The following is a 111,213-nucleotide window of genomic DNA, read 5'->3' as shown; positions in this document are numbered from 1 at the left end:
AATCTATCAGTACCAAATATTGTAGAACCCTTTTTTGTATATTCATTATTAAGTCTAAGTGAGTGGTTATTTAGCCTGGTTGGTAAGTTCTCTGATAGTACCGATCCTGACTACTATTATAATGACCAAATTTATAGTTTGAGCTTTGTTTCCATGTACTGAGGTCCTTTAAAGTTGGCCAAATCGTGAGGACAATTAGTTCGTTTGATGCGTACTTATTTTCCAGGAGATAAGCTGCAAACATTTTAGCAGGTGGATTGTTTAAAAGACTGGTATTAACTACGGAACGCAAAGCTTTTTGATCATCTGGTTCGAGCTTAAAGAATTCAAAATTTAGTAATCCTCTAAATTCATTATCTCCCACGTGGCCCAATACTTGATACTCAACAGAAGACTGAAAAATTGTTGGTTTATCTGAAATGTCCAACAGTTGTAATTGCTGTTGCGTCGCATTTGATTGTAAAAGTTTAAATTCTCTTTCTGGATGTCGTTTTATGACATCTTGTAAAACGGTTCTACTGCCAAAAGTTGCACTAATACTTTTAATCATGGTACCCAACCCCCTTTATAGTTCTTGACCTCATTATAAGTGTTTAATGGAGTGAATGAAAATGATACCATCAAAGTAAGCAAAATTAATGGAGGTTTTTTTATGAAAATTACAGTAATTGGATTTTATGGTGGTTATCCCTACGCAGGACAAGCTACATCTTCTTACTTGATACAAAGTGGTTCTTATAATTTATTACTAGATTGTGGTAGTGGAGCATTAATTCAACTTGAACGTGTTTTAGATCCTCTCCAACTTGATGCTGTTTTACTTTCACATTACCATGCCGATCACATCGCAGATATTGGAGTTTTGCAGCATTATTGGCAATTACGAAAAGGAGAAAAAAAAGAACAACTACTTCCAATTTATGGACACAAAAACGATTCTGAAAATTTCAATAAGCTAAATTGGCCAAATTCAACAATTGCTAAAGCATATGACCCAGATAAAACTCTTGACCTTGGACCGTTTCAAATAAGATTTATGCCTGTACAACATCCTGTGTCTGCTTACGCAATGAGAGTTGAAGAAGTAAATACTGGAAAGAATTTTGTTTTTACAGCAGATACCAGATATTTTGCAGAATTGAGCGAATTTATTGAAAATACCGATCTTTTAATTTCTGATACAAACTTTTTAAGGGATCCTGATGGACCAAAATGGCACTTAACAGCTAATGAAACAGGTAATTTGGCAAATATATCACATGTTAAACGTTTATTAATGTCGCATTTACCTCAAGACGTTGATCCTCAAAAGCTGATTGAAGCGGCCAGCAGAGAAATTAAACAGTCGATTTTAGTTGAATGTGCAAGTACAAATCAAGTAATTAAATTATAGAATTCACTAACTTTTTACAAGTAGTTTTTACTATTCATATATAATTTTTTTCTTCTTGAATATATTATTTTTTAAATAGTTGTATGCAACCAAATGTTGTATACATAATCTAAATATAGAGTGTTTTTCAAAATATATAATACTAATATAGTAAAAATGTCTTTAAAAAACTTTGACCTTTATTTTTAAAATTAAAAAAAGGTCTATTAATTTTAAAAATTATGGTGTATACTGTAAACATACAAAGGAATTAAATCATGATGACTCATGAGGTTTCAAGGAGGCAATTACTATGGTTACTCTATACACATCTCCAAGTTGCACATCTTGTCGAAAAGCTCGTGCTTGGTTACAAGAACACAATATTCCTTATACTGAACGGAACATTTTTTCTGAGCCTTTAACAATGGATGAAATTAAAATGATTCTCCGTATGACTGAAAATGGGACAGAAGAAATTATCTCAAAACGTTCAAAAGCATTCCAAAAACTTCATGTTGATTTAGATGAAATATCCATGAAAAGTTTGTATAACTTAATTCAAAAGAATCCTGGCCTGTTAAGAAGACCAATTATTATAGATGACAAACGAATTCAAGTTGGATATAACGAAGATGAGATTCGTCGATTCCTTCCACGTGAGGTTAGAGCACTGGAACTTGAAAAAGCACGTCGCAAAGCAAACATGATGTAATTAAGAAATACCTGATGCGATAATATTGTGTCAGGTATTTTTGTCATCAAGAAACTTTACTTTTTGGCAAAAACAGTTAGAATATACAATAAATGTGGATTGAAAGGGGGCGCTTGAATAATGGAGATGGAAAGAATCAACGAGAATACTATTCGTGTATTAATTGGTAATGATGATTTGAGTGCACGTGGTATTACGGTTCTAGATTTGTTAGGGAATCATCAACAAATTGAAAGCTTTTTCTATAGTATTTTGGAAGAAGTAGATACCGAACATCAATTTCAAAATAACGATTCTGTTACTTTTCAAGTATTACCAAACAGAAATGGATTAGAGTTGTTTATTAGTAAAAATGGGGTCGATGACGATGCAATAAGTCAGGAGGATGATGACACGGAGATTCATCGTGATGATATTTCTGAATTCTTAAAGCGCCAATTGGAGCAGACTGATGCTTCTGATAACAAGCGAAAGACAACTGTTCAAACTAACGATGTGAGTGAAGCCCTTGATAATCAGGAACTTGAAAAGAGTACAACCGTTATTAAATTAAAGGACTTTGAAAGCATGATTCAAGTTGCTAAAGTATTGCGTCTTGAAAATGCTGCAACTAATTTATATCTGTACCGCAATGAGTACTATCTTGAAGTAATTTTCTTCGTTGATTCCACGACCCCCGAGACAATTAAAGATGATTTGGCAATTGCCTACGAATATGGAGAGAAGACTAATATTAGTCCTGATATTCTTAATGAACATGGCAAACAGATTATGGAACAATCGGCTTTGGAATTGACACGTTATTATTTTGACAAGTAAGGAAGCATATCCTTTCACATATATTGTGAAGGGATTTTTATTAGAAACAAATTTACTGATTTAATATTTTTAGGCCAACTATGACTGATAAATTGGGATATTGTCAAAATAAATTATATTTGACAATTTTTTAAATGATGATATGATTAAAAGAAAGTTAAGACAAGATGGCATTGAAAAGAAGAGTAGCGGCGCATTACTAATACAGAGAACCTCAGTTGGTGAGATGAGGGCGTGTGATGATCGTTGTGAAGATGGTCTTGGAGCCTGTGAGTTGTGGTGCATGTGTGCTGACGAACCGTTCTGCAAACGATACCTTGCACGAGTATTTGAATTATTGTACTTGATGAGGTGTCGGTTGTGAGGCTGACATAAATATGGGTGGTAACGCGAAACCTTCGTCCCAATCTGCTATTAGATGGCAGGTTGAGACGAAGGTTTTTTATTTTTTATTGGAGGTGTTAATAATGACTGAATTAAAGCAAAAATACGCAAAACGTTATATTTTAAATCAAGCTGGTAAAGAGGCTGATCAGACATTGAACTTACTGGTGTTGAATATTATGCCCAATAAATTGGAAACTGAGGGACAGATTCTTAACCTTAGTGCTGGATACTCAAAGAACTTAAGCTTTACATTTTTGTACCCACAGTCACATCATTTTAAGTCTGATGTTCTTGGTCACTTAAAAAAAACATACGCAACGCTGGATGAAATTGAGGATGAGAACTTTGATGCTTTGATTGTTACCGGTGCTCCCGTAGAAACAATTGACTTTCATGACGTAGATTATTGGGAGGAATTTACTAAGATTGTTGACTGGGCAAAAAGCCATGTGAAGCAAACTTTGTATTTATGCTGGTCTGCACAGGCCGCTTTATACTACGATTATGGTATTGGTAAGCATGCAGTAAACGATAAAATATTTGGTATTTTTGAACATCACGTTGAGACTCAGGATTCTTTGCTGGAGGGACTTGGTGATACTTTCTATCTGCCACATTCACGGCACTCAACAAATTATTCAGAAGACATTTTGCAGCACCCCGAATTAACTTTACTTGCGGATAATAAAAAAATTGGGCCTGCAATTATCATTTCAAAAGATCACCGAAACACTTTTATCACAGGCCACTTGGAATACAACACCAATACATTAGCTAACGAATATTTTAGAGATTTAAATGTTGGAAAAGATATTGAATTACCTGAAAATTATTTTTATGCTAATGATCCTTCACAGCGAGTAATTAATCGCTGGCACGAGACGGGATTACAGATCTTTTCTAATTGGTTAGATCAGATATAAAAGGATAAATTAAAACTACCTCTTTAAGAAGTCATTTTTGGCTTCTTTTTTAGTTGAATTTTCATTCTCAACCGTATCTTTTAGTTAAAGGGAATGAAATTTTGTTAGTTGGATTATGTAATCAAAAATTCGTACTTGCCAGTGCCAAGCTAAAAAAATGTAGTTGTTACTGTCCCGCGTGTGGAGAAAAATTAGTATTAAGATCTGGGAGCATCAAAATTTGTCATTTCGCTCATATTAAGGGAAGTGACTGTTGTTCCAGTGAAGGTGAAACCACAGAACATTTGCAAGGCAAAAAACAGTTGTTGGAGTGGGCTGTAAAAAATCATATTCACGCAGAATTAGAAGTATATCTACCAGAAATTCATCAAAGACCAGATGTGCTATTAACGCGGAATAATGGACAACGAATCGCACTGGAATTTCAGTGCAGTCCATTATCCGTTAAAAGATTACGTGAACGCAATGAAGGATATCAATCAATGAATATAAAAGTTTGGTGGATTCTTGGTTCTCCATACATAAAACGCAAATTAACAAGGCAAAAGATTGCTCAATTTTTACAAATCAGAAATAATAAACCAGTGCTATTGTTTTGGTCAACTAAGCAACAGAAACTAATTTCTAAAATTTATGAAATTGAGCCATTGCAACACCCATCAAAGGAATATAAGTACTCACTAACAAAACAAATTCAATTAATTCAAAAGAAAATTCGAATGAAAGATGTTTCAATAGTTGACTTACAAACATTATGTTATTTAAACCATCGTAATCTTGCTGGTGTACCATTTGCTGCTCATAACTTACGATTAGTGTTCGATCTATTAATTCCAAATGAGTTGCACTGGCGCGTTGATATTTTAATGAAACTAAACTTGATGCCAATCAATTATGCTTGGAATAAAAACCGATGGATGGAACGACTGATTGATTGTGGAAATTGGTTAGATTTTCCCTGCATTTGCACGGCCATAATTAGTCGTTGGCGGTTTGAATTTGTTAGTGCATTCATGGAAGATTTAGCTAAGTATGGCATTATTAAAATCAGCGATACCAGAGTTATGTATATAAACAAAGCAAAGTGGTTTGAAAACTCTGATCAGAAAATTAACCTAGTTAAACAAAAATAGAAGATTTAGTGCAAACAAAAAGCCATTTCTATGGAAATGGCTTTGGATAAAATTATAATACATGTAAATTTGGCTGATGATTATTTGGTAATGAAGCAGCAAATGATTGAACAGAATCACTAATATTTAGTCCATGCTTTTGATACAGGTCTAATAGCGTGTAGTAATCGAAGTTATTTATTAATAACCCATTACTGTCATTACGTGTGTCAAAAACAACGGCTGATGACGGTTGATGAACGCCCATTTCGTTTGCCATTTTTTGATCATCATGGAAAGACTGAAGGGCTAATTTAGATCTTCTGTCTTCCCCAAACATTTCCAAGTCTAACTTAACTTCTTGAGCAACTTCCTCACCCAATTCACGAGAATAGTCCAGTTTATTTCTTACCAACAATCGTTGAAGGTTAACTAAGAATGATCGCCCACGTTTACGTCCTTGAAATAATGCAGCTTTGTAATCCATAATAATTTGAAAAATTGTATCAGATACATTGTTTCTAACGGTCAAATCGTGAAGGTTCAACTTGTGTGATTCCAGGGTGTTGTTAATCGTTTGCATATTAAGCAGTGGTACAAACTGGTAAGCAATTTGCCCATCTAATTCGTTTTCCAATTTTAGCACATCGTCCTCACAACGCATGCAATGGGTTCCCAATGGATTCACAAATAAATATAGCTCAAGCACAATAAATCCTCCTCGACTTACTTGGTGGTTAGTTTAATTTGGTTACTAACTATTGCAAACTAACTCTACCAAAATAACAATAAATTTCAATTTTAATGCTTACAATGAAAATAATATGTATGCCAATACGTAACGCACTAGCATTTGTATTTTGCCAAATAATTGACCAAATGTAAAGTTATTTGCTGTAATTGTTTTTGTAGTGACTTATCACAAGTTATTGGACAATAGGTATGATAAAATGGAGTTTGAAGACGAAAGAAGGCGACACTATGGTAGAAGATTGGCGACATTTTTTGTTACCCTATCAACAAGCAGTGGATGAATTAAAAATCAAACTCAGGGGAATGCGAAAGCAGTTTCAAGATTTGAATCAGCATGCACCCATCGAGTTTGTGACTGGTCGTGTCAAGCCCGTCGATAGTATCAAAGAAAAAATGGTTAGAAGACATATTGAAGAAGACAGATTAGAACAGGATATGCAAGATATTGCTGGTCTAAGAATTATGTGTCAGTTTGTGGAAGATATTTATCAGGTTGTGGATCTGCTTAGAAAACGCAGTGATATGACAATTCTCGAAGAGAGAGACTATATTTCGAGTGCAAAACCAAGTGGTTATCGGTCATACCATATTGTGATTGAATACCCTGTTCAATTAGTAACGGGTGAAAAAAAATTACTAGCAGAAATTCAGGTTAGGACACTAGCAATGAATTTCTGGGCCACTATTGAACATTCTCTTAATTATAAGTATCAAGGTGAATTTCCTAAGGAATTAAGTGCTAGACTTCAACGGTCTGCTGAAGCTGCCTTTAAATTGGACAATGAAATGTCGGAGATTCGTGAAGAAATTCAAGAGGCACAGAACTTATTTTCGTATGGGAAAAGTAATGCGTGGACAAGTCAAGAACACAGTGACCAGGAGCAGCAGGATGACTCAGGTCAAAAGTAAATATCAGCGTTTATTTTAAATATAAGAGGAATAGAGTATGCGAATCGCAATTTATAGCAACCCAACAGGTGGTTCGGTGAAGGTCACTAAGCAATTAAAAAGCAGTTTAGCGGCCGCAAATTTTATATTAGACAACGATCGTCCGGATGTGGTAATTACCGTTGGTGGGGATGGTACGCTATTGTCTGCATTCCACCATTATCGCCATCAGCTGAATCATGTTAGATTTGTTGGTATTCATACAGGACACTTAGGCTTCTATACTGATTGGCGTGATTTTGAAGTTGAAGAACTTGTTGACAGTTTGAAACAAGATACTGGTCAAAAAGTGGATTATCCATTGGTGGATGTTGATATTACATATGTCGATGGCAATGTGAAACATTTTATTGCTTTGAATGAATCAACAGTCAAAAAAGCAGTTAATACACTTGTTTGCGATATTTATATTAAGGGCAAGTTGTTTGAAAGATTTAGAGGAGATGGTTTGTGTATTTCGACTCCTACTGGTTCGACAGGCTACAATAAATCAATTGGTGGGGCCGTAGTCGATCCCAGTTTAGTTGGAATTCAGTTGGGTGAAATTGCTTCGATTAACAATCGAGTATTTAGAACACTTGGATCACCAATAATTGTGGGGAAGGATCAGTATCTTGATTTGGTTCTTCGGACTAATGATCGCTTAATTGTTGGGTGTGATCAAATGCAGGCCCATGATTTGGATAACCCTAAAGAAGTGAGAAAGATACACTACCAAATTTCACAAAGTCATATTTCGTTTGCCAGTTACAGACACACTAATTTTTGGCAACGTGTTGATGAGTCGTTTATTGGTGGATTAAAGTGAAGTTTGAATGGAAGAACCAGCAGGATGAACCAATCAAAATTAGAACATTTTTAGGACAACATGGCGTTAGTCGAGCACTAATTATTGTTGCTAAATACCATGGTGGTGCAATATTGCTTGATGGCAGACCAGCTTACACATCGGCTCTGATGACAAAGGGACAGGTAGCAACCTTAGAGTTGCCAAGTGAAAAAAGCAGTGAAGTTGTGACTAGATGTGATGATCCAATTGATATTTTATATGAAGATGATGATTATCTAGTTTTAAATAAGCCTGCTGGAGTTGCATCTGTTCCGGCCCACCATGTTGAAAGGGCGGATAGCCTTGTCAATCGTGTGAAAGGATATTATGAAAGACAGCAATATGAAAATCAGGTTACACATATTGCAACTCGATTGGATAAAAATACTAGCGGAATTGTGGTATTTCCTAAACACCATTTTGCTCACAGCGTTCTTGACAAGCAGTTAAAGGAACATCGAGTTCAGAAAGATTATATTGCGGTTGTTGAAGGTCGACTCGATGTTAAACACGGCTTAATAGATGCACCAATTGCACGTGATTCAGAATCTTTTGTAAAACGACAGGTTGATCCTAACGGTAAGCCATCCCAAACTGAATATTGGCTGGAAGATAACCTCAGCGGTGCTTCAATTGTGCGAATTAGACTTCATACTGGAAGAACCCATCAGATTCGAGTACATTTTGCATATTTGCATCATCCACTGGTTGGGGATGATATGTACGGAGGGCCCATGTGGCTTAATCGCCAAGCGCTTCATTGTAGCCACATTAAATTTTTTAGTCCATTTAAACAAAAATTTATTCAAATTGATTGTACAGTGCCAGATGATCTGGCTAAAATCGTTAACTGAGGTTGTAAATATGAAACTGACCAGAAATGAACAGACGGATAATATCATAAACGCCTTGAACAAAAAGGATCCTGAACAATTTAGGGATCTTTTTTTAAAACTTCATTTTTACGATCAATCGCAATTATTGATCCTGATGTCTACCCAGCAAAGAAGCTTACTTTATCAATATTTAACACCAAAAGAACTGGGTGATATGTTTGACGAACTTGAAGTTAATGAAGAAAACGGAATTGACTATTTAAATGAAATGCCCACTCGACTGGCTGCCAATGTGCTTAGTGAAATGTATACTGATAATACTGTAGACATGCTGAGCAAGGCTAGTCGAGATGAATTGTCAACTTACTTGAACCTGATGCCAATTTCTGAAAATCATGAAATAAGGCAACTGCTAAATTATGATGACAAGACTGCTGGCGCATTAATGACGACTGAATACATTGCAGTCAACGTTGGTTCAACTGTGGGTCAAACTATGCAAACCATCAGGCAAAACGCTGAGAATGCAGAAATTATTTATTATGTGTATGTTCAAGATGATGCAGAAAATCTGGTTGGGGTAGTGACATTACGTGATTTATTGAGTAATGACAAGCGTGCACAGGTTAAAGAAATTATGAATTCAAATGTGTACCGTGTTTTTGTTGACGATGATCAAGAAGAAGTTGCACAAACCGTTAGGGAATATAATTTTTTGGCGATGCCAGTTGTTAATCGTGCGGGGCATTTACTGGGTATTATTACTGTTGATGATATTATTGACGTCATTGATGAGGAATCGGTTGAAGATTACTCTGGTTTGGCAGGTGTTAACGTTGATGAGCCGGATGATTCTCCGTGGGTTACGGCACTGCATAGATTGCCATGGCTTATTACTCTTTTAATTTTGGGAATGTCCACCGCTAGCTTGATTAGTCATTTTGAGGGACTGGTAAGTGAAGCCAGTGTGCTAGCCGTATTTATTTCATTAATTACTGGAACTGCAGGAAATGCCGGTACTCAGAGTTTGGCTGTGGCCGTTAGAAAACTGTCGGTTAATAATAGTCGCGAAATGGGACGCTTGATTAGAAACGAAGTAGTAACAGGTGTTTTAATTGGCATTGTGACTGCAGTCGTGATTACAGTGATTGTTGGGTTGTGGAAGGGCAATTTTGTGTTGGGGATGGTTATTGGATTTTCAATGGTTGCCGCAATTATTGTCGCCAATTTAGCGGGTAGTTTGATTCCAATATTGATGGATAAAATTGGGGTTGATCCTGCAGTTGCCAGTGGCCCATTTATTTCAACGTTATCTGATTTAACCTCTGTAATGATTTATTTTACGATTGCTAGATTATTCATTGTTTACCTTATGTAGGTTTTGATAATATTTGAATGGCCCAATTAAAAAAAGCCGAGAAATTAACTTTTCTCAGCTTTCATTATTTAAAAAGAGCAAGCAATAGCTAAAGAAGCTGGACGCTAGTTAGCTAACAACCATTTTTTTATGCAAACGCCTTCAGGACAAGCTACATTTTTTTGAACTACTGATAATGTGCCATCCATTGTATTTCGTTCATAAAGTGTTAGATTATCAGTATTCTGGTTGGCACAAATAACAAAATCTTCGTTTTGACTCAATTCAAAATCGCGAGGGAAATCACCTTCTGTGCTGATTGTTTGAACTAATTTAATAGTAAAATCAGATTGAACTTCGAAGACTACTAGGGCATTTTGTCCTCTGTTAGAAGCATAGACAAATTTGCCGTCGTTTGATATATGGATTGCTGCTGCACCATTATGTGTCGTCCAGTCTTCTGGTATTGTTGATATCGTCTGCAGTTTTGTGAATTGCGCATTAGAGTCGTTATATTTGAGCACTTCAATTTTACTACCTAACTCGCCAACTAAATAAGCAATTTTACCATTGGGATGAAAAACAATATGACGTGGGCCAAAACCAGCTTCGCTTTGATACCTTGATTTAGCAATTAATTTGCCATCATTCGATACATCATAAATAAATGTTAGATCCATTCCTAAGTCACAGACTACTAGCCGATTATCTGGCGTAAGGTCGCAGTAGTGAACGTGTGGTTCATCTTGTTCTGGTTTGGGACCCGTCAACCCTTGGTGGGTTACCTTATCTGTTTGAAGCAAAGAGCCATCTGATTGAATTTTAAAGACGGTTACCGTTGATAAATGGTAATTACCGGCATATACAAGTTGACGCTTTTCATCAATACCGATGTAAGCAGGGGCTGACCCGTTACTTAAAATTTGATTGATTTTACTAGCTGGAGTGGCGTTCAAATCAAAGGATGATACGCCACCTTGATTACCGACTTTATCTACACAGTAGCATCGATTAGCATTTGAAATTCCAAGATATGTTGGACTACCTGCCTCAATAATTGGTTCGATATTGGTTAACTCTTTTGAATTGGTGTCCAGAGTTAGCGAATATATGCCCTGACTGCTTTTTTTTGTGTATGTTCCGACCAAAAATTTTTCTGTCAAAACTAATTGCTCCCTTCATCACAATATCAAAATTATGTTCTCTTTAAATATAACAATCAAAAGTTAAGAATGCCAGTCATCGTTTAAGTATGCTAAACTAAAGCCAGTTTATTTAAAGTTGAATCAAACGGGGTGAACATATGAACAAACCTACACAACCAGGTAAACAAGTTAATTCATTTTGGAATTTAATTAGAAGCAGTAGGATTATGAGTGCACTAATTATCGTGCTGTTAATACTGTTAATTTTATTCATGGGGAACCAAGTTTCTTGGTTATTTACCCCTTTAAACGATTTTTTCAGTATTGTTGGCTTACCAATTATTTTGGCTGGTATTTTTTACTACCTACTTAATCCAATTGTTGACCTGCTTGAACATAAAATGAAAATTAATCGAACATTAACGATTACTGGCGTTTTTATAATTGTTATTGCACTACTTGTGTGGGGAGTTTGGAGCCTAATACCCGTTATTAATGAGCAGTTGCAAAGCTTGATAAAATCATTTCCAAGCTATGTTGACCAATTTAACAACGTGATCAATGGATTAGGATCACATCCAATGTTTCAACAGTTTCATAAAGAAGTGGCACACTTCACTGATATGGCTGCTTCAGAGCTTTCTCAAAGGTCAAACGAGTACATTAAAACGACCGTTAATTCACTTGGAAGCGTATTGGGGACTTTAACCACTGTTGCTATTGCACTAATAACAATGCCCTTTATACTGTTTTATTTGTTGAGAGATGGTGATCGACTTCCTCATTATATTGCTAAGTTTGTACCAACCCGACTACAGTCGTCCTTTTTAAATGTTTTAAGCGAGATTAATCATCAGATCAGTAGTTATATTCGCGGTCAGTTAACAGTTGCATTCTTTGTTGCAATTATGTTTTGTTTGGGATATTACGCAATTGGGCTTAAGTTTGCGTTAACAATTGGTATCATGGCCGGCATCTTAAACTTGATTCCTTATCTTGGTTCTTTTTTGGCCATGATTCCAGCTGTAATCGTTGGACTTTTTATTTCACCGTGGATGCTAGTTAAAGTGCTGATTGTTTTTGCTATTGAGCAAACAATTGAGGGACGATTGCTGTCTCCGTTGATCTTGGGTAGTAATTTAAAAGTTCATCCAGTAACTATTATTATTGTATTATTAGCTGCAGGTAAGATGTTTGGTGTAATTGGGGTTATTTTTGGCATACCGGGATATGCCGTTGCAAAAGTTTTAATAACACATTTATTTAATTGGTATCAAACTAATTCAGACTTGTATGAAACAGATGATGGAGATAGTGAGGGAAAGCAGAGTGAAAAAGATTGAAAAAGGACGACAATTTGTTCAGCAACACATAAATACCTTTCGTTGTCCAGTTTGCCATGAACCAATGGAATCAATTGACGGCAATAGTGTTGTGTGTGCTAAAAATCATCATATTGATTTTAACAAACATGGTTATCTTTATTTTCTAAAACAAGGAGCCGGAACTGAGTACGATGGAGAGATGCTATCTGCTAGGCGAAAATTATTGATGAAGGGGCTTTTTAAGCCGATTGTTGAAAAAATTAGTCAACAAATGAACAATACAGACCAAACAATTTTAGACGTTGGGTGTGGCGAGGGAACGCCTCTTAGTCAGTTAATGAGCATCAGAAATAAGCATGACACGGCAATTGGTTTTGATATTTCAAAACCCGGTATCCAGTTAGCAACTCAACTAGATACAAATGCTTTCTTCTGTGTTGCGGACTTAAGACAACTGCCATTTAATAATGCATCATTTGATACATTGGTAGAAATATTTTCTCCTTCTGATTATGGTGAATTTAAGAGAGTACTAAAACCTAATGGCAAGCTTTACAAAGTGATTCCTAATGCTGGTTATTTAGGAGAATTAAGAAATTTACTCTATGATACTGGTGATCATCAGACTTATGACAATTCCAAAGTGTTAAACTTGTTCAAGAGTCATTTCTCAAATGTTAAGGAATTTGAAATTAAGTATCAGTTTGAAATACCCAATGATTTGAAGAAAGAGCTAGTGTTAATGACACCGATGCATTGGGGAAGAGACGCAAAAACACTTACAGATCAAGACTTAGAGGGCTTTAATGAAGTCACCGTGGATGTAACTCTTCTTGAAGCAGAAAATGCGTAAATAAGTAAAGAAAGTTGCATTATTTGTGAACAAGTGGTACATTCTAATGTAGAAATCGTTTGATAATTGACATCGACTTGTTCGTTGGCGATTACCAAGGAGTACTTCATTAAAGCAGCGTTTCGCCGTGCCCACACCGAGACCCTGCTTTTTTATTTTGGACAAAAATTAAGGGGAGTTAAATTTGACTAATCATATTGCGCTTTTTGAGCCATTAATGCCTGCTAATACCGGAAACATTGCTAGAACTTGTGCAGGAACAGATACTGAATTGCATTTAATTAAACCATTGGGATTTTCTGTTGACGATAAGCATATGAAACGTGCAGGACTGGATTATTGGGATAAGGTTAAGATTTCTTATCACGAAAACTTACGTGAGTTCATCGATACCATTCCAGACATAGATAAGTTATTTGTTGTCTCAAAATTTGCAAATAGGGACTATACTGAACCTGATTACTCGGCAGGCGAAGGAGACTATTATTTTCTGTTTGGTAAAGAGACGACTGGGTTACCTGAACCATTTATGCGTCGATATCCTGATAACGCTGTTAGAATTCCTCAAGATGATTCTAAAATTCGTGCGTTAAACTTGTCAAACAGCGCTGCAATCGTTATTTATGAAGCATTACGTCAGCAGAGCTTTCCTAAACTTGAAAGAGTTCATCAGTACGATAATGACAAATTAAAGTAAGGTGTGATTGAAGTGGCTCGTAAAGCTAAAACTACTCCTAGAAGACGAACCAAGAAAAAATCAAATTCATCCAAGTATGATTCCGCGCTAAATAATTTGGGTGGCATAATCATTGTGCTTATGGCTGTTTTAGGGCTGTTTAATCTCGGCGCATTAGGTACATTATTTGCTAATTTTTTTCGTGTGATTGGTGGTCAAACATATCCAGTATTACTGATCATAATGGGATTATATGGGCTTGGGATGGCTTTAAAAGGCCGCTGGCCTAGATTTAAATTGCGCTACATTATTGGATTTTTAATTGCATATGTTGGGGTGTTATTGCTATTCCATGGAGCAATGTTTGAACAATTGAATCGCCATACTGATTTTGCCTCGGTAACTTGGAGCAACCTCAATAGTGACATCATGGCTGGTAGTATTAGCATGCCGGTTGGTGGTGGAATGGTTGGAGCATATTTATATCAACTTTCATATTTTTTGGTCTCTGCACTTGGCACAACAATGATTGCCTGGCTATTTGTGTTGATCGGAGTGGTGGTGTTTTTCAATATTCCGATAACTAAAATTCTAGCAAGCTTTGAGAAATGGGCTAAGCAACTTGGCATGTGGGTGTCTTCTTTAAAAGATCAACAGACACCGCGACAAGAAATGCCGGAAAAGCCTAAGAAAAGTTTACGAGAACGTCGTGAAAAAAGATCGGCTTCTCGGCGAGAAAAACGGGAGCAAAAAGCTGCAAAGAATGTTCCTAATTTCTTTGACGAAGGTGAAAATAATGTTACAACGCCTGTTGAGACTTCCGTTGAACCTCAAAAGCAGGTTGAACCGAAAATTACAGTAGCCAGTGATTCAGAATCCAACAACAATGATGATGACCAAGTCGTAATGAAACCGGCTCAAGAGAGCGAGAATGAAGATTATCAACTTCCAAGTACCGCACTTCTTACGAAAGTTGATAAGGCGGACCAAAGTAAAGAGTTAAATGATATTAAGAAAAATACTCAAACATTGCAGGACACACTGGCATCATTCGGTGTAGATGCGCAAGTGGAAAATGTCAGTTTGGGCCCTTCAGTTACTAAATATGAACTGAGGCCCGCTGTTGGTGTTAAAGTTAGCAGAATTGTTCATTTGGCTGATGATTTAGCACTTGCATTGGCTGCAAAAGATATTCGCATTGAGGCACCAATTCCGGGAAAGTCAATGATTGGGATTGAAGTTCCTAACCGACAGGTTGCAACTGTTGGCTTTCGAGATATGGTTGAGTCTGCTCCGAAAAACAATAAAGTGTTGGAAGTTCCGCTTGGCCGAGCAGTTACTGGGCAGGTGGTTATGGCAGATCTAACCAAAATGCCACATTTATTAGTTGCTGGTGCAACTGGTAGTGGTAAGTCTGTGGCAATTAACGTTATGATTACAAGTATTCTTTTGAAGGCTAAGCCGCATCAGGTTAAATTTTTAATGATTGATCCTAAAAAAGTTGAATTAAGTGTTTATAATGGTATTCCCCACCTGCTAAGTCCTGTTGTCTCTCAACCTAAGAAAGCTGCCAAAGCTTTGGGTAAAGTAGTTGGCGAAATGGAACGTCGATATGAACTATTTGCGGGATTTGGTGTTAGAAACATTGATGGCTATAACAAAATGGTTAAGCAAGAAAACGAAAAGAGTGGTAATAACGATCCGTACTTACCATTAATTCTTGTGATTGTTGATGAATTAGCAGATTTGATGATGACTGTTTCAAATGATGTCGAGGACGCAATCGTTAGAATTGCTCAGATGGGGCGGGCAGCCGGCATTCATATGATTTTAGCCACACAACGTCCGTCAGTTGATGTCATTACTGGACTAATAAAAGCAAATGTGCCTTCTCGTGTGGCTTTTGCTGTATCAAGTGGTATTGATTCTAGAACAATTTTGGACACGAACGGTGCCGAAAAGTTGTTAGGCCGTGGTGATATGTTGTTTATGCCAATTGATCAGAATAAGCCAGTCCGTGTCCAGGGAGCATTTATTTCCGATAAGGATGTTGAGTCGGTTGTTGACTTTATCAAGAAGCAGCAGACTGCAGAGTATGACGAAAATATTGTCGTTAGTGATGAAGAAATTCAACAAGATGAGAATAAAGAAGATGAAGATGATCTCTACCAAGAGGCTGTGGACTTTGTTATTGATCAACAAAAGGCTTCAACTTCGTTAATTCAACGACGATTTAGAATTGGTTATAATCGAGCAGCAAGAATGATTGACGAAATGGAACAGCGAGGTTTAATTGGCCCGGCCGAGGGCTCTAAGCCTCGACAGGTATATAAAGAGAAGAACGATTAAAAAAGATCCGCCAAAAATTTGGCAGATCTTTTTATATTTTTAATATTTATTAATACATAAAGGCCTCAGCAGCTGCGAACAATAAACTGCCAACCATTGAAATAATCATTAGCCAAACCGCAACCATCGTTATTTTTTCAAATACTGAGCGTTTCTTTTTTTTCATTAAAACTTGAGCCGCCTTTCAAAAATCCTCTTTTAAGTGTAACAAATTATTTTCAAAATTCAATCTTTACATGTAATTATGCTTCTTTAAAACGTGTCTGGTAACCAAACATATCACTATTATAATTATCATCAGCCATGTGAACGCAGAAGCAATTTGAGCACCAGGTAAGGAAACATTCATACCGTATATTCCGCCAATAATGGTTGGAATTGTCAGAATAATTGTAATAGATGTTAGTATTTTCATGACATCGTTAAGATTGTTCGAAACAACCGCAGAAACCATGTTACTGTACTGATCAAGGATTTTGCTACGATCATGGCACATCGACAATGCCTGTTTATTTTCGATTAATGTTGACCGATTTAGTTTATTAATATGCTCGTTACTTGATGCCAATAAATCCGACTTATCAAATTCTGTCAATACATCTTCGTTTTGTGTTAGTGAACTGTCAAAATCAATTAACGTTTTTTGCATTGCCATAATCTGATAAATCTGCTCATTTTTGGTGGCACTAGTTAACTGGATTTCTAATTCTTCCATTTGGCTACTAATATCATTCATTGCTAAAACAAAATCATGAGTAATGAACCATAACATATGTGTTAGAAATAGCTGTGGGTTCGAAATAATTTGGTTAAGAGCAGTTTTATGAAGAATAAAATTCTGTATGCATGATGCCGGATGATTGGCAATTGTAATAACAATCTGATCCACAATTATAAAAGCGATTGGAAATGTATTGTATCCTAAATATCCTAGGGGGCTAACTGTATATTTTGGATATGATAGCATCATCATTGTTGGTGAATCTTCAGACTTTAATCCAAATGTTTTCGATGGCTCATTGTCATCAAAAATCGATTCTAAGAAGCGGCGAGAAATGTTAAACTTGTGACTAATTTCGGCAAGATCTTCTTTAGTTGGAGATTCAATATTAATCCAAAAAATGGGATTTTTAACGAACTGCGTGCTATCGTCTTCAACAAGTGATAATTTATTATCAATTTTTGTAAAATATTGTATCATTACGCGGCTCCTTATTTACCAAGTCATTGTATCCTGATAATGTTTTCACTATAATGGTGAGATGTTTAGGCAATTATTTTAAAAATTAGGTGGGTTAGCGATGAACCAATTGGCGCTTCAAATTGTTATCATCATATTAATATCTATAATTATAACCTTTATTCGGCGTGTATTGCATAGATGGTGGCCCAGAGATGCTCGATACTATACTTTTTGGCCAATAATATTAGGATACTATAGTTTAGCAAATTTAACGTGGCTTTGGTTTCCATATGTAATGATTGGTTGGGCACTGGTAGGGATACTGTTGGTAATCGTTCAAATTGCATTTAGTGGTGAACTAATTTATCGACGGTTTTGGCGTTCTTTTTGGCAATTTAGCGTTTTATACTCCATTATAGTTTATATTGGTTCAATTATTTTTATATTAATGGGATAATCCCCCACATTTTATTTACTTCAATAAATGCTGATATAGCAAGGCTTGGTTTAAACTAAGCCTTGCTTATTTTTTTCATTTAAATAATTATAATGAAGCTGTGGTGAATTGTGGTGGATTGTGGTAGACTTTTCTTAAGCGTTAGTTGAAACGGGGTGATTAATCGTGTTTATGGGAGAATATTCACATTCAATAGATACCAAAAAACGGTTAATTATTCCGGCAAAATTTCGTGAAGACCTTGGGTCACAATTTGTAGTGACACGAGGTATGGATGGTTGCTTGTTTGGCTATCCAATGTCTGAATGGCAGGCTTTGGAAGCTAAGTTAAATGAGTTGCCATTAACAAAGAAAGACGCTCGTTCTTTTGTTCGATTCTTTTACTCAGCGGCTACTGAATGTGAAGTTGACAAGCAAGGCAGAATTAATTTACCAAGCACTCTGTGTCAGCATGCAGGTTTGGAAAAGAAATGTATTATCGTTGGGGTTTCTGATCGGATTGAAATTTGGAGTGCAGAACGTTGGAACAACTTTGCTGATGAAGCAGAGGAAAACTTCGATGAGATTGCAGAAAAGATGGACTTTGGTTTGTAGAATGTTGCGGAGGAAAGATGGATGTCCGAATTTAACCACATAACGGTTCTTCTAAATGAAGCCGTTGACGGCCTAAAAGTTAAGCCAACCGGACAGTACGTTGACGCAACACTTGGCGGCGGAGGACATACAAAAGCAATTTTGGATCGACTTGCTGATGGTGGCCATTTGTATTCGTTTGATCAAGATCAGACGGCAATTAATTACAATCAGACAAATTTGGCCAACTACATAGATGATGGCCGTTTGACTCTTGTAAAAAGCAATTTTAGAGATCTAAGTGAGGCACTAGGTAAGTTAGGTGTTCATAAGATAGATGGAATTGTTTATGATTTGGGAGTTTCATCACCACAATTTGACGATGCAAAGCGAGGTTTTAGTTACAATCACGATGCTCCGTTGGATATGCGGATGGACCAGAACCAGGACTTAACCGCTTTAGAGGTGGTCAATGAATGGCCATATAAAAAATTGATAAGAATTCTGAGCCGTTACGGTGAAGAAAAATTTTCAAAACAGATTGCGAGATCCATCGAAAGACATCGTGAAGAACAACCAATTGAAACAACGCTACAACTTGCCGAAATTGTGAAAAATGCGATACCGGCAGCTACAAGGCGGCATGGTGGCAATCCAGCAAAACGAAGCTTTCAGGCCGTTAGAATTGCTGTAAATGATGAATTGGGATCTTTAGAAGAGTCTCTTGAACAAGCACTTGAGCTTATCGATGTTAATGGACGAATTAGTGTAATAACCTTTCAATCTTTGGAAGATCGATTGGTTAAGTCAATGTTCAGAGAAAAGACGACTATCCAAGATTTGCCATCAGGAATTCCGGTAATTCCAGAAGAAATGAAACCGCATTACAGGTTGATTAATCGTAAGCCGATATTACCAAATCAGCAAGAATTGGAAAATAATCGTCGAGCGCATAGTGCAAAATTAAGAATTATTGAAAAAATTAAATAAAAATATTTTAAATTAAAAAAAGGAAAGTGATTAGCATGGCATCTAATGCTGCAAAACAATTACCGTTGGAAGAATTATCAATTAGCCAGCCACAAAGGAAACAGCAACCGGTTACAGAACCAAATGTTGTACCAGCTCCTGACAAGGTTGGTTGGTCGAAATTTGAAAAAGCACTGGTGACGGTATGTGGTATTGTGTTAACATTCATGATGATCTCGTTAGTTTCGGCTAAGATCGCAGTTACCAATGCGCAGCATAATTTGCAAAATGTTAATTCACAGATTACTAAGGTTAACAATAAGAACACAAGCGCAAATCAGGTGATTAGCGAGTTAACTAGTCAGAAACATTTGGAGCAAGTTGCCCAAAAGTATGGCTTGACGATTTCGAATTCAAATATAAGGAACGTTATTAAGTAATGAGTAAGCAACATAAACGAACGAATAGCAAACGAACAACAAAAAATCGCAAGATCTTTGGACAGTGGTTATTTTTCATTGCGATTGGCCTGTTTTTACTGCTGATCGTTCGTTTTTCTTATATTGCAATTTTTAAAGATGTAAAAAATGTTAATTTAAAACAACGAACAGAACAGTTGTACACACAAAAAAAGGTCATTCACGCAAAACGTGGCAAAATTTATGATTCTTCAGATGATGTACTGGCCGGAAATACTGAAACTTATTCTGTCTACGCAATTCTGGACCATAGTGATAAGACAGCTAGTGGTAAACCATTGTATGTGACAAACAAGAAGAAAACCGCTAAAGTTCTGTCCAAGTATTTGTCGATTTCTGAAGCAAAAGCCATGAAGATTATGACTCCATCAAAGAGTGGGACCTTTCAGGTTGAGTTTGGCAGTGCTGGGAACGATATTTCAGTGGATACCAAAGAAAAAATTCAAGCACAACATTTAACTGGGATTAATTTCACGGCAACTGCAACCAGAGAATATTCTTATGATAATTTTGCTTCACAGCTGATTGGATTGGCACAACCAAAGACAAACAGTAAAACTGGTGAGACAAAGTTGATTGGAGAGTTGGGAATTGAACAGGTATTTAATAAACAACTATCGGGTACAAATGGTGTAAAAAAAGCCAAAGAAGATAATTCTGGTTATCAAATCTCCAACACAGAACAAACTCCGAAAAAAGCCAAGAATGGCGACAATGTCTACACGACATTTAATAGCCAATTACAGACTTTACTAGAAAGTAAGGTTGAGGCAGCACAAAAATCTGCCAAAGGTCAATTCTTTAATGCAGTAGTTATGAACGCCAAAACTGGTGCAATCGTGGCTGCTACACAACGTCCTAATTATGAATCAAGTTCGGATCCTTCGTGGAGCAATGCATTAACTCAAGTAGCATACGAACCTGGATCAACGATGAAAGTATTTACTTTAAGTGCTGCAATTGATTCTGGTAATTTTAATGCTAACGGAGTTTATAAGTCAGGTACGTATGAACTTGGCGGTGGCGAAGTAACGGATTGGGACAAAGCCGGTTGGGGTTATATTACTTTCAAGCAGGCTTTTGAACGATCTAGTAACGTCGGAATGGCTCATTTGGAACAGAACATGGGTAGTTCTACTTGGAAGAAATATTTGCATAAATTTGGATTCCTACAAAAGGTTAATGTAGTTGGAACAAGTAATGAAACTAGTGGCAGTTCACCATTTAAGGGTGCCCTTGAGCAGGCTAATACTGCATTTGGACAAGGAATTACTGTGAATGTCATGCAGATGATGCAAGCATTTAGTGCAGTTGCAAATAATGGTAAAATGTTAAAGCCTTACTTCATAAGAAAGATCGTTGATCCAAATACGAATAAAACGGTTAAATCTTATGGTAAAAAAGTCGTTGGCAACCCAATTAGTGCAAGCACCGCAAAAAAAGTTAGAAAATTGATGCAAGGTGTAGTTTACGCAAGCGATGGTACCGGTAGTAAATATAAGATTAAAGGTTACAGAATCGCTGGTAAAACAGGTACTGCCGAATATAGCAGTGGTACATCTGGATATGAAAAGGGCACTAATGCATATATTTATTCCTTTGTGGGAATGGCACCAGCAAAAAATCCTGAATACGTCATGTATGTCACGATCAAAAAACCACAGAATACATCTACTCCAGCTGAAACATACTTAGCTAGTGTATTTGATCCTGTAATGAAACAGGCGCTGGATGATGCAAAATCTGCTAAACAAAAGAATGCAGGAACAGTTACTGTTAAAAATGTCGTTGGGCAACAGACTTCCACAGCGCAAAGTACTTTGTCAGGGCAAGGCATGACTGTCGTTGTGATTGGTAACGGAAATAAAGTTATGAGTCAGTCAATCGGTAAGGGAACAACGGTGCTAGCCAATAATAAGATTTTTATTGTTACAAGCGGTAAGACATCAATGCCTGATGTGAGCGGTTGGTCTAGTGCAGACGTGAATAAATTTGCCAAGCTGACAAAGCTTAATCTTACAATCAGTGGGAGCGGCTATGCTACCAGCCAGAGTATCAAAGCAGGAAGTCAGCTTCAAAGTGGGCAACAATTACAAGTTAAATTTAAGCAAAAATAATTAAAAGCGGGGAATATAATGAACTTTATAACTTTAATTTTCACAGTCATCAGTGGCTTTGTGATCACATTTGCACTCATGCCATCATTGATTAAGTATTTTAGAGCAAAAAAAGAAGGCCAACAAATTAGAGATGTTGGGCCAACGTGGCATGCTAAGAAAGCTGGTACCCCCACAATGGGTGGCTTATTATTTATACTTGCTGCTGTTATTACAGCACTGTGGGTATCAATTTGGCAAGGACAGTTGACTGGCACTATGTGGGCATTACTGTTTTCATTGGTAGCATATGGTCTGATCGGTATGTGGGATGACAGTATTAAAATATTTCATCATCAAAATGAGGGATTTAAGCCGTGGCAAAAAGCATTGGCGCAAGTAATTGCGGCAATGATTTTTACCGTTATATACCAACATGAAGGATTTCAAATGGGTTTTGGCATATTTAACTTTGGCTGGGGATTTGTTTTATTTATTATTTTTTGGATGGTTGGTTTCTCAAATGCAGTTAATTTATCAGATGGCCTTGATGGTTTAGTGACCGGGTTAGCAACAATTTCTTTTGTTGCATACACAGTGATTGCCATTTATCAGCATCAATATGATGTTGCAATTTTTTGTGTCGCAGTGATTGGTGGATTGATCGGCTTTTTCCCATTCAATCACAAACCAGCTAAAATATTTATGGGTGACATGGGCTCACTTGCATTAGGTGGATCATTAGCCGCAGTGTCATTAGTCCTTACTCACGAATTTTCTTTGCTAATTATTGGGATTGTTTATGTAATTGAAACAGCTAGTGTAATTTTACAAGTTGCATCGTTTAAACTAACTGGTAAAAGGATCTTTAAGATGAGCCCAATTCATCATCATTTTGAGATGTCAGGGTGGAGTGAATGGAAAGTTGACTATGTATTCTGGGCAGTTGGTGCAGTTGGCGCGATTGTTTCAGTAGTTACAATTTTATTAACAAATAATTAGGAGCGAATCAGAAATGGAAAGCATTAGCGATTATCAGGGTAAAAAAATATTGGTGATTGGATTGGGCAAAAGTGGTGTTTCAGTGGCAAAATTACTAATTCAGCTTGGTGCAAACGTCACGGTTAATGATAAGCAAGTACCCCAAGATACTAAAGACGTGGATGAATTGACAAAATTGGGGGTCGAAGTGATCACTGGTTCTCATCCATTATCACTAGCAGAAAAGGGATACGATCTTGTGGTAAAGAATCCTGGTATTTTTTATGATAATCCTCTAGTTGCAAAATTTGTGAATAATAAAACTCCAATTGTGACAGAAGTTGAAATTGCTGCTAAAGCATTTGATGGTACGTTAATCGGTGTTACCGGTAGTAATGGTAAAACGACTACAACAACGATGATCCACGATATCTTAACTCGCAGTAACAAAAATAAAATTTTTAAGGCTGGAAATATTGGTATTCCGTTTAGTGAAGTTGTCAGGAAAGCTGATAAAAATTCTAAAATCGTTGCTGAATTATCAAGTTTCCAGTTAGTTGGAACACAGCAGTTACATCCACACATTGCGGTAATTACCAACATTTTCTCTAATCATCTTGATTATCACAAAACTCGTAAAAATTATGTTAATGCCAAAATGAAAATTACTGCTAATCAAACATCAAGCGATTACTTTGTTATTAATTGGGATAATGATGAGTGGCAAGATTTAAGCAAAAAAACAGCAGCTAAGGTTGTTCCATTTTCTAGGTTGGGTAAGAGTCATGATGGCGCCTATGTTGATAACGGGATAATTTATTGGAAGAATGAAAAGATTATGCCGGCTGAGTCAATAAAAGCAGTGGGAGATCACAATGTGGAAAATGCACTGGCCGCGATTGTCGTTGCCAAAATTTGTGGGGTTGATAATGAAGATATTATTCATGTCTTGCATTCTTTTGGCGGTGTAAGACATCGAATGCAATTTGTGCTTGAGGCAGAAGGCCGCGAATACTATAACGATTCAAAGGCAACTGATATCGAAGCAACTGAAATGGCGCTAAAAGGGTTTAAACAACCAGTTGTACTGTTAGCTGGGGGGTTAGATCGGGGGTATACATTTGAAAAACTTGTACCTGCACTCAGACAACATGTAAAAGCAGTGGTGCTATTTGGCGAGTCCAAAGAAAAAATGGCCGATGCTGCTAAATTGGCCGAGATTAAAGATATAACTATCACGGAAAATTGTGAAACAGCTGTTCCTATTGCGTTCAATAAAAGTGACGTTGGTGATGTCATTTTGCTTTCACCAGCTAACGCTAGTTGGGATCAATATCCTAACTTTGAAGTACGTGGTGATAAATTTATTAAAGCAGTTGAACAACTTACAGGAAAGAAGGAAAAGTAATTGCGCTTAATGGTTTCCGGTGGCGGTACAGGTGGACATATTTATCCTGCACTGGCCTTAATTGAAAGATTGAAAGAACTAGAGCCAGATACTGAAGTACTGTATGTTGGTACTCACCGTGGCTTAGAGGACAAAATTGTTCCAGCCGCGGGAATTGATTTCAAGACAATTAAAATACAAGGATTTAAACGTTCGTTATCACTTGAGAACTTCAAAACAGTATACTTATTTTTAAAGAGTGTTCGAGACGCTCGTAAAATGGTTAAGGAATTTAAACCAGACGTTGTGTTAGGAACGGGTGGTTATGTGAGTGGTGCTGTTTTGTATGCAGCTGCAAAATTGCATGTTCCAACTGTCATTCACGAACAAAATAGTGTCGTTGGCGTTACCAATAAATTTTTAAGCCGTTACGTGACTCGTATTGGGATTGCATTTGAAGCTGCACGAAGCCAATTTCCACAGTCCAAGGTTGTTATGACTGGGAACCCGCGTGCTCAGCAAGTAGTTGGTAATAAAACAAACTATTCGTGGACTGAACTTGGATTAAAGGATGATAAACCAACTATGCTTATTTTTGGTGGGAGTCAGGGTGCACCAAAGATAAATACTAGTGTCGTTGAAGCCATTCAGAACTTTAATCAACGGGACTATCAGGTAGTATTTGCTACAGGTCAAAAACGATATCAACAAGTTATGAACCAAATTGGTGATCAGAATGTTGGAGAAAATGTGGTTATTAAGCCGTATATTAACAATATGCCAAGTATGATGCCGAAAGTTGCAGTAATTGTTGGTCGAGCTGGTGCAACGAGTATTGCTGAGATCACTGCGCTTGGTATTCCATCAATTCTAATTCCAAGCCCATATGTAACTGCAGATCATCAGACAAAGAATGCTCAGGCGTTAGTTAACCAAAATGCCGCTGAAATGATCAAGGAAGATGATCTTTCTGGTGAAACACTCAGTCAAGCAGCTGATAAACTGATGAATGATAATGATTTACGTCATCAAATGGCAGAAAATGCCCAAAAAATGGGAATGCCAGATGCCGCTGATCGTTTGATTGCACTATTGAAGGATGCAAAAAAGTAGATTGAACCTAGTTGAGAAGGAAGGGTGAACAATGGCGCATGATCGTAAAGAATTTTCACACAATAAATATGCCCAGAGACTGGCAGAAATCGACAAGCGTGAAAAAGAACGCGTAAAGCGGCATGCACACTTTTCTTCAGGTCAACCTGAAAAGCCAATTGGTAGTAAATTACCGAAATTAAAAAAGCAACGAGTTGATAGAACTACAATACGTGCAACTTTTTTAATTGTTTTTTTTATAATTATTATTGGAGTGATGGGGTTCATTGTATCTCCCTATAGTAAAATCAATAAAATTACTATAAGTGGCAATGACACCTTAACAGATAAACAAGTGCTGAGGGCTACCGGTATTACAAAACAAGATTTCATGTGGAACTTTAATAAAAAATCAAGTGAAATTGATAAAAAAGCCACCAAACAAAACCCGGAAATTAAAAAAGTTACAGTCAGTGTCACCAGTTTTAGGTCTATTAAAGTTCAGGTCACAGAAAATAAAATCATTGGTTCCGTATACAAGAATGGTAAATACTATCCAGTTTTGAGTAGTGGGTATATTTTGAATAATTCTCAAGCATCACCCATGAATGACGTTGCGGTTTATTCGGGTTTTAAGTCCAAACAAGTAATTATTCAGACCACAAAACAATATGCTAAGTTATCAAATTCTATTAAGAGTGGAGTATCCGAGGTTAAATTTCAACCAACAAAAAATGATCCACAACGGTTGAGAATCTTCATGAATGATGGCAATGAAGTGCTTGTTAAGTACACTAACCTGGCGGATAAGATGGCCTATTATCCCGGAATTGTTAGTCAAATGAGTGGGAACGGGGTCGTTAATTTAGAAGTTGGGGCGTACTCTCACACGTACAACTAAAAAAGGTAAACACTGGTTACGTTTTACATTAATTTAACAATTTAATAAAGTGATGTATAAATATCGACAAAGCCTTTCAGCACAATGGTTATGTGTGTTAAAATCGGTATAGTTCAATATGAATATTGGAAAACAAAAAGAATATTATAAAAAAACAAATAGGAGGGTTCCACGTAAATGGATAATTCAGGAATTTACGTTGGATTAGATATTGGAACCACCTCGATTAAAGCGATTGTTTGTGAAAAAGTTAAGGGACAGTTGAAAGTCGTTGGTGTTGGCACTCAACCGTCAGCCGGTCTTAACAAAGGAATTATTGTGGATATCGATAAAACTGCTCAAGCAATTTCAAAAGCAGTTGCACAGGCGGAAGAGAAGTCTAATGTAAAAATTAAAGATGTAATTGTCGGGTTACCAGCAAACTACCTGAAGGTCGAAAATTGTACAGGCATGATTACGGTAGCAGAACAGGGACAGTCCCGTGAAATTGTGGATCAAGACGTCGTTGGAGTAGCAAAAGCTGCACTTATACAGAGTATGCCTCCTGAACGAGAGGTTATCGATCTGATCACTAATGAGTTTGTGGTTGATGGGTTCGACAAGATCAAGGATCCACGAGGAATGGTTGGAGTTCGTCTTGAATTGCATGGTATTTTGTTCACTGGGCCCAAGACCGTCGTCCATAACACAACCAAAGCGATTCAAAAGGCTGGACTTAACGTTCTCGATATGGTTGTTGCACCGCTATCTTTAGGTCGTCAGGTTTTGAATGATGGGGAGCAAGACTTTGGTGCTGTGGTCATTGATATAGGTGGTGGTCAAACAACTGCCAGTGTCATGCATGACCATCAGTTGAAATTTACGTATGTTGATCCCGAAGGTGGACAGTATATTACCAAAGATATTTCTGTGGTTCTTAATACTTCACTACAAAATGCGGAACGGCTTAAGAGAGATTACGGATATGCAGATGCAAGTCAAGCATCGGCCACGACAACCTTTTCTGTTGACGTTGTTGGACAACAAGACCCTGTCGAGATTAACGAAGAATATTTATCTGAAGTAATTGAGGCGCGTGTCAGTCAAATATTTGATCGAATTAATAAGCAATTGAAAAAGGCAAGTGCTCTTGAATTACCTGGTGGAATTATCCTGACCGGTGGAGCAACCGCGTTACCTGGAATCGCCGAATTAGCTCAAAATTATTTTGAAGCTAGTGCAAAAGTTTATGTACCAGATCAGATGGGAATTCGCCACCCTGCATTTACGCTTGGACTGTCGCTTGCAGAATATGAGGTTGCACTTGTTGATGTTGATTTACTTGTCAAACAGGCAGTTGGATATACAAGTCGTCATCTTCAATTGTCTACTCCAAATGCATCTGCGGCGCCTGCACGTGAACCAAAGAAGCGCAAGCAGGCATCACGAGTAAATCGTCAAAATACTAGACCGTCATCACATAATGTGCCGCAGGAATCTAAGCAAAACCAATCTGAAACAAAAGACACGAAGCAACCCAAAAAAAATCATCTTGAAGGTGTAAAGAAATTCTTTAACAACTTTTTTGATTAATCAGCAGCGATGGAGGAATTAAGATATGGATTATTCAATGGAAGCCGGACAGGAGTTTGGCGCAAAAATTAAAGTCATCGGAGTCGGTGGTGGTGGCAGTAACGCTGTCAATCGCATGATTTCGGAGGATGTCAACGGAGTTGAATTTATTGTTGCAAACACTGATGTACAGGCACTAGACGCTTCAAGTGCGGAAACTAAAATTCAACTCGGGCCTAAACTAACTAAGGGATTGGGAGCAGGATCGAATCCTGAGATTGGTGAAAAAGCTGCCGAAGAAAGTGAAGAACAGATTGCACAGTCTCTGGAAGGCGCAGATATGGTTTTTGTGACTGCCGGAATGGGTGGTGGAACTGGAAATGGTGCTGCTCCTATTGTTGCAAAGATTGCTAAGGACCAAGGAGCATTAACTGTTGGTGTTGTGACACGACCATTTAGTTTTGAAGGACCAAAACGTGGCAGATATGCTGCTGAGGGCGTTGCAAAAATGAAGGACGCCGTTGATACTTTGATTGTGATTGCTAACAACCGTTTGTTGGAAATGGTTGACAAAAAGACTCCAATGATGGAAGCTTTCAAAGAGGCCGATAACGTGCTACGTCAGGGTGTTCAAGGAATTTCTGATTTAATTACTTCACCAGGATATGTCAACTTGGATTTTGCTGATGTGAAGACAGTTATGTCAAATCAAGGATCTGCCTTAATGGGAATTGGTTCAGCTAATGGTGAAAATAGAACTGCCGATGCGACTAAGCAGGCGATCTCATCACCATTACTTGAGGTATCAATTGATGGTGCTGATAATGTCTTGTTGAACATTACTGGTGGTCCGGACTTGTCATTGTTTGAAGCACAGGATGCTTCAGATATTGTTACACAAGCAGCAACTACTGATGTCAACATCATTTTTGGGACTTCGATTGACGAAAATCTTGGAGATGAAGTGCGTGTGACAGTTATTGCAACTGGCATCGATCATGACAAAAAGCAAAGCACACCTACCAAGCGTGCTGAAACAACGCAAGCTCCTGCACACCAACAACAAGATGATCCATTTGGAGACTGGGATGTTCAAACAACGCCTAGTTCGGATAAAAATGGAAAATCTGAACGTGCTAGCGAACTTGATAGTGTAGAAAAACCAGAGTTCAATGTTTTTAACAACACTGGTGATGATGACAATGATGCAGATGATGATGGACTAGATACTCCACCATTTTTCAAGAAGCGTCGTTCATAATTTAAATATGTGAGGCGTGGGGACGATCAGGATGGCTTTTATAGATGATCGACCCTATTTTAAAATTAGACATGTAAGGAGGAATGATCATGGCTGGAAAATTTAGTTTAAATAATTTTTTTGGAATTGATGATGAGGAAGAGCAAGATAGTCAATATTATGAAGATACAGGTACTACGGACTCAACTCCTGCAACTGGAAACAGAAGTCAGAAGGTGGTTTCAATTAATAGTGGACGTCAGAATACGGATTATGGAAAAATTTCTTTATTTGAACCACGGCTTTATTCAGATGTTAAGGAAATTGCAACTCAACTTTTGAACGAACGTGCCATCATCGTAAACTTTACTCAGATGGATACAGCAGAAGCAAAAAGAGTTGTTGATTTTCTTAATGGAACTGTCTTTGCAATTGATGGTTCTATTGAACGAGTTGGAGATCAAATCTTTCTTTGCACACCACATAATTATGAAATTTCAGGTAATTTATCGGCAAACCTGACTAAAGATCAGGATAATTTCTAAAAAGTAGAGGTATTATTTTGATCGGATTTATTTTTTACGCGATTGAACAGTTACTTAATCTGTACGCGATGGTTATCGTTGTTTGGGCACTTCTTTCGTGGTTTCCAGGTGCCTCACAAAGTCGGTTGGGTCAATTGTTAGATCGACTAGTGGTTCCATATATTCGTTTGTTTAACTTCATTCCGCCTTTAGGCGGAATTAGTTTTTCACCATTAGTTGCGTTAATGGTGGTGTACCTTGCACAGCATGGTGTTTCATACCTATACATGCTATTAGTTTAAGTTAAGGAGTAAGTTAGTAATGGCTGGCGAAGTAGAGCAACACTTTCGACCGGAAGAAGCACAGCTAATCGATGCGATTAATCAATGGATTACACAGGCCATTGATCAGTATAGCCCGGTTTTAACACACTTCATGAACCCGAGACAACGTTACATCGCTCAAACATTAGTTAATCGTCAAGATGATGTATCTATTTTGAGCAATGGTGGATTTTCAAATGCTGAAATGCAGCGATTACTGATTTACCCGACGTATTATCAACCAGAAATTGAAGATTTTCAGATTCAAGTATTGGATGTTAAGTATCCCGAAAAGTTTGCAGAAATTAAACATCGGCAAATTCTAGGAACGTTAGTAAGTCAGGGCATTGAACGAGAAACTTTTGGTGACATCATCACTGATGGACATAAATGGCAGGTAATGGTCGAGGCAAACTTGAGCGATTACATTCGGGTTCAAGTTGATAAAATTGCTAACATTCGGGTTCAATTAATACCAATTAGTCTCGATGATGTGATCAGTCAGATTTCTGATGCAGAGGAAATTCAGACTACTGTGAGTTCTTTGCGTCTGGACGCGATTATTGCTAGTTCTTTTAACTATTCTCGCAACCGATCAAAAGAGTTGATAGAACACGGTAAGGTAAGACTGAATTGGGAAGATATAGATAAACCGGACTATCCTGTTGCAATTCACGATTTGATATCTGTGCGGCATGGTGGTCGGATAAAACTGACTGATGTCGGTAATCCAACGAAGAAAAATAAGTTACATGTATCTCTACTGCTTATTACGGCAAATTAGAGTAACAGAAGTAATATTGGAGGAATTTAGATGAGTTTATCAGCAGAAGATATTCAAAATAAAAAATTTTCGTCAAAAATGAGAGGCTATAACACTGATGAAGTTAACGATTTTTTAGATCAGGTGCTTAGTGATTTTCAGACTTTGAGTGAAAAGAACCATGATTTAGAAGAAACTGTTAAGGCAGATCAGGAGAAGCTTAAGTATTTTACCGAACTGAAAGATTCATTGAATCAATCAATTTTGGTGGCGCAGGAAGCTGCTGATAAAGTTAAATCTAATGCTCAAAAAGAGGCTGATATTACCTTAAGAGAAGCCCAAAAGCAGGCAACAGATATTGTGTCTGAGGCTAATGAAAAAGCAAATCAGTTGATTTCCAATGCGGCAGATTCGACACGTAAGTTAACCGTAGAAACTAATGATTTAAAGAAACAAACTCGTATATTCCGACAAAGACTGCAAGTTATGTTGGAGTCTCAGCTCGCCGTCGTTAAGAGTGATGATTGGGATGAGCTACTTAAAGAATCCGACGTTAGTTCTTATGATGAGATACAAAAGGTTTTGGGAAAGACGCTTGACAATGATGGAAGTGAGAGTGTAAACTCAGATTCATCGAGCATAAGTGCTGTGGATGATCAGCAGGTCGAAATTGTTCAAGTCGATGATGTTGAGCAAGATACACCTGAGGATAATGGTAACAATGGGGAAACTGTTGTTATTTTCCCGGACAGTGAATCTTAAGCACTTGGCGAATAGCTGAATATGATAAAATAATGATGAGAACAGCAAGTTAGTATACGATTCCTTAAGCGAGCCGGTGATTGGTGTGAGATCGGTAGGACCAAGTTATTAATAGATCATCTCTGAATATCTGACTGAGTTTTAGTAGGTTGGATCGGTCCATCACCGTTAATTCATGACTTAAGAGAATATTTTTTTATTCTGAATTTGGGTGGTACCACGAAGACTTCGTCCCTTGCGGACTTGGTCTTTTTTATTTTCAACATATTATCAGCGCTACATACAATGATTAATTTAGGAGGAAAATACTATGCGAGTGAAAGAAACATTGAACTTAGGTAAAACTAAGTTCCCAATGCGAGGTAATTTGCCGGTTAAAGAAGTTGAACGACAAAATATCTGGTCTGAAAACAAAGTATACGAACAACGTCAAAAATTGAATGAGGGTAAACCAACCTTTGTGCTTCATGATGGCCCTCCATATGCCAATGGAAATATCCACATTGGTCATGCGCTTAATAAAATTACAAAGGATATTATTGTTCGTTATAAATCAATGTCTGGTTTCCGTGCACCATACGTTCCAGGATGGGACACTCATGGATTACCAATTGAGCAGCAATTAACTAAGATGGGATACGATCGCAAAAAGATGAATACATCTGATTTCCGTGATCTATGTCGTAAGTATGCGTTAGAACAAGTTGATAAACAACGTGAAGATTTTAAACGTTTAGGTGTAGCTGGTGAATGGAACAATCCATATCTAACGTTACAAAAGGAGTACGAAGCTGCTCAGGTGCGTGTTTTTGGTGCTTTTGCTAAACGCGGATTACTTTATCGAGGTAAAAAACCCGTTTTCTGGTCATGGTCTTCTGAATCAGCACTTGCCGAAGCCGAGGTTGACTACAAGGACGTTACATCACCATCTGCCTTTTATGGAGAACAAGTTGTTGATGGTAAGGGTGTGCTAGATGACAATACCTATATGGTTGTTTGGACAACTACCCCATGGACAATTCCCGGTTCTGAAGGAATTACTATTGATGCCACCTTTGACTACGCAGTTGTTACCCATAGTGGTGATGATCGGAAGTTTGTTTTAGCTGCAGAATTAGTTAATAAATGTGCTGAACTGTTTGAATGGGAAGACGTCAAAATCCTGAAGACAGTTAAGGGTAAGGATCTTGATCGTGTTACTGCGCAGCATCCATTTTTCCCAGAGAAGAAATTAGTAACAATGCTTGGCGATTTTGTTACGCTTGATGCAGGTACTGGCCTTGTCCATACTGCCCCTGGCTTTGGTGAAGATGACTACTATGTTGGCAAACAATATGGTTTAGATATCTTTGTTCCAGTGAACGATCAAGGCTATTTAACCAAGGAAGCAGGCCCAGATTTTGAGGGTGTATTCTATGATGATGCCAACCAAATTTCTCTGGACAAATTAAAGGATCAAGGATTACTACTGAAATACATGCCAATCAAGCATAGTTATCCATTTGACTGGCGGACGAAGAAACCAATTATTTTCCGTGCTACTGACCAATGGTTTGCATCTGTTGACAAGATTCGTGATGAAATTTTGTCAGCCATTGATGATGTTAAATTCTATCCAAGCTGGGGTAAGGTCCGACTTCATAACATGATTAAGGACCGTGGAGATTGGGTAATATCTCGTCAACGTGTTTGGGGTGTTCCGTTGCCAATTTTTTATGGTGAAGATGGTACGGCAATTATGACTGAAGAGACGATCAATCATGTTGCAGATTTGTTTGCCGAACATGGATCAAATGTTTGGTTTGATCGAGAAGCAAAAGACTTACTTCCTGAAGGATTCACCAGTGAACACTCACCGAATGGTAAGTTTACAAAAGAAAATGATATTATGGATGTCTGGTTTGATTCTGGCTCCTCACATCAGGCAGTGTTGGCCGAACGTGAAAACTTAACTTATCCTTCAGATATGTACATGGAAGGTTCAGATCAATATCGTGGTTGGTTTAACTCGAGTTTGATTACTAGTGTGGCAGTATCAGGGCATGCGCCATACAAGTCAATCTTGTCCCAAGGATTTACCTTGGATGGCGAAGGTCGTAAGATGAGCAAATCTATTGGTAATACGATCGAACCGAATAAGGTTGTTAAGCAAATGGGTGCAGAAATCATTCGTCTGTGGGTAATGAGCGTTGATTCATCTGCCGACGTTCGTGTGTCAATGGAAATCTTTAAGCAAGTTTCCGAAAGCTATCGCAAGTTCCGTAATACCATGCGGTTCTTGTTGGCGAATACTACTGATTTTGATCCTGAAAAAGATTCACTTAAATATGATGATTTAGAATCTGTAGATAAGTTTATGCTTGTAAAGTTGAATGAATTTGTTGAAAGTACGGAAAAACACTTTGATAATTATGAATTTCTTGATATTTATAAGCAGTTAATGAATTTTGTGACAACTGAACTTTCAGCGTTCTACATGAATGTGGCAAAGGATGTTGTGTATATTGATGGTGCAAATTCGAAAACTCGTCGTTCAATGCAAACAGTCTTTTATAAGGTACTTGTTACCATGACAAAGCTTTTGACACCAGTATTGCCACATACGACTGAAGAAATTTGGCAATATTTGAAGGAACCTGAAGAATTTGTTCAATTGGCAGAAATGCCTCAGGTTGATCACTATGAAGGTGAAGAAGAACTTCTTAAAAAGTGGGATTCATTCATGGAAATTCGCACTCACGTCCTTAAGGGGCTTGAAGAAGCCAGAAATGAAAAATTGATTGGTAAATCTCTTGAAGCCAGACTTGATCTATATCTATCGCAATCCAACCAGGACGTTTTAAACAGCATGGATGGTAATGTTCGACAGTGGTTAGAGGTTTCTGATTTACATGTGTCTTCACTTGAAGAAACTCCTGCGGACGCTGAGAAATTTAACGATGGTGTTGCGTTAAAAGTTTCAAAGGCCGCGGGTGAAGTATGTCAACGTTGTCGAATGACTACACAAGATGTCGGTAGTGACGTAGCATATCCACAGTTATGTGCGCGTTGTGCTCATATTGTTCGTGAGGAATTTCCTGAAACCGTGAATGAGGGATTGGAAAAATAAACCTTTTTTCATAATTTATTTAAATCGACGTTATGTTAATACTGAACGAATGACTTTTAAAGACTAACGGTGTAGAATACCAAGTAATGAAAATTACTTGGTATTTTTTTGCCAAGATGGGGTGAAGATAAATGGAATTATTAAAAGTACACGGTTCTGGTAATGATTTTTATATGCTGGATGCTCAAAAAATGGATAAGCAGTTGAGTGAAAGTGAACTTAGACAACTAGCTATTAATATTTGTGACCGTGACAACGGCCTCATTGACGGTGCCGATGGCCTCTTGTTTGTAGATAAGGCTGACCATGAGGGACCACTTGGAAGAATGCGTGTGATTAATGCTGATGGTAGTGAGGCAAGCATGTGTGGTAACGGGTTACGAAGTGTAGCACGTTATTTGGCTGAAGAAAATCGGCAGCAGTCATTTTCTGTGCAAACGATGGAAGCAGATTTGCCAGTAGCTAAAATGCCAGATTTAGCTGAAGGTGTCGCTACTTATCAGGCACATATTGCACCGGTCAGTTTTAAGGCTGAAGATTTGAAAATGCACGTTAATGATGGAGCAGATACTTTAGTGGATCAAGCAATTGCTGAATTAGACACCAACCTTAAATTTACCGCTGTGGCAGTGCCTAATCCTCACTTGATTGCTTTTGTAGATCAGGATACATTAGAGAGTGACGAATTAGGAGAACTAGGTCGCTATCTAAATAATGGTAACAACCCTGTCTTTCCTGATGGTGTAAATGTTAGTTTTGTTAGAATCATTGGCCAGAACAATATTTTTGTACGGACCTTTGAACGTGGTGTTGGATATACTAATGCTTGTGGTACTGCAATGTCAGCATCAAGTCTGGTTAGTGTATTACTTCATAGTGATGAAGTAGCCAATAATGCTGAGATAACCGTTCAAAATCCTGGCGGGATTGTTAAAACACGTGTTCATCACCAGATTGCCGGTGGTGAGGACTATATTGATTTAATTGGTAATGCAACATTCGTTCGGACAGTTAACCTTTCTTTGGAAGACGCATTGAATGGTGATTTTTCTCATGCCGTAAAAGAAGAAACAGACGAACAGAAAAGTTACGAAGACTTTGTTGCTGGCTTGCAACTTCAACAGTAAGGAGACCATCGGTAATGCTTGGACGTGTAAAAAATTTTGATGAACATAAAGGTTTTGGGTTTATTGAAGTACTAAATGAACCGGATGTGTTTGTTCACTTTAGTGGTATTGAGGGTACAGGCAGGCGGACGCTTGTTCCAGGACAAGAGGTTGAACTAGTTGTCGTTCAGGGAGTTCGTGGACCTCAAGCGGCCCATGTAACTGTCGTGGATGATCAAGAGAAAGGAAACATTTGATTTGTCACTCGAAGAAAAGCGGTTATCTTCCGAAACGATTTTTCATGGATATGTCATGGATTTGGAGTTAGCACAGGTTCAATTGCCAAGTGGGCAAAAAACCAGACGTGAAATTGTCCGTCATGCGCCAGCGGTTGCACTGCTTGCTATTAATGATCAAAATGAGATGTTATTGATGCGCCAGTGGCGTGCTGCCGTTAATAAGGCAACGCTTGAAATCCCCGCTGGTAAGGTGGATAGTCGTGATGATAGCGCACTACATGCAGCTATTCGTGAATTAAATGAAGAAACTAGGTTGGCTGCAGACAAAATTACAGAGGTTAGTTCGTTTTATACCTCGGTTGGCTTTTGTGATGAACATATGACACTTTATTTGGCAACTGGGTTGTCACCGGTAGAAAACGAGTTACCACAAGATGAGGATGAAAATTTACAAATGATCCATGTTAGTTTGAATCAAGCAAACCAAATGATTGCTACTGGTGAGATTAATGATGCTAAAACAATTATGGCAATATATTATTGGCAAGGATTGAAATTACGTGGTGAACTGAATGGCTAAAGATGAACAAGAACAAGAACCTTTATCTCGGCAGGCTTATCGTCGGCAACATAAGGAACAACAGGAACCAACCCAAGAAAAAAGGGTTGGTTCCTTTAGACGTCGGATTCAACCAAAGGATGAACGGGATAAACCTACGGAAGATCAAATTGATGAAAATGAACCAAACGAGACCAGGTCGGGTAATGAATTTAATACGAGACGAAGTAATCATCAAAATACTGACTTGGATGATCAGCCAAATGATGAAGATGTAAGAACCTCACGTTCAGGCGTTGGCACGGTTGAATTTAAGGTTCAAAGGCTAAAACATAAATTAAATATTGCTATTATTTGTTTAGTAGTTGCAATCGTGATTGTATATTTGATTTTATTTTTTGTTGGATAATTAATGAAAGTTGGAATTAGTGATATGAAGTTTGGAATTATTTGTGCAATGCCTGAAGAAATTAAGGAATTGATAGCTGCATTGGATGATGAAAAGAAGACGGTGTTAGGCGGTAAAAATTATTTTGAAGGAACAATTAAAGGACAATCTGTTGTGTTGGTCGAATCCGGAATTGGTAAGGTTGAAGCTGGTATTACGACAGAACATTTGATTGTTGAATTTAGCGCAGACGTAGTAATTAATTCTGGATCTGCAGGTGGAATTGGAGAAGGACTCCATGTTGGAGATGTTGTTGTGTCGTCTGCAACAGCTTATCATGACGTTAATGCTACTGCCTTTGGCTATAAGCCAGGTCAGTTGCCAGGACAACCTGCTGTTTTTGAAGCGTCTGAAAAGTGGGGAAATCAAATTGTTAACGCTGGGAAAGAAACAGGATTGAAGGTCACCAGAGGATTAATTGTTAGTGGAGACCAGTTTATTGCCAGCAAAGAGGCAATTAATAATATTTTGGCTAATTTTCCAGATGCGCTTTCTAGTGAAATGGAAGGAGCAGCTGTTGGCCAGGTCGCAACGGATCACAGTGTACCATACGTCGTTGTCAGAGCGATGTCTGATACAGGGGATGAAGATGCAGGAGTTTCTTTTGATGAGTTTATTATTGAAGCTGGAAAACGCTCAGCTCAAATGCTGTTAAATTTCTTCACGGCTCAAGCAAAGTAGAGGAGTTTTAATTTTGGAACAGATTTACTTAGACAATGCGGCAACAACTCCAATGTCTGAGGAGGTAATTGCCGAGATGACGGATAAGATGCAGAACGTTTTTGGAAATGCATCCACTGGATACAGTTTTGGCAGACAAGCTGCAATGGTGATGAATGAAGCACGTCATACAATTGCACAGAGTATTAACGCGCATGATAACGAAATTATTTTTACCAGTGGTGGCAGTGAAAGTGATAATACGGCAATTTTGCAAACTGCTGAAGCTAGACAAGGATTGGGCAAGCATATTATTACAACTGCCGTTGAACATGAGGCAGTTTTAAAGCCATTACATTATTTGGAAAATAAGGGATTTGACGTTACCTACCTGCCCGTTGATGAACACGGAGAAATCTCGATCGATGATTTTAAGAATGCACTTCGTGATGATACAATCCTTGTTTCAATAATGATGGGCAATAATGAGGTTGGTAGTCGAATGCCGATCCATGAAATTGGTGAAATTCTCAAGGATCATCAGGCATGGTTTCATACTGATGCTGTTCAAACTTATGGTCTATTGGACATTGATGTCGATGCGGATCATATTGATATGCTTTCGACATCTGCACACAAAATTAACGGGCCTAAAATGATTGGTTTCTTGTATCGAAGAGAAGGAATTAATTTTCAGAGTTTTGTTAAGGGCGGGGATCAGGAAACAAAGAGACGAGCAGGAACAGAGAACGTACCTGCGATTGCTGCGTTTGGAAAGGCAGTTTCAGTCTTGACTAGTGACGAAAAAAATCACCGTCAGGCAAAGTATTTTCAATTCAAACAACAAATTAGTGACGGACTGAAGAAAAATAATATCGATTTTGAAGTAAATGGTGTTGTAGCACCTGATCGGTTAAATCACGTTTTTAACATTTGGATTAAGGGCATTTCGACTTATGTTATTCAAACAAATCTTGATTTGGCAGGTTTTGCAGTCTCTGGTGGTTCTGCATGTACCGCAGGCAACCTTGAACCTTCACATGTATTGACGGCGATGTTTGGAGCTGATAGTCCTCGAATCGGTGAGTCAATTAGAATTAGTTTTGGTCGATATACGACTAGTGACCAGATTACAAAGTTTATTGATGCCCTTGCAAAAATTGTGGCCCGTCTTGGTCAGAAGAGCGAGGTAAATTAATATGGCATTTTCTAAGCAGGTTCAAGTAAAAGGCGATAGTGACATATATCAAATAAGTCCTAATGTTAAAAAATATACTTTGAGAGATTTAGGATTTGATCCAACACGACATGGTGCCTTTGTTTATGTTGGTTCACTAGATACAGCGTCACCATTTAATGCTGCTGCCAAATTAAAAATAACTATTAATGCAGATTTAGACGAATTTAAAATGGATACAGTGAATACAAGTGGAACCGCATCGGTCAATATTTTTAATCACTCTCGCGCTGATGAATTTGTAACTCAATATCACTTTATACTAAACGAAATGATTGATAGAGATGTATTTGTCAAACTATAATGCGTGCATATAAAAGTTAAGTTTGTTATAATGGCAAGCACTGGATTGTTGCGACCTTCAATCGTAGATTTTTCCAGAATCTATTTGAAATGATGGTGATGACATGACTGACAACAGTCATACTCGCGTAGTCGTTGGTATGAGTGGTGGCGTCGATTCATCTGTTGTCGCTTTGTTGCTTAAGCAGCAGGGCTACGATGTAGTTGGTGTGTTCATGAAAAATTGGGACGACACTGATGAGAACGGCGTTTGTACCGCAACCGAAGACTATAAAGATGTTGCGAAAGTGGCGTCTAAGATTGGTATCCCATATTATTCCGTCAACTTTGAGAAGGAATATTGGGATAGGGTTTTTACTTATTTCCTCGATGAATACAAAAAGGATCGAACACCTAATCCTGATGTGATTTGCAATAAGGAAATTAAATTTAAAGCCTTTTTAGAATATGCAGATCAGTTGGGAGCGGATTATATTGCCACAGGGCACTATGCTGATTTGCAACGTGATAAAGATGGTCAGATGCACCTTATGCGGGCAACTGATCAAAATAAGGATCAAACTTATTTCCTTAGTCAGCTTGATCATGAGCAGTTAGATCGAGTGATGTTCCCACTTGCTGGATTAACTAAGCCAGAAGTGCGCCAAATTGCTAAGGATGCTGGATTAGCCACTGCCGATAAGAAAGATTCCGTTGGGATTTGTTTTATTGGTGAAAAGGGTCATTTCCGTGATTTCTTGAGCACATATCTTCCAGCCAAGCCAGGAAAGATGATGACTTTGGACGGTGATGTCATGGGTGAGCATACTGGACTCATGTATTACACTATTGGTCAACGTAAGGGTCTTGGTATTGGAGGTAACGGTACCAGCAATGATCCTTGGTTTGTCATTGGTAAGGATCAAGAGAAAAACGTACTATACGTTGGTCAGGGTTACCACAATGAGCATCTCTATGCTACACATCTAAATGCTAGTGATATCCACTGGGTTGATGATATCAGTGCTAAGTACGGAGATTCGTTCCACTGTACAGCGAAATTCCGCTATCGCCAAAAGGACGTTGGCGTAACTGTTAATCTTGATAATGGTGGTCAGACGGTAACAGTGTCATTTGACGATCCTGCACGTGCGATCACGCCGGGACAGGCTGTAGTCTTTTATGATGGTGACGAGTGCTTGGGCAGTGCCATTATCGACCAAGCATATAACGAAACTCGTGCTTTGCAATATGTTTAAAAAATAATTTTTGAGACCTCTGGTTTACATTTTGTAGACAAGAGGTCTTTCTAGCTAGATTGACCTATATTTGGTGTTAAAATAAAGTTGCACATTAATCTTGATATTGGGATAATAGGATCAGTTGATTTAGGTAAGGAAGATAAGATGATTAGATTATATTTTGTTCGACACGGTAAAACAAAGTGGAATTTGGAGTCGCGATACCAAGGAATGCATGGAGATTCACCACTTCTTGACGAAAGCTATCAGGAAATTAAATTATTAGCAAAATCGTTATCGGGTGTACCATTTGCACATATCTATGCGAGTCCAATTAAGCGTGCACGCGATACTGCAAATTATTTAAGGTCGCAATTGCGAAAATCCATTCCGTTGTCATTGGTTAGCGGTATATCCGAATTTGATCTTGGTAAGATGGAGGGAATGTTGTTTAATGATGTCAAACAACAGTTCCCGACAGCATTTGATGCTTTCCGTAATCATCCAGACAGATACGATGCTGATGAAATTCAGGGAGAAAGTTTTGAACAGGTAATGTTTAGATTTAAAAATGCTGTGGACGAAATTGTTCAGGCTAACCAAGGCGAGAAAAATGTGATCATAGTCTCTCATGGAGCGGCAATGAATGCGGGTATCAATGGGTTGTTAGGCGTATCGATAGAACATTTAAGAGATCGCGGTGGCTTAAGTAATACATCAACTACGATTATTGATGCTGATCAAAATGGTTATCATTTAGTGAAGTGGAACGAAACATCGTATCTTAACAGATCACAAAATGATCCAACTGATACTATTTAAAGAGGTGAATTGCAATGACAAAACAAAATAATGAAACTTTTGATCGTGAAGCTCAGAAACAACAGTCTGAGAAATTGGTTGGTAAGTTAGTGACAGCCATCGATGAACATCCTGACAAGGTTCAAAATTATTACGACTTAGGTACGTTACTGACAAGATTAAATAGCCATGAACAGGCTGAGGAACTGTTTATGAAGGCACTGGGGATCTTTAAAGATGACAAAAAGGCCGTTAATTTACTAAGTTACGGTTTAGGAAATTTATATTATGAGCTTGGTAAATACCAAGATGCTATTAATTTCTATAACAAAATTAATGATGATAAACTAAAAGCAGATGCGTACTTGATGATGGCACAGAGCCTAGTCCAAATGAAAGATTACAAACGAGCTGTTGCGTATGGATTAACAGCACATGATTTGCGTAAACAAGATCCTGAAATCAACCAGGTTTTGGGTGATGCACTTCTTGCGTTAGGAAATTTCAAACAAGCTGCAGACTTCTACGATGATATTTTGAAGCGTCATCCCGGTAGGGCAGACACGCAGTTTAACCGTGGGCTAGTTGCGATGGTTCTTGGTGAAGAATATAAGGATTATCTAAACCAAGCAAAACAGTTGGATCCTGATTATTATTCACGCAGTGAGAGTAAAATTGATGACATTCAAAAGGCATTGCGTAAGGGACCAAAGCAGTAATGATATCTAAATATAAGGAGATGGCCTAATGGATAATTCAATCAGTTTATTTGATGACCCCGTTGAGTCATCTTTTTTAATTGGACAAGTAGTAACGACTTTTTTTGCAAGCCCTGACAGTTTTTACAAGGTATTGTTAATTCATGTTGAAGAAAGTAACTTTGATTGGCCTGAGGATGAAATTGTTACAACTGGAAATTTTGGGGATGTTGATGATGATGCACTTTATCGGTTTGAAGGGAAACTAGTGGATCACCCTAAATATGGACAACAATTTCAATCGATCAATTATCATCGTGCTGAGCCGACCACTCGAGAGGGATTAATCAGTTTTCTATCTGGGGAGCAATTCAAAGGTGTTGGCAAGAAAACTGCCGAGCGAATTGTTGATTTATTAGGTACGGATGCGGTTAAAAAAATTGTGAATGATTCATCAGTTTTGTCACCACTAGGATTAAGACCGGCAATTGTTCAGACGTTGGTTGACAATCTCAGCGACAATCAAGGAATGGATGAAATTATCATTGGATTAAATGATTTTGGTTTTGGTAGTTCACTTGCAACTGCAATTTTTGAACGTTATCGCGAACAGACTATAGAGGTAATCCACCAAAATCCGTATCAGTTAGCACAGGAAATTGACGGGATTAGCTTTAGACGAGCTGATCAAGTTGCTCAACAATTGGGCATTAGCGTCGATGATCCAAGAAGATTAGCAGCGGGGATTTTACAGGCTTTAGATGAAATGACAATGCAAAGTGGGGATACATATACCTTCATGGAACCGCTGCTTGGAAATGCACTCGACATGTTGGAAAGTAGTCAAAGTGTTAGGATTGAGCCGCAAAAAGTAGCTGATGAGTTAGTACAGCTTGCAAAAGACAATCAAGTTGTCGGGCAAGATGGGAAGATTTATCCAAGTGCACTGTTTAGTGGTGAATGGCAAATTGCTGAACATCTTCACAGACTGGTTGCTGATCAGCCAATTGATATAGATGAAAAAGATATTCAGAAGACAATCAGCAAAATCGAGGGACAACTTGATATTGACTACGATGAATCACAGACTGAGGCAATGGTAGGAGCACTGAAATCTAGGGTATTCCTATTAACAGGTGGTCCTGGTACTGGAAAAACAACGATTATTAATGGCATTGTTGCCGCTTTTGCTCAACTACACGAATATTCTTTAGATATTAATGAATATAAAGATCGACCATTTCCAATTTTGTTAGCCGCGCCGACTGGAAGAGCAGCCAAACGAATGAGTGAAACAACAGGATTACCCGCAAGTACTATTCATAGATTACTTGGTTTGAACGGCAGAGAGATGCCCACGGACATGAATGCAAGTGATCTTGAAGGGGCACTACTCATTGTGGATGAGCTTTCGATGGTCGATACTCTATTATTTAAGACGCTGCTTAGGTCAGTTCCCAGCACGATGCAAGTAATTTTAGTTGGCGATAAAGATCAACTTCCATCAGTTGGACCGGGTCAAGTGTTTTACGATTTACTACAATTTGATCAATTACCGAAACTTGAACTTAATCACATTTATCGTCAATCGGCAGAATCATCGATTATTCCGCTGGCCCACGCCATTAAAACAGGTGAGGTGCCTGCAGATATGACAAAATCATACTCTGACCGCTCATTTATTAAATGTCGAGCTGATCAAGTTGCAGGTGTAATTGACCAAATTATTGTTAAGGCGAAAAAACGGAATTTTAGTGCAGAACAAGTTCAAATATTAGCTCCAATGTACAAGGGTAGTGCGGGAATTAATCGTATTAATGACCTGTCTCAAAATATCTTTAATCCAATTAAAGATTCGAAGACTAAAGAAGTTGAATTTAGAGACCAGCATTTTCGTATTGGTGATAAAGTATTGCATCTGGTTAATTCTCCAGAAAACAATGTTTTTAACGGTGATATAGGAACGATCGTAGGTTTGGAACTTAAGACAAAAAAACCAGGTAGTCCTAAAACTGATCAAATGACAATTAGATTTGATCAAACCGAAGTCACTTATTCTAGAAATGAGTGGCAGAGACTTAAATTGGCATATTGTATTTCAATCCACAAGTCACAAGGCAGCCAGTTTGATATGGTCATTTTGCCAATGGTGCCACAATTTAGTAGAATGCTGCAAAGAAATCTGTTGTATACAGCAATTACGCGTGCTAAAAATAAGCTGATTCTTCTTGGTGATCCGCAATCGTTTGCTGATTGTATTAAAAATGAGGCTGTTAACCGACAAACTTCCTTATTACAACGTCTTTCAGAAACGTTTAGCGGCGAAAGAATGCCTAATGTGACGGTGGATGATTCGAACAAGGTGTCAAAAGACAAAACTACAGAATCAACAGAAAATGTTGATCAAGAAAAAGATCATACTTTAACTACAGATTTAATCGCAAATGGAAAAATTGATCCGATGATCGGAATGCATGGTACTAAGCCTGCGGATTTTGAAGTTGTGGTAAATGAAAAGTAGATCAGCTTGCACTTATTGCCAAATGTTGCGATAATGGATTGAAAAATAAAATTCGGGAGATATTAATGATGGCGGGAATTAAAAATGCTTCGCATGTAAAACTTTTTTCACTTAATTCAAATCGGCCCTTAGCTGAATCAGTGGCTAAAGAAGTAGGCATTCCATTAAGTGATGCATCCATTAAACAATTTGCGGATGGGGAAATTCAGATTACGATTAACGAAAGTGTCCGTGGATGTGAAGTATATGTCATCCAATCAATATCTGATCCAGTAAACACAAACATTATGGAGTTGCTCATTATGGTGGATGCTCTTCGGCGTGCGAGTGCCAATACTATTAATGTTATTATTCCCTATTATGGGTACGCAAGACAGGATCGCAAAGCAAGATCACGTGAACCTATCACGGCTAAATTGATTGCATCATTACTGGAAACTGATCAAGTTGATCGAGCTATTACTTTAGATCTCCACGCGGCACAAGTTCAAGGATTCTTTGATATTCCAGTAGATCATTTGTTAGCCGCTCCATTACTTGCAAACTATTTTTACAACCAAAAATTAACGGATAACATCGTTGTCGTTGCACCTGATCATGCTGGTGTTACACGTGCTCGTAAATTTGCTGAAATCCTCAAAGCACCAATTGCGATTATCGATAATCGCAGTCCAGAAGAAATTGAACGCAAAACCGAATCTGTGCCCAAGTATGTGATTGGTGATGTTCAAGACAAGATAGCAATATTAATTGATGATATCGTTGATACTGGAGTCCGCATGGCGGTTTCTGCAACTGCACTTAAAAATTTTGGTGCTAGTGAAGTATATGCTTGTGCAACTCATGGTGTGTTTTCACGTAATGCCATGGATAAAGTCAATGAGGCACCGATTAAAAAGATAATCGTTACAGATTCTATTGACATTCCTGAGGATAAAAAGGGGCCTAAATTAGTCGAACTGTCCGTTGCTTCATTATTAGGCCAAGCAATTGTTAGAATTCATAATAATGAACCTGTCGATTCATTATTTGTGAGTTCAGACAACGAAAGTGCTAAAATATAGAACAAACTTAGAGATTATAGAGGGTGATTGTAACGAGTGAATTTAATTTAGAGGAAAGTCGGGAACAGTTACAAAGGGGAGTAACTGAGTTTTTTGATGATGCTAATTTTCCTAAGGATTCACTGATTGTACTTGGATCCAGTACTAGTGAAATTCAAGGTCATAAGATTGGTAAGCATTCTTCAATTGAAGTTGGTCGCATGGTGATTGATGTGATCTTACCATTGATTCAGCAACGTGGATTGCATTTGGCGGTCCAAGGGTGCGAGCATTTAAACAGGGCGCTTTTAATGGAACGTACAGAAGCTGATGAACGTGGATTCGAACAAGTTACTGTATTTCCCGCATTAAATGCTGGTGGAGGAACACAAGTGGCGGCGTATGAAAAATTCAATGATCCTGTTGAAGTCGAACATGTAATTGCGGCAGGTGGAATTGATATTGGAGATACATCGATCGGAATGCATGTTAAATTTGTACAGATTCCGGTGCGGACATCAGTAAAAGAGGTTGGCTTAGCTCATGTGACATATTTGAAAAGCAGGCCCAAGTTGATTGGTGGCCAGCGAGCTCATTATTCATGGGAACCAGTTGAATAGCCAGTTTAAATAACTAACGTAAAAGACACGGGAAAAGATATTTTCCGTGTCTTTTACGTTAGTTATTTAAAAAAATAGAGACTAAGACGAACCACGTCTTAATCTCTAAATAAATTCTATGCAAGTGTAATATTTTGGTTGTTCTTCGCTGGATTTAGCTTTGCGAATAATGCTGATAATTCAAGCTTCCGCAATTTTTTTGGTACAAAAGCACCAATTTTTTCCAAGTCAAAACCTGTGACTAGTTTATGTTTATCAAAAATAATCGGGTTCTTTAGAATATGCGGAGTGTTTGAGATGGCATCAGTCAACTGGTTCATTGTCATCTGATCCGGATCAATATTTAAAGCCTTAGTGTCTCTTGAGCGTTTAGAAATCAATTCATCAGTTCCATCTAAAGATAATGAAAACAGGTGAATAATTTCATCTTTTGATAACGGTTCGTTTTCAATATTGCGTTGTTCTAAATCAATATCATGTTCCGCTAACCATTTTACAGCTTTACGTTTTGAGGGATCATTAGTATGAAAATATAGGTGAACCATATAATCACCTTCTCCTTATGATTTAGGACTTAGTTTACATCAATAAACGGAGAATTAGCAACTAGTTTATCTTATGTTTTAAAAATAATTTATCAGTTGGTAATAAAATCATCAATTATGGAGATTAGGCACAATTATAGTGATTTAAGATGCACACCTTGCATGATTAAAATTATTCCACTGTTAAATCTACTGAGCCAAATCCATTGGAAAAATCGCAAGTGTAGTGGCCTTTTTCTAAGTGTGGTGGCAAGATAAATGTTCCGCTAGATACATGCTGACCGGCTTTTAGTTTCAGTCCCTGGCTGTCTAATTTTTTAACCAACCATTGAAGTGATTTTAAAGGGTTACCTAGCACTTCACTGGAATCACCTTTTGCAAAGTGCATTGCCATCAAGTTTTAATTCGGCTTGAACGTTACTAAGACTATCAACACTCATATTTGACGTATCTTTTTGTTCACCATATACAACACGGCCAGCTACCGCATTATCAGCCATTACCATATGCTTTGAAAGTGATGGAAACCAATTCAAAAATCGAGCATCCGGTACTTCTAAGGCCGGAGCAACTGTTGTCTTGCGTAGCAGATCATTGGTTGAATCGTTTGGTGACAAATCAACGGTAGCGGTAAATACCAATTCCACTTCTACGAGAGGTTCCATTAAATCTGACAAGTGAAATTGTGCTGGAGATTTCAACCATTGGTGATCAACTTCAGCACCATATAAAGGTGAATCCGCGTCAAACATGTCTTGTGTTTGTTTACTAGTAAGGCTGACTTTATATCCACCAACATTTTCGTTTTTTAGTTGAGTGAGTTTGTATTGTACACGATAAGCCGAATCATCATCCGTGACATTGTTAGCGTAATTACTTTCTGTGAGTTTATGCTGACTTTGAAGTGCGTCAAAAAGTGTTTGAGCGAATCTGTTTTCTTTTTCTGTTAAGTTTCCTAAGGTATTTGTCATAATATGTATTCCTCCAATAAATGATTTTCTATGTATGTAGACCTTATGTACTAAATTTGTATCTATCCTCCTTTTTATGGGATTATTAAATGGAAACAAAAAAAGACGCCTTATGAAGGACGTCTTGAACGTGTTACCACCTTGATTCACATCATCATCTCTGATGACGTCTCAGATTGATTTTATCTATATATAATATCAATCACCTGTAATGGGGTGGCCAGCATCTTATCAATTTAATGAAGAGATGCACTCATAGGAGATCTTCAACTAACGAACTCGTCCTTCTTTCACTCAAATGAAGGCTCTCTTTGCGTAATCCGTTAGGCTACTAACCTAATCAACGTATTTCTCATTTAATTTTAATATGCTTTTACTTTAAGGACTATTGCAGGTAAAGTCAACTATCAAAAGCAGATATATTTATAATTGCATTTAATTGATACGTGCAATTAATTCATTTGTATACATCAATTTGTTGATACGACAGCGATAATAAATTTACGAGTAGGATCTAAAATATTATTAATTTAAGAGCTAAATTTTTTATCGGTAGAATAATTTTGCTGTAGAATGAATATTAGTAATAATTGTTAGGAGATTTTTAATTGAAAAAGAAAAGGATCATTTTAATTGTCGTAGTGATTGCAATTGTTATTGCAGGGGCCAGCGTTATCTTATTTAATCATGGGAATTCACGTTTTGATTCATCAAGTAGTAGTAGTGAAGAATCAAGCAAAATAACGGTTGTTCATCCCAAAGGCAAGTGGTCGGGAGTTAAAAAATATCCAAATAATCAAAGTGTGACGGTAAAATTTCAATTTAAAGCAAACCATCAATATAAATTAATAGAAGAAAACACAGTTAGTCAGTGCTGGACAAGAACATATACAGGTGGGTATACCAGGGATGGCAACAAAATAACGTGCATTCCAGAACAGGTAATTGCAAGTACTTATTCATCAAAGGACGCAATGAAAAAGGGTGAAGCGAGTGCAACAGATACTGTTTCGAAAGATCAATTTTATAAACAATTTGGTAACCAACAACACAGTATTTTAACTCTTAAAAGGAATTCAATTGCAATTGTCCACGATGAAGAACACATAACTATGACACAAAATTGATATGTAACAAACTTGTAATAAAAATCAATCAAAAATTATAATGCACTTAAAATTATAGCATTGGTAGCAAATTGTATTATACAATTTTATTTTTTAGTTTTTGTACATTCACTTGTATTACGTGGTTAAGTGTTTTCATGATACAAATATCATGTTATCCTTGCTTTATTATTAAGATTATTATTATTGCTTAAAATTTTATTTTACAAACGACTTTTTAAGGAGTGGAATTGCATGTCAGACTCTCATTTGGGTAATTCAAATAAAAAAACGAACCATTATGTTAAGGGAGCATTATTAGGAACTGTGGGGGCACTTGGCCTATTTGCGGTTAGTGCACAAACGGCCCACGCGGACACTGTAAAAGTTAAGAATGGTGATACCATTTGGGGACTTTCTCAGAAATATGGTGTGACGGTTAATGATTTAGAAACTAGCAATCAAAACGTTAAGAAGATCAGTTCAACTGTTGATTTAATTTATGCTGGTCAAACATTGAACTTGCCTGGTACTTCAAGTGCGGCCTCATCTGCTGCGTCAAGTTCAACAGCTGTACCTAGCAGTTATACAGTTAAAAGTGGTGATACACTTTCAGCAATTGCTAGTCGTTTTGGCATTTCTGTTGATAAGCTTGTTTCAATTAACGGCATCAAGAACAGTAATTTACTGGTAGTCGGCCAGCAATTGAAGTTGACCGGTAATGCTGCTTCTGCAGCTAGCGTTGCACCAACTTCTACTGCACCAACTTCGACTACTGCTAGTGATAGCACCGCGAGTGCGGTATCTGCGAACGTTGAATCTACAAGTCAAGTTGCTAGTTCGGCTGTTAGTTCTTCAGTTTCCTCTACTAGTGATGTTTCGAGTGCGGCAACATCCACGGTGGCTGCAAGTAGTAGTTCGACTGCTGTATCCACAGTGGCTGCAAGTAGCTCAACATCTACGGCTACGGTTTCTTCCGCAAGCAGTAATGCAGTTTCAAACACCGCATCAACTTCAGCACAAACGATTACGCGAGTAGATGCTACTTACCGTACCGCTTCCACAAGTACACAAAGTAGTACAGCTGCGGCTGCTTCCACAAGTTCTGCTAGTTCTGTAGCAGCCTCAAGTACTGCATCTTCAACGGCAACTAGCACTTCCACTGCATCTAACGCTAGTTCTGCAACTGCAACCAGTCAAAGTAGCTCAAGTGCAAGCACGTCTTCAAATCTACAATCTGGATCAGTTGTAAGTTTAGCTGTTAAACTTGCTAGTGCTGGCATTCCATATGTGTGGGGTGGCAGTTCGTTAAGCGGCATGGACTGTTCAGGTTTGGTTCAGTATGTGTATTTGCACGCTGATGGTATTAGTTTGCCACACAACACTGTCGCTCAGGAAGCATACGTTACTAAGCATTCTGTTGCAAGTGCCCAACCAGGTGATATTTTATTCTGGGGTTCTTCAGGTGCTACTTACCATGATGCAATTTATATTGGTAATAATCAGTATGTTGCGGCACCAAAAACTGGTGAAAACGTTCAAATCCAAACAATTAGCAAGTATTTTGAACCATCATTTGCTGGTACTGTTAAATAAAAATTTGATTAGAAGAGTCAACCAAGTTACTGATATATCAGTGGTTTGTGGCTCTTTTTTTTGTGTAATATATTTGTAACGCCTAATTAGTTAACTTTATTCGTAAATGGTGTTATATTCGATATTGCAAATTTGAATTTGCTTTTAATACTTTACTTGTTAAGGGGAGTGTTCGAGGTGAGTAACAAATTTGAGATTCAGCAAGAATTAGCTGATGCTCAAAATGAACTAACTCGGCTTTGTCACAAAGAAGCTAAGAAGGCTGATGGGCAGAAAATTACTGCAACCATTACAATAAAACCGCGGTATGGCAAAGCAATGAACGATTTACGTGAGAAGTGTAGCCAACTGCGGATGATTCTGGACGCCATGGAGGCGTCAGAAGATTAAAAAAACAACCTTTGTCGGAATACACTGACTGAGGCTGTTTTTTATTTTATGGAAGTATCAATCCAAAAAGGATACTTAGATATTTTCATCTGAAGATCATAGAAACGATTACCAAGCTCTTCTCCATCAATTTGACCAAATTCTAAAGATGTGGTGGTCACCTGAATTTCTTTAGCCTTGTAATAATGAACCCAGTGAGACCTAAGATGTCTTTTAAAAAGTAAAAGGATTCCTAGCCAAAGAAGAATGAGCCAATTTTTTCTTTCGATTACTATGAGCTCCAACTCACCACTATGAACATTCGCATTAGGTAAGATTCTGACGCCACCACCGAAGTAAGGATGATTGGATGTTGTAACCAAGAACGCATTCTGATATAAATCTCTGTGTTGACCGATCCTTACCATGAGTTGAAAAGGTTCCTGATTGTAAAGCACGCTGATAATCGATGCCATATAGGATAACGAACCAACGTGAAACTTATTAAAACTTTTTTTATGCGCTGATGCATTAGTTCGACTGACAATTGCTGCGTCAAAACCGATACCAATATTATTGATGAAATATCCAGTTTCATTTTTGATATTTTCGGAGAAATTACCAATGTCTATGGTATTTGGTTTTTGACAATCGAGTACCTGTCTTAGTGCGATTAAAGGCTTGGCTGACATTTTGATACCACGCGCGAAATCGTTGCCAGACCCAGCAGGTATATAAGCCAACGGTATTTTTTCGTTGGTGCCTTCAGTAGCCTTCATTGATCCATTAAGTGCCTGATGGAGTGTTCCATCGCCACCAATAACAAGGATGACTATGTGCTCATGATCAGTAGAATATTTGATGTATTGTTCTGCTAAGTATTCAGCATGGCCAGGGTGCTGTGTTGATTTAACTTGGTAGTCAACTTGCCCTTTCTCAAGTTCCGGTTTGATTTGTTTCTCCCAGACGTTTTGAGCATTGCCGCTTCCAGCGAATTCATTTAATATAATTGCAAAATGCATGGACAGTATTTCCTCCACAAAAAACAGATGATTATATTATACAGGAATCTTTAAAGATTTCCCAATGATATCGATATAATCTAAAACATTGATGTTAAAAAAAGCCAGACAGTTTAAACTTAAACTGTCTGGCTTTTCAATTAAAAACTAAAATTTTGATATCTTGAAATCTGGATTTTGCTTCTCATAGTTTAGCGCTTCTTCAGATAACTCTTCAATGTACTCAACATTGATGTCTGTATTTTTTTCAGCAGTCTCTCTCGCAGCAGAAAGAGTTTGTTCATCCAAAAAAAGTGAATGAGTGTTTTCTCTCTTTGGGTTACGTACTTTTGTATCTTGATAGTAGACTTTATAAATCATAAGATTAACGACTCCTTACTAGTAGTTGTTTAGTTGATAACCTTAATTCTATCACATCAGGCCGATCTATGAAATTATATCTATCATTCACATTTTATTTTCATTCAAAAGATGACAATGGTATGCTTATTTAAAAAGGCGAGGTGTTGAGGATGCTATTTACAATTATCGTTATTCTAGCCGTAATCGTTGCGATTTTAGTTTATCAAATTATTAGACGAGAAATCGCTAAACATGCCACAATAATTGTTAGAAATGATGCTGAGCAGATGACTGATAAGGCAATGGTAGCGTGTCTTCCTGTGCTTGTGGAGAGCCAGATATTGACGGGACCCGAAATGAAATTTAAACAGTCTGAAACTGTGGCTGACGTGTGGGGAAAAGGTGTGATGGCATTTGAATATCAATTTGATATTAGTAAAAACAGTAATGGCATTCTTCTTAATCAAATTAGACAATTACTGAATGGAAAATTAAAAGAATACGGTGATAAACAAGAAATAAAGTGTTATAAAGATGCAAATCAGGCGTTTTTAGTCACTGACGCCTGGATTTACAGTGACAAACTACACTTGGATGTCGCTTATATCATTAACGAAGCCACATATCAATATATTTATGATTTGAAGAAATTGGGTTAGAAATTTTCAAATTGTTATTTAATTCACATAAATAACTGTAAAAAAAAGATCAAATATTCTGCAAAGAATATTTTGATCCTTTTTTATTAGCTTAGCATTACAGTATCTTCAGGCGCTTTAAATGGGTTGTCCTTATTGATGTGATCGTAAAACAATGTTCCATGTAGGTGATCAATTTCGTGTTGGCAGACAATAGCAGGGTAATGCTTTAAGCGAATTTTATGATCTTGGCCATCGACGTCCTGATACGTCAATGTAATTCGGTCATGTCGAGGGACATATCCTGCCACGTCTTCGTCAACTGATAAACAGCCTTCACCTTCCGTTAATGCGCCGGGTTGAACAGATTCGCTAACAATCACAGGGTTAATAATGACGTCTTTAAATACCGGTTTTGAGTCATCTTCGTCATCTTCAGATGGAACTAAAACAGCTGCCATTTGCTCGGACACGCCAACTTGGGGGGCTGCCAGTCCAACACCGGCACGTAATTTGTACTTTTCGCAAAGTTCGGGGGTTTGACTGACTACTAAGTATTCCATCATATCGGCAGCCAATTTTTTATCCTCTTCACTTAGCGGAAAAGTAACCTTGGCAGCTTGTTTTCTTAAAACAGGGTCGCCATCCCGGACGATATCTTTCATTAAAATCAACGCGTTCATCTCCATCAATAATTTCCATAAAACAACTTGTTTAAGTCTAGCATAAAATTAGCGAGTTGAGAATAATGAGAAATTGAGTAGTTTGTGAAATAACTTACTGTTTATTAGCAATAACTTCTAATACGAAATACATAAATATGAGCATGAAACTGCTTGCATTTAGTTGTTGGGAGTGTATACTTTGTATTGAAAGGCAAATAAAGCGCTTACATTAAGCGCTGAACAATAGAAAGGAATGTGTGTATTATGGCCAATGAAAGTAAGAGCGCGGTTGATTTTGCTGCCATTAAGGCAGATTTGGGCAGTAATTTTAAACCAGTTCAGATTCTAGACAACGACGGGAACGTGGTTGATAAGGATTTAATGGCAAACTTTTCCGATGAAGAACTGGTGGATTTTATGAAAAAGCTGGTTTGGGAAAGGGCTCTTCACGAACAAACCATGAATTTTTCTCGGCAGGGACGTTTAGGCTTTTATGCTCCAACGTACGGTGAGGAAGCAAGTGAGATGGGAACTGTTTCCGCTTTTAACGAAAATGATTTCTTGCTACCAGCTTATCGTGACTTGCCTCAATTGATCCAGCACGGAGCAACTGTTACAGAGGGGTATTTATGGTCCAGAGGTCATGTACTGGGTAACCAATTTAAGGCTCGTGCATTAATGCCACAAATCATTATCGGAGCGCAGATGGTGGAAACTGCAGGGGTTGCTTTAGGATTAAAGAAAAATGGAGAAGACGCAGTTGCATTTTCATATACTGGCGATGGTGGTACATCACAAGGTGATACGTATGAAGGAATGAACTTTGCTGGCGCATTTCAGGCTCCCGCAGTATTCATTATTCAAAATAACGGTTTTGCAATTTCCGTTCCGCGTAATAGGCAAACAGCGGCAACGACTTTAGCACAAAAAGCGGTCGCTGCTGGTATTCCTAGTGTTCAAGTTGATGGAATGGATATTTTAGCTTGTTATCAAGTTGCAAAAGAAGCTCGTGCATTTGCTGTCGCTGGCAATGGACCAGTTATGATTGAAACCATCACGTATCGCTTTGGTGCTCATAGTAGTGCTGGTGATGATCCTAGTCGTTACCGTACGAAGGAAGAAGAAAAGCCTTGGTTTGAACATGATCCATTAATTCGGATGCGCAAGTATCTCACCGACAAAGGCTTGTGGAGTCAAGAAGAAGAAGACAAGTATGTTGATGAATGCAAAACATCGTTTAAGGATGCCATCAAAGAAGCTGATGCAGTTGAACCCGAAAAGGTCTCTGACATGTTGAAGAGGACCTTTGAAGTTCCAACACCTGACATTGCTAAGCAAATTGCCGAATTTGAAGAAAAGGAGTCGAAGTAATCATGACTAAAAAATCTTATATTCAAGCGATCACTGATGGTCTTGATATTGCGTTGGGTGAAGATCCAAAGACTCTAATCTTTGGTGAAGACGTCGGAAAAAATGGTGGCGTTTTCAGAACTACACAAGGGCTTCAAGATAAATATGGTGAAGATCGTGTGTTTGATACACCATTAGCTGAGTCAGGAATTTTAGGCTTATCGATCGGGTTAGGCTTGACGGGATGGAGACCAATCCCTGAAATCCAATTTATGGGTTTTACGTTTGAAGCTATTGATTCGGTTGCCGGTCAGATGGCACGGACAAGGTTCCGGTTTGGCAACGATAAGAATTTACCAATTACAATTCGGACACCCTTTGGGGGCGGAACTCACACTGCTGAAATGCACGCTGATAATCTTGAAAACTTCTTTACCGGTATTCCCGGGCTGCGTGTTGTGACACCAAGCAACCCATATGATGCCAAGGGAATGGTTATTTCAGCTATTGAAAATAATGATCCAGTGCTGTTTATGGAAAACTTAAAGTTATATCGTTCCATGAAAGATGATATTCCAGATGATAAGTACACAGTACCGTTGGATACGGCTAAAGTAGTCCGGGAAGGCACTGATATCACGTTAGTTGCATACAGTGCTGAGGTGAATGAGTCATTGAAAGTCGCCGACAAGCTAGCCAAAGAAGACATTTCTGTAGAAGTTGTCGATTTACGTTCTCTATCACCAATTGATACGGATACTATTTTTGAGTCAATTAAAAAAACACATAAAGTAGTAGTTGTGCAAGAAGCACAGAAAATGGCGGGTGTCGGAGCAACGGTTGCGTCTGCAATTGCTGAGAATGCAATTATGTCATTGGATGCGCCAATAGGCCGTGTTGCCGCTCCAAATTCAGTTTATCCATTTGCTCAGGCAGAAAATGTTTGGATTCCAGGGGCGGATGAAATTGAAGCTAAGGCTCGTGAAATCTTAGATTATTAGTAATTACTACTTAAAAAAATAATTGGATATGAAAGGAAGTCTGCTTTATGGCATTTAAGTTTAAGCTCCCTGAACTGGGTGAAGGAATGGCTGAAGGTGAGGTTGCAAACTGGTTAGTTAAAGAGGGAGACAAAGTTAATGAAGACGATTCATTAGTCGAAATTCAAAATGATAAGTCTGTTTCTGAATTACCTTCTCCAGTTGCCGGCACGGTAAAGAAAATCGTCGCACAGGAAGGCGATACTGTTGAAATCGGCGATACGCTGGTTGAAATTGATGATGGTTCAGCCGATACAGCCGATGATGATGCAACACCAGCAGCACCAGCCAAGGAAGACACAGGTACATCAGATGAGACTCCTGCACCTGCTTCAGAAGGTGCTTCAGGAGGAGTTCCGGCACTTGCAGAACCAAATAAGCTAATTTTGGCAATGCCATCAGTTCGGCAGTATGCTCGCGATAAGGGCATTGATATCAGCAGGGTTGCCCCATCTGGAAATCACGGTCAAATTTTGAAGGCTGATATTGACAGCTTTAATGGCGAGCCAGCACAAGCAACGGTTGCAGCACCGGTAAGTGCAGAACAGCCAGCTACTAAGTCTTCAGGACAGGCTGTTAAACCATACAAGTCTGATCAACCAGACCTTGAAACACGTGAACCAATGTCACCAATGAGAAAGATCATTGCTAAGTCAATGAGAACCTCAAAAGATATTGCACCGCATGTTACGTCATTTGATGATGTTGAAGTCAGTGCACTGATGGATAATCGTAAGAAGTACAAGCAAAAGGCTGCAGATCAAGAAATTCATTTGACTTTCTTGCCATACATCGTTAAAGCTTTGGTAGCAACTTTGAAGAAGTTCCCAGAATTCAATGCATCAATTGATGATACAACACAAGAAATTGTTTATAAGCATTATTACAACATTGGAATTGCAACCAATACTGATCATGGACTGTATGTTCCAAATATCAAGAATGCTGATTCTAAAGGCATGTTCGAGATTGCTAAGGAAATCACCGAAAATACGCAAGCTGCTTACGACAATAAATTAAGCCCACAATCGATGAAGGGTGGATCTATCACAATCAGTAACGTGGGTTCAATTGGTGGGGGATGGTTCACTCCAGTAATTAACCAACCGGAAGTTGCTATTCTAGGTGTAGGTAAAATTGCAAAAGAACCGATCGTTGATGAAAATGGTGATATTGTTGTTGGCAAGATGCTTAAATTATCGCTGAGTTATGATCATCGTTTGATTGATGGAGCACTAGCACAAAATGCTCTGAACTATATGAACGAATTGTTACATGATCCAGAATTATTATTAATGGAAGGATGATCGTCGTATGGCAGATGTTGAAGAAAAAGATACAGTAATTGTTGGCGGAGGCCCAGGCGGATACGTTGCCGCAATTCGAGCATCCGAATTAGGCCAAAAAGTTACCCTAATTGAAAAAGGTACTTTAGGCGGTGTTTGTTTGAATGTTGGCTGTGTACCATCTAAAGCATTGATCAATGCCGGACACCGATTACGGGATGCAAACGATGCCTCAGTGTTTGGTATCACTACACAACCGGCAACGATTGATTTTGAAAAAACACAGGAATGGAAGCAAACCAAGATTGTGGATCGAATGACTGGTGGCGTCCAGATGTTGCTTAAAAAGCACAAGGTCGAAATTATTGAAGGTGAGGCCTTCCTTGATAACGATTCACAACTTAGAGTAATGTCAGTCGGGCCAAAACAGTTTATGGATAACGGTGGCGGCCAGACAATTAAGTTTAAGAACTTAATTTTGGCAACCGGAAGTAGACCAGTAGAAATTCCTAATTTTAAATTTGATGGACGCGTAATTGACTCCACCGGTGCTTTGGATTTAAAGGAAATTCCAAAGGAATTAGTTGTGATTGGCGGTGGCTACATTGGCACCGAATTAGCTGGTGCTTACGCCAACCTCGGGTCACATGTCACAATTCTAGAAGGCACACCATCAATTTTGCCTAACTTTGAAAAAGACATGGTTTCAATTGCACTTAAAGGACTCAAGAAAAAAGGCGTTGACGTAATTACTAGCGCAATGGCCAAGAAGTCTGAACAAGATGATAGCAGTGTTACCGTGACCTATGAGGCCGATGGTAAGGAAACTAGTATCAAAGCTGACTACTGTTTAGTTTCAGTTGGTCGTCGTGCCAATACGGACGGTTTTGGACTTGAAATGACTAGTGTAAAGACCGATGATCATGGCCTGGTTCAAGTCGATCAACAGGGCAGAACAAGTGTTAACAACATTTTTGCAATTGGTGATATTGTACCGGGACCAGCTTTGGCACATAAGGCGTTTTTTGAGGCCAAAACCGCAGCTGGTGCAATTGCAGGAAAAAATACGGCTAATGATTGGGTTGGCGTCCCTGCGGTTTGCTTTGCGGATCCAGAATTAGCAACTGTGGGGATGACCCAAGCAGATGCCAAGGATAAGGGCTTAGAAGTAAGTACCGCTAAGTTCCCATTTGCAGGTAATGCTCGAGCTGTATCTTTAGATGAACCCGATGGATTTGTTCGTTTGGTTTATACCAAAGATGAGGGCAACTTGGTTGGTGCCCAAGTGGCTGGTCCAGAGGCTAGTGACTTAATCGCCGAACTTTCACTTGCGGTAAATGGTGGCATGAATGTTGAAGATATTGCATTAACGATTCACCCTCATCCAACTTTGAGCGAACCAATTCAAGAGGCAGCCGACGTTGCACTTGGATTCCCAACTCATATTTAACGTTTATGTTTTGAAAGCCTGGTGCGCAAAAAATGCGCAGTCAGGCTTTTTTGCGTGTTATAATTCTAATGATAGACTAAAAGATAGGAGTGATATCTTGAATAACCAAAATTACAGCTATCCACTTGATTCTAGCTGGTCAACGGACGAAATTATCGACGTGACTAAGATGTTTCAATTAGTTGAAGACGCATATGAAACAGGAGTTAGTCGGCAAGAAGTTCTGGATCAGTATCAAAAATTTAAACGGGTTGTGCAATCAAAATCACAGGAAAAGCAACTTGGAAAACAATTCGAAAAAGATTCAGGTTATGTGTTGTATGAAGTTATCAAGCAAGCTCGTGAGACTGAATCCAAAAAATTATTAATTAGAGGAAATTAGTTCATGATGGAATTAAATAAAATTGATCACGAAATCCAAAGAATACTAAATGTGACACGATTGTCAACATTGGACGAAATGAAGAATGACTTTACTGTGGAAGAAAAAAGTGGTCGTAAGGATCTTGTGACTGCAATTGACAAGAGCAACGAAAAAATGTTGGTATCTGTGATTCGTCAACTTGATCCTGAAGCTAGGATTCTTGGTGAAGAAGGCTTTGGTGATCAAATTGATGATATGCACGGTCATGTGTGGTTTGTCGACCCAATTGATGGAACGATGAATTTTGTTATGCAAAAAAATCGATTTGCAATTATGATTGCGTTGTACGTAGATGGTAAACCACAGTTAGGATATATTTTAGATGTGATGCAAAATATCCTTTATCATGGCGGGCCAGAAATGGGCGTGTACGCGAGAAGTGCGGGCATGGTTGATCGGCGAATTAAAAGGCCTGATAATGTCAGTCTAGATAATTCACTCATCGGTATTAGCGGCCCACTTCTGATTAACGATGACTATAATATGAAAAAAATAGCCCAGACCAGTCGAGGGCCGAGAATGTATGGCAGTGCCGGATTAGAATTCGCAAGTGTGATCAAAGGTGAGCTGTCAGGTTATGTATCATATCTTAAACCATGGGATTTTGCCGCAGGAAATGTTTTAGCAAATGAATTGGGGTTGGCAGTGAAAACTATTGACGGTGCCCCGCTTGATATGCTATCATCCAATGTTGTATTAGTAGCGACAGAACAAGCAAGTGAAGAAGTGATAAAGCTTGCAAATTAGTTTGGTTGAGGTTGACTGTGACCGCTTGTCACAGTTTTTTTATGCAAACAGTCTGCTCCTGCCAAGTGTGTACTGAATTATGAACTAACTGAAGGGAAGAAAAAATCTTGAAATTACGTGACGATATTCGTAACATTGCTATTATTGCCCATGTTGACCATGGTAAGACGACATTAGTTAACGAAATGTTAAAGCAATCAGATACTTTAGATGAACATACTCAAATTGAGGACCGTGCTCTTGACTCAAATGCTATTGAACGTGAGCGTGGTATCACTATCTTGTCAAAAAACACCGCCGTTCGTTACGGTGACAAGCAGATTAACATCTTGGATACCCCAGGACATGCCGATTTCGGTGGTGAAGTTGAACGAATCATGCGCTTAGTTGATGGTGTTTTGTTAGTTGTTGATGCTTTTGAAGGCACAATGCCACAAACACGGTTTGTGTTGAAAAAAGCACTTGAACAACATTTAGTACCTATCGTTGTTATTAACAAAGTTGACCGTCCTGGTGCACGTCCTGAAGAAGTTGTTGATGAAGTTTTGGACTTGTTCATTGAATTAGGTGCAGATGAGGAACAATTGGACTTCCCAGTTGTATATGCATCTGCTATGAATGGTACTTCAAGTTACGATCCAGACATTGACACCCAGGAACACACTATGAAGCCAATTTTTGATACCATTGTTGAAAAAATTCCAGCTCCAGAGGATAACTCTGATGAACCTCTTCAATTCCAGGTTGCTATGTTGGATTACAACGACTTTGTGGGTCGTGTTGGTATTGGCCGTGTATTCCGTGGCAAGATCAAGGTTGGGGACAACGTTACTGTTCTTAAGCTTGATGGTTCAAAGCAAAAATTCCGTGTCACGAAATTATTTGGTTTTTTTGGCCTGAAGCGTCTTGAAATTGATGAAGCAAAGGCTGGAGATTTGTGTGCCATTTCAGGTATGGAAGACATCAACGTTGGTGAAACGGTTGCTGATCCTGCACATCCAGATGCATTACCATTATTGCGGATTGATGAACCAACTTTACAAATGACGTTCAGAACTAATGATTCACCATTTGCTGGTCGTGAAGGTAAGTTTGTTACCGCACGTCAGTTGGAAGATCGATTGAAGTCAGAATTGCATACGGATGTTTCATTACGTGTTGATGATACAGATGAACCTGGTGCATGGATGGTTTCTGGCCGTGGTGAACTACATTTGTCAATTTTAATTGAAACACTACGTCGTGAAGGATTTGAACTTTCCGTATCTCGTCCAGAAGTTATTTATCGTGATATTGATGGTGTGATGAGTGAACCATTTGAAGAGGTTCAAATTGATACACCTGATGAATATACTGGTGGTGTTATTGATACCCTGTCACAACGTAAGGGTGAAATGCAGAATATGGAATCAACTGATAATGGTCAAACACGTTTGACTTTCTTAGCACCATCTCGTGGATTAATTGGTTATTCAACTGAATTCATGTCAATGACTCGTGGCTACGGTATTATGAACCATACATTTGAAAAGTATGCTCCGGTAATCAAGAACTGGAACCCTGGCCGTCAAAAGGGAACCTTAGTTTCAATGAATGCTGGTAAAGCAACCACTTATGCCATGATGGGTGTTGAAAGCCGTGGTACGTTACTGATTGATCCAGGTACAGATGTCTATGAGGGAATGATCGTTGGTGAAAATAGTCGTGAAAATGACATTACTGTTAACATTACCAAGGGTAAGAACTTGACTAACGTTCGTGCTGCAGGTTCTGATGACATGGCTCGTATTAAAACACCAACACATCTTTCACTTGAAGAATCACTTGAATTCTTAAATGAGGACGAATACTGTGAAGTAACGCCAGAAAACGTGCGCTTACGTAAGCAAATATTAGATAGTAACATGCGTGAAAAAGAAGCTAAGAAGCGTAAGATTGCTTCACGCAAGTAATTTGAATAGTACTAGGAATTCTTCGGGAAGTTAACTTATGGTTGATTAGAATTCCAGATTGACAATTGAATAATACCTTACAGGGAGAGTAAGAGATGACTTACAGTTTATTCACACGAGTGATGGCCGAACTAATAGGAACGGCATTTCTTGTTGTGTTAGGTAATGGCGCCGTTGCAAACGTGGAATTAAAGGGAACAAAGGGATTTCACGGTGGCTGGATTTTGATTGGTTTGGGATATGGTTGCGGAGTTATGATTCCGGCGATGATGTTCGCAAATATTTCAGGTAATCATATTAATCCGGCATTAACGATTGCTTTGGCGGTTAATGGCCTATTTCCTTGGTCAGAAGTTGTACCTTACCTAGCCGCACAAATGGTTGGTGCGATTATTGGACAGTTAATAGTTGTGTGGAGCTACAGACCATATTACGATCTGTCTACGAATGCCGATTCAATTTTAGGAACTTTTTCAACAATTGATGCTGCGCATTCATATCGCGATGAATTCGTAAATGAATTTGTTGGCACGTTCATTTTGATATTTGGTGCTCTGGGGATGACCCATAATATGGCGTATCGTTCAAACATTGGGTTAGCCAACTTTACCATTGGACTATTAGTGATGACACTTGTTATATCAATGGGTGGAGCAACTGGTCCCGCATTAAATCCAGCTAGAGATCTTGGACCACGAATAGTGCATGCGTTGTATCCATTGAAAACAAAGGGTGATTCTCATTGGGATTATTCTTGGGTCCCAGTGGTTGCACCGATTTTGGGCGGAATAGTTGCGACTTATCTGTATAAATTACTTTTCTTATAAAAATTTAAGAGCTTGAGACGAATGCCTGTCTCAAGCTCTTTTTGTGTGCCATTACTTGTTTATTTTTTTTCAAAAGGGATAGACCACCGATTTTTGTATGATATAATTACTTCAATCTATTTAGATTCTTCATCAAATTATGAAAAGAGTGTGTTGGGTGATCAAGGATAATGTTAAGAAAAATAAGTAGGAAGTTTCGTTATTTAGACTATTACATATTTGTGCCCTATATTTTATTGTGTTTGATCGGAATCGTGATGGTGTATTCTTCAAGTGCAGATATTGCAATTCAAAATGGAGGATCACCTAGTGCATATTTGGTCAAACAAATAATTTATGTAGTTTTAGGACTTTGTGTAGTGTGGTTTATGACTGCGGTTAATCTTAAACTGTTTCAAAATGGTAAGGTCATGTTTGCAATGACCATGGTGACATTGCTTGCTCTAGTTTACGTTAAGGTGTTTGGTCAGGCAGTTAACGGGGCTCAGGGTTGGATTAACCTTGGTTTTATGAATATTCAACCGGCTGAAGTTTGCAAGATTGTGCTCATATTGTACCTTGCAAGGATGTTTTCACGTAAAGAAAATGAAGTTACTAGTAGTTTTGGAGATTACGTTGGAGCAATGGGTAGTCCAATAGTTTTGTCGTTGATTTTAGTTGGGCTAATCATCATTCAGCCTGACTTAGGTGGAGCGGCAATTAACAGTGCGATAATTGCAGTGATGATATTTGCGAGTGGGATCTCTTGGAAAAAGGGAGTAACCATAATTTTAGGATGTTTCTTCTCGTTTGCTGCAATCGGTTTGCCGGTTTTAACAAAGGTTGCTGAAAGCAGCTCATCACATGGATATCAGATTCAAAGATTTGTTGCGTTTGTTAATCCATTTGGTACTGCAAGGGGCGCTGGTAGTCAGCTGGTTAATTCATACTATGCTCTAAGTAACGGTGGAATTTTTGGCGTTGGATTAGGAAACAGTATTCAAAAAATGGGATACCTACCGGAACCCAATACTGATTTCATTATGGCGGTGATCGGGGAAGAGCTCGGTTTAGTAGGGGTAGTTGTAATACTTCTATTATTGGGGTTGATTGTCGCTAGAACAATTTGGATTGGCGTTCGTGTTAATGATGCCTATTCAGCACTTGTTTGTTACGGTGTTGCAGCGTTTATAACAATTGAAACATTATTTAATGTTGGTGGTGTTACAGGTTTGTTGCCAATTACAGGGGTAACTTTCCCATTTATTAGTTATGGTGGTTCTAGTATGTTGGTATTATGTATGGCGTTGGGCTGTGTGCTTAACATTAGTGCAATCCATACAAGATCAAGAGTGTTGGAAAAGTAATTAATTCAATTGGAGGCGCATGAGGGAATGCAAAGAGTGATGGTCGCAAACCGTGGTGAAATCGCCACGCGTATTTTTCGAGCAATTCATGAATTAAAGATGACAGCAGTTGCGATTTACGCAAAAGAGGACGAATATTCGGAACATCGTTTCAAGGCGGATGAGGCTTATTTGGTTGGTGAAGGTAAGAAGCCAATTGCTGCCTATCTAGATATAGAAGGTATCATTCAAATCGCCAAAGACCATAATGTTGATGCAATCCATCCAGGGTATGGATTTTTGTCAGAGAATGCCGAATTCGCTAAACGTTGTGGTGAAGAAGGAATCACGTTTATTGGACCCAAGGTCGAACATCTTGAGATGTTTGGTGATAAAATTGCTGCCAAGCGGGCTGCGGATGAGGCTGGAGTACCGACGATTCCGGGAACAAAAGAACCAGTTGAAACCGTTGAAGATGCCAAAAAGTATGCTGAACAAATTGGGTATCCGATTTTCGTTAAGGCCGCAATGGGTGGTGGTGGCCGTGGTATGAGAATTGTGCATCACGAGGAAGAACTTGTTGATGCTTATAACACGGCTCAAAGTGAAGCAAGTCAATCTTTTGGTGATAGCGAAATATATCTTGAAAAATATCTTGCAAGTCCTAAACATATTGAAGTTCAAATACTGGCTGACAAACATGGAAATGTGATGCACTTGTTTGAACGAGATTGTTCAGTTCAGCGACGTAACCAAAAAGTGATCGAAATTGCACCCGCAGTCGCACTACCTGTAGAATTACGTCAAAGAATATGTGATGCTGCAGTGAAATTTATGAAACACGTTCATTATTTGAATGCAGCTACTGTTGAATTCTTAGTTGAGGGTGACCATTTTTACTTCATCGAAGTTAATCCTCGTGTTCAAGTTGAACATACAATTACTGAAATGATTACCGGCTTTGATATTGTGCAGGCTCAAATTTTAATTGCACAAGGCTATGACTTACACAAAGAAATTGATCTACCACAACAAGATGAGCTTACTTACCATGGAGCGGCGATTCAAGCTCGAGTTACTACTGAAGATGCAACCAATAATTTTATGCCTGATACTGGTAAAATTTCTACTTACATTTCGCCAGGTGGGAATGGTGTCCGCCTTGATGGTGGGAATGCCTTCACTGGATCGGTGATTACACCATATTTTGATTCCCTGCTTGTTAAGGCGATCGTTTCAGCTGACACGTACAAAGAAGCTTGCGATAAAATGTTGCGTGTATTGAATGAATTTACGATTCGTGGTGTGCATACCAATATTGAATTTATGAAAAATGTTATTTCACATCCAGTCTTTGCATCTGGTAAAGCGACAACAACATTTATTGATGATACACCAGAATTATTTAATTTCACGCATGAAACAGATCAGCCCAACCAGTTGCTTCACTATATTGCGAATACGACGGTTAATGGGTTCCCTGGTGTGAGCCGAGAAAAGAAATATTATCCGGAATTTAAGTATGATGAAAAATTTAGCGATATTAATGATCAAATTGTGACTGCAAAGGACGTTTTAGATGACAAGGGTCCGGATGCAATGGTTGAGTGGATCAAGCAACAAAAAGCAGTATTGCTGACGGATACAACCATGCGTGACGCACATCAAAGCCTATTTGCGACCAGAATGCGCACTAAAGATATGGTTAATATTGCACCAGAGCTTCAGAAAGCTCTTCCACAACTGTTCTCATATGAAATGTGGGGTGGCGCAACATTTGATGTTGCCTATCGCTTCTTAGGAGAGAATCCATGGGATCGTTTAAAGAAGTTACGGAAGTTAATTCCAAGGACTTTGACTCAAATGCTTTTCCGTGGTTCAAACGCAGTTGGATATCAAAACTACCCTGATAACGCATTGAAGGCGTTTATTGATCAATCTGCTAAAGACGGTATGGACGTATTCAGAATTTTTGACAGTCTGAATTGGATTGAACAAATGGAAAAGAGCATTGAATATGTTCGCGATAACAATAAAGTTGCCGAAGCAACAATGTGTTATACGGGGGACATACTGGATACTGATAAATCTAAGTATAATTTAAAATATTACGTTGATTTAGCAAAGGAATTGCAGGCAGCTGGAGCTCATATTATTGCGATTAAAGATATGGCTGGTTTGCTAAAACCAGAAGCGGCTTATCGATTAATTGCAACATTAAAGGATACTGTGGATGTGCCAATTCATTTGCATACTCATGATACAACGGGTAATGGTATTTATACTTATTCTCAGGCAGCAAAAGCAGGGGTCGATATTGTTGATGTTGCTTCTAGCTCGTTATCTGGAACAACGTCACAACCAAGTATGGGCAGTCTCTTTTACGCTTTACAGGGAACTGAGCGTCAGCCAGATGTTTCAATTAGCAATGTTGAGGCTGTGGATCGTTATTGGAAATCTGTTCGGCCTTATTACCAACAGTTTTCAAACAAGATGGTAGGACCACAAACGGATATATACCAGACAGAAATGCCAGGTGGTCAGTACTCTAATTTACAGCAACAGGCTAACGCACTTCGGTTGGGCGATCGATTTGAAGAAGTTAAAAAGATGTATCGCAAAGTTAACATAATGTTTGGCGATATTATTAAGGTTACTCCGTCATCTAAAGTTGTTGGAGACATGGCGCTATTCATGGTGCAGCATGATTTAACACCAGAAGATGTGGAACAACATGGTGAAACACTTGATTTTCCGGATTCTGTTGTTGACTTTTTCAAAGGTGATTTAGGCCAACCAGTAGGCGGATTTCCAAAGAAACTGCAACAAATTGTTTTAAAGGGACAAAAGCCTTTAACTGTTCGACCTGGTAGCTTGGCAAAGCCAATTGATTTTGATGCGGTTACCAAGGAACTAACAGAAAAAGTGGGTCATAAGGTTACATTCGAAGAAGTGATCAGTTATGTACTTTATCCTAAAGTATTTATGGATTATATAGATCGTCAAGAACAATATGGTGCTGTGACGGTTCTCGATACACCAACATTTTTCCAGGGGATGCGTTTAGGCGAACGTGTTGATATTGAACTTGCACCTGGAAAAACGGAAATTGTTGCTTTGAACGAAATTGGCGCACCAAATGATGAGGGTGAGCGGACACTTTACTTCAACATTAATGGTCACGCACGTGAGGTTAAAGTTGCTGATGCCAGTGTTCATAATACTGTCGTTAAGAAGCGTAAGGCAGAACCTACTAAACCAGGTGAAATTGGTGCAACAATGAGTGGCTCCGTCCTTAAGGTGCTAGTTAATAAGGGTGACAAGATAAAAAAGGGAACCCCAATTATTGTGACAGAAGCAATGAAAATGGAAACTACAATTCAAGCACCTGTCGATGGTACTGTTAACAGTATTTTTGTTGAGGCGGGCGATGTAATTGATTCCAATGATCTACTGATTGAAATTGATACTTTGTAAGATTTGAAGGGGTTGTACCGCGTAAAGTGGTGCGGCCCCTTTCAAAATTTGGTACAATTGTCTAAGATCCTATATGTTAGTGAGATGATAGTATGGCCTTTGCGATTAAACAAAGACAATCCCTAATTGTTTATGTTAATAATTTAAGAACAATTCGTAATTTAAGGCATTATGGTCGAATTGAGTATGTATCAAAAAAAATGAGGTATGCGGTTATTTATATGGATCGTGAAAATATTGAAGATGTATACCAAAAATTAAAAGGTTTGAAATTTGTCAAAAAGGTGATATATTCACACTGGCCTGACATTGATCCCGATATGTCTGATTTGAAAGCTGCGGGAATTTACAAACATGAAACTGAAGAGGATGAATAAAACATGCGCGTAGTGGCAGGAGATTATCGTGGTCGTAAATTAAAAGCGGTTCCAGGAAGTGGAACAAGGCCGACAACCGATAAAGTTAAAGAGGCATTATTTAATATTATTGGGCCGTATTTTGATGGTGGCAATAGTTTGGATTTGTTTGCTGGTAGCGGCGGGTTAAGTATTGAGGCTGTTTCAAGGGGGATTGATTCAGCTTTCTTAATAGATCATCACTACCAGGCCATTAAAACAATTAAGGCAAATGTTTCCGTCACCAAAAATGAATCAAAATTTAATATTTATAAACAGGAAGCAGATAAAGCATTACTACTTCTGAGTCAGCGAAATATTAAGTTTGATTTAGTTTTTTTAGATCCGCCGTATGCACAACAGAAAATTTTTGATAATATGAACAAAATGGTTGAGTTAGACTTATTGAATGATAAGGCTGTTATTGTTGCAGAAACTAATCAAGACGCAGACTTAACGGATGAAATAAATTCATTCAAAATGATCCGTCAACAGGACTATGGCATCACAGTTTTAACAATCTATCAATTTTTGAAAGGAAATGACTAGAATGAAAGTAGCAGTTTTTCCTGGTAGTTTTGACCCATTAACACTTGGACATCTTGATTTAATTAAACGTGGAAGCTTATTGTTTGATCGACTCGCAGTTGCTGTGATGATCAATACGAGTAAGGAACCAATCTTTACCGTTGATGAGAGAGTGTCGCAAATTAAAGATGCAGTTAAAGATATGGGGAATGTCTCAGTTATTACAGCTGATGAATTAACCGTTAACCTGATGAATAAAATCGGCGCTGATTATCTTCTTCGCGGATTAAGAAACTTTAATGATTTTCAATACGAAAGAGATATTGCTGCAATGAATCAACATCTGGATGGAGAAATTGAAACAATTTTTATGATGGCAAATCCAAATTATCAGCATTTATCCAGTAGCCTTTTAAAGGAAGTAGCCCGATTTGGCGGAAACATTTCAGATTACTTACCTGGAAACATCAATGATCAATTGGCGGAAAAGTTAAGAGGAAATTAGGTTGAAAAAAAATAGTCGAAAAAAAGTAGGCATAATTTCTCTCATTGCAGTAATCGCTATACTTTTACTTTGGTTAATTTTCTGGCCACTGAACTCATACATTGAGAGTCCTGGTGAAGCAGATAGTTTAAAGTCATATGTTACGGTTAAAGATCACCCCGACAAGCAAAAGGGGAGTTACATGATAACTTCTATTTATCTTCAACGGGCGAGGCCAATTACGTATCTTTGGGCATTAGCTAATCCACATGCCACGATTGAAAGTGCTGATGAGGTTACAGGTGGTGAAAGCGATGCTACCTATAATAAGGTTCAGGATTTTTATATGCAAAGTGCTATCAATGAAGCAATTGCTACAGCATATAAGGCGGCGGGACAGCAATATACCAAGAAATACTTGGGGATTTATGTGCTACAGGTTCAAAGTGACTCTAAGTTTAAGGGGACTATTAAAGTTGGAGACACTGTGACGGAAGTTAACGGTCACCACTTTAATACTGCTAGCGGGTATCAAAAGTATCTTGCAAAACGTAAAGTAGGTACTCCTGTTAAGGTCACATATTTGCATAATGGTAAGAAACACGTCAGCACACACGACTTAGTTAAGCTAACAACTAAACGTGCTGGAATTGGCATTGTCCTGACTGATAATGTTAAAGTGACAACAAAAATTCCGGTTAAGGTAAATCCTGGTGAAATTGGTGGTCCTTCTGGTGGCTTGATGTTTAGCTTACAAATTTATCAACAACTGACTGGTCAAAACTTACGTCACGGTCGTAAAATTGCCGGTACAGGGACTATCAATCCGGATGGTAGTGTTGGTGAAATTGGTGGTATCGATAAGAAGGTAATTGCGGCTAAGAAGGCTGGTGCAACAGTTTTCTTTGCACCATATATTAAGCCAACAAAGACCATCTTGAAATATGAGGAACAGCACAAGACTAATTATCAGTTAGCAAAAGAAACGGCTAAAAAATATGCACCTAATATGAAGGTAGTCCCAGTCAAAACATTTAACGATGCTGTTAAATACCTTCAAACTCATAAATAATTATCTGCAAAAGCAGTGATTTCAAGTCGAAATCACTGTTTTTTTTCGTAGTTATAATTTGAGGAGGGAAAATTGAATGGAACGATTACTGGAATTATGGGAGGACCACAAAAAATACTGTGTTATCGGTATTGGTATTATTGTCTTTATAATTGGTGGGTATTATTTTCAAGGACTGCAGAGTAAAAAAACAGATACTTCTGCTAATTTTATGAAAAGCGGCGAATCAACGCACAGCAACAAATCTTCTGGAAGGAATAATAATTCTATCTACGTTGATGTTAAAGGATCTGTAAATCACCCAGGAGTATACAAATTGCGGCATGGCCTACGAGTGCAAGACGCACTTACGAGTGCAGGCGGTGCTACCAATAATGCGGACGTAAATCATGTGAATATGGCCAAGCAAGTTAGTGATCAACAAGTTGTTTACGTTCCAGCCCTGGGAGAAGTTAACACACCGATTGGCCAAAATACAGATACGAATATGAGTGAAACTACGAATGCAGAATCTTCTACATCTTCTGGCCCGGTGATTAACATTAATACCGCCACTAAAGAACAACTAACTCAAATTACAGGAATTGGGGATAAAAAAGCTGATTTGATTTTGCAATATCGACAGGAACATGGTGAGTTTAAGTCTGTTGATGACCTAAAAAATATTAATGGATTTGGTGATAAGTCAGTTTCAAAGATAAAGGATCAAATCGCTGTTTAGATTTAATTTGAGTTTGTTATACTAGAGTACAAAATGGTAGGAGGGTGTTAATTTTGACAGAAAAAAGAATTGATTGGGATCACTATTTTATGATTCAGGCTGCATTGCTAGCTTCAAGAAGTACTTGTAAGAGACTGTCGGTCGGAGCAACAATTGTCCGTGATAAGCGTATTATTGCGGGTGGATACAATGGCTCTGTTTCTGGAGACGATCATTGTATTGATTCAGATTGTTATCTCGTTGATGGACATTGTGTTAGAACAATTCATGCTGAAATGAATGCTATTTTACAATGTGCGAAATTTGGAGTGTCTACCGATGGTGCTAGTATCTATGTAACTGATTTCCCATGTTTGCAATGCACAAAAATGCTGTTACAAGCTGGAATAAAGCAGATAAATTACATGCGTAACTACCATAACGATGAATATGCAATGAAATTAATCAAACTCAAAAATATTAAATTAAAGCAAATTGATTTGAACCAAGACGTATTGAAGGAGACAAGACTAGATCAGTATCTAGTCTAATCTTATTTACCGATTTTACTTTTTCCCGGTTGTGGGAATGGCCCTGCTGTCCGGAATTATTTTAGGTCATCATTTTATTTTGATTCTTGGAATTGGATGGTTAGCGGTTAGACTGTTCGTTTTAGGTCAAAAACAGGTGATCATTGTTACATTAATAATAACAATTGCCTTTTCTAGTTTTTGTTGTTTACATCAGCAAAGGGTCAATAAGTTAAGAGTGAATCAACACGAAAAAGTTTCTGTTGTTGTTCGTGTATATCCTGATCAAATAAAGGTTAACGGGGATCAATATCAGCTAGTTGGTAAAAAAAAGGATACGAATGAAGTTATCCAAGTCTATGGTCGAATAAAGACACCCGCGGAACAGCACCGTATTAAAAACATTAATAAATGTGTAAATTGGCATATAAAGGGCACTATTGAGCCAGTAGCGATTCCAACTAATGAGAACCAGTTTGATATGCAGAAATATATGGAATTTCACCATATCTATAATCAATTGACGGTGCAACAAATTCAGGGATCATCTTTTGCACCTGTGACGATACTTCAAAATTTTCTTGATTCATGTCATGAGATAAGGTACGGATTGGCGAATTACTTTGCCTCTATGCCCCTAATGGTTAGAATCTATTGTAATAGTCTACTAATTGGTAATAACCTTAGTGAATTTTCAACGGTAATGTCTGGTATTAAACAACTTGGATTGATTCATTTGTTTAGTATTTCTGGAATGCATGTGTTTTTATTCGTATCGCTTGTTCGAAAAGTGCTGATATATGCATGGCTTAAGCGGGAACACATCGACTGGATACTTATATTTATATTACCAGCATATTTGATTATAGGCGGTGGTTCGTCTGGACTGGTAAGAGCAGTATTGATGGCGGAAATTTCACTTCTGTGTCGTAAATCTGCCATGCAATTATCGAGAGCCGATGTTTGGAGTCTTAGTTTAGCAGCCGGTCTACTGTACCAACCTCTAGTTTTGTTAACCTTAGGTGGTCAATTAAGCTATTTACTGTCTTTTATATTGCACTTTTTGCCCTCGAACCGGCCATTATTGTCGGCAGTTTTGATGAATTTAGTTGGATTACCATCAATTTTATATTATATATATGAATGGCATTGCCTAAGCTTGTTAGCCAGTTACTTAATGATTCCATTTTTTTCTGCAGTCATTTTTCCATTAATAATACTTAGTTTCATGACCTTTTGGTTTTTACCAATTATCGCCGAGTACAGCAATCAATTTCTGGTACTGTTTCAAACCTTGATTGATAGAATCGGTTCACTGCCGGGGATGGTGCATTTTGGTAAACCCAGTATTATCATGAGTTTCATATTGTTTTTTGTGACAATTATGCTGATAATCTATCCGATCGATAAACGTGTTTGGTTTGGGTTAACCATGATTTATGGTATTTTTTTTATTTTCATTCATTATCCGTTAACCGGGGAAGTTACTTTCTTTGATATTGGTCAAGGGGACTGTTTTCTAATTAGAGAACCTTTTAATTCTAGTGTAACTTTAATTGATACAGGTGGGCAACTAAGCTTTATGAAGCCTAGATGGGCACAAGGCACAGCACCTACAAGTCGTGCTGTGCGAACTAGTATTAATTATTTAAAAAGTCGGGGTATTAACCGTATCAACAATATTTGTCTCAGCCATAAAGACGCAGATCATGTTGGGTACACCAGCGATGTGTTAGCTAATATGAAGGTTGATCAGATTTTATTTCCCGATGGAATGGAAAAACAGACTAATTTTACGAATAAAGTTTTACCAGTAGCCTCTCGACAAAAGACAAAGTTAATCCCAGTGAGAGCAGGCCAAAAGATTGATAACTTACCTTTAGAAATTATTCATCCATACCATACCGGTGAAGGCGGTAATGAAGACTCAATGGTTCTGGCAGGATCAGTTGCGCACTTACGGTTTATGTTCATGGGGGACTTAGATCGTCAAGGCGAAAGAAAGATATTGCAAAAGATGCCTGGATTAACGACAGATGTTTTAAAACTTGGCCATCATGGCAGTAAGACCGCTTCAGATCCAAAATTCATAAAAAAAGTCTGTCCATCTTTGGCAATTATTTCAGCTGGTCGAATGAATCGGTATGGGCATCCAAACCAAGAAACGATGAAGACACTTAAGAAATATGAAATACCATCTATCTCAACGCAACAATATGGTATGATTACTTATCGATACGATGTTTTTGGCCACACAGGTTGGCAAACTACACTGAAGGGAAATGAATTGAAATGGATGTTGCCACCTTACAGCAACAGCTAAGTAAAAATAAAATATCCAATGTTTATGTTATTCTGGGGCAACAATCGATATTGCAGCAAAGGGCGTTAGATTCATTTAATGGATTGATTCCAGATGATCAACGTGTAATGAATGTGGGTAGCTATGATATGGAAGTGACACCTGTAGCTGCCGCGTTAGATGATGCTATGTCAGCACCATTTTTTGGTGAGAGAAGGCTAGTAATAATTAATAAACCTTTCTTTTTGACCGGTGAGACAGGCAATAAAAAAATTGAACACGATGTGGATGGATTATCTGACTATCTTGACCATCCAGAGGAAAGTACCGTATTGGTATTCAGCGCTCCTTACGAAAAACTAGATAATCGTAAGAAAGTTGTCAAGAAATTAAAAAAAGTTGGCGTCGAAGTTAGTGCTGCACCATTAAATGAACGAGACGCCAGGGCAGCCATCACTCGACAATCACAAGGTGATGGATACCAAATTGATTCTAGTGCACTTGATGAACTAGTAGCTCGGACCAATTCTGATTACTCATTAATGGCTGAATCGTTGCAAAAATTAGAACTATATGGATATCAGACCAAGCTAATTAGCAAAGAAGCCGTTATGGGACTGGTTAATCAGTCGTTAGATCAAAATGTTTTTGATCTTGTGAATGCTGTTTTAAAAGGAAAATATCAGTTATCATTATCTAGATATCGTGATTTGATAGAGAGTGAAGAGCAGCCGCTTAGAATTAATTCTGTTCTTGTAAGCCAGTTTAGGTTGTTGATACAGGTTAAGATATTAAGTTCGCGTGGACTGAGTCAAGGTACATTGGCTTCAACTTTAAAAGTTCATCCCTACCGGGTCAAATTGGCGTTAAAAACTGTGCGAGAATTTAAGCTTTCAAACTTGGAACAAGCTTATTTGGGCTTAATTAACATCGAAAAAGGTCTTAAGACAAGTCAAAGAGACCCGCAACTGTTATTTGAATTATTTATGTTGCAATATGTACAATCAATAAATCAAGTGAAAAAAGTGCGTTAAAAAAAGGATCGTGAATTATCACGATCCTTTTTTTACATATTAAAATACGTTTATTTAGCGTAACGTGCGGCTAAACGTGACTTGTCACGAGCAGCCTTGTTAGCTTTGATCAAGCCCTTTGAATGTGCGCGATCAATAGCAGATAAAGCGTTGTTAAATAATTCTTCAAGGTTGTCTGCACCGGCAGTCTTTCCTTTTTCAAAATTCTTAACAGCTGTACGCATTGTGCTTAGTTGTGAAGCGTTACGTGCTTGTGCTTTTTCGTTAACGCGAACACGTTCGATAGCTGATTTGATGATTGGCATGATTTCACCTCCGCGAATTAATGATCATATCTGACCTGAAATTTTCAACATCAGCCATTATACAATATGAATTGGCTATAATGCAACTTTATCAGGAATAACTTCCAAAAAAAATTGTGTTATCCGTATTACCTTGCTTTTTGATTGAATGTCTAGTATATTATTATGGATTGATCAGTATGCTGATTGATTGACCTCTTCTCAGTTTGACGATCCTCACCGACGTCTTACTTAGAACTAGGTGCAAAAATTTGAAAGGTGGGAAATTACTTATGGCAATTTCAAAAGAACGCAAGAACGAAATTATTAAGGAATACGCTCGTCATGATGGCGATACAGGTTCAACAGAAGTTCAAGTTGCTGTTTTAACAGCTGACATTAACGAACTTAACGAACATTTGCGTGTTCACAAGAAGGATTTTCATTCACAACGTGGACTGATGAAGAAGATTGGTCATCGTCGTAACTTATTAGCTTACTTACGTAAGAATGATGTTCAAAGTTACCGTGAATTGATCCAAAAGTTAGGATTACGTCGTTAATCTTAATTTTAGAGTCGCAACAATTGTTGCGATTCTATTTTTTTACATAAGTGATATTGATACAAAGGCGGTTATCTTAATTCACAATGTAAAGCATTTGTAGTAAGATAATGACAATGTCTAATCGGTTTAAATATTAATTGAATGAATTAAAGGGGTAAGATGAATGACATTCGAAAATGCAGATTTAATGACGGCAATTGTAACACCATTTAATGATGAGGAGCAGGTCGATTTTGGACGTCTTGAAAAATTAATTGATCATCTTATTGATACTGGATCAAAAGGATTTGTCGTTGGTGGCACAACTGGTGAAACACCCACGTTGACGCACGATGAAAAAATTGAGCTGTATACGCGCAGTGCTGAAATTATTAACAGCCGGGTGCCAATGATTGTTGGTACGGGTTCCAACAACACAAAAGAAACAATTGATTTTACAAAAGAAGTCAGTGCTATTGATGGAATCGATGCTGCATTGGTGGTTGTACCATACTATAACAAGCCAAATCAAAAGGGTATGCTAGCGCACTTTAAGGCCGTAGCAGATGCAAGTCCATTGCCGATTATCATGTACAATATTCCAGGTCGTACAGGTGTTACTATGTCCGTAGATACTGTAATAGAATTAAGCCATCACGACAATATATTTGCCGTTAAGCAATGTACAAACGTTGATGATTTGGCTGCACTAGTTGAAAATTGTGCTAATGGATTTTTGGTTTATTCCGGAGAAGATAACTTAGCCTTGGCCACTAAAGAAATTGGTGGAGCCGGAGTAATCTCAGTTGCCAGTCATATTTTTGGCTCTGAAATTAGCGAAATGTATGCTGATGTTGATAAGGGAGACTGGAAGGGTGCTGCTGCGATCCAACGTGTACTGACACCCAAAATGAATGCTTTGTTTATGTACCCTTCTCCATCACCAGTTAAGGCAGCCTTAAACCATGTTGGTTATGAAGTCGGTGGTTGTCGTTTACCAATCTTACCCCTCGATACAGATGAACAAGCAAAATTATTTAAGATTTTAGACATTTAAAAATATAGAAAGATTCAAGGGTGACATAATGAGTAATATTAATATTATTCCGTTTGGTGGAGTTAGAGAAAACGGGAAAAATATGTATGCCGTCGAAGTCGATAATCAAATTTTCATTTTAGATTGTGGATTGAAGTATCCTGAAAATGAACTTCTGGGAATCGATGTTGTGATTCCAGACTGGGACTATTTACGAGAAAATGCCGACAGAATTGTTGGAGTATTTCTAACGCACGGCCATGCTGATGCAATTGGGGCACTGCCTTATTTTGTTGACGAGTTTAAGGTGCCGGTGTTCGGGTCTGAAATGACGATTGCGTTGGCAAAATTGTCTGTAAATGCCAATAGCGAGAGCAAAAAGTATGATGATTTTCACATTGTTGACGCTGATACTGAAATTGACTTTGACGATGTGACAGTATCATTCTTTAAGACGACGCATTCCATTCCGGAGTCAATGGGTGTGGTACTGGCAACTAAATCTGGAAATATCGTATACACAGGTGATTTCAAGTTCGATCAAACGGCCGCAAAAGGATATCAGACCGACTTAGCTAGGTTGGCAGAAATTGGATCTCAGGGTGTGTTGGCACTGCTTAGTGATTCTGCAGGCGCTGAGAATGCCGGTCAAAGTGAAAAAGAAAAGAACATTGCTGCATATATATTAGAAACCTTTAAATACACTGACCAACGAATCATTGTTGCCAGTGTTGCATCTAACATTATGCGTGTTCAACAGATTTTTAATGCTGCAGCTGCAGTGGAACGAAAAGTGGTTTTATCCGGGCACGATTTAGAAAAAATCGTTAAAACGGCCTTGGCACTTGGTAAACTTACACTGCCTGATGAAGACTTGTTGATTAGTATGTCAGATGCTAAAAAAATGGATCCGAGTCAAGTTGTGATTTTAGAAACCGGTAAAATGGGTGAGCCAATTAAATCGCTACAACGAATGGCAAATGGTGAAGATAAAAACATTAAGCTTAATGAGTCTGATTTAGTATTCATTACGACAACACCATCGCACGCCATGGAAACTGAAGTGCAGAAGACTCGTGACATGATTTATCGCTCGGGGGCCGAAGTTAAGGCAATTTCTGATGATCTTCAATCATCAGGGCACGCAAGTCAAAATGATTTACAGTTAATGTTGAATTTCATGAAACCAGAATACTTTATTCCTGTTCAAGGAGAATATCGTCTTTTAAATAGGCATGCACAATTGGCTCAAGAAGTTGGTGTTCCAAAGGATCATACTTTTATTACAGCCAAAGGTGATATCGTTGCTTTTGATGGCGAACAAATGAGAATTGGTGATAAAGTTGATGTTGGTGATACAATGATTGACGGTATCGGTGTTGGGGATATCGGTAATATTGTACTAAGAGACCGCAGGGTACTCGCCGAAGATGGTATTTTTGTTGTTGTTGTGACAATTGATAGACGCAAAAAAAAGATTGTTGCACATCCTAAGATAACTTCTAGAGGATTTGTGTTTGTTAAGACAAATCGTGAATTAATGAATCAGAGCGCTAAGCTGGTTGAAGAAACAGTTCAGGATAATTTAGATAATAAGGAATTTGACTGGGGACATTTAAAACAAGACGTTAGAGATAAACTTAATAGATTCTTGTTTGAACAAACTAAACGACACCCAGTTATTTTACCTGTTATCATGGAAGTTAATCAGCATGCTCGAAAGAGTAACAAGAAGAAAAAAGTTTCTAAAGATAGCAAAGAAAAAGATAGCAATGAATAAGCAAACAAAGAGTGTAATGATGGATAATTAAAATACGTCATTGCACTCTTCGTTACATCTAAGAGGTGATAAAATGTCTGAACAACTTACACAAGAGCAAGTTAAAAAATTGAGTGAAGCAAAAGTATTGATCGAAAAGCAAAAATGGAATAATGCATCGTCTTTACTAGAATCTTTGTATGAAGAATGTATGCAAGATGACATAAATTTTTTATTGGTTGAATCTTTGTACATGGATCATCAATATAAGTCAGCTTACGACTACGCTATTGATAACATGACGCAGTATTTAAACTCACTAAAGCTTTATAAATTAATGGTTAACGTGTGTCTTGAAAGTCGGCACGTTATCAAAGCTCACCAATTTTCTTTAATGACTGATCAGATAGAATGGCGAAAATCTGCTAACACCGTTATAGAAAAGTATGAAAATGATATTTCTGAAAACCTATCTAAAACAAACCAAGAAATTTTTCGTCAATTTTATCATTTGGGCGATGAAGTTTTTATTGAACAAAAAAGAAGAGTTGAAATGGCCGAGCAATTACCATTGCCACAATATTTAACCGGTGTAAAATTTTTATTGAGGGATCCTTTCACACATCCATTAATTAGATCAAGCCTGTTGCAGTCACTATTAGAGTTGAATGAAACGGGTCCAATTAAATTTTATTGGATAGACAATAAGGAGCATACAGTGAATTTATCAGTTTTAGATCGACTAGAGGATCAAAACTTTTATAAAAAAGTAATGAATTATCTTGATGAAAAAGTTGGCAATTCTGATCCACTTGCTTTTTCAATGATTAGTTCGGAATTTAAACTGGGAATGATGATCAGTTACCCGTTAAGCCAATCTATTATGCCAAATTATCATGATTGGATTGACGTGATGATTCAAAAGTATCATGGAGATGTGATTGATAGTAAGTATCACTCAGTTGAAGAATGGCAGAAAAAGATTAACGAAATTATTGAGAATTTAGTGTCATAATTGATAATAAATAGAGTAAAAACCATAATCTAGATTAAAATATATATTCTTGATAAATAATTGTTTACAAATAAGGGGTCAGTATATATAATAGTTTAGGATTCTTCTTGAAGCGCCTTTTGGTAGGCTTTGATTTATCAAGAGGAAGTAGTATAATAATTTCAAAGGTGTGTCAGTCATCTGCCTGAGGGCTGACATTATTCTTGCAAAATAACAGGAGGGTTTCATTCAATGGCAGAAAAAGAACATTATGAACGTACAAAGCCCCATGTAAACATTGGTACTATTGGCCACGTTGACCATGGGAAGACTACTTTAACTGCTGCTATCACAAAGGTATTAGCAGCTAAAGGTTTGGCAAAGGCTGAAGATTATGCTGATATCGATGCTGCGCCCGAAGAAAAGGAACGTGGTATCACCATCAACACTGCCCACGTTGAATATGAAACGGAAAAGCGTCACTATGCACATATTGATGCCCCAGGACATGCTGACTACGTTAAGAACATGATCACTGGTGCCGCACAAATGGATGGTGCTATCTTGGTTGTTGCCGCAACTGATGGTCCTATGCCACAAACTCGTGAACACATTTTGCTTGCTCGCCAAGTTGGTGTTGACTATATCGTTGTCTTCTTAAACAAGACTGATTTAGTTGATGATGACGAATTGGTTGATCTTGTTGAAATGGAAGTTCGTGAATTGCTTTCTGAATACGATTTTCCTGGTGATGATATTCCAGTTATTCGTGGTTCAGCTCTTAAAGCTTTGGAAGGCGATCCAGAACAAGAAAAGGTTATCTTACACTTAATGGATGTTGTTGATGAATATATCCCAACACCACAACGTGATACAGACAAGCCTTTCTTGATGCCTGTTGAAGACGTATTTACGATCACTGGTCGTGGTACTGTTGCATCAGGTCGTATCGATCGTGGCCAAATTAAAGTTGGTGACGAAGTTGAAATCGTTGGTCTTAAGGATGAAGTTTTGAAGACTACTATTACTGGTCTTGAAATGTTCCGTAAGACTCTTGATCTTGGTGAAGCTGGTGACAACGTTGGTGCCTTACTACGTGGTATCAGTCGTGACCAAGTTGAACGTGGCCAAGTTTTGGCTGCCCCAGGTTCAATTCACACTCACAAGAAGTTCAAGGGTGAAGTTTATATCCTTACAAAAGAGGAAGGTGGACGTCATACCCCATTCTTCTCAAACTATCGCCCACAATTCTACTTCCATACCACTGACGTTACTGGTGTTATTGAATTACCAGAAGGCGTTGAAATGGTTATGCCAGGTGACAACGTTACATTTACAGTTGAACTGATCAACCCTGTTGCCATTGAAAAGGGTCTTAAGTTTACTGTTCGTGAAGGTGGTCACACGGTTGGTGCCGGTGTGGTTTCAGAAATCGACGACTAATTTCTAATTAGTTTTAATTAAAAGCTTGATGGACGCTGTCTGTCAGGCTTTTTTATTATCTAAATTACTTTATTCAAAATGTTTACAATTAGGCTTGCTTACGTTAAACTGGTTAAGTATGCATAAGGCACTATTTTAAAATGTAATTGTTATGGAGGAAATGAAATGTCAGCAAAATGGGAACGCGATGGCGATACCAACAAAGGAACCTTGACATTTGATATTGATGTCGACACTATTAAAAAAGGAATTGATCAGGCTTTTGACAAAGCCAAAAAGACACTGACTGTTCCGGGCTTCCGTAAGGGCCATATTCCACGGCAAATCTTCAACCGTATGTATGGTGAAGAAGCTTTGTACCAAGATGCTCTAAATATTGTTTTACCCGAAGCTTATGAGGCAGCAATTAAAGAAGCAGGGATTGAACCAGTTGATCAACCTCAATTAGATGTTGACAGTATGGAAAAAGAACAACCATGGGTATTAAAAGCCGTAGTTACTGTTAAGCCAGACGTTAAGTTAGGCGAATATAGGGGCTTAACTGTTCCAAAGCAAAGTACTCGTGTTCTTGTTAAAGATATCGATGCTGAACTTGAAAACAAGCGTCAACAACAAGCAGAACTTGTCTTGAAAGAGGATAAAGCTGCTGAAAATGGCGACACAGTGGTTATTGATTATGTGGGTACTGTTGACGGTGAAAAGTTTGATGGCGGTAGCGCAGATAACCATTCACTTGAATTGGGATCAAACTCATTTATTCCTGGTTTTGAAGAACAATTGGTTGGACACAAGGCCGGTGAGGATGTTGACGTTAAGGTCACTTTCCCAGAAGATTATCAAGCTAAGGAACTTGCTGGTAAAGAAGCTGTCTTTGCAGTTAAGCTTCATGAAGTAAAAGCAAAAGAATTGCCAGCCCTAGATGATGAATTTGCCAAGGATGTTGACGAAGATGTTGACTCACTTGAAGAATTAAAGGCTAAGACAAAAGAACAATTAAAAGAACGTAAAGAGCACGATGCAAAGGAAGCCATCGAAGAAGCTGCGATTTCAGAGGCTGTCGATAATGCAGAAATCAAGGAAATTCCTCAAGCAATGTTGGATGATGATACTAATCGTCAAATGCAACAGTACTTGGCTAACATGCAACAACAAGGAATTAGTCCTGAGATGTATTTCCAAATCACAGGTACAAAGCAAGAAGATCTTCAGAAGCAATTTGCTGCTGATGCAGAAAACCGTGTGAAGACTAACCTTGTTCTTGAAGCTATTGTTGAAGCAGAAGATATCAAGCCAGCTAAGGAAGATATCGATGCTGAAATTAAAGATTTAGCTTCACAGTATAGCATGAAAGAAGAGGAAGTCTCTAAGGCATTGTCACCTGACATGTTGTCACATGATATTGCAATTCGTAAGGCTGTTGACCTTGTCCGTGATTCTGCAAAGCAAGAGAAAACTGCTAAGAAGAGCAAAGCAAAGGATGACGCCGAATAATATCGAGTTTGACTGAGTTTTTGAAATGTTCAATCCTGGTGATTGAACATTTTTTTAAACCGTTAAAGTAAAATGAAAGTTAATTATTCGTAATTATTAAGACATTCTGTTATGATGGCGACATAACTATTTAGGAGGTCACAGTAGATGTTTGAAGATACCAATGGTATGGATTCGGTTAATTGCTCCTTTTGTGGCAAGTCTCAGGATCAGGTAAAAAAAATAGTGGCTGGCCCTGGGGTATACATTTGTAATGAATGTATTGATCTTTGTAAAGAGATCATTGATGAAGAAATCGCAGAAGATGCGGCTCAGTCATTACTTGACGTGCCAACACCTGCAGAAATTGTTACTAAATTAGATGATTATGTTATCGGCCAAGAGGATGCCAAGAAAACCTTGTCAGTCGCTGTATATAACCACTACAAGCGCGTTAATGCTATGACAAACAGTAGCGATGATGATACTGAACTTCAGAAGAGTAACATTAGCTTAATTGGACCTACCGGTTCAGGAAAAACCTATTTAGCGCAATCGTTGGCTAAAATTTTAAATGTTCCGTTTGCTATCGCTGACGCAACAACATTGACTGAAGCAGGTTATGTTGGTGAGGATGTTGAAAATATCATCCTTAAACTATTGCAGTCGGCTGATTATGATGTAGAGCGTGCCGAGAAGGGTATAATCTACATTGACGAAATTGATAAAATTGCCAAAAAGAGCGAAAACGTTTCAATTACTAGGGATGTTTCAGGTGAGGGTGTCCAACAAGCGTTACTTAAAATTCTAGAAGGTACAATTGCAAACGTTCCACCTCAGGGTGGTCGCAAGCATCCTCAACAAGAATTTATTCAAATTAATACGAAGAATATTCTATTCATTGTTGGTGGAGCTTTTGATGGAATTGAGACGATTGTAAAGGATCGTCTTGGTGACAAGACCATCGGATTTGGTACAAATTCACGTGAGATTGATCAAGTAACTGAGAAGAACGTCCTTCAGCATGTGGTGCCAGAGGATCTGCTCTCATTCGGCTTAATCCCTGAATTTATTGGTCGTCTACCTATTCTTACAGCATTACAAAAGTTAGATGAACACGATTTAGTTCGTATATTAACCGAGCCAAAAAATGCTTTGGTTAAGCAGTATCAAAAGCTGATCAGTTTGGATGATTCAGAACTTGAATTTACCCATGGTGCATTGATTGCAATGGCACAATTGGCTATTAAGAGAAATACAGGTGCTCGTGGATTGCGTTCTATTATAGAAGACGTGATGCGTGATGTTATGTATGATTTGCCAAATCGTAAAGATGTTGCAAAAGTTGTTATCAATAAGAACAACGTTACTAAGCATACTGAGCCCGAATATGTTTTGAAGGATCAAAAAGCTTCGTAATAAACGAATTAAAGAGGCCTGTTGCTGTGCAAATGGGCCTCTTTTATTAATAAGCTTATGGAACGATGGAGGATTTTATGGAAGTACAGGAAGTCGAACTGGTGATGAGTGCAGTGGCTGCAAGCCAATATCCAACAACGGGGTATCCAGAAATTGGCTTGGTTGGTCGTTCAAATGTTGGCAAGTCTTCATTAACTAATGTATTAATCAACCGAAAGAGTTATGCGAGAACATCAAGTCAACCAGGCAAGACAAGAACGCTGAACTTTTATGAGGTTGAGAAACAATTGTATTTTGTTGATGTGCCAGGATATGGTTATGCTAAAGTTTCCAAGAAAGAACGCGAAAAATTTGGTGTGATGATTGAAGAATATTTGACTCAAAGAGACCAACTTCGTGGTGTAATTCAACTTGTAGATGGACGTCACGCACCGACAGATGATGATGTATCTATGTATCAGTGGCTTCGATATTATCATATTCCAACATTGATTGTTGCGACAAAGATCGATAAAATTAAACCTGCAGTACGTAATCGAGAAACCAGCTTGATTAGGAAAACTCTTAATATGAATGCAGACGATGAATTACTATTGTTCTCAGCACAAACTAAACTTGGTAAAGACGAAGTTTGGCAATGGATAGAAAAAAAGATCGGAGGAACAAATTAAAATGGAATTCAACGAATATCAGGCAGCAGCGAAAAGAACACTGTACGGTAACGAACAAGTCTTAACTAACTGTGCCTTGGGTTTAGCTTCAGAATCTGGGCAAGTTGTTGATATTGTTAAAAATTATACGTTTCGAGGTCAAAAATTAAGCAAAGACCAGTTGATTCACGAAATGGGTGATGTTTTATGGTATTTGTCTCAAGTTGCTGAATGGGCAGATATTCCATTTGATGAAATTGCTAAAAACAATATTGAAGTTCTAAATAAGCGTTATCCGCATGGATATAAAAGCTAATCTAATTTAGTTATTTAATAAAAAAATACAGGGAACTGACAATAATGGCTTGCCAGTACCCTGTATTTTCATTTCTTTTCCTGTTTATCAGATTTCTTTTTATCAGAATTCTCATTTTTTTTATCATTATCAGGTTGTTTAGGTGCTTTCTTTTTTGGATCAACAGCAAAGGCATCAAACATACGCTCCAAGTTTTCGTTACGGCGAACAATAAGACCCATGAATAATCATTCCTTTCGACATCGAATATTTTAATTGATACCATGCTAGCATGATTTGCTTTTTTTGTAAAACTATTCATTTTAAAGTGCTAATTTATCAATAATTATGTATAAATTGGGTAAAAAAGTAAAATCTCTTGCATAAACAAACAAACCTTAGTATAATGGGCAGTATTAGATAACGATCGGAGAAACAAGGAGGAACATAAATGTCAGATTCAGCAGTGATTGAAATCAAAAAGCTTCAAAAAAAATATGATGATACAATTGTCTTGAAGGATATTACAGAAGAAGTTAAATCAGGAGAGGTCATTTGTGTCGTTGGACCGTCTGGTGCCGGTAAATCAACATTTTTGCGTTGCCTGAACCTTTTGGAACAGCCTACGAGTGGTAAGGTTTTGTTTGAAGGGACAGACCTGACAACCCTAGATGAAAAACACATTAATGGATTACGCGAAAAGATGGGGATGGTATTTCAAAGTTTTAATCTATTTCCTAACATGACTGTGCTAGAAAACCTCAAATTAGCACCCAAAAAAGTTAAAAACATGTCAGACGAGGAGGCTACTAAGACGGCTAAGCATCTGCTAGAACGGGTTGGACTTCTTGAAAAAGCTGATGTCTATCCAACTAGCCTGTCTGGTGGCCAACAACAACGTGTGGCAATTGCCCGTGCCTTAGCTATGAGTCCTGAAGTAATGCTATTTGATGAACCAACCAGTGCGCTTGATCCAGAGATGGTTGGAGAAGTCTTGAAAGTAATGCAAGATTTAGCAGAAGAGGGCATGACAATGGTTGTTGTGACTCATGAAATGGGGTTTGCTAAAAGTGTTGCAAACAAAATTTGGTTTATGGCGGATGGTTACATTCAAGAATCTGCTGATCCGGATACATTCTTTAGTCATCCAAAGACTGATCGTGCTAAGGATTTTCTAGAAAAAATATTACAGGCATAATAATTTATATTGGTCCACCAGATAATTGGTGGGCCGCTTTTTTGCTTTCAAATACATGATGCCATATAATTGTATTCAGCAAAATGAACGGAGGGTTAGCAATTGGCAAGCGAGTACTTGGAACATAAATTGTCGTTACTGCCGCCATTGCCTGGCTGTTATTTGATGAAAAATATTAACAGTCAAATTATATATGTTGGCAAGGCTAAGAACCTCAGAAATCGAGTTAGATCTTATTTTAAAAGCAGTCACGAAGGTAAAACAGCAAAATTAGTCAGCGAAATCGCTGATTTTGAGACGATTGTTACTTCGACAAATAAAGAGTCTTTTTTGCTGGAAATTACGTTAATTCAAAAGCATCAACCGTATTTTAATATTAGACTCAAAAAGGGAACCGGATACCCATATATTAAAATTACTAACGAACGAGATCCACAGATTGTAATCACTGGAGACATAAAAAAAGATGGTGCCGATTATTTTGGCCCATATCCGAACGTGTACGCTGCCGAAGAAACAATGCACTTTATTCAAAAAGTGTTTCCGTTAAGGCGGTGCAATGGATACCAGGGGAGACCTTGCCTATATTATCATATGGGTCAATGTTTAGGAGCATGTTTTAAAGAAGTGCCTAAGGAAGAATATGCTCAGCAAATTCACAGAATTAAATCCTTTTTGAATGGAAATACAGCTGCAATTAAGAAAAAACTAACATCAGAAATGCAGGATGCTGCCAGAGATATGCAGTATGAAAGAGCGGCCGAGCTTCGGGATCAATTGCACTATATCGAAGTTACTGTGGAAAAACAGAAAATTATTTTTAATGATAAGACCCCGAGAGATCTATTCAATTTTTATATGGATAAGGGCTGGCTTTCAATTCAAGTCTTTTTTATTCGACAAGCAAGGCTGATGAAACGAGAAAAGAGATTGTTTCCAGTTGTGGAAGATGCAACTGAGGAAATGACAAGTTTTATTATGCAGTTCTACAATCGCAAAAATAATGTTTTACCAAAGGAAGTTCTGGTGCCATCTGGATTGCCGGCTAAAGAAATCAGCGAAATTTTAGGAATCCCCGTTAGAACTCCTAAGCGTGGCGAAAAAAGGGAATTAATGACGTTAGCTGAAAAGAATGCTCGCCTTGTTTTGGAAGAAAAATTTAGACTTCTTGAAATGGATGAACAAAAGACAACGGGGGCAATGAAGGAACTTACTGATGCCCTTGGGCTCCCAGAGGGGCACAAAATAGAAGCATTTGACCATTCTCATATACAGGGTGCGGATTTAGTATCTGCGATGGTAGTGTTTACTGATGGTCAGCCAAATAAAAAGTTGTACCGCAAGTACAAATTGACAACGGTTGACCATGCTGATGAAACGGCTAGTACTAAAGAAGTAATCAGAAGACGCTATTCACGATTATTAAAAGAACATAAGCCAATGCCTGATATGATTTTTATGGATGGTGGACAGATTCAAATGAATGCAGTTAAAGAAATATTAGAGGATGAGTTATCTTTAAATATTCCTGTGGTTGGCATGGTTAAGAATGAACATCACAAAACTGCTGATTTATTGTTTGGCGATGACGACGAACATATTAATTTGGATCCAAAAAGCCAAGGATTTTACCTCGTTCAGAGGATCCAAGATGAGGTGCACCGATTTGCAATAACATTTCATCGACAAGTGCACACTAAACATTCGCTTAGTTCAAGATTGGATGAAATTTCGGGTGTTGGTCCTAAGACAAGAAATAAATTGTTGCGTGAATTTGGTTCAATTACAAAGATCTCACAAGCTTCAATTGATGATATCCACGACCTGGGAATTTCTCGTCCAACTGCACAATTGATAAAAGTATCATTACAAAAAAATGCTGATGTAGCAAAGGGCAGCAGTCACGATTAATTTTGACGGATAGGTTAAAATAATCTATAATTAACCTTTATGACACAGAAAACGGAGAAATAAAATGTTTGTAGATCAAATTAAAATTCAAGTACACGCTGGCAAAGGCGGCGATGGGATGGTAGCTTTTCGTCGTGAAAAGTTTGTTCCAAACGGCGGACCTGCTGGAGGTGATGGCGGTCGTGGAGGCAGCATCATTCTTAAAGTTGATGAGGGTTTGAGAACCTTAATGGATTTTAGGTACCATCGAATTTTTAAGGCCGCAAACGGTGGCAAAGGTATGATTAAGCAAATGACCGGACGAGGAGCCGAAGACACGGTTGTTAAAGTTCCCCAAGGAACCACCGTTAAGGATTTGCATACTGGTGAGATTATGGGTGATTTGATTAACCAGGGAGACGAGTTAGTAGTTGCAGCAGGTGGCCGAGGCGGCCGTGGCAACATTCGGTTTGCTAGTCCAAAAAATCCAGCACCTGAAATTGCAGAAAATGGCGAGCCTGGAGAGGATCGAGACCTTCAGTTAGAATTAAAAATGCTAGCAGATGTTGGCCTTGTTGGTTTTCCGTCAGTTGGTAAGTCAACCTTATTGTCAGTTGTCACAGGGGCAAAGCCCAAGATTGCAGCATATGAATTTACAACATTGGTTCCTAATTTGGGTATGGTTCGTCTAGATGATGGGCGAGATTTTGCCATGGCTGATATGCCTGGGTTAATCGAAGGTGCCTCAAACGGTGTCGGACTTGGGTTACAGTTTTTACGGCATATTGAACGTACTAGGGTTTTATTGCACCTAGTTGACATGAGCAGTGAAGATGAAAACCAAGCCATTGATAGGTATAAGGCCATTAATCATGAACTTGAAAGATATGATCCTGAGCTTTTAAAACGGCCACAAATCGTTGTCGCAACTAAAATGGATTTGCCCAGCTCAAGTGATAATATGAGTGTCTTTAAAAAACAACTAGAAAATGATGATACTTTAGATGAAACACCTGAGATTTTTCCAATTTCTGCAATCACTCATCAGGGTGTGGACGATTTAATGCAGAAGGCAGCAAACTTACTTGATGAGACACCATCATTTGAAAGTGAACGTCCTGAAGATTTGGAAACTAGTTACAAGTTCGATGAATACGAGAAGGCACCATTTGAAATTTCACACGATGAAGAAGGCCTCTGGGTCCTCACTGGTGAAAAGCTGGAACGGTTGTTTGAAATGACTGATCTTCAGCATGATGAAAGTTTAATGAGATTTGCCCGCCAAATGCGCACAATGGGTGTTGACGAAGCATTGAGAGCGGCTGGTGCTAAGAATGGTGATACTGTCCAGATTCAAAAATTTACTTTTGAATTTGTTGAATAATTAACTTAGAATTATTTGATTAGATTGGAGCCTGTATCCAAACAGTGGATAGCTTGTCGAAGCAAAGTAAATGGCATCGGTAAGATTTAATTGACTTACGCGAGCTCTAAATTGATTTAATTTAAGTGTGGGTTTATTTGTGCTCATCAGTATTAAGTGTTGCTGTTGGTACTTTAATTCTGTTATTGGTTTGATTTTCTTGTCGATAGATACAAACATGGTTAGATCGTCATCTAAATTGCAAGTTGATAAAAGGAAGTCATTTAACTGCATCTTTAATTCTCCGTTTTGATTAATAAAAATAGTATATGCTGATTAAGCAAATGATACAATTCATTGTAAGTAAGGAACATTGATATTATGCAAATTGAATTTTTAGGTACAGGGGCAGGTTCTCCAAGTAAACAGCGTAATGTGACAAGTACTGCACTAAAGCTATTAGAGGAGCGCAATGCAATATGGATGTTTGATGTTGGCGAGGCCACACAGCATCAAGTTCTTAAAACAACTATTAGACCTCGGAAAATTGAAAAAATCTTTATTACTCATCTTCACGGAGATCATATATTTGGCTTACCTGGGTTACTAAGCTCTAGGTCACACCAGGGTGGTAATGGGCCACTGACAATATATGGACCTAAAGGTATTGAGGATTTTGTCAAAATCAGCCTAAAGGTTAGCGAAACAAAATTAGGTTACCCACTAAAATTTGTTGAGTTAACAGATGGTGGTGTTATTTTCAACGATAAGACCTTTACTGTAAGCTGTGAGAAGTTAGACCACAAAATCGAGTGTTTTGGATACAGAATTGTTGAACATGATCATCCAGGTGAGCTTCAAGTTGATAAATTGAAAGCACTGAATATTCCCTCGGGTCCAATTTACGGTCAGCTGAAGGCGGGTAAAACTGTCAATTTAGAAGATGGCACGTCAATTGATGGAAAAGATTATATCGGCAAGCCTCAGCAGGGAAGAGTGGTTACTATATTAGGCGATACACGCAAGTCTAATGCTAGTGTGAAGCTTGCTGAAAATGCAGACGTTTTGGTGCACGAAAGTACCTTTGCTAAGGGCGAGGGCCGAATGGCTAGGAATTACTATCACTCAACCAGCGTCCAAGCGGCACAGGTCGCACAAAAAGCGGGGGCCAAAAAACTATTATTGACTCATATATCGGCACGTTATACTGGTAAAGCAGCCTATGAACTCGCTTATCAAGTTAAAGATATTTTTGCAAATACTCGGGTTGTTAATGATTTAGATGTCATTGATGTACCATTTAAGGGCTAGGAGTGAAAACATGGAAAAAAGGTTAAGGACATTAAGATCACTTAAAAATAAAATCGTGTTGGTAACCGGTGCGTCAAGTGGGATAGGCGAAGCTACAGCTTATGAAGCCGCTAAACGTGGTGCAATTTTAATTTTGTGTGCTCGAAATATTGATAAATTAAATGTGGTTGCAAAGCATTGTTTGATTTTATCCGGTCGTCCAGCTTTCGCTTATAAGCTTGACGTATCTGATCCAGACCAAATTGATAATGTATTAAGAACTGTCAGCCATGAAGTTGGTAGCATTGATGTATTGGTTAATTCGGCTGGATTTGGAGACATGCAGGCCGTCGTTAATGAATCTGAACAAACGATGGAACAGATGGTTAAGGTTAATATTTTAGCATTAATGTATCTTAGCAGGTCTGTTGCAAAGCAAATGATCAATCAAGGTTACGGTGCAATTGTTAACTTAGGCTCGGTCGCCGGGAAAATTCCAACTCCCAATAGTAGTGTTTATTCAGCTACCAAGGCTGCAGTCATCAATTTTAGCAATGTTTTGAGAATGGAATTAGCTGACTATGGGATTCAAGTTTTAACTGTTAACCCGGGACCAGTTGAGACCAATTTCTTTGATAAGGCAGATCCTAAGGGGACGTACTTATCACATTTACCTAGTGTATTCATGCTTCATCCGGCTGTCATTGCTCAACGAATTTGGAATCATATTGGGTATAATACTCGTGAAATAAATATTCCAAGATATTTTTCAGCTGTAGCGATTGGATATCAATTGTTTCCTGGCATTGGCGATTGGGTCATCAAAAACTTTTTTGCCTTTAAAAAATGACTTTAAAGAGGATCGATTGGATTCTCTGACTACATATTTCAAAGAACGGTGGGACTGTAATTGCTGAATGCTAATTATGAGTGGAATCATGTTGATAGTGAAGATGAAGCTACAATTGATGAAGTTGCATCTAAATTTAATGTATCGCCTGTGACAGCCAAAATATTGGTTGGTCGGGGTTATAAAACGGATGATGCTGTCGACAAATTTTTGCACCCTAAATTGGATCAGTGTTATGATCCTTTTTTGATGCATGACATGAAAAAAACCGTTGAACGGATACAGTCTGCAATTGAGCAGGGACAACAGATAACAGTATACGGTGATTATGATGCTGATGGGTTAACCAGCACTTCTTTGATGTACGAAACCTTGTTGACAATTGGGGCAAACGTTGATTATTATATTCCAGATCGTTTTAAGGACGGTTACGGACCGAATACAGATGTTTTTAATCGATTAATAGATAATGGCACAGAATTAATCGTAACGGTTGATAACGGTGTTGCAGGAAACGATGCGATTGATGTTGCAGATAAAAAAAATGTTGACGTGATTGTGACTGATCATCATGAATTACCCGAAAAATTACCAGATGCGTATGCCATAGTTCATCCAAGATATCCTGGTGCGGATTATCCCTTTGGTGACTTATCTGGTGTTGGAGTTGCCTTTAAGGTTGCCTGGGCGTTATTAGAAGAGTTTCCGACCGAATTATTGGACCTAGTTGCAATTGGTGAAATTGCTGATTTAGTGTCAGTAACTGATGAAAATCGTGTTCTGATTACTTATGGTATTCAACAGTTAAGAATGGGAATGCGACCAGGAATTCATGAATTAGTTAAGATTGCTGGGTTAAATGAACAAACACTGGATGAGACTAATATTGGGTTTGGCATTGCCCCACGCTTAAATGCAATTGGTAGAATGGGTAGTGCTAGACCCGGCGTTGAGTTGCTAACTTGTTTAGATGATGAAGAAGCAGTTTCATTAGCTACTGAGATTGACGCAACAAATAAAGATCGTCAAAATTTAGTTGCAGAGATTAGTTCTCAAGCACTAGAGCAAGCAAAAAGTGATGAAAACAATAGTAGAGAAGCGTTACTGATTGCAGGTAATGGTTGGCATACTGGAGTTCTGGGCATAGTTGCTAGTCGAATTGTGGAGCAACTTGGCAAGCCGACGATTGTTGTTGGCATTGATGAGAAGACCGGATTGGCTAAAGGATCAGGCCGAAGTATTGAAGGATTTGATCTCTTCAAAGCAATAGATGGTCACCGAGAATTAACAGAGGCCTTTGGCGGACATAAAATGGCTGTAGGATTAACGGTTAAAACCGATATGATTAATGAACTGCGAGGTTGTCTTGATCAATCCGCAACCGACCAAAGACTAAGCGATTTACCAAAGCAATCATTGCAAATCACATCAGAATTGACTCCTGATGAAGCTAATCTTGACTTATATAATGAAATTGAAAAATTAGCACCTTTTGGTACCGGTAATGCACGGCCCATTTTTTCGATTACTAAATTTAAATTAGACAATATTAAACAAATTGGCAAAGACAATTCGCACCTGAAATTGTCATTAGATGGCTCGGAAACAAAACTATCTGCCATCGCCTTTAATAAGGGCGAATTAGCTCCATTATTGGTGGATAATGATAATGTAAAAATTGCTGGCACGTTAGACGAAAATGAATGGCACGGTAACACAAACATTCAATTAATGGTTAAAGATGTAAAAATTAGTGGAATTCCAGTTATTGATGAGCGAACTAATCACTTATCAATTAAGTTATTTGAACGTGATTCTACGTATGTTTGTTTTAATCACACAGTGATTAAACAACTATCTCAAATGAATTTAAATATTCAGTTGATCGATGCTAAAGAAATACAGTCTGGTCAATTAAATAACCTTGAAGTCACAGTGGTTGATTGTCCTCCTGATTTAGATGCATTTAGAGATTTGTTTAAACAAGGTGGTAAACCATCAAATATTCGGTTGTTGCTATACCAAAACGATGATGCATATCTGAATGGTATGCCAACGCGTCAAGAATTAGGAAAACTGTACAAGTTTGTTAATACTCACCATGATGTCAACTTAAGAACTCAATTAGACACGTTAAGTAGCTTTTTAAAGATTAATCGAAATAAACTGATTTTTATGATTCAGATGTTTTTCGAGGTTGGATTTGTTAAAATAGATGATGGTGTTTTAAACGGGGTGGACAATCCATCAAACGTTGATTTGAAAACATCTACAGCATTTAATAATCGGCAACAATTAATTGAATCAGAAAAAGTATTAATTTATAGTAATTCAACAGATCTGAGAAAATGGGTTCTTGATTGTATTACTAGTGATTAAAGGAGAACTTAATATATGACTTTAAACTTAAAAGACTATATCGGAAGTATACCCGACTATCCTGAAAAGGGGATAGTGTTTCGGGATATATCACCATTAATGGCCGATGGTCAGGCTTATGAAGAAGCTACTAACCGAATTGTAGATTACGCACTTGAGCGCAATGTTGAAATGATCGTTGGCCCTGAGGCGCGTGGATTTATTGTTGGGTGCCCAGTTGCGTATAAACTTGGAGTAGGATTTGCTCCAGCACGTAAGAAGGGAAAGCTACCTAACGAGACAGTTAGCGCATCGTATAGTTTGGAATATGGGACTGCAGAACTTCAGTTACAAAAAGCAGCCATCAAACCTGGGCAGCGTGTATTAGTAACGGATGATTTACTCGCAACAGGTGGGACCATATCCGCCACGATTGAAATGGTGGAAAAACTAGGCGGAATTATTGTAGGGACTGCGTTCATTATTGAATTGACCGACCTTAAGGGCCGAGACAAATTGACGAATTATGACATTTTGTCGTTAGTTAAGTATTAAAAAAATCCTAGCCTGTTTAATTGGCTAGGATTTTTTTTAGAACGCTTTACCAGTATATTCGTTGGATGGCAACAGATTGAAATCGTATAATTCTATATCTTTTACTGATTTAGTGTAGTAATCTGTAGCTTGACTGATCATTAAATTTAATTGTTCATCAAGCTCTTGCAATAGAATTATTGGCTTATTAGAATGGTATGCATAGCCAATTTCAAAAGCAGTTCCGCTATCAATATTTTGATTTTCAAAGTCAGCGATGGCGACAATTACGTCTGCTTTGTCAATTTCGGTAACATCTTTTGTAAATATTGCTTTTGCCCATTCTGGAGATCCTTCGTTTATGCTGTTATCATTTTCGTCTGATAGACGTGGACTGAATACCTGTCCAGCAGTTTTGTTTATTTCTAATGCTTTTTCAACCTTGGCAATACGAGAGATCTGTTCATCACTAAAGAATGGACCAGCAAGATATATGTTTTTCATGTACGCACCTCTTATTAGTTAATGAATTAATTGTACCGAAAGTCTCGACCATAAACAATTTAAAATTATGCCAATCGGCAAAGGAGCTATTGTCTCATGCTTTTTTTATTTATTTTGATTATCGCAGTTTTATTTTTAATTCTTAGTGTATTCTATCTGATGAATTCATGGCAACGTTATGGAAATTGGGCATGGCCGACCTTTATGGTTGTAGTAAGTTTAGCCGTGGCGATTTTTGCGTTTTTTAAATTACCTATGTGGAATAACGGTAGTACATCATCTTCTGCCAGTTCATCTTCTCAAGTGAGCCAGCAAGTCTCAAGTACAAGCTCTTCAGCATCTTTTTCATCACCTAATCAAGGTGGATTAACGGGTCAAACAAGTCAGCAGTCAGAGTCAACCACACAGCAGAATCTTTTAAGTCAATTGAAAAAAAATTATAGCAGTATTGGTGGTGTCACGTTTGATAGTGGCAGTAAAACATATAAAATTTTACCGACAGATAGTAATACGGTGAAAGCTTTGAATTATATTATTAAAAATCCGGATCAGGCAGATCAAGCTGGCTGGAGTTCATTTACTAAAAATCTTACCAAAACCTCAACACAACTTCAAAAGGTTGCTGGCGATGGATATTCAATCAGTATTCAAGAGCCAGGTAATGATAATACAGCGATGTTTACTGCTTCGGATGGTAAGACAACTTACAATATCGTTAACAATTAAATATAAAATGATATTAATTTGCTATAAAAAATGGTAATAAAGATATTTTGCTTCCATGACATAGGGCCCCGCAAGACTAAATTCTGAATTTTTAGTCTTACGGGGCCCTATGTGTCAATGAGTAGACGTTTTAACTAGATAAATTAAATCACTGAATTAGGAATTTTGACGTTGCTTATAAATAATAGAAACGTTTGTTTAAATTTTTTATCTTCGCAATTTATTTTTCATTAAAAATCCGTTTAACGAAACGCACGCACCTAAGCAAAGGAGGAGTGCCAGTGTTGGGCCACTCCAAAGGTTCAATGTTTGCATCCAGTGGTAGGATATTACTCCAATAATCCACCAGCAAAAGTTAATCCAGGCAGGGAGACTTCCTTTTAATACAAAGTAGCTTACAAAAACAATAGTAAACAATGGCGTAAAGACGGCCCCAATTGCATATAAAAAGTTTTGATAATACGAAAGTGAAACAGTGAGTGCAATTACCAGTCCAAGGACAGTGATTGCACTACCCCAAATTCCTACTTTACCAAAATGAGTTAGGTTATTGATATTTGTGGCAGCTGAATATGCGTCCATAAATGTGGTTGTCACTGTTGAAAAAACGATGATTAAGAGTGCAATCAATCCTAAATTTGAATGTGACAAAACTGTGGTAAAGTCTGTACTCTTAGTAATTAGTACGCTTGCCATACCTATTAGAAACATGACGCAGCTGCCGATGAAATATCCGGCAACACTGGCAAGACTGGTTAGAAACGGCTTGCTAGTAGTTGTAGTATAGTCTCCAATCAAAGGTAGCCATGATAATGCCATGGTGACGCTTAATTCAACAGCGCCACCGAAACTAATCGCAACAAGGTTAGCGTGAGGTGCAATCTGGCCACTCGTGATGACGGTAAATAATAATATAATTGAGCCGATTGCTAGTAAGATCACTATGAAGTTATTAACTCTGAATAGCCAATCGTGTTTCAATAACAGCCAAATAATAATTAAGATCGCAACGATACTACTCATTAATATCGGAGACTTGAAATTAAATAGGCGTTGGTTGATGGCATTCATTGCTAACTGAGCGTTCACGATCATCACGGCTGTCCAGCCCAATAACTGTAAAGCGTTTAAAATTGAAAATAGACCGACACCGAGTTTGCCAAAAGACATTTCAGTGGCTTGAATCGCCGTTTGGTGTCGTTGTGCAGAAATATATCCAGCCGGTAGTAAGAATAATATACAACCTATTAAATGACCGGTAATAATGGCTATTGGACCGTATATCCAGCCTAGTGGTGCTACAAGCGTACCAGTAACAATTTCTGCAATTGAAATCGATGCACCAAGCCACAACAGAAACAGGCCACTAAGTTTAGTATTTCCCATGAAAAAACTCCTCCGAATTAAAGTTAACTAACTAAGCAATAATACCATTGAAATATTAATAAAATCAATTTGAGCTGATTAATTCACTATGCTATTGTAATACACAGTGACGCAATAGATTAGGAGAGTTATTAATGGATATATATCTGAAACAAGCAGTTTTACATGTTATTGACCGTAGTTTTGGTGATCCGATCTATTCTCAAGTAAGGTTGGATCTTGAAAACATCAATACGCGAGAATATCTAACTAATAAAATTAAGAAGATTACATCAGCTCAAACAAAGACGGGAGTGATTAGAGAAGATTCTGTCATTGGAGGCTTGATTAAACAATTAAACACTGATTTTGAAAATACTAGTAGTGATATTGTAAGAAAATGGTATGAAGTATACTCTCAGAGCGAAGATGCTCCCAGCGCAGACATATTTATTGTGACGTTTGAAAAAGATGCTCAGTTGTACATGGCATTTTTAAAAATAAATTATCACCAACAATTTACGCATATGGTTGGTGATGAAGATGGTAAAGTATTTAATGACTTGATGATACATCAGTCAATTTTATCGGGAAAAACACAAAAGGCTGATGAGGCTTTTAGTGTTAATGTGGACAATCTTGCATTTGAGCTGATCGAAAAAAAATACAATTTTTCTGGTGAAAAAATCGACTATCTATCTTCAAAAGTGATTGATAGTGAGCCGATTGCATCATTAGAAGACAGTGTTAAAACTGTAAAGAAAGTGGCTGAAAAGGTTGGTAAGAAGTATGAACTACCAAAATTTGAAGTTACTAATCAAGTCAAGGATGCTATTAGTACAACAATTGATAATGATGGATTAATAGACACAGAGGCTGTGGCGGCCACAGTTTTTAAGGATAATCACGTCGCGCAAACCGAGTTCCATGATCAGATAGTTGAAAAGGTTAGTGCTACACGTATTCCGGTGTCTAATGACATTCAAACAATTGCTAAGAAAAAATATGGCAAACAAAAACTGAAGCTTTCAAACGGTATTGAAATGTCGATTCCGTTAGAAGTTTATCAGGATCCCAACCTTATCGAGTTTATTAATAATCCAGATGGTACAATTTCTGTGAGCATTAAAAATGTTGAGGAAGTGATTAGTCGTTTATAAAATAATGTTGAATGTGATTGATCATTAAACTAAGATTAGAGAAAAGAACTGAAAGGCGGATTACAATGGAAGATTATCGTGTTGAAGAGGATACTTTAGGGCCCGTCAAAATACCAAAGGATGCGTTGTGGGGACCGCAAACGCAACGTAGTCACCAAAATTTTAGGGCTGGCGAACCGATGCCGTTGTCTCTTATTAAAACGTTACTTCAATTAAAAAGAGCTGCTGCAGTTGCTAATCGAAAATTAAATAATATTGAAAGTAATAAGGCAGATTTAATCATTAAGGCTGTCGATTCGTTACTTAGTGAAAGTGATGAAGTCATGCGTCAACAATTTCCATTGGTCGTTTATCAAACCGGATCAGGAACTCAAACGAACATGAATGTGAATGAAGTTATTAGTCATGTTGCTAATAATATTGATGCTAACGTAGAGATTTTACCCAATGATCACGTTAATAAAGGGCAAAGTTCTAATGATATTTTTCCAACGGCGATGAATATTACCGCTGCTCTAGCAATTACAAAACTACAAAAGGCGCTCAAACATTTAATTGCCGAGCTTAAACAAAAGCAAGATGAGTATTGGAGAGTTGTTAAAATTGGCCGAACTCATTTGCAAGATGCAACGCCATTAACATTTGGTCAAGAAGTTAGTGGATGGGTGGGAGCACTCAACAACGATTATGAGTATCTAAAACAACTAAAACCGACTCTTTATGATCTTGCCATTGGTGGAACAGCGGTCGGAACAGGATTAAATGCTGTTCCAAAATTTAAAGAGAACATTGCTAAGCAAATTAGTGATCTTTATGAAATGCCATTTTCGGCCAATAATAATAAATTTACGGGACTTGCCAACCATTCAGGCTTGAACGTTGTCCATGGAGGCTTGAAGACGTTGGCTAGTGATCTGATGAAAATCGCTAACGATGTTAGGTTTTTAGGCAGTGGCCCACGTGCTGGTTACAATGAATTAAATATTCCTGCAAATGAGCCCGGTTCTTCAATTATGCCGGGCAAGGTTAATCCAACGCAGGCTGAGGCAATTACGATGGCAGCCGCTAAAGTAATGGGGAATGATGTGACAATCAGCATTGCGGCTAGCCAAGGAAACTTTGAAATGAACGTTTATAAGCCGGTAATTATTAGTTCATTTTTGGAATCCACTGATTTGCTGACGGAAACTATGATTGGTTTTGCGGACCGAATGATTGACGGCTTAACAGTTAACAGAGATCGAATGCAGGAACTTGTGAATCATTCATTGATGACGGTGACGGCTCTATCTCCTCATATTGGATATCACCAAAGTGCGGAGATTGCGCAAGATGCTCAAAAGAACAATACGTCACTGAAACAAGCGGCTATGAAGTCTGGATTGGTCACTAGTGATCAATTTGATGAGTGGGTTGACCCAATTAAAATGACGAATATTGATCGTACCGAGGAGGAATAGGTAATGGCAGAAAAATTTATATTTGAACCAAACGATATTAGTCAACTTGAAGATCATTATGACGTTGTGATCATTGGTTCAGGGGCTACAGGATTGACTAGTGCGCTCCAGGCCTATGAGCTAGGACTATCTCCCGTAGTGTTAGAAAAAATGGATCGAATTGGTGGTAATTCGACTCGTGCTTCATCTGGCATGAATGCAGCTGAGACAAGTGTGCAACTTGAACATCACATTATCGACAGCATGGATAATTTCTATGACGAAACATTTGAAGGTGGTGGCAAACAAAATAATCCAGCTATGCTACGTTACTTTACCCAACATGGTGCATTAGCCATTGACTGGTTGGCAGAACACGGAATTATTTTAGATGATTTGACGATCACTGGGGGAATGAAAACGAAAAGAACCCATCGTCCCAGTTCAATGGCCCCAATTGGTGCATTTTTAATTAATGAACTGCTCAAACAAATTGATAAAACATCAATTCCGCTATTTACTGGCATTAAAGTAGATCACTTGGTTAAGGATGCTAACAGAATTACCGGTGTAAGAGCCAGCAAACAAGATCAGCAGTTTAATATTGATAGTGATGCTGTCATTTTGGCGACTGGTGGATTTGGTGCTAATTCCAACTTGATTACGAAATATCGACCAGATTTAGCCGGTTACAATACCACTAATCAACCTGGTGCAACTGGTGACGGAATAACATTAGCAACTGAGGCAGGAGCGAAACTTGTTGACATGGATCAGGTTCAGGTACACCCAACTGTTCAGCAAGACACTGACCATGTTTATTTGATTGGCGAAGCTGTTCGTGGTGAAGGAGCCATACTTGTAAATAATCAGGGACAACGATTTGTTGACGAGTTAGACACACGAAAAAATGTGACTGCCGCCATTGATAATTTAGGTGGCACTGGTGCTTATCTGATTTTTGACCAGGCTATCAGAGATCGTGTTAAGGCAATCGAATTCTATGATCATGTTGGTTTAGTTACGTCTGCAGCTTCAATTACCGAATTAGCAGATCAAATTGGTGTTTCATCGGATAATTTAAATCAAACACAAGTGAAATGGAATCAAGATGTTGCTCGTAATACAGATAGTTTGTATGGACGGCAAACTGGCATGCGTGCGATTGAAGAAGGGCCTTTCTTTGCAATTCATGTTTCACCGGCGATTCACTACACAATGGGTGGTATCAATGTAACAGCTGAGACTGAAGTGATAGATAATGATGAAAAAATCATTGGTGGATTATTTGCCGCTGGTGAAGTTTCGGGAGGGCTTCATGGCAATAATCGAATCGGTGGTAACTCAATCGCTGAAACAGTTGTGTTTGGACGTCAAGCAGGACAGCAAGTGTACAAGTATATTGCTGGACTGAAGTAGATAATTAAATTTTGGTTTTTAATGGAAGTTGAAATAAAAATTCAACTTCTTTTTTTATGTGATAAATAATACAAAATGGCGGAGTTAGATAACACGCGGTGGCCATTTTTAAACGAAATAAGCTATTAATTTATCATATGATAATAGTAGAATATGCTAAACATCGGTGATATAGCGCAAATATAATTTAATGTGAAATTAATATCAAAAAAATACTTTTAATTGTCGATAACCTCTTTCATTTAAAATAAGATGCGGTAAAATAAAATTGTAATCGGTTTCAATAATACTTTAGTGAAGGAAGAGTGAATAGAATGAAAGTTATTATTGTAGGATGTACACATGCGGGAACGGCAGCTGCTAATCAAATATTGGCTGCTCATCCAGAGACAGAAGTTACCATTTATGAGAGAAATGATAATTTATCGTTTCTTTCTTGTGGAATAGCCTTGTATCTTGGCGGAGAAGTAAAGGATCCTCAGGGATTATTTTATTCAAGTCCGGAGACACTTGCTAAGCTAGGTGCTGAAGTTCACATGCAACATGATGTAACTGAGATTGATTCGGAGAATAAAGAAATTAAAGTTACGGATCTGGTAACTGGTGAAAAAAAGACGGATTCATATGATAAATTAATCGTCACAACGGGATCGTGGCCAGTTATTCCACCTATCGAAGGTATCAATGGGGATCACGTATATCTTTGCAAAAATTATGATCATGCAAAAAAACTTTTCGAAAATGCAAAGAAATCGAAGAAAATTGTTGTTATCGGCGGTGGCTATATCGGAGTAGAACTTGTTGAGGCATACAACAAACAGCATCATGATGTTACGCTTGTTGACGGACTACCAAGAATGTTAAGTAAGTATTTTGATGAAGAATATACGAATCGGTTGGCAAAAACATTTGAAGACAATGGAGTGAATATCCAGTTGGATCAGATGGTCACGGGGTTTAAGGATACAGGAAACGGAGTTACTGTTGAAACAAATCGTGGATCATACGATGCAGATATGGCAATTTTATGTATTGGTTTTCGTCCAAATACAAAACTATTCGAAGGTATTGTTGACATGAACAAGGACGGCTCAATTAAAACAAATGATTATATGCAGACTTCGAATCCTGACATATATGGTGCTGGTGATTCAGTTGCCGTTCACTATAATCCAACTAAAAAAGATGCCTATATTCCTTTAGCAACGAACGCTGTACGGCAAGGAACGTTAGCAGGAATTAATATTTTTGCTCCAACGATAAAATACATGGGAACTCAGTCATCCTCAGGATTAAAGTTGTATGGTAAGACGCTCGTTTCCTCAGGAATGACCCTTGAACATGCAAAGTCAGAGGGATTTGATGCCGATTCAGTCACGGTAGAGGATAATTATCGGCCTGAATTTATGCCATCGACAACGCCAATTCTAATGACACTAGTATGGGATAAGGCAACTCGAAAGATTCTTGGTGCACAATTCATGAGTGATTATGATGTTTCTCAGTCTGCTAATACAATTTCTGTATGTATTCAAAATGAAAACACAATTGACTTTTTAGCATTTGTTGATATGCTATTCCAACCACAATTTGATCGCCCATTCAATTATTTGAATATTTTAGCGCAAGCTGCAGTTGCAAAGTCGAATTAGATAGGTAGATTCAAAAAAGAGGTCACGGATTAATTTAATCCGTGACCTCTTTAAGCTGGCTCACATACTTAGTTCATGGCCTAAGCCGTAATATGTTCCTTGCCTAAATGGAATTGTAAAATTATATAAAATGTTATTTTCTTCTCTAGTTGATACGTTATAAACGATATAGCGTAAGTGCTTTTTTCTGGTTACTATTTGCCAGAATTTAATTAATTGAGGATTTGTATCCTTGTGAATCATAAATTTTATTTCACGAGTTTGTTCAAGCAGTGGCATTAAAACGTGCAAATTAGTAATTTGATCTGCCCCGTCGATGCTAATTTGAATACCATGCTGTCTGTAGTTTTCGGCCTGTGCTACAAGAGCATTAATTTGGCGGTTGATAGATTTGTTGGTGGTTAATTCGACTCTAAGGTAAAGTGGAAAAATTTGATGTTGTAGGCTAATCAATGCGTCAGAAATTAATGGATCAATAAATTGATTTTGTGAACAATTAATAGAAACTGATGGTAACTTGGTTCTAAAATCTGGTCCAATGGAGCGTACCAGATTTAATAAAATTTCTCGATTAACATTTTTGCATTTCTTCCAACGATTATCTTTATTCTTGAAGACTATTAATTCACTGCTTGTTAGGGAATTTTTAGAAGTATTTAACTGTGGTTGATCAAAAAAACGGTACACAACAATTCCTCCAAGTTTTGTTGATTTGGCCATCTGGAAAGTACAGATTGATCGTATAATACTTTTTGGGAAAAAGGTACCGCTTACATGACAATTTTATAGAAATCTCGAATATTGTGGACTGAAGTAACAAAAAGTGAGATTTAGTGAATTATTTTTCAAATTTATTGGAAATAAACCCGTAAGTACATTATATTTCAATCATAGCACTGGATAAGAAAAAGATCATTTAACAAACGGGGACGGCTTTTACGCGCTAAGGATCTAAGAGGGGATGTTTTAATATGTTACAAGGAGTAGAAAAAACGAACGTCGGACAAAGTTGAAGAAGTATCGAGGCATTTTATTAGCGAAGATATCTAATAATGTTTTGATGCACGATAATTTAACGGTTGACCCACATAATCCCGGAGATCACAGGGACACTTGTGAGGCATGTGAAGAATATCTTGAAGATAAGAAGCAGTTCGATATGGTAGGTAAACTGCTTGATTTGGATGATGATGCCGCAAATGGTACAAGCGACCAGGTTCAAAAACACTATTTCTATGTTGTAACAGATTTAAACAGTAACAGCTACGTGGTTCGTGCCTATAATAAAGAACATGCGGTTGAACTGCTTGGATTTAGCTGGGATGATGATTTGGCTAAACGTCCAGAGCAGGTTTCACGCAAAGAAGCGATGGCACTCGTTGCTAAATATGATGGTAAAGAAAAAGAAAAGACTACGACACAATACTTTAGAGATCATGATTATTATGTTGGCACTGTTGCAAGCAGCTTGAAAGCAACGGTACTTGCTGATTAATAATGGCGAAAGCATAGAATGATTATTCTAATGTGTTTGTCAGCTAATATTGAAATAAAATAAAAAAGATCCGCCACAAATGCTAAAAGCAATCGTGGCGGATCTTTTTGCTATTCAGGATGTCTGATTCTTAACTTTAATTGGCATTCGGGACACAAACCATAGACTTCAACATGATTACCAGAAATCATGTAGCCAGATTGTGCCGCAGCCTTTGATTCCAACTCTTTTTCCATGTCGTGAAAACCTTCATACGCAATATCAGTAATTTTGCCACAGTTAGTGCAAATAGCATGATAGTGATGATTCTCAAAGTAATCATAGTGAGTGCTACCGTCACCATTTTGTAATTCAATAACTATTCCGTGGTCAACGAACGTATTTAAAGTATTGTATATAGTTGCTGGTCCTAAATTTGGTAATTCTTTATTCAGACCCTCACGAATCATTTCAACAGACGGATGATTATGATGGCTTGCTAAGTAGGCCAAAATGATATGCCGCTGTGCTGTAATTCTTAAATGATTCTTTTTAAGCACTTGTCGAGTTTGTTCAATTACATCATTTGAAGCCACAAGCAATCTTCCTTTCGTTTTGTAACTAATTTATTATACCAATTAAACCATATTTTTCAAATCATTACCACTATTCGGCTTTCTTTGCGATTTAGAATTGTTCTAATTAAATGATTTTAGTTGAACATGAGATTGATATTAGAAATGGTTGTATATACTTTACTTTTTAATCACAACAAATTATAATCATAGTTGTTCTAGATGAGAATAATTCTAAAGAAGGTGACAAAATGAAGAATTCAAAGCGTAATGTGAGCCTGGCTGCTAGAATAAATGTTATTCGTGCCAGTGTTATGGGAGCCAACGATGGTATCGTTTCGGTCGCCGGAATAGTTATTGGGGTCGCGGGAGCACATGCTTCATCTTATGCAATTTTTTTAGCAGGATTTGCAGGGATGCTAGCTGGCACTATTTCAATGGCGATGGGTGAATGGGTTTCAGTCAGCACACAAAGAGATTCGGAAAAAAGAGCAGTTATTCGTGAACAGGCAGCTTTGAAAGAAAATTATGCGGGCGAATTCAATTTTATTAAGAATAAATACCAAAAAACGGGGATATCTTCTGAACTTGCGCATAAGGCGACGCAAGAAATGTTATCTAAGGATCCTTTAAGTGTTGCCACTCGTGAAAGGTATGGATTTAACCCAAAGGAACAAACAAGTGCAATTGCTGCTGCAATTGCATCGATGATCTCGTTTCCCATTGGTTCATTACTGCCGTTGATTGCAATTACTTCAATTAATATTTCGTATCGGATCATAGCAACTGTGGGGGCTGTGACGGTTGCGTTATTGATTACTGGTGGTGCGGCTGCTGTTTTAGGAAATGCCAATAAGGGTAAAGCTATGCTAAGAAACGTAGTATCCGGCCTATTAACAATGCTGATTACTTATTTAATTGGGTCTGTGTTTGCGTAGAAAGTTAAAGGGAATTGATAGATATGGAATCAAAGAAATTACGGCCAGTTGGCCAATCGCTTAAGGCACGCAAAACCAAAATGACAATGGCTGAGCGTTCTAATACTCTTCGTGCAGGAGTGTTAGGCGCCAATGATGGAATTTTAACGGTTGTTGGTGTCCTGTTTTCTGTGGCAGTTGCAACAACGAACCAATTTACAATTATGATTGCTGGATTGTCAGATCTTTTAGCATGTGCATTTTCGATGGCTTCAGGAGAGTATGCATCCGTGAGCTCTCAGAAAGATACTGAAAAATCTGCCGTTGCCACTGAGGAAAAATTATTAAAAACTAATTTTGAAGCTGAACAAAAAATTGTGGCAGAGTATTATGTTGAGCGTGGTGTATCACATAAAACTGCAGAAGATATTGCTACTGAACTGATGAAAAAAGATGCACTTGGAACGATCGTTAGAATCAAGTATGATCTTGAACTTGGACATTATATGAGCCCATGGAATGCGGCGTTTTCGTCATTGATATCTGCTGCATCAGGTGGTATTTTTCCATTAGTAGCGATGACAATGCTTCCAGTATCTATACAGTGGCCTGGGACAATTATTGCAGTTATTTTATCAGTTGCATTGACGGGATATTTAAGTGCCAAACTTGGCGATGGATTGACTAAAACCGCAATTATTAGGAATGTGATTGTCGGCATTATCACAATGTGTATTCACTATTACGTTGGTACCAAACTCTAAAAAAAGTGGTCTTCACTTAACGAATCTAGACGTTAAATGAATGCCACTTTTTAGTTTACAGGAACCTTTCAACAATCAGTATAAGTCCGATGATAATTATGCCAAAGATTGAAGCAAAAACTCCCATTGTTAAGAGAGGGGTTCGATAGATTAACTTAATATTATTTTTGCCCTTATGAACAGGGATGCCAATAAAACCTTTGTTAACTTTTGGTAATGCACTCTTACTTCCAGCAAGATGCCAGCCTTTTGAATAGGGGATAGTTGTTGCTAAAATGTCAGATTTGCTTGATGTGTATTTAGCCGTGACACCATTTTTAGTCATCGTAATATCCTTAGCGGCTTTATCCTTAGCAATCGTTTTATCGACACTTTTACCAGTTGGAACTGCCCATAGTGTGATGTCGAAAGATGTTTTGCCAGAAGTCGGCAATGACAAGGAGATTGAGTTGTTGTCCTCATCTGTTGAAGTGATAGTACCAAGATTCAGAGTAGTTGAAGAACGTGGTGTGTAGAACGATAAATCGTTGATACCAGTTTGATTAAACGTATTCGAGACACCATCATAGTTTAAACCAATGTCAAACTCACCGGTAGTCGCTGCATAACTCATAACATTTTTTCTCAACCAGCTGAAGTTATACAAAGTTGGATTATACCTTAAGTCTGTTTCTTGACCAGCCATCATAATTTCTTCATTATGATTTTCAATATAGTAATCAAGAGCTTTTTTATGTCGCTCACTAAATGATCCAGCTGAATACCTGATATTTGTCAGTTGTGCATGCAACTCATAACCTTTAATTGACTTATTCGTAGGCCAAGTAATTGTGGTAGGTGTCAGTTTCGTTGTTGGTGTTGATACAGAAATGTGCTGAGTTTTGGTTAATTTATCAGCGTTAGTCGGTAATAAGTTAGTTTTGATTTGAACAACTTTACTTAACAATGAAGTATCTGGATTAGATGATTTTTTATTTGTGACCAAATTTGAAAGCAGTGCGGTTTCTTTTTGTGATGTCGACAAAGAATTAAACTGTGCCGTATTCAAAGTTCCAGCAGCCTTATAAATTAATGGAACCGTTGAGTTTGCAACGTATTCGGTTTGGCTGTTAATTTGGCGTCCAGTTGCTTCATAACCATTTGGAACTGATTCATCATCATTCAGAAACAGTCGACTTACACCAAGATAACGAAGCATTAATGACCTGAAGTCAGCAGTATTGGTAGTGTCATTAGGATTACTAGTATTATTCTCCAATGAAGAATTTAATTCGTTTAAGCTACTATTTTGAAGCGACCAATAACTGTTAATATTTTTGGTCTCGGCAAGTATCGGTAAGTTGTCTGCTGGCGATTTGCCTGTGTAGGTTCTTAGCTGACCATCAACTAATGTCCTGTGTGTATCATTTTTACTTATTTGTTTGTAAGCCTTCTGAGTATTTGTTAACTGGTGGGCTGTTTGGCTTGAAATTAATGTTGATGTTGTCGATGACATCTGGTTTGTGTGTCTGTCACGCATCATAATAACGGCATTTAGGCCAGTAACAAGAATCAATGAAGTAGCGAGGATAGATGTTTTAAAACGGAGATTCTGATTTGAATTTACAATTGCAAAGATTAATAAGGTGGCAAAATAGATGACCATGACACTGCCAAGATCATACGTAAATTTGAATTTATTTCCTGCAAACAAACTGAATGTCACGATGATACCAACCACTGTCCACCAAATGAAATCATGGCTAGTCAGCTCTCGTAGGTGATTTAACATAAAGATGACTGTAAAAGCGATCGGCATCATTAGGAGAAATGTCCATCGGTTTGATGGCGAAGAGCCGCCATTCATTAAAGCAGCCAAAATTGGTGACAGAAGAATGATGAATCCGGTCAGAAGGGTAATGTTAATAATTTTGTATTTTTTAAAGCGTCTTATCGACCAAGTAATGCCAATTAAACCAATCGCTAAAAATCCACCAGTCACCCAGTACGGTCTCGCATAATCGCTAAGGGACAAACCGGGTAGTGTAAAGTAGTAGGACAGAGGATACCAGGTCATGCCATTAGCCAATTTTGACGAGGAACGGGTTGATACAGTTAACTGATAAAAGGAAGGTAGAAAGAGTACTGCACTGGTTAGAGCACCAGCAGCAACACTAATAATAACTTTAATGATTTTTGTTAATTTAAATAAATTTCGATCAACAGAAACAAAAATAACCCAATAAATGGCAACCCCAAGCCCCATTATTGCCCCAAGATAGAAGTTATTAAACAGTGCCCAGGCAGTCATTATACTGAGCATGCCATACTTATCACTTATCATTGCTCTGTGAAGCCCATATATGAGTAACGGCATGATAATTAATGGATTTAGAAAGAATGGGTGTGCGAAAGTTACATATGAAGCGTAGCCGGAATACATGTATACGAAACTGGCAACTAGGATAGTCCATTGTTTATTCGTACGGATTAGATGTTTAGCAGCAAAAATAAACGATAGTCCAGCTAAAAATAACCTCACAACAATCATTATCGAGTAATAGGCAGCCATTTGTGATTCATGGAATAAAATTGAAGGATACGTAAAAATATCACCCATCACATAATAGGAAAATGTTTGAATTGTATCTTGACCAAGGCCTAGATTCCAGTCCCACTGAGCCCAGATGTGATGGTGCAATATTAATCCTCGTAACATTCGACGCCAATAAATTAATGCAGGATAATGCTGGGTAATTCCATCAGAATTCCAAATTAATGTTGATCCTGTTAGCGGGACGACCGCAAAAATTATGCATGCACAAACTAAAAAACAGCATATGTATTGAAGGTAGATATTTGATCTAAATTTTCCCCATAGGTTAACCATGACTTATTAAATCCTTACGTTGAATTAATTGTGAAACAATCAATGATTATTGTAACATGTGATAGGCGACAGCTGAGCTTGCAAACAAAAAATAAACGATAATTAAACTTTGCTCACAGTAGCTAAATTTGGATATAATAGGATTATTAAATCCTTGGGGGACAATTCAATAATGACAAACAAAGATTTAACTATTAGTCTGCCTGATGAAATGGTTAAACAACTTAAATTAAATGATGGCGATACGTTGAACGCCGTTTTAAAAAATGATAGTCTAATTATTCAAGAAAGCGATAGTAATGAGCCTTCATCATTGATGAAGTTTTTGTGGTCATTGCTACCCGCGCTTTTTAGCAGCGTAATGTTTCTACTATATTTTGGAACAAGAAATCAGACTCAGATTAAATTTGGCGGTGGGTATTCAATTGCCAGCAGTATCATTATCTTGGGTGTCATCGTTGGCATGATTCTTTTTGGCATTTTTTTCGTTCAAGCACGACAACATTCCACCAATAGAATGTTAAAAAATATTTATTGGCGAAACTTTCCAACAATTATTGTTTCGATTGCTCTGATTTTACTTTTGGTTTTATTAGGGATTTTTTGGGTGTTTGGAATCATATTCCCTGATATTTCATTTGATTTAGTAACGGCGACCGGCATCGTACTGATATTTTGTTTTTTCATTTATTACATTATGATCGAGGCTGCTTCTAGAATATCTCCGCTTAGTTTAACAACTGTGTTTGCTGGTGTGATTATGATTGGTGTCATTATCTCAATGGCATCTAATGGTAATCGACATTGGTGGGAGCATAATTTGAGCTTTTTAGGAACGAATTTAGCTAAAAATTCTTGGCAATTTAATCTGACATTGATTTTTTCTGCTTTAATTATGATCGTTCTCATTGATTATTTATTTGTGTCGTTGAGGCCTTATTTTCGCGGGAAACGGCTAATGACGTTGAGAGTATTACTAACTATGACGGCAGTTTGTCTTGGAGCAATAGGCGTATTTACAAATGATAAACAGTTTCACTTCATTCACGATCAAATTGCAACCACTTTATCATACTTGGTTCTGCTGATGATTGTTGGAATTAGGTGGATGTTACCAAAGATTACGAGGGAATTTTTAGGATTCTCTTACATAATTGGTGGAATTCTTGTGGCAGTTTCAATTGCTTTTAAGCCAATTGGATATCTATCGTTAACCGGGTATGAACTTCTAGCGTTTATTAGTGTATTTGGCTGGGTACTGATCCTATTTCAACAGCTACAGGCGCTTACACAGCCCGAGGGACTAAAATTTACTGTCCATGTATCAACCAAGAACTAAATTTGATATCATAAGGCAGGCGTAGATGAATTGTGGGGTCTGAAATTGAGTATATCTAGAAAACAAATAATTAAATATGCAATTGCGATTGTGGCAATTGCCGCATTGTTAATATATCCAAAGCAGTTGTTAGACTTTTGTACCAGTGTAATTAGTATTGTGTTGCCGATAATATTTGGGGGAGCTCTCGCATACGTGCTTAACTTATTGTGTTCTCGAATTGAAAAGTGGTACTTTCCCAAATCAACAAAAAAAATTGTATTGGCAACCAAACGTCCGGTTTCAATACTTTTAACGTTAATTATAGTGTTACTAGTTCTTTCTGGCGTATTACGGCTAGTATTGCCCCAGTTCGTGACTGCATTGACTGAGTTTTTCACTTCGGTACCTAAAGTTGTCAGTAATGTAATCTCGTGGGTTCAAAATACTGACCAATTTCCATTGATTCAACATCGGTTAAGTACATCTAATATAGATTGGACAAGTATTCAATCAAAGGTGATGAAATACTTTACAACTGGCGTTGGTGGGGTGCTGGGTTCAACTGTTACAATCTTTACTAAAGTTACAAGCGGTGTTGTTAACTTTGTGTTGGCGTTTACCTTTGCAATTTATATTATGAGTTCTAAGGAGAAGTTAGGACGTAATATTAAACGAGTTGAACGTGCGTTTATGAACGAAAAGCACATTAAGAAAATTGATTATATTTTGAAAACCACCAATCAATGTTTCTCAAGCTTTATTATTGGTCAAGTTACAGAAGCCTTTGTGTTGGGAACGTTGTGTATAGTGGGTATGCTCATATTTAGATTTCCATACGCCGTTTCAATTGGTGCATTTGTTGGAATGATGGCATTAATACCAATCTTTGGTGCGTGGATCGGTGCAACAGTTGGTTTCTTACTGATTGTTGTGGATTCCCCAATTAAGGCAATTTTATTTATTGTATTTATTCTTGTCTTACAACAAATTGAAGGCAATTTGATATATCCTCGCGTTGTCGGTACGTCAATTGGACTACCAGGTATTTGGGTACTTGCCGCAATTACTATTGGTAGCGGTGTTAGTGGTATTTTGGGGATGCTTTTGGGTGTACCAATTGTGGCCACTCTTTACAGATTATTGAGAAATGCGACAAATGAACGTTTACGAGAATAAAATGAGAAGCAATGCCATGAATTTTAAGGTTCTACAATATTTGGTACTGATAG

General features: G+C 37.9%; 107 protein-coding genes, 1 pseudogene and 1 other annotated feature. Of the genes and pseudogenes, 91 read left to right on the top strand and 17 right to left on the bottom strand.

Annotation, left to right across the window (positions count from 1 at the left end; all coding sequences use genetic code 11):
• Nucleotides 1-70: 70 nt before the first annotated feature.
• Nucleotides 71-550 carry a hypothetical protein gene (locus FD16_RS04695; protein WP_010622452.1) on the bottom strand — a complete coding sequence of 160 codons (480 nt, stop codon included), beginning with the start codon at nucleotides 548-550 and terminating at the stop codon, nucleotides 71-73.
• 102 nt (nucleotides 551-652) lie between these two features.
• On the opposite strand from FD16_RS04695, the gene FD16_RS04690 reads away from it, so the two are divergent.
• From FD16_RS04690 to FD16_RS04670, 6 genes are all read left to right on the top strand, one after another.
• A complete protein-coding gene (locus FD16_RS04690; protein WP_056938529.1) occupies nucleotides 653-1,393 on the top strand; it encodes an MBL fold metallo-hydrolase in 741 nt (246 codons plus the stop codon).
• Nucleotides 1,394-1,685: 292 nt separating this feature from the next.
• Nucleotides 1,686-2,087, top strand: a complete 402-nt coding sequence (gene spxA / locus FD16_RS04685; RefSeq protein WP_010622451.1) for a transcriptional regulator SpxA — start codon at nucleotides 1,686-1,688, stop codon at nucleotides 2,085-2,087.
• Between the two features lie 120 nt (nucleotides 2,088-2,207).
• Complete coding sequence (locus tag FD16_RS04680; RefSeq protein ID WP_010622450.1) at nucleotides 2,208-2,906, top strand: adaptor protein MecA; 699 nt, start codon at nucleotides 2,208-2,210, stop codon at nucleotides 2,904-2,906.
• A gap of 142 nt (nucleotides 2,907-3,048) precedes the next feature.
• The gene (locus FD16_RS12740; RefSeq protein ID WP_155804366.1) at nucleotides 3,049-3,270 is read left to right on the top strand and encodes a hypothetical protein; all 222 of its coding nucleotides are present in this window, start codon (nucleotides 3,049-3,051) and stop codon (nucleotides 3,268-3,270) included.
• A gap of 103 nt (nucleotides 3,271-3,373) precedes the next feature.
• Nucleotides 3,374-4,216: a homoserine O-succinyltransferase gene (locus FD16_RS04675; protein ID WP_010622449.1), complete on the top strand. Its 843-nt coding sequence runs from the start codon at nucleotides 3,374-3,376 to the stop codon at nucleotides 4,214-4,216.
• Between the two features lie 53 nt (nucleotides 4,217-4,269).
• A complete protein-coding gene (locus FD16_RS04670) occupies nucleotides 4,270-5,349 on the top strand; it encodes a competence protein CoiA (RefSeq protein ID WP_081479623.1) in 1,080 nt (359 codons plus the stop codon).
• A 52-nt stretch (nucleotides 5,350-5,401) separates the two neighbouring features.
• On the opposite strand, the gene FD16_RS04665 is transcribed toward FD16_RS04670, so the two are convergent.
• Complete coding sequence (locus tag FD16_RS04665) at nucleotides 5,402-6,037, bottom strand: DsbA family protein (protein ID WP_010622447.1); 636 nt, start codon at nucleotides 6,035-6,037, stop codon at nucleotides 5,402-5,404.
• A 272-nt stretch (nucleotides 6,038-6,309) separates the two neighbouring features.
• On the opposite strand from FD16_RS04665, the gene yjbM reads away from it, so the two are divergent.
• The 4 genes from yjbM to mgtE are packed head-to-tail and all read left to right on the top strand — an operon-like array spanning nucleotide 6,310 to nucleotide 10,072.
• The gene (gene yjbM / locus FD16_RS04660) at nucleotides 6,310-6,990 is read left to right on the top strand and encodes a GTP diphosphokinase (RefSeq protein ID WP_056938528.1); all 681 of its coding nucleotides are present in this window, start codon (nucleotides 6,310-6,312) and stop codon (nucleotides 6,988-6,990) included.
• Nucleotides 6,991-7,027: 37 nt separating this feature from the next.
• Nucleotides 7,028-7,837, top strand: coding sequence for an NAD kinase (locus FD16_RS04655; protein ID WP_010622446.1), 810 nt, complete (start codon nucleotides 7,028-7,030; stop codon nucleotides 7,835-7,837).
• A complete protein-coding gene (locus FD16_RS04650; protein WP_010622445.1) occupies nucleotides 7,834-8,712 on the top strand; it encodes an RluA family pseudouridine synthase in 879 nt (292 codons plus the stop codon). The genes FD16_RS04655 and FD16_RS04650 overlap by 4 nt, the downstream gene beginning before the upstream one ends.
• A gap of 10 nt (nucleotides 8,713-8,722) precedes the next feature.
• On the top strand, nucleotides 8,723-10,072 hold the full coding sequence (gene mgtE, locus FD16_RS04645) for a magnesium transporter (protein WP_010622444.1): 1,350 nt from the start codon (nucleotides 8,723-8,725) through the stop codon (nucleotides 10,070-10,072).
• A gap of 104 nt (nucleotides 10,073-10,176) precedes the next feature.
• Here mgtE and FD16_RS04640 read toward each other — a convergent pair whose 3' ends face one another.
• Nucleotides 10,177-11,214, bottom strand: a complete 1,038-nt coding sequence (locus FD16_RS04640; protein WP_010622443.1) for a lactonase family protein — start codon at nucleotides 11,212-11,214, stop codon at nucleotides 10,177-10,179.
• A gap of 140 nt (nucleotides 11,215-11,354) precedes the next feature.
• On the opposite strand from FD16_RS04640, the gene FD16_RS04635 reads away from it, so the two are divergent.
• The 4 genes from FD16_RS04635 to FD16_RS04620 all read left to right on the top strand — a co-directional run bounded on the left by FD16_RS04635 (nucleotide 11,355) and on the right by FD16_RS04620 (nucleotide 16,399).
• Nucleotides 11,355-12,539: an AI-2E family transporter gene (locus FD16_RS04635; protein ID WP_010622442.1), complete on the top strand. Its 1,185-nt coding sequence runs from the start codon at nucleotides 11,355-11,357 to the stop codon at nucleotides 12,537-12,539.
• A complete protein-coding gene (locus tag FD16_RS04630; protein WP_010622441.1) occupies nucleotides 12,526-13,374 on the top strand; it encodes a methyltransferase domain-containing protein in 849 nt (282 codons plus the stop codon). The genes FD16_RS04635 and FD16_RS04630 overlap by 14 nt, the downstream gene beginning before the upstream one ends.
• Nucleotides 13,375-13,558: 184 nt before the next feature.
• Complete coding sequence (locus tag FD16_RS04625) at nucleotides 13,559-14,071, top strand: tRNA (cytidine(34)-2'-O)-methyltransferase (protein ID WP_010622440.1); 513 nt, start codon at nucleotides 13,559-13,561, stop codon at nucleotides 14,069-14,071.
• Nucleotides 14,072-14,083: 12 nt separating this feature from the next.
• Nucleotides 14,084-16,399 (top strand): DNA translocase FtsK, encoded by a 2,316-nt coding sequence (locus tag FD16_RS04620; protein WP_010622439.1) that lies wholly within the window; start codon nucleotides 14,084-14,086, stop codon nucleotides 16,397-16,399.
• Between the two features lie 49 nt (nucleotides 16,400-16,448).
• On the opposite strand, the gene FD16_RS12550 is transcribed toward FD16_RS04620, so the two are convergent.
• Nucleotides 16,449-16,565 (bottom strand): DUF4044 domain-containing protein, encoded by a 117-nt coding sequence (locus FD16_RS12550; RefSeq protein ID WP_010622438.1) that lies wholly within the window; start codon nucleotides 16,563-16,565, stop codon nucleotides 16,449-16,451.
• A 66-nt stretch (nucleotides 16,566-16,631) separates the two neighbouring features.
• The gene (locus tag FD16_RS04615; RefSeq protein ID WP_010622437.1) at nucleotides 16,632-17,600 is read right to left on the bottom strand and encodes a magnesium transporter CorA family protein; all 969 of its coding nucleotides are present in this window, start codon (nucleotides 17,598-17,600) and stop codon (nucleotides 16,632-16,634) included.
• A gap of 100 nt (nucleotides 17,601-17,700) precedes the next feature.
• On the opposite strand from FD16_RS04615, the gene FD16_RS13325 reads away from it, so the two are divergent.
• The 29 genes from FD16_RS13325 to FD16_RS04470 all read left to right on the top strand — a co-directional run bounded on the left by FD16_RS13325 (nucleotide 17,701) and on the right by FD16_RS04470 (nucleotide 46,244).
• On the top strand, nucleotides 17,701-18,039 hold the full coding sequence (locus FD16_RS13325) for a DUF3397 family protein (RefSeq protein ID WP_010622436.1): 339 nt from the start codon (nucleotides 17,701-17,703) through the stop codon (nucleotides 18,037-18,039).
• A 165-nt stretch (nucleotides 18,040-18,204) separates the two neighbouring features.
• Complete coding sequence (mraZ, locus tag FD16_RS04605) at nucleotides 18,205-18,633, top strand: division/cell wall cluster transcriptional repressor MraZ (RefSeq protein WP_010622435.1); 429 nt, start codon at nucleotides 18,205-18,207, stop codon at nucleotides 18,631-18,633.
• Between the two features lie 21 nt (nucleotides 18,634-18,654).
• Nucleotides 18,655-19,602: a 16S rRNA (cytosine(1402)-N(4))-methyltransferase RsmH gene (gene rsmH, locus FD16_RS04600; RefSeq protein ID WP_010622434.1), complete on the top strand. Its 948-nt coding sequence runs from the start codon at nucleotides 18,655-18,657 to the stop codon at nucleotides 19,600-19,602.
• A 35-nt stretch (nucleotides 19,603-19,637) separates the two neighbouring features.
• Nucleotides 19,638-20,021: a cell division protein FtsL gene (gene ftsL2, locus FD16_RS04595; RefSeq protein WP_010622433.1), complete on the top strand. Its 384-nt coding sequence runs from the start codon at nucleotides 19,638-19,640 to the stop codon at nucleotides 20,019-20,021.
• Nucleotides 20,021-22,177 carry a penicillin-binding transpeptidase domain-containing protein gene (locus FD16_RS04590; protein ID WP_010622432.1) on the top strand — a complete coding sequence of 719 codons (2,157 nt, stop codon included), beginning with the start codon at nucleotides 20,021-20,023 and terminating at the stop codon, nucleotides 22,175-22,177. The genes ftsL2 and FD16_RS04590 overlap by 1 nt, the downstream gene beginning before the upstream one ends.
• An 18-nt stretch (nucleotides 22,178-22,195) precedes the next feature.
• Nucleotides 22,196-23,158, top strand: coding sequence for a phospho-N-acetylmuramoyl-pentapeptide-transferase (gene mraY / locus FD16_RS04585; protein ID WP_010622431.1), 963 nt, complete (start codon nucleotides 22,196-22,198; stop codon nucleotides 23,156-23,158).
• 13 nt (nucleotides 23,159-23,171) lie between these two features.
• A complete protein-coding gene (murD, locus tag FD16_RS04580; RefSeq protein WP_010622430.1) occupies nucleotides 23,172-24,545 on the top strand; it encodes a UDP-N-acetylmuramoyl-L-alanine--D-glutamate ligase in 1,374 nt (457 codons plus the stop codon).
• Complete coding sequence (murG, locus tag FD16_RS04575) at nucleotides 24,546-25,637, top strand: undecaprenyldiphospho-muramoylpentapeptide beta-N-acetylglucosaminyltransferase (protein WP_010622429.1); 1,092 nt, start codon at nucleotides 24,546-24,548, stop codon at nucleotides 25,635-25,637.
• Nucleotides 25,638-25,668: 31 nt separating this feature from the next.
• Nucleotides 25,669-26,517, top strand: coding sequence for a cell division protein FtsQ/DivIB (locus FD16_RS04570; protein ID WP_010622428.1), 849 nt, complete (start codon nucleotides 25,669-25,671; stop codon nucleotides 26,515-26,517).
• Nucleotides 26,518-26,694: 177 nt separating this feature from the next.
• Nucleotides 26,695-28,089 carry a cell division protein FtsA gene (gene ftsA / locus FD16_RS04565; RefSeq protein ID WP_010622427.1) on the top strand — a complete coding sequence of 465 codons (1,395 nt, stop codon included), beginning with the start codon at nucleotides 26,695-26,697 and terminating at the stop codon, nucleotides 28,087-28,089.
• Between the two features lie 25 nt (nucleotides 28,090-28,114).
• Nucleotides 28,115-29,329 carry a cell division protein FtsZ gene (gene ftsZ / locus FD16_RS04560; protein WP_010622426.1) on the top strand — a complete coding sequence of 405 codons (1,215 nt, stop codon included), beginning with the start codon at nucleotides 28,115-28,117 and terminating at the stop codon, nucleotides 29,327-29,329.
• 89 nt (nucleotides 29,330-29,418) lie between these two features.
• Nucleotides 29,419-29,853 carry a cell division protein SepF gene (locus FD16_RS04555; protein ID WP_010622425.1) on the top strand — a complete coding sequence of 145 codons (435 nt, stop codon included), beginning with the start codon at nucleotides 29,419-29,421 and terminating at the stop codon, nucleotides 29,851-29,853.
• Nucleotides 29,854-29,870: 17 nt separating this feature from the next.
• A complete protein-coding gene (locus FD16_RS04550) occupies nucleotides 29,871-30,134 on the top strand; it encodes a YggT family protein (RefSeq protein ID WP_010622424.1) in 264 nt (87 codons plus the stop codon).
• A 19-nt stretch (nucleotides 30,135-30,153) separates the two neighbouring features.
• Nucleotides 30,154-30,939, top strand: coding sequence for a YlmH family RNA-binding protein (locus FD16_RS04545; protein WP_010622423.1), 786 nt, complete (start codon nucleotides 30,154-30,156; stop codon nucleotides 30,937-30,939).
• 30 nt (nucleotides 30,940-30,969) lie between these two features.
• Nucleotides 30,970-31,680 carry a DivIVA domain-containing protein gene (locus FD16_RS04540; protein ID WP_010622422.1) on the top strand — a complete coding sequence of 237 codons (711 nt, stop codon included), beginning with the start codon at nucleotides 30,970-30,972 and terminating at the stop codon, nucleotides 31,678-31,680.
• Nucleotides 31,681-31,703: 23 nt separating this feature from the next.
• Nucleotides 31,704-31,919, top strand: a binding site (T-box leader).
• 71 nt (nucleotides 31,920-31,990) lie between these two features.
• Nucleotides 31,991-34,789 carry an isoleucine--tRNA ligase gene (ileS, locus tag FD16_RS04535; protein ID WP_010622421.1) on the top strand — a complete coding sequence of 933 codons (2,799 nt, stop codon included), beginning with the start codon at nucleotides 31,991-31,993 and terminating at the stop codon, nucleotides 34,787-34,789.
• Between the two features lie 131 nt (nucleotides 34,790-34,920).
• On the top strand, nucleotides 34,921-35,916 hold the full coding sequence (gene dapF / locus FD16_RS04530; RefSeq protein WP_010622420.1) for a diaminopimelate epimerase: 996 nt from the start codon (nucleotides 34,921-34,923) through the stop codon (nucleotides 35,914-35,916).
• 14 nt (nucleotides 35,917-35,930) lie between these two features.
• Entirely contained in the window at nucleotides 35,931-36,152 is a 222-nt protein-coding gene (locus FD16_RS04525) for a cold-shock protein (protein WP_010622419.1), read from the top strand.
• A 1-nt stretch (nucleotide 36,153) separates the two neighbouring features.
• Nucleotides 36,154-36,714 carry an NUDIX hydrolase gene (locus FD16_RS04520; RefSeq protein ID WP_010622418.1) on the top strand — a complete coding sequence of 187 codons (561 nt, stop codon included), beginning with the start codon at nucleotides 36,154-36,156 and terminating at the stop codon, nucleotides 36,712-36,714.
• Nucleotides 36,707-37,102 (top strand): hypothetical protein, encoded by a 396-nt coding sequence (locus FD16_RS04515; protein ID WP_010622417.1) that lies wholly within the window; start codon nucleotides 36,707-36,709, stop codon nucleotides 37,100-37,102. The genes FD16_RS04520 and FD16_RS04515 overlap by 8 nt, the downstream gene beginning before the upstream one ends.
• Before the next feature lie 24 nt (nucleotides 37,103-37,126).
• Nucleotides 37,127-37,822: a 5'-methylthioadenosine/adenosylhomocysteine nucleosidase gene (locus FD16_RS04510; RefSeq protein WP_029508394.1), complete on the top strand. Its 696-nt coding sequence runs from the start codon at nucleotides 37,127-37,129 to the stop codon at nucleotides 37,820-37,822.
• A 13-nt stretch (nucleotides 37,823-37,835) separates the two neighbouring features.
• Nucleotides 37,836-38,999, top strand: a complete 1,164-nt coding sequence (locus tag FD16_RS04505; protein WP_010622415.1) for a cysteine desulfurase family protein — start codon at nucleotides 37,836-37,838, stop codon at nucleotides 38,997-38,999.
• 1 nt (nucleotide 39,000) lies between these two features.
• Entirely contained in the window at nucleotides 39,001-39,342 is a 342-nt protein-coding gene (locus FD16_RS04500; RefSeq protein ID WP_010622414.1) for a DUF1831 domain-containing protein, read from the top strand.
• Nucleotides 39,343-39,445: 103 nt separating this feature from the next.
• On the top strand, nucleotides 39,446-40,579 hold the full coding sequence (gene mnmA / locus FD16_RS04495) for a tRNA 2-thiouridine(34) synthase MnmA (protein ID WP_010622413.1): 1,134 nt from the start codon (nucleotides 39,446-39,448) through the stop codon (nucleotides 40,577-40,579).
• Between the two features lie 147 nt (nucleotides 40,580-40,726).
• On the top strand, nucleotides 40,727-41,383 hold the full coding sequence (locus FD16_RS04490) for a histidine phosphatase family protein (protein WP_029508393.1): 657 nt from the start codon (nucleotides 40,727-40,729) through the stop codon (nucleotides 41,381-41,383).
• Nucleotides 41,384-41,397: 14 nt separating this feature from the next.
• A complete protein-coding gene (locus tag FD16_RS04485; protein ID WP_010622411.1) occupies nucleotides 41,398-42,081 on the top strand; it encodes a tetratricopeptide repeat protein in 684 nt (227 codons plus the stop codon).
• Nucleotides 42,082-42,109: 28 nt separating this feature from the next.
• Nucleotides 42,110-44,581: an SF1B family DNA helicase RecD2 gene (recD2, locus tag FD16_RS04480; RefSeq protein ID WP_010622410.1), complete on the top strand. Its 2,472-nt coding sequence runs from the start codon at nucleotides 42,110-42,112 to the stop codon at nucleotides 44,579-44,581.
• A 68-nt stretch (nucleotides 44,582-44,649) separates the two neighbouring features.
• Nucleotides 44,650-45,645, top strand: a complete 996-nt coding sequence (locus FD16_RS04475; protein ID WP_010622409.1) for a ribose-phosphate diphosphokinase — start codon at nucleotides 44,650-44,652, stop codon at nucleotides 45,643-45,645.
• A 23-nt stretch (nucleotides 45,646-45,668) separates the two neighbouring features.
• Complete coding sequence (locus FD16_RS04470) at nucleotides 45,669-46,244, top strand: TIGR01440 family protein (RefSeq protein ID WP_010622408.1); 576 nt, start codon at nucleotides 45,669-45,671, stop codon at nucleotides 46,242-46,244.
• Between the two features lie 116 nt (nucleotides 46,245-46,360).
• Here the strand turns inward: FD16_RS04470 and FD16_RS04465 are convergent, their stop codons facing one another.
• Nucleotides 46,361-46,789 carry a Spx/MgsR family RNA polymerase-binding regulatory protein gene (locus FD16_RS04465; protein WP_010622407.1) on the bottom strand — a complete coding sequence of 143 codons (429 nt, stop codon included), beginning with the start codon at nucleotides 46,787-46,789 and terminating at the stop codon, nucleotides 46,361-46,363.
• A gap of 172 nt (nucleotides 46,790-46,961) precedes the next feature.
• Nucleotides 46,962-47,760 (bottom strand): annotated as a pseudogene (locus FD16_RS04460) (2-keto-4-pentenoate hydratase).
• 608 nt (nucleotides 47,761-48,368) lie between these two features.
• On the opposite strand from FD16_RS04460, the gene FD16_RS04455 reads away from it, so the two are divergent.
• From FD16_RS04455 to FD16_RS04445, 3 genes are all read left to right on the top strand, one after another.
• Nucleotides 48,369-48,887, top strand: a complete 519-nt coding sequence (locus FD16_RS04455) for a hypothetical protein (RefSeq protein WP_010622404.1) — start codon at nucleotides 48,369-48,371, stop codon at nucleotides 48,885-48,887.
• 234 nt (nucleotides 48,888-49,121) lie between these two features.
• Nucleotides 49,122-50,462, top strand: a complete 1,341-nt coding sequence (locus FD16_RS04450; protein WP_010622403.1) for a LysM peptidoglycan-binding domain-containing protein — start codon at nucleotides 49,122-49,124, stop codon at nucleotides 50,460-50,462.
• 177 nt (nucleotides 50,463-50,639) lie between these two features.
• The gene (locus FD16_RS04445; protein ID WP_010622402.1) at nucleotides 50,640-50,852 is read left to right on the top strand and encodes a hypothetical protein; all 213 of its coding nucleotides are present in this window, start codon (nucleotides 50,640-50,642) and stop codon (nucleotides 50,850-50,852) included.
• A gap of 41 nt (nucleotides 50,853-50,893) precedes the next feature.
• Here FD16_RS04445 and FD16_RS04440 read toward each other — a convergent pair whose 3' ends face one another.
• Nucleotides 50,894-51,853 carry a diacylglycerol/lipid kinase family protein gene (locus tag FD16_RS04440; protein WP_010622401.1) on the bottom strand — a complete coding sequence of 320 codons (960 nt, stop codon included), beginning with the start codon at nucleotides 51,851-51,853 and terminating at the stop codon, nucleotides 50,894-50,896.
• A gap of 147 nt (nucleotides 51,854-52,000) precedes the next feature.
• Nucleotides 52,001-52,213, bottom strand: coding sequence for a DNA-directed RNA polymerase subunit epsilon (locus FD16_RS04435; RefSeq protein WP_010622400.1), 213 nt, complete (start codon nucleotides 52,211-52,213; stop codon nucleotides 52,001-52,003).
• A gap of 152 nt (nucleotides 52,214-52,365) precedes the next feature.
• Between FD16_RS04435 and FD16_RS04430 the strand changes: the two genes are divergently transcribed.
• A complete protein-coding gene (locus FD16_RS04430) occupies nucleotides 52,366-52,854 on the top strand; it encodes a hypothetical protein (RefSeq protein WP_010622399.1) in 489 nt (162 codons plus the stop codon).
• A gap of 86 nt (nucleotides 52,855-52,940) precedes the next feature.
• On the opposite strand, the gene def is transcribed toward FD16_RS04430, so the two are convergent.
• Nucleotides 52,941-53,507, bottom strand: coding sequence for a peptide deformylase (gene def / locus FD16_RS04425; protein WP_010622398.1), 567 nt, complete (start codon nucleotides 53,505-53,507; stop codon nucleotides 52,941-52,943).
• Between the two features lie 255 nt (nucleotides 53,508-53,762).
• On the opposite strand from def, the gene pdhA reads away from it, so the two are divergent.
• The 18 genes from pdhA to holA all read left to right on the top strand — a co-directional run bounded on the left by pdhA (nucleotide 53,763) and on the right by holA (nucleotide 74,421).
• A complete protein-coding gene (gene pdhA / locus FD16_RS04420; protein WP_010622397.1) occupies nucleotides 53,763-54,869 on the top strand; it encodes a pyruvate dehydrogenase (acetyl-transferring) E1 component subunit alpha in 1,107 nt (368 codons plus the stop codon).
• 2 nt (nucleotides 54,870-54,871) lie between these two features.
• Nucleotides 54,872-55,849, top strand: coding sequence for an alpha-ketoacid dehydrogenase subunit beta (locus tag FD16_RS04415; protein WP_010622396.1), 978 nt, complete (start codon nucleotides 54,872-54,874; stop codon nucleotides 55,847-55,849).
• A gap of 47 nt (nucleotides 55,850-55,896) precedes the next feature.
• Entirely contained in the window at nucleotides 55,897-57,195 is a 1,299-nt protein-coding gene (locus FD16_RS04410; protein ID WP_010622395.1) for a 2-oxo acid dehydrogenase subunit E2, read from the top strand.
• Between the two features lie 7 nt (nucleotides 57,196-57,202).
• On the top strand, nucleotides 57,203-58,624 hold the full coding sequence (gene lpdA, locus FD16_RS04405) for a dihydrolipoyl dehydrogenase (RefSeq protein WP_010622394.1): 1,422 nt from the start codon (nucleotides 57,203-57,205) through the stop codon (nucleotides 58,622-58,624).
• 97 nt (nucleotides 58,625-58,721) lie between these two features.
• Entirely contained in the window at nucleotides 58,722-59,006 is a 285-nt protein-coding gene (locus tag FD16_RS04400) for a UPF0223 family protein (protein ID WP_010622393.1), read from the top strand.
• A gap of 3 nt (nucleotides 59,007-59,009) precedes the next feature.
• Entirely contained in the window at nucleotides 59,010-59,795 is a 786-nt protein-coding gene (locus FD16_RS04395; protein ID WP_010622392.1) for an inositol monophosphatase family protein, read from the top strand.
• A 107-nt stretch (nucleotides 59,796-59,902) separates the two neighbouring features.
• The gene (typA, locus tag FD16_RS04390) at nucleotides 59,903-61,747 is read left to right on the top strand and encodes a translational GTPase TypA (protein ID WP_010622391.1); all 1,845 of its coding nucleotides are present in this window, start codon (nucleotides 59,903-59,905) and stop codon (nucleotides 61,745-61,747) included.
• 95 nt (nucleotides 61,748-61,842) lie between these two features.
• A complete protein-coding gene (locus tag FD16_RS04385) occupies nucleotides 61,843-62,574 on the top strand; it encodes an MIP/aquaporin family protein (protein WP_010622390.1) in 732 nt (243 codons plus the stop codon).
• Nucleotides 62,575-62,744: 170 nt separating this feature from the next.
• Nucleotides 62,745-63,920 (top strand): FtsW/RodA/SpoVE family cell cycle protein, encoded by a 1,176-nt coding sequence (locus FD16_RS04380; protein WP_029508391.1) that lies wholly within the window; start codon nucleotides 62,745-62,747, stop codon nucleotides 63,918-63,920.
• 27 nt (nucleotides 63,921-63,947) lie between these two features.
• Nucleotides 63,948-67,376 (top strand): pyruvate carboxylase, encoded by a 3,429-nt coding sequence (locus FD16_RS04375; protein WP_029508390.1) that lies wholly within the window; start codon nucleotides 63,948-63,950, stop codon nucleotides 67,374-67,376.
• 92 nt (nucleotides 67,377-67,468) lie between these two features.
• Entirely contained in the window at nucleotides 67,469-67,753 is a 285-nt protein-coding gene (locus FD16_RS04370; RefSeq protein ID WP_010622387.1) for a YlbG family protein, read from the top strand.
• A 3-nt stretch (nucleotides 67,754-67,756) separates the two neighbouring features.
• On the top strand, nucleotides 67,757-68,320 hold the full coding sequence (rsmD, locus tag FD16_RS04365; protein WP_010622386.1) for a 16S rRNA (guanine(966)-N(2))-methyltransferase RsmD: 564 nt from the start codon (nucleotides 67,757-67,759) through the stop codon (nucleotides 68,318-68,320).
• Between the two features lies 1 nt (nucleotide 68,321).
• Nucleotides 68,322-68,804, top strand: coding sequence for a pantetheine-phosphate adenylyltransferase (gene coaD / locus FD16_RS04360; protein ID WP_010622385.1), 483 nt, complete (start codon nucleotides 68,322-68,324; stop codon nucleotides 68,802-68,804).
• Between the two features lie 31 nt (nucleotides 68,805-68,835).
• Nucleotides 68,836-69,855, top strand: coding sequence for a SepM family pheromone-processing serine protease (locus tag FD16_RS04355; RefSeq protein WP_029508389.1), 1,020 nt, complete (start codon nucleotides 68,836-68,838; stop codon nucleotides 69,853-69,855).
• A gap of 76 nt (nucleotides 69,856-69,931) precedes the next feature.
• A complete protein-coding gene (locus FD16_RS04350) occupies nucleotides 69,932-70,576 on the top strand; it encodes a helix-hairpin-helix domain-containing protein (protein ID WP_010622383.1) in 645 nt (214 codons plus the stop codon).
• Between the two features lie 53 nt (nucleotides 70,577-70,629).
• Nucleotides 70,630-71,106: a ComE operon protein 2 gene (locus tag FD16_RS04345; protein WP_010622382.1), complete on the top strand. Its 477-nt coding sequence runs from the start codon at nucleotides 70,630-70,632 to the stop codon at nucleotides 71,104-71,106.
• Nucleotides 71,107-71,143: 37 nt separating this feature from the next.
• The gene (locus tag FD16_RS04340; protein ID WP_010622381.1) at nucleotides 71,144-73,408 is read left to right on the top strand and encodes a DNA internalization-related competence protein ComEC/Rec2; all 2,265 of its coding nucleotides are present in this window, start codon (nucleotides 71,144-71,146) and stop codon (nucleotides 73,406-73,408) included.
• Nucleotides 73,378-74,421: a DNA polymerase III subunit delta gene (gene holA / locus FD16_RS04335; RefSeq protein ID WP_010622380.1), complete on the top strand. Its 1,044-nt coding sequence runs from the start codon at nucleotides 73,378-73,380 to the stop codon at nucleotides 74,419-74,421. The genes FD16_RS04340 and holA overlap by 31 nt, the downstream gene beginning before the upstream one ends.
• A 50-nt stretch (nucleotides 74,422-74,471) precedes the next feature.
• Here the strand turns inward: holA and rpsT are convergent, their stop codons facing one another.
• Complete coding sequence (gene rpsT / locus FD16_RS04330; RefSeq protein ID WP_010622379.1) at nucleotides 74,472-74,726, bottom strand: 30S ribosomal protein S20; 255 nt, start codon at nucleotides 74,724-74,726, stop codon at nucleotides 74,472-74,474.
• A 272-nt stretch (nucleotides 74,727-74,998) separates the two neighbouring features.
• Here rpsT and rpsO point away from each other — a divergent pair, with 272 nt between their 5' ends.
• From rpsO to FD16_RS04285, 9 genes are all read left to right on the top strand, one after another.
• Nucleotides 74,999-75,268 carry a 30S ribosomal protein S15 gene (gene rpsO / locus FD16_RS04325; protein ID WP_010622378.1) on the top strand — a complete coding sequence of 90 codons (270 nt, stop codon included), beginning with the start codon at nucleotides 74,999-75,001 and terminating at the stop codon, nucleotides 75,266-75,268.
• Nucleotides 75,269-75,434: 166 nt separating this feature from the next.
• Nucleotides 75,435-76,307 carry a 4-hydroxy-tetrahydrodipicolinate synthase gene (gene dapA / locus FD16_RS04320; RefSeq protein ID WP_010622377.1) on the top strand — a complete coding sequence of 291 codons (873 nt, stop codon included), beginning with the start codon at nucleotides 75,435-75,437 and terminating at the stop codon, nucleotides 76,305-76,307.
• A 28-nt stretch (nucleotides 76,308-76,335) separates the two neighbouring features.
• Complete coding sequence (locus tag FD16_RS04315; RefSeq protein ID WP_010622376.1) at nucleotides 76,336-78,066, top strand: ribonuclease J; 1,731 nt, start codon at nucleotides 76,336-76,338, stop codon at nucleotides 78,064-78,066.
• Nucleotides 78,067-78,139: 73 nt separating this feature from the next.
• Complete coding sequence (locus tag FD16_RS04310) at nucleotides 78,140-79,060, top strand: hypothetical protein (protein WP_010622375.1); 921 nt, start codon at nucleotides 78,140-78,142, stop codon at nucleotides 79,058-79,060.
• A gap of 231 nt (nucleotides 79,061-79,291) precedes the next feature.
• Entirely contained in the window at nucleotides 79,292-80,482 is a 1,191-nt protein-coding gene (gene tuf / locus FD16_RS04305) for an elongation factor Tu (protein WP_010622374.1), read from the top strand.
• A gap of 165 nt (nucleotides 80,483-80,647) precedes the next feature.
• Nucleotides 80,648-81,973: a trigger factor gene (gene tig, locus FD16_RS04300; RefSeq protein WP_010622373.1), complete on the top strand. Its 1,326-nt coding sequence runs from the start codon at nucleotides 80,648-80,650 to the stop codon at nucleotides 81,971-81,973.
• A gap of 147 nt (nucleotides 81,974-82,120) precedes the next feature.
• Nucleotides 82,121-83,371 (top strand): ATP-dependent Clp protease ATP-binding subunit ClpX, encoded by a 1,251-nt coding sequence (gene clpX, locus FD16_RS04295; RefSeq protein WP_010622372.1) that lies wholly within the window; start codon nucleotides 82,121-82,123, stop codon nucleotides 83,369-83,371.
• A gap of 77 nt (nucleotides 83,372-83,448) precedes the next feature.
• Complete coding sequence (gene yihA, locus FD16_RS04290; RefSeq protein ID WP_010622371.1) at nucleotides 83,449-84,042, top strand: ribosome biogenesis GTP-binding protein YihA/YsxC; 594 nt, start codon at nucleotides 83,449-83,451, stop codon at nucleotides 84,040-84,042.
• A 1-nt stretch (nucleotide 84,043) separates the two neighbouring features.
• Entirely contained in the window at nucleotides 84,044-84,337 is a 294-nt protein-coding gene (locus FD16_RS04285) for a nucleoside triphosphate pyrophosphohydrolase family protein (RefSeq protein WP_010622370.1), read from the top strand.
• Between the two features lie 68 nt (nucleotides 84,338-84,405).
• Here the strand turns inward: FD16_RS04285 and FD16_RS13010 are convergent, their stop codons facing one another.
• Nucleotides 84,406-84,558 carry an SPJ_0845 family protein gene (locus FD16_RS13010; RefSeq protein ID WP_164478688.1) on the bottom strand — a complete coding sequence of 51 codons (153 nt, stop codon included), beginning with the start codon at nucleotides 84,556-84,558 and terminating at the stop codon, nucleotides 84,406-84,408.
• Nucleotides 84,559-84,767: 209 nt separating this feature from the next.
• Between FD16_RS13010 and FD16_RS04280 the strand changes: the two genes are divergently transcribed.
• The 7 genes from FD16_RS04280 to FD16_RS04245 all read left to right on the top strand — a co-directional run bounded on the left by FD16_RS04280 (nucleotide 84,768) and on the right by FD16_RS04245 (nucleotide 93,820).
• Nucleotides 84,768-85,514 carry an amino acid ABC transporter ATP-binding protein gene (locus tag FD16_RS04280; protein ID WP_029508387.1) on the top strand — a complete coding sequence of 249 codons (747 nt, stop codon included), beginning with the start codon at nucleotides 84,768-84,770 and terminating at the stop codon, nucleotides 85,512-85,514.
• Between the two features lie 102 nt (nucleotides 85,515-85,616).
• Nucleotides 85,617-87,425, top strand: a complete 1,809-nt coding sequence (gene uvrC, locus FD16_RS04275) for an excinuclease ABC subunit UvrC (protein ID WP_010622368.1) — start codon at nucleotides 85,617-85,619, stop codon at nucleotides 87,423-87,425.
• A gap of 64 nt (nucleotides 87,426-87,489) precedes the next feature.
• On the top strand, nucleotides 87,490-88,788 hold the full coding sequence (obgE, locus tag FD16_RS04270) for a GTPase ObgE (RefSeq protein WP_010622367.1): 1,299 nt from the start codon (nucleotides 87,490-87,492) through the stop codon (nucleotides 88,786-88,788).
• Nucleotides 88,789-89,148: 360 nt separating this feature from the next.
• On the top strand, nucleotides 89,149-90,078 hold the full coding sequence (rnz, locus tag FD16_RS04260) for a ribonuclease Z (RefSeq protein ID WP_010622365.1): 930 nt from the start codon (nucleotides 89,149-89,151) through the stop codon (nucleotides 90,076-90,078).
• Between the two features lie 10 nt (nucleotides 90,079-90,088).
• A complete protein-coding gene (locus FD16_RS04255; protein ID WP_010622364.1) occupies nucleotides 90,089-90,907 on the top strand; it encodes an SDR family NAD(P)-dependent oxidoreductase in 819 nt (272 codons plus the stop codon).
• A 60-nt stretch (nucleotides 90,908-90,967) separates the two neighbouring features.
• Entirely contained in the window at nucleotides 90,968-93,286 is a 2,319-nt protein-coding gene (gene recJ, locus FD16_RS04250; RefSeq protein ID WP_010622363.1) for a single-stranded-DNA-specific exonuclease RecJ, read from the top strand.
• A 15-nt stretch (nucleotides 93,287-93,301) separates the two neighbouring features.
• The gene (locus FD16_RS04245; RefSeq protein ID WP_010622362.1) at nucleotides 93,302-93,820 is read left to right on the top strand and encodes an adenine phosphoribosyltransferase; all 519 of its coding nucleotides are present in this window, start codon (nucleotides 93,302-93,304) and stop codon (nucleotides 93,818-93,820) included.
• 36 nt (nucleotides 93,821-93,856) lie between these two features.
• Here the strand turns inward: FD16_RS04245 and FD16_RS04240 are convergent, their stop codons facing one another.
• Complete coding sequence (locus FD16_RS04240) at nucleotides 93,857-94,303, bottom strand: nucleoside 2-deoxyribosyltransferase (protein ID WP_033385941.1); 447 nt, start codon at nucleotides 94,301-94,303, stop codon at nucleotides 93,857-93,859.
• A gap of 96 nt (nucleotides 94,304-94,399) precedes the next feature.
• Between FD16_RS04240 and FD16_RS04235 the strand changes: the two genes are divergently transcribed.
• A complete protein-coding gene (locus tag FD16_RS04235; RefSeq protein ID WP_010622360.1) occupies nucleotides 94,400-95,029 on the top strand; it encodes a MerC domain-containing protein in 630 nt (209 codons plus the stop codon).
• Between the two features lie 207 nt (nucleotides 95,030-95,236).
• On the opposite strand, the gene cytX is transcribed toward FD16_RS04235, so the two are convergent.
• The gene (gene cytX, locus FD16_RS04230) at nucleotides 95,237-96,415 is read right to left on the bottom strand and encodes a putative hydroxymethylpyrimidine transporter CytX (RefSeq protein WP_010622359.1); all 1,179 of its coding nucleotides are present in this window, start codon (nucleotides 96,413-96,415) and stop codon (nucleotides 95,237-95,239) included.
• A gap of 134 nt (nucleotides 96,416-96,549) precedes the next feature.
• On the opposite strand from cytX, the gene FD16_RS04225 reads away from it, so the two are divergent.
• From FD16_RS04225 to FD16_RS04210, 4 genes are all read left to right on the top strand, one after another.
• Nucleotides 96,550-97,554, top strand: coding sequence for a nucleoid-associated protein (locus FD16_RS04225; protein ID WP_010622358.1), 1,005 nt, complete (start codon nucleotides 96,550-96,552; stop codon nucleotides 97,552-97,554).
• A 65-nt stretch (nucleotides 97,555-97,619) separates the two neighbouring features.
• Nucleotides 97,620-99,014 carry a class II fumarate hydratase gene (locus FD16_RS04220; protein WP_010622357.1) on the top strand — a complete coding sequence of 465 codons (1,395 nt, stop codon included), beginning with the start codon at nucleotides 97,620-97,622 and terminating at the stop codon, nucleotides 99,012-99,014.
• A 3-nt stretch (nucleotides 99,015-99,017) separates the two neighbouring features.
• Nucleotides 99,018-100,412, top strand: coding sequence for a flavocytochrome c (locus FD16_RS04215; RefSeq protein WP_010622356.1), 1,395 nt, complete (start codon nucleotides 99,018-99,020; stop codon nucleotides 100,410-100,412).
• A 314-nt stretch (nucleotides 100,413-100,726) separates the two neighbouring features.
• The gene (locus tag FD16_RS04210) at nucleotides 100,727-102,064 is read left to right on the top strand and encodes an FAD-dependent oxidoreductase (protein WP_010622355.1); all 1,338 of its coding nucleotides are present in this window, start codon (nucleotides 100,727-100,729) and stop codon (nucleotides 102,062-102,064) included.
• Nucleotides 102,065-102,124: 60 nt separating this feature from the next.
• Here the strand turns inward: FD16_RS04210 and FD16_RS04205 are convergent, their stop codons facing one another.
• Nucleotides 102,125-102,751 (bottom strand): EAL domain-containing protein, encoded by a 627-nt coding sequence (locus tag FD16_RS04205; RefSeq protein WP_010622354.1) that lies wholly within the window; start codon nucleotides 102,749-102,751, stop codon nucleotides 102,125-102,127.
• Between the two features lie 322 nt (nucleotides 102,752-103,073).
• Here FD16_RS04205 and FD16_RS04200 point away from each other — a divergent pair, with 322 nt between their 5' ends.
• Nucleotides 103,074-103,559 (top strand): hypothetical protein, encoded by a 486-nt coding sequence (locus FD16_RS04200; protein WP_029508386.1) that lies wholly within the window; start codon nucleotides 103,074-103,076, stop codon nucleotides 103,557-103,559.
• A gap of 110 nt (nucleotides 103,560-103,669) precedes the next feature.
• Here the strand turns inward: FD16_RS04200 and FD16_RS04195 are convergent, their stop codons facing one another.
• Nucleotides 103,670-104,134 carry a Fur family transcriptional regulator gene (locus tag FD16_RS04195; RefSeq protein WP_010622352.1) on the bottom strand — a complete coding sequence of 155 codons (465 nt, stop codon included), beginning with the start codon at nucleotides 104,132-104,134 and terminating at the stop codon, nucleotides 103,670-103,672.
• A gap of 230 nt (nucleotides 104,135-104,364) precedes the next feature.
• On the opposite strand from FD16_RS04195, the gene FD16_RS04190 reads away from it, so the two are divergent.
• Together FD16_RS04190 and FD16_RS04185 are read left to right on the top strand one after the other, a co-directional pair.
• Nucleotides 104,365-105,051 carry a VIT1/CCC1 transporter family protein gene (locus FD16_RS04190; protein ID WP_010622351.1) on the top strand — a complete coding sequence of 229 codons (687 nt, stop codon included), beginning with the start codon at nucleotides 104,365-104,367 and terminating at the stop codon, nucleotides 105,049-105,051.
• Nucleotides 105,052-105,074: 23 nt separating this feature from the next.
• Nucleotides 105,075-105,794: a VIT1/CCC1 transporter family protein gene (locus FD16_RS04185; RefSeq protein ID WP_010622350.1), complete on the top strand. Its 720-nt coding sequence runs from the start codon at nucleotides 105,075-105,077 to the stop codon at nucleotides 105,792-105,794.
• Nucleotides 105,795-105,849: 55 nt separating this feature from the next.
• On the opposite strand, the gene FD16_RS04180 is transcribed toward FD16_RS04185, so the two are convergent.
• Complete coding sequence (locus tag FD16_RS04180) at nucleotides 105,850-108,663, bottom strand: YfhO family protein (RefSeq protein ID WP_076625578.1); 2,814 nt, start codon at nucleotides 108,661-108,663, stop codon at nucleotides 105,850-105,852.
• Between the two features lie 172 nt (nucleotides 108,664-108,835).
• On the opposite strand from FD16_RS04180, the gene FD16_RS04175 reads away from it, so the two are divergent.
• A complete protein-coding gene (locus FD16_RS04175) occupies nucleotides 108,836-110,002 on the top strand; it encodes a DUF998 domain-containing protein (protein WP_010622348.1) in 1,167 nt (388 codons plus the stop codon).
• A gap of 45 nt (nucleotides 110,003-110,047) precedes the next feature.
• Complete coding sequence (locus FD16_RS04170; RefSeq protein WP_029508383.1) at nucleotides 110,048-111,160, top strand: AI-2E family transporter; 1,113 nt, start codon at nucleotides 110,048-110,050, stop codon at nucleotides 111,158-111,160.
• Nucleotides 111,161-111,213 lie beyond the last annotated feature (53 nt).

The organism is Paucilactobacillus suebicus DSM 5007 = KCTC 3549, from assembly GCF_001434475.1.
Taxonomy (GTDB): Bacteria; Bacillota; Bacilli; order Lactobacillales; family Lactobacillaceae; genus Paucilactobacillus; species Paucilactobacillus suebicus.
The sequence above is the reverse complement of the archived record's forward strand: the minus strand, read 5'-3'. Positions and strand labels throughout refer to the sequence as shown.

Excerpts from the sequence above, each read along its gene's own strand:
- FD16_RS04695 (WP_010622452.1), bottom strand. The coding sequence starts at position 550 with ATGATTAAAAGTATTAGTGCAACTTTTGGCAGTAGAACCGTTTTACAA.
- FD16_RS04690 (WP_056938529.1), top strand. The coding sequence starts at position 653 with ATGAAAATTACAGTAATTGGATTTTATGGTGGTTATCCCTACGCAGGA.
- spxA (WP_010622451.1), top strand. The coding sequence starts at position 1,686 with ATGGTTACTCTATACACATCTCCAAGTTGCACATCTTGTCGAAAAGCT.
- FD16_RS04680 (WP_010622450.1), top strand. The coding sequence starts at position 2,208 with ATGGAGATGGAAAGAATCAACGAGAATACTATTCGTGTATTAATTGGT.
- FD16_RS12740 (WP_155804366.1), top strand. The coding sequence starts at position 3,049 with ATGATTAAAAGAAAGTTAAGACAAGATGGCATTGAAAAGAAGAGTAGC.
- FD16_RS04675 (WP_010622449.1), top strand. The coding sequence starts at position 3,374 with ATGACTGAATTAAAGCAAAAATACGCAAAACGTTATATTTTAAATCAA.
- yjbM (WP_056938528.1), top strand. The coding sequence starts at position 6,310 with ATGGTAGAAGATTGGCGACATTTTTTGTTACCCTATCAACAAGCAGTG.
- FD16_RS04655 (WP_010622446.1), top strand. The coding sequence starts at position 7,028 with ATGCGAATCGCAATTTATAGCAACCCAACAGGTGGTTCGGTGAAGGTC.
- mgtE (WP_010622444.1), top strand. The coding sequence starts at position 8,723 with ATGAAACTGACCAGAAATGAACAGACGGATAATATCATAAACGCCTTG.
- FD16_RS04635 (WP_010622442.1), top strand. The coding sequence starts at position 11,355 with ATGAACAAACCTACACAACCAGGTAAACAAGTTAATTCATTTTGGAAT.
- FD16_RS12550 (WP_010622438.1), bottom strand. The coding sequence starts at position 16,565 with ATGAAAAAAAAGAAACGCTCAGTATTTGAAAAAATAACGATGGTTGCG.
- FD16_RS04615 (WP_010622437.1), bottom strand. The coding sequence starts at position 17,600 with ATGATACAATATTTTACAAAAATTGATAATAAATTATCACTTGTTGAA.
- FD16_RS13325 (WP_010622436.1), top strand. The coding sequence starts at position 17,701 with ATGAACCAATTGGCGCTTCAAATTGTTATCATCATATTAATATCTATA.
- rsmH (WP_010622434.1), top strand. The coding sequence starts at position 18,655 with ATGTCCGAATTTAACCACATAACGGTTCTTCTAAATGAAGCCGTTGAC.
- ftsL2 (WP_010622433.1), top strand. The coding sequence starts at position 19,638 with ATGGCATCTAATGCTGCAAAACAATTACCGTTGGAAGAATTATCAATT.
- FD16_RS04590 (WP_010622432.1), top strand. The coding sequence starts at position 20,021 with ATGAGTAAGCAACATAAACGAACGAATAGCAAACGAACAACAAAAAAT.
- mraY (WP_010622431.1), top strand. The coding sequence starts at position 22,196 with ATGAACTTTATAACTTTAATTTTCACAGTCATCAGTGGCTTTGTGATC.
- murD (WP_010622430.1), top strand. The coding sequence starts at position 23,172 with ATGGAAAGCATTAGCGATTATCAGGGTAAAAAAATATTGGTGATTGGA.
- FD16_RS04570 (WP_010622428.1), top strand. The coding sequence starts at position 25,669 with ATGGCGCATGATCGTAAAGAATTTTCACACAATAAATATGCCCAGAGA.
- ftsA (WP_010622427.1), top strand. The coding sequence starts at position 26,695 with ATGGATAATTCAGGAATTTACGTTGGATTAGATATTGGAACCACCTCG.
- ftsZ (WP_010622426.1), top strand. The coding sequence starts at position 28,115 with ATGGATTATTCAATGGAAGCCGGACAGGAGTTTGGCGCAAAAATTAAA.
- FD16_RS04555 (WP_010622425.1), top strand. The coding sequence starts at position 29,419 with ATGGCTGGAAAATTTAGTTTAAATAATTTTTTTGGAATTGATGATGAG.
- FD16_RS04545 (WP_010622423.1), top strand. The coding sequence starts at position 30,154 with ATGGCTGGCGAAGTAGAGCAACACTTTCGACCGGAAGAAGCACAGCTA.
- FD16_RS04540 (WP_010622422.1), top strand. The coding sequence starts at position 30,970 with ATGAGTTTATCAGCAGAAGATATTCAAAATAAAAAATTTTCGTCAAAA.
- ileS (WP_010622421.1), top strand. The coding sequence starts at position 31,991 with ATGCGAGTGAAAGAAACATTGAACTTAGGTAAAACTAAGTTCCCAATG.
- dapF (WP_010622420.1), top strand. The coding sequence starts at position 34,921 with ATGGAATTATTAAAAGTACACGGTTCTGGTAATGATTTTTATATGCTG.
- FD16_RS04525 (WP_010622419.1), top strand. The coding sequence starts at position 35,931 with ATGCTTGGACGTGTAAAAAATTTTGATGAACATAAAGGTTTTGGGTTT.
- FD16_RS04515 (WP_010622417.1), top strand. The coding sequence starts at position 36,707 with ATGGCTAAAGATGAACAAGAACAAGAACCTTTATCTCGGCAGGCTTAT.
- FD16_RS04510 (WP_029508394.1), top strand. The coding sequence starts at position 37,127 with ATGAAGTTTGGAATTATTTGTGCAATGCCTGAAGAAATTAAGGAATTG.
- FD16_RS04500 (WP_010622414.1), top strand. The coding sequence starts at position 39,001 with ATGGCATTTTCTAAGCAGGTTCAAGTAAAAGGCGATAGTGACATATAT.
- mnmA (WP_010622413.1), top strand. The coding sequence starts at position 39,446 with ATGACTGACAACAGTCATACTCGCGTAGTCGTTGGTATGAGTGGTGGC.
- FD16_RS04490 (WP_029508393.1), top strand. The coding sequence starts at position 40,727 with ATGATTAGATTATATTTTGTTCGACACGGTAAAACAAAGTGGAATTTG.
- FD16_RS04485 (WP_010622411.1), top strand. The coding sequence starts at position 41,398 with ATGACAAAACAAAATAATGAAACTTTTGATCGTGAAGCTCAGAAACAA.
- recD2 (WP_010622410.1), top strand. The coding sequence starts at position 42,110 with ATGGATAATTCAATCAGTTTATTTGATGACCCCGTTGAGTCATCTTTT.
- FD16_RS04475 (WP_010622409.1), top strand. The coding sequence starts at position 44,650 with ATGGCGGGAATTAAAAATGCTTCGCATGTAAAACTTTTTTCACTTAAT.
- FD16_RS04465 (WP_010622407.1), bottom strand. The coding sequence starts at position 46,789 with ATGGTTCACCTATATTTTCATACTAATGATCCCTCAAAACGTAAAGCT.
- FD16_RS04450 (WP_010622403.1), top strand. The coding sequence starts at position 49,122 with ATGTCAGACTCTCATTTGGGTAATTCAAATAAAAAAACGAACCATTAT.
- FD16_RS04440 (WP_010622401.1), bottom strand. The coding sequence starts at position 51,853 with ATGCATTTTGCAATTATATTAAATGAATTCGCTGGAAGCGGCAATGCT.
- FD16_RS04435 (WP_010622400.1), bottom strand. The coding sequence starts at position 52,213 with ATGATTTATAAAGTCTACTATCAAGATACAAAAGTACGTAACCCAAAG.
- FD16_RS04430 (WP_010622399.1), top strand. The coding sequence starts at position 52,366 with ATGCTATTTACAATTATCGTTATTCTAGCCGTAATCGTTGCGATTTTA.
- pdhA (WP_010622397.1), top strand. The coding sequence starts at position 53,763 with ATGGCCAATGAAAGTAAGAGCGCGGTTGATTTTGCTGCCATTAAGGCA.
- FD16_RS04415 (WP_010622396.1), top strand. The coding sequence starts at position 54,872 with ATGACTAAAAAATCTTATATTCAAGCGATCACTGATGGTCTTGATATT.
- FD16_RS04410 (WP_010622395.1), top strand. The coding sequence starts at position 55,897 with ATGGCATTTAAGTTTAAGCTCCCTGAACTGGGTGAAGGAATGGCTGAA.
- lpdA (WP_010622394.1), top strand. The coding sequence starts at position 57,203 with ATGGCAGATGTTGAAGAAAAAGATACAGTAATTGTTGGCGGAGGCCCA.
- FD16_RS04395 (WP_010622392.1), top strand. The coding sequence starts at position 59,010 with ATGATGGAATTAAATAAAATTGATCACGAAATCCAAAGAATACTAAAT.
- FD16_RS04385 (WP_010622390.1), top strand. The coding sequence starts at position 61,843 with ATGACTTACAGTTTATTCACACGAGTGATGGCCGAACTAATAGGAACG.
- FD16_RS04380 (WP_029508391.1), top strand. The coding sequence starts at position 62,745 with ATGTTAAGAAAAATAAGTAGGAAGTTTCGTTATTTAGACTATTACATA.
- FD16_RS04375 (WP_029508390.1), top strand. The coding sequence starts at position 63,948 with ATGCAAAGAGTGATGGTCGCAAACCGTGGTGAAATCGCCACGCGTATT.
- FD16_RS04370 (WP_010622387.1), top strand. The coding sequence starts at position 67,469 with ATGGCCTTTGCGATTAAACAAAGACAATCCCTAATTGTTTATGTTAAT.
- rsmD (WP_010622386.1), top strand. The coding sequence starts at position 67,757 with ATGCGCGTAGTGGCAGGAGATTATCGTGGTCGTAAATTAAAAGCGGTT.
- coaD (WP_010622385.1), top strand. The coding sequence starts at position 68,322 with ATGAAAGTAGCAGTTTTTCCTGGTAGTTTTGACCCATTAACACTTGGA.
- FD16_RS04350 (WP_010622383.1), top strand. The coding sequence starts at position 69,932 with ATGGAACGATTACTGGAATTATGGGAGGACCACAAAAAATACTGTGTT.
- FD16_RS04340 (WP_010622381.1), top strand. The coding sequence starts at position 71,144 with ATGGCCCTGCTGTCCGGAATTATTTTAGGTCATCATTTTATTTTGATT.
- holA (WP_010622380.1), top strand. The coding sequence starts at position 73,378 with ATGGATGTTGCCACCTTACAGCAACAGCTAAGTAAAAATAAAATATCC.
- rpsT (WP_010622379.1), bottom strand. The coding sequence starts at position 74,726 with ATGCCAATCATCAAATCAGCTATCGAACGTGTTCGCGTTAACGAAAAA.
- rpsO (WP_010622378.1), top strand. The coding sequence starts at position 74,999 with ATGGCAATTTCAAAAGAACGCAAGAACGAAATTATTAAGGAATACGCT.
- dapA (WP_010622377.1), top strand. The coding sequence starts at position 75,435 with ATGACATTCGAAAATGCAGATTTAATGACGGCAATTGTAACACCATTT.
- FD16_RS04315 (WP_010622376.1), top strand. The coding sequence starts at position 76,336 with ATGAGTAATATTAATATTATTCCGTTTGGTGGAGTTAGAGAAAACGGG.
- FD16_RS04310 (WP_010622375.1), top strand. The coding sequence starts at position 78,140 with ATGTCTGAACAACTTACACAAGAGCAAGTTAAAAAATTGAGTGAAGCA.
- tuf (WP_010622374.1), top strand. The coding sequence starts at position 79,292 with ATGGCAGAAAAAGAACATTATGAACGTACAAAGCCCCATGTAAACATT.
- tig (WP_010622373.1), top strand. The coding sequence starts at position 80,648 with ATGTCAGCAAAATGGGAACGCGATGGCGATACCAACAAAGGAACCTTG.
- clpX (WP_010622372.1), top strand. The coding sequence starts at position 82,121 with ATGTTTGAAGATACCAATGGTATGGATTCGGTTAATTGCTCCTTTTGT.
- yihA (WP_010622371.1), top strand. The coding sequence starts at position 83,449 with ATGGAAGTACAGGAAGTCGAACTGGTGATGAGTGCAGTGGCTGCAAGC.
- FD16_RS04285 (WP_010622370.1), top strand. The coding sequence starts at position 84,044 with ATGGAATTCAACGAATATCAGGCAGCAGCGAAAAGAACACTGTACGGT.
- FD16_RS13010 (WP_164478688.1), bottom strand. The coding sequence starts at position 84,558 with ATGGGTCTTATTGTTCGCCGTAACGAAAACTTGGAGCGTATGTTTGAT.
- FD16_RS04280 (WP_029508387.1), top strand. The coding sequence starts at position 84,768 with ATGTCAGATTCAGCAGTGATTGAAATCAAAAAGCTTCAAAAAAAATAT.
- obgE (WP_010622367.1), top strand. The coding sequence starts at position 87,490 with ATGTTTGTAGATCAAATTAAAATTCAAGTACACGCTGGCAAAGGCGGC.
- rnz (WP_010622365.1), top strand. The coding sequence starts at position 89,149 with ATGCAAATTGAATTTTTAGGTACAGGGGCAGGTTCTCCAAGTAAACAG.
- FD16_RS04255 (WP_010622364.1), top strand. The coding sequence starts at position 90,089 with ATGGAAAAAAGGTTAAGGACATTAAGATCACTTAAAAATAAAATCGTG.
- FD16_RS04245 (WP_010622362.1), top strand. The coding sequence starts at position 93,302 with ATGACTTTAAACTTAAAAGACTATATCGGAAGTATACCCGACTATCCT.
- FD16_RS04240 (WP_033385941.1), bottom strand. The coding sequence starts at position 94,303 with ATGAAAAACATATATCTTGCTGGTCCATTCTTTAGTGATGAACAGATC.
- FD16_RS04235 (WP_010622360.1), top strand. The coding sequence starts at position 94,400 with ATGCTTTTTTTATTTATTTTGATTATCGCAGTTTTATTTTTAATTCTT.
- cytX (WP_010622359.1), bottom strand. The coding sequence starts at position 96,415 with ATGGGAAATACTAAACTTAGTGGCCTGTTTCTGTTGTGGCTTGGTGCA.
- FD16_RS04225 (WP_010622358.1), top strand. The coding sequence starts at position 96,550 with ATGGATATATATCTGAAACAAGCAGTTTTACATGTTATTGACCGTAGT.
- FD16_RS04220 (WP_010622357.1), top strand. The coding sequence starts at position 97,620 with ATGGAAGATTATCGTGTTGAAGAGGATACTTTAGGGCCCGTCAAAATA.
- FD16_RS04215 (WP_010622356.1), top strand. The coding sequence starts at position 99,018 with ATGGCAGAAAAATTTATATTTGAACCAAACGATATTAGTCAACTTGAA.
- FD16_RS04210 (WP_010622355.1), top strand. The coding sequence starts at position 100,727 with ATGAAAGTTATTATTGTAGGATGTACACATGCGGGAACGGCAGCTGCT.
- FD16_RS04190 (WP_010622351.1), top strand. The coding sequence starts at position 104,365 with ATGAAGAATTCAAAGCGTAATGTGAGCCTGGCTGCTAGAATAAATGTT.
- FD16_RS04185 (WP_010622350.1), top strand. The coding sequence starts at position 105,075 with ATGGAATCAAAGAAATTACGGCCAGTTGGCCAATCGCTTAAGGCACGC.
- FD16_RS04180 (WP_076625578.1), bottom strand. The coding sequence starts at position 108,663 with ATGGTTAACCTATGGGGAAAATTTAGATCAAATATCTACCTTCAATAC.
- FD16_RS04175 (WP_010622348.1), top strand. The coding sequence starts at position 108,836 with ATGACAAACAAAGATTTAACTATTAGTCTGCCTGATGAAATGGTTAAA.